At 67.5% G+C, this 115,343-nt stretch carries 80 protein-coding genes and 1 riboswitch (1 of these 81 running past the window's edge); of the genes, 39 read left to right on the forward strand and 41 right to left on the reverse strand.

Annotated elements, in window-relative coordinates; all coding sequences use genetic code 11:
• The first annotated feature begins 35 nt into the window (after positions 1-35).
• The 8 genes from U5O44_RS03925 to U5O44_RS03960 all read left to right on the forward strand — a co-directional run bounded on the left by U5O44_RS03925 (position 36) and on the right by U5O44_RS03960 (position 6,821).
• Positions 36-395, forward strand: coding sequence for a heavy metal-binding domain-containing protein (locus tag U5O44_RS03925; RefSeq protein WP_322587165.1), 360 nt, complete (start codon positions 36-38; stop codon positions 393-395).
• Positions 396-530: 135 nt separating this feature from the next.
• Entirely contained in the window at positions 531-1,094 is a 564-nt protein-coding gene (locus tag U5O44_RS03930; protein ID WP_322587166.1) for a hypothetical protein, read from the forward strand.
• Positions 1,091-1,771, forward strand: coding sequence for an ABC transporter ATP-binding protein (locus U5O44_RS03935; RefSeq protein ID WP_322587167.1), 681 nt, complete (start codon positions 1,091-1,093; stop codon positions 1,769-1,771). Before U5O44_RS03930 ends, U5O44_RS03935 begins: the two co-directional genes overlap by 4 nt.
• Entirely contained in the window at positions 1,768-3,012 is a 1,245-nt protein-coding gene (locus U5O44_RS03940; protein ID WP_322587168.1) for an ABC transporter permease, read from the forward strand. The genes U5O44_RS03935 and U5O44_RS03940 overlap by 4 nt, the downstream gene beginning before the upstream one ends.
• A 33-nt stretch (positions 3,013-3,045) precedes the next feature.
• Complete coding sequence (locus U5O44_RS03945) at positions 3,046-3,801, forward strand: outer membrane lipoprotein-sorting protein (RefSeq protein ID WP_322587169.1); 756 nt, start codon at positions 3,046-3,048, stop codon at positions 3,799-3,801.
• Positions 3,802-3,804: 3 nt separating this feature from the next.
• Positions 3,805-4,833, forward strand: a complete 1,029-nt coding sequence (locus tag U5O44_RS03950; protein ID WP_322587170.1) for a hypothetical protein — start codon at positions 3,805-3,807, stop codon at positions 4,831-4,833.
• Positions 4,834-4,860: 27 nt separating this feature from the next.
• Complete coding sequence (locus U5O44_RS03955; RefSeq protein ID WP_322587171.1) at positions 4,861-5,994, forward strand: sensor histidine kinase; 1,134 nt, start codon at positions 4,861-4,863, stop codon at positions 5,992-5,994.
• Positions 5,991-6,821: a LytR/AlgR family response regulator transcription factor gene (locus U5O44_RS03960; RefSeq protein WP_322587172.1), complete on the forward strand. Its 831-nt coding sequence runs from the start codon at positions 5,991-5,993 to the stop codon at positions 6,819-6,821. The genes U5O44_RS03955 and U5O44_RS03960 overlap by 4 nt, the downstream gene beginning before the upstream one ends.
• A gap of 63 nt (positions 6,822-6,884) precedes the next feature.
• Here the strand turns inward: U5O44_RS03960 and U5O44_RS03965 are convergent, their stop codons facing one another.
• Positions 6,885-7,652, reverse strand: coding sequence for a hypothetical protein (locus U5O44_RS03965; RefSeq protein WP_322587173.1), 768 nt, complete (start codon positions 7,650-7,652; stop codon positions 6,885-6,887).
• A 256-nt stretch (positions 7,653-7,908) separates the two neighbouring features.
• Between U5O44_RS03965 and U5O44_RS03970 the strand changes: the two genes are divergently transcribed.
• Positions 7,909-9,729 (forward strand): glutamine--tRNA ligase/YqeY domain fusion protein, encoded by a 1,821-nt coding sequence (locus tag U5O44_RS03970; RefSeq protein WP_322587174.1) that lies wholly within the window; start codon positions 7,909-7,911, stop codon positions 9,727-9,729.
• A 19-nt stretch (positions 9,730-9,748) separates the two neighbouring features.
• Here the strand turns inward: U5O44_RS03970 and U5O44_RS03975 are convergent, their stop codons facing one another.
• The gene (locus U5O44_RS03975) at positions 9,749-10,576 is read right to left on the reverse strand and encodes a hypothetical protein (RefSeq protein ID WP_322587175.1); all 828 of its coding nucleotides are present in this window, start codon (positions 10,574-10,576) and stop codon (positions 9,749-9,751) included.
• Between the two features lie 396 nt (positions 10,577-10,972).
• Here U5O44_RS03975 and U5O44_RS03980 point away from each other — a divergent pair, with 396 nt between their 5' ends.
• Positions 10,973-11,185, forward strand: coding sequence for a hypothetical protein (locus U5O44_RS03980; RefSeq protein WP_322587176.1), 213 nt, complete (start codon positions 10,973-10,975; stop codon positions 11,183-11,185).
• Here U5O44_RS03980 and U5O44_RS03985 read toward each other — a convergent pair.
• Positions 11,116-12,135 carry a tRNA dihydrouridine synthase gene (locus U5O44_RS03985; protein ID WP_322587177.1) on the reverse strand — a complete coding sequence of 340 codons (1,020 nt, stop codon included), beginning with the start codon at positions 12,133-12,135 and terminating at the stop codon, positions 11,116-11,118. The genes U5O44_RS03980 and U5O44_RS03985 overlap by 70 nt on opposite strands.
• Before the next feature lie 71 nt (positions 12,136-12,206).
• On the opposite strand from U5O44_RS03985, the gene U5O44_RS03990 reads away from it, so the two are divergent.
• Positions 12,207-13,238: an FmdB family zinc ribbon protein gene (locus tag U5O44_RS03990; RefSeq protein ID WP_322587178.1), complete on the forward strand. Its 1,032-nt coding sequence runs from the start codon at positions 12,207-12,209 to the stop codon at positions 13,236-13,238.
• Here the strand turns inward: U5O44_RS03990 and U5O44_RS03995 are convergent.
• Positions 13,227-14,147, reverse strand: coding sequence for a DUF808 domain-containing protein (locus tag U5O44_RS03995; RefSeq protein ID WP_322587179.1), 921 nt, complete (start codon positions 14,145-14,147; stop codon positions 13,227-13,229). The two genes, U5O44_RS03990 and U5O44_RS03995, sit on opposite strands and share 12 nt — an antisense overlap.
• Positions 14,148-14,219: 72 nt before the next feature.
• On the opposite strand from U5O44_RS03995, the gene U5O44_RS04000 reads away from it, so the two are divergent.
• The 13 genes from U5O44_RS04000 to U5O44_RS04060 all read left to right on the forward strand — a co-directional run bounded on the left by U5O44_RS04000 (position 14,220) and on the right by U5O44_RS04060 (position 34,482).
• Positions 14,220-14,810 (forward strand): YceI family protein, encoded by a 591-nt coding sequence (locus U5O44_RS04000; protein ID WP_322587180.1) that lies wholly within the window; start codon positions 14,220-14,222, stop codon positions 14,808-14,810.
• Positions 14,811-14,905: 95 nt separating this feature from the next.
• Positions 14,906-15,742 carry an ABC transporter permease gene (locus U5O44_RS04005; RefSeq protein WP_322587181.1) on the forward strand — a complete coding sequence of 279 codons (837 nt, stop codon included), beginning with the start codon at positions 14,906-14,908 and terminating at the stop codon, positions 15,740-15,742.
• Between the two features lie 29 nt (positions 15,743-15,771).
• The gene (locus tag U5O44_RS04010) at positions 15,772-16,479 is read left to right on the forward strand and encodes an ABC transporter ATP-binding protein (RefSeq protein WP_322587182.1); all 708 of its coding nucleotides are present in this window, start codon (positions 15,772-15,774) and stop codon (positions 16,477-16,479) included.
• Positions 16,476-17,609, forward strand: a complete 1,134-nt coding sequence (locus U5O44_RS04015; RefSeq protein ID WP_322587183.1) for a KpsE/RkpR family capsule polysaccharide export protein — start codon at positions 16,476-16,478, stop codon at positions 17,607-17,609. The genes U5O44_RS04010 and U5O44_RS04015 overlap by 4 nt, the downstream gene beginning before the upstream one ends.
• A 2-nt stretch (positions 17,610-17,611) precedes the next feature.
• Positions 17,612-19,258, forward strand: a complete 1,647-nt coding sequence (locus U5O44_RS04020; RefSeq protein WP_322587184.1) for a polysaccharide biosynthesis/export family protein — start codon at positions 17,612-17,614, stop codon at positions 19,256-19,258.
• Between the two features lie 32 nt (positions 19,259-19,290).
• Entirely contained in the window at positions 19,291-21,411 is a 2,121-nt protein-coding gene (locus U5O44_RS04025; protein WP_322587185.1) for a coiled-coil domain-containing protein, read from the forward strand.
• 66 nt (positions 21,412-21,477) lie between these two features.
• Complete coding sequence (locus U5O44_RS04030; RefSeq protein WP_322587186.1) at positions 21,478-23,643, forward strand: FkbM family methyltransferase; 2,166 nt, start codon at positions 21,478-21,480, stop codon at positions 23,641-23,643.
• Positions 23,644-23,775: 132 nt separating this feature from the next.
• Complete coding sequence (locus tag U5O44_RS04035; RefSeq protein ID WP_322587187.1) at positions 23,776-25,893, forward strand: glycosyltransferase family 2 protein; 2,118 nt, start codon at positions 23,776-23,778, stop codon at positions 25,891-25,893.
• Positions 25,894-25,970: 77 nt separating this feature from the next.
• Complete coding sequence (locus tag U5O44_RS04040) at positions 25,971-27,071, forward strand: polysaccharide pyruvyl transferase family protein (RefSeq protein WP_322587188.1); 1,101 nt, start codon at positions 25,971-25,973, stop codon at positions 27,069-27,071.
• A gap of 133 nt (positions 27,072-27,204) precedes the next feature.
• Entirely contained in the window at positions 27,205-28,515 is a 1,311-nt protein-coding gene (locus tag U5O44_RS04045) for a glycosyltransferase family 2 protein (RefSeq protein ID WP_322587189.1), read from the forward strand.
• Positions 28,516-28,600: 85 nt separating this feature from the next.
• Positions 28,601-30,697 (forward strand): capsular polysaccharide biosynthesis protein, encoded by a 2,097-nt coding sequence (locus U5O44_RS04050; protein ID WP_322587190.1) that lies wholly within the window; start codon positions 28,601-28,603, stop codon positions 30,695-30,697.
• Positions 30,698-30,831: 134 nt separating this feature from the next.
• Complete coding sequence (locus U5O44_RS04055) at positions 30,832-32,160, forward strand: capsule biosynthesis protein (RefSeq protein WP_322587191.1); 1,329 nt, start codon at positions 30,832-30,834, stop codon at positions 32,158-32,160.
• A 102-nt stretch (positions 32,161-32,262) separates the two neighbouring features.
• Complete coding sequence (locus U5O44_RS04060) at positions 32,263-34,482, forward strand: helicase-related protein (RefSeq protein ID WP_322587192.1); 2,220 nt, start codon at positions 32,263-32,265, stop codon at positions 34,480-34,482.
• A 45-nt stretch (positions 34,483-34,527) separates the two neighbouring features.
• On the opposite strand, the gene asd is transcribed toward U5O44_RS04060, so the two are convergent.
• Positions 34,528-35,394 carry an archaetidylserine decarboxylase gene (asd, locus tag U5O44_RS04065; RefSeq protein WP_322587193.1) on the reverse strand — a complete coding sequence of 289 codons (867 nt, stop codon included), beginning with the start codon at positions 35,392-35,394 and terminating at the stop codon, positions 34,528-34,530.
• Positions 35,395-35,549: 155 nt separating this feature from the next.
• On the opposite strand from asd, the gene U5O44_RS04070 reads away from it, so the two are divergent.
• Together U5O44_RS04070 and U5O44_RS04075 are read left to right on the forward strand one after the other, a co-directional pair.
• Positions 35,550-36,521 (forward strand): 5'-nucleotidase, encoded by a 972-nt coding sequence (locus tag U5O44_RS04070; RefSeq protein WP_322587194.1) that lies wholly within the window; start codon positions 35,550-35,552, stop codon positions 36,519-36,521.
• Entirely contained in the window at positions 36,473-37,762 is a 1,290-nt protein-coding gene (locus U5O44_RS04075; protein WP_322587195.1) for a hypothetical protein, read from the forward strand. The genes U5O44_RS04070 and U5O44_RS04075 overlap by 49 nt, the downstream gene beginning before the upstream one ends.
• 101 nt (positions 37,763-37,863) lie before the next feature.
• On the opposite strand, the gene U5O44_RS04080 is transcribed toward U5O44_RS04075, so the two are convergent.
• The 3 genes from U5O44_RS04080 to U5O44_RS04090 all read right to left on the reverse strand — a co-directional run bounded on the left by U5O44_RS04080 (position 37,864) and on the right by U5O44_RS04090 (position 43,809).
• The gene (locus U5O44_RS04080) at positions 37,864-39,255 is read right to left on the reverse strand and encodes an efflux transporter outer membrane subunit (protein ID WP_322587196.1); all 1,392 of its coding nucleotides are present in this window, start codon (positions 39,253-39,255) and stop codon (positions 37,864-37,866) included.
• A gap of 80 nt (positions 39,256-39,335) precedes the next feature.
• Positions 39,336-42,506 carry an efflux RND transporter permease subunit gene (locus U5O44_RS04085; RefSeq protein ID WP_322587197.1) on the reverse strand — a complete coding sequence of 1,057 codons (3,171 nt, stop codon included), beginning with the start codon at positions 42,504-42,506 and terminating at the stop codon, positions 39,336-39,338.
• A 16-nt stretch (positions 42,507-42,522) separates the two neighbouring features.
• Positions 42,523-43,809 carry an efflux RND transporter periplasmic adaptor subunit gene (locus tag U5O44_RS04090; RefSeq protein ID WP_322587198.1) on the reverse strand — a complete coding sequence of 429 codons (1,287 nt, stop codon included), beginning with the start codon at positions 43,807-43,809 and terminating at the stop codon, positions 42,523-42,525.
• A 93-nt stretch (positions 43,810-43,902) separates the two neighbouring features.
• Between U5O44_RS04090 and U5O44_RS04095 the strand changes: the two genes are divergently transcribed.
• On the forward strand, positions 43,903-44,538 hold the full coding sequence (locus tag U5O44_RS04095; protein WP_322587199.1) for a TetR family transcriptional regulator: 636 nt from the start codon (positions 43,903-43,905) through the stop codon (positions 44,536-44,538).
• A gap of 57 nt (positions 44,539-44,595) precedes the next feature.
• A complete protein-coding gene (locus U5O44_RS04100) occupies positions 44,596-45,687 on the forward strand; it encodes a type I restriction endonuclease (RefSeq protein ID WP_322587200.1) in 1,092 nt (363 codons plus the stop codon).
• A 37-nt stretch (positions 45,688-45,724) separates the two neighbouring features.
• Here the strand turns inward: U5O44_RS04100 and U5O44_RS04105 are convergent, their stop codons facing one another.
• A complete protein-coding gene (locus U5O44_RS04105) occupies positions 45,725-46,738 on the reverse strand; it encodes an IS701 family transposase (RefSeq protein ID WP_322586630.1) in 1,014 nt (337 codons plus the stop codon).
• 510 nt (positions 46,739-47,248) lie between these two features.
• Between U5O44_RS04105 and U5O44_RS04110 the strand changes: the two genes are divergently transcribed.
• On the forward strand, positions 47,249-47,824 hold the full coding sequence (locus U5O44_RS04110) for a hypothetical protein (RefSeq protein WP_322587201.1): 576 nt from the start codon (positions 47,249-47,251) through the stop codon (positions 47,822-47,824).
• A gap of 82 nt (positions 47,825-47,906) precedes the next feature.
• Here the strand turns inward: U5O44_RS04110 and U5O44_RS04115 are convergent, their stop codons facing one another.
• The 13 genes from U5O44_RS04115 to U5O44_RS04175 all read right to left on the reverse strand — a co-directional run bounded on the left by U5O44_RS04115 (position 47,907) and on the right by U5O44_RS04175 (position 59,010).
• Positions 47,907-48,134, reverse strand: coding sequence for a PIN domain-containing protein (locus tag U5O44_RS04115; RefSeq protein WP_416222121.1), 228 nt, complete (start codon positions 48,132-48,134; stop codon positions 47,907-47,909).
• A 24-nt stretch (positions 48,135-48,158) separates the two neighbouring features.
• On the reverse strand, positions 48,159-48,803 hold the full coding sequence (locus U5O44_RS04120; protein WP_322587202.1) for a YitT family protein: 645 nt from the start codon (positions 48,801-48,803) through the stop codon (positions 48,159-48,161).
• Entirely contained in the window at positions 48,800-49,120 is a 321-nt protein-coding gene (locus U5O44_RS04125) for a 4a-hydroxytetrahydrobiopterin dehydratase (RefSeq protein WP_322587203.1), read from the reverse strand. The genes U5O44_RS04120 and U5O44_RS04125 overlap by 4 nt, the downstream gene beginning before the upstream one ends.
• A gap of 5 nt (positions 49,121-49,125) precedes the next feature.
• A complete protein-coding gene (locus U5O44_RS04130) occupies positions 49,126-50,511 on the reverse strand; it encodes a sigma-54-dependent transcriptional regulator (protein WP_322587204.1) in 1,386 nt (461 codons plus the stop codon).
• Positions 50,508-52,493: an ATP-binding protein gene (locus U5O44_RS04135; RefSeq protein ID WP_322587205.1), complete on the reverse strand. Its 1,986-nt coding sequence runs from the start codon at positions 52,491-52,493 to the stop codon at positions 50,508-50,510. The genes U5O44_RS04130 and U5O44_RS04135 overlap by 4 nt, the downstream gene beginning before the upstream one ends.
• A complete protein-coding gene (locus U5O44_RS04140; protein ID WP_322587206.1) occupies positions 52,441-53,175 on the reverse strand; it encodes an amino acid ABC transporter ATP-binding protein in 735 nt (244 codons plus the stop codon). Before U5O44_RS04140 ends, U5O44_RS04135 begins: the two co-directional genes overlap by 53 nt.
• A gap of 28 nt (positions 53,176-53,203) precedes the next feature.
• Entirely contained in the window at positions 53,204-53,884 is a 681-nt protein-coding gene (locus U5O44_RS04145; protein WP_322587207.1) for an amino acid ABC transporter permease, read from the reverse strand.
• 5 nt (positions 53,885-53,889) lie between these two features.
• On the reverse strand, positions 53,890-54,633 hold the full coding sequence (locus tag U5O44_RS04150) for an amino acid ABC transporter permease (RefSeq protein ID WP_322587208.1): 744 nt from the start codon (positions 54,631-54,633) through the stop codon (positions 53,890-53,892).
• A gap of 60 nt (positions 54,634-54,693) precedes the next feature.
• Positions 54,694-55,581, reverse strand: coding sequence for an amino acid ABC transporter substrate-binding protein (locus tag U5O44_RS04155; RefSeq protein WP_322587209.1), 888 nt, complete (start codon positions 55,579-55,581; stop codon positions 54,694-54,696).
• 21 nt (positions 55,582-55,602) lie between these two features.
• The gene (locus tag U5O44_RS04160) at positions 55,603-56,520 is read right to left on the reverse strand and encodes a transporter substrate-binding domain-containing protein (RefSeq protein WP_322587210.1); all 918 of its coding nucleotides are present in this window, start codon (positions 56,518-56,520) and stop codon (positions 55,603-55,605) included.
• 106 nt (positions 56,521-56,626) lie between these two features.
• A complete protein-coding gene (locus U5O44_RS04165) occupies positions 56,627-57,196 on the reverse strand; it encodes a TMEM165/GDT1 family protein (RefSeq protein WP_322587211.1) in 570 nt (189 codons plus the stop codon).
• A gap of 7 nt (positions 57,197-57,203) precedes the next feature.
• Positions 57,204-57,405, reverse strand: a riboswitch (yybP-ykoY riboswitch).
• Between the two features lie 38 nt (positions 57,406-57,443).
• Positions 57,444-57,785 carry a YegP family protein gene (locus U5O44_RS04170; protein ID WP_322587212.1) on the reverse strand — a complete coding sequence of 114 codons (342 nt, stop codon included), beginning with the start codon at positions 57,783-57,785 and terminating at the stop codon, positions 57,444-57,446.
• A gap of 103 nt (positions 57,786-57,888) precedes the next feature.
• Positions 57,889-59,010: a MerR family transcriptional regulator gene (locus U5O44_RS04175; RefSeq protein ID WP_322587213.1), complete on the reverse strand. Its 1,122-nt coding sequence runs from the start codon at positions 59,008-59,010 to the stop codon at positions 57,889-57,891.
• A gap of 108 nt (positions 59,011-59,118) precedes the next feature.
• Here U5O44_RS04175 and U5O44_RS04180 point away from each other — a divergent pair, with 108 nt between their 5' ends.
• From U5O44_RS04180 to U5O44_RS04190, 3 genes are read left to right on the forward strand one after another with little or no spacing between them, the layout of a single operon-like run.
• Positions 59,119-60,219 carry an NAD(P)/FAD-dependent oxidoreductase gene (locus U5O44_RS04180; RefSeq protein WP_322587214.1) on the forward strand — a complete coding sequence of 367 codons (1,101 nt, stop codon included), beginning with the start codon at positions 59,119-59,121 and terminating at the stop codon, positions 60,217-60,219.
• Positions 60,220-60,235: 16 nt separating this feature from the next.
• Positions 60,236-61,513 carry an FAD-binding domain-containing protein gene (locus U5O44_RS04185; protein WP_322587215.1) on the forward strand — a complete coding sequence of 426 codons (1,278 nt, stop codon included), beginning with the start codon at positions 60,236-60,238 and terminating at the stop codon, positions 61,511-61,513.
• On the forward strand, positions 61,449-62,201 hold the full coding sequence (locus tag U5O44_RS04190) for an SDR family NAD(P)-dependent oxidoreductase (RefSeq protein WP_322587216.1): 753 nt from the start codon (positions 61,449-61,451) through the stop codon (positions 62,199-62,201). Before U5O44_RS04185 ends, U5O44_RS04190 begins: the two co-directional genes overlap by 65 nt.
• On the opposite strand, the gene U5O44_RS04195 is transcribed toward U5O44_RS04190, so the two are convergent.
• The 6 genes from U5O44_RS04195 to U5O44_RS04220 are packed head-to-tail and all read right to left on the reverse strand — an operon-like array spanning position 62,202 to position 67,926.
• The gene (locus U5O44_RS04195) at positions 62,202-63,527 is read right to left on the reverse strand and encodes a TRAP transporter large permease (protein WP_322587217.1); all 1,326 of its coding nucleotides are present in this window, start codon (positions 63,525-63,527) and stop codon (positions 62,202-62,204) included.
• Positions 63,524-64,006, reverse strand: coding sequence for a TRAP transporter small permease (locus U5O44_RS04200; RefSeq protein ID WP_322587218.1), 483 nt, complete (start codon positions 64,004-64,006; stop codon positions 63,524-63,526). Before U5O44_RS04200 ends, U5O44_RS04195 begins: the two co-directional genes overlap by 4 nt.
• Positions 64,003-65,034 carry a TRAP transporter substrate-binding protein gene (locus U5O44_RS04205; protein WP_322587219.1) on the reverse strand — a complete coding sequence of 344 codons (1,032 nt, stop codon included), beginning with the start codon at positions 65,032-65,034 and terminating at the stop codon, positions 64,003-64,005. Before U5O44_RS04205 ends, U5O44_RS04200 begins: the two co-directional genes overlap by 4 nt.
• Positions 65,035-65,085: 51 nt before the next feature.
• Positions 65,086-66,078, reverse strand: coding sequence for a PDR/VanB family oxidoreductase (locus U5O44_RS04210; protein WP_322587220.1), 993 nt, complete (start codon positions 66,076-66,078; stop codon positions 65,086-65,088).
• Entirely contained in the window at positions 66,075-66,821 is a 747-nt protein-coding gene (locus tag U5O44_RS04215) for a GntR family transcriptional regulator (RefSeq protein WP_322587221.1), read from the reverse strand. The genes U5O44_RS04210 and U5O44_RS04215 overlap by 4 nt, the downstream gene beginning before the upstream one ends.
• Positions 66,822-66,831: 10 nt before the next feature.
• On the reverse strand, positions 66,832-67,926 hold the full coding sequence (locus U5O44_RS04220) for an aromatic ring-hydroxylating dioxygenase subunit alpha (RefSeq protein WP_322587222.1): 1,095 nt from the start codon (positions 67,924-67,926) through the stop codon (positions 66,832-66,834).
• Positions 67,927-68,472: 546 nt separating this feature from the next.
• Between U5O44_RS04220 and U5O44_RS04225 the strand changes: the two genes are divergently transcribed.
• The 6 genes from U5O44_RS04225 (at position 68,473) to U5O44_RS04250 (ending at position 97,899) form a co-directional block, all read left to right on the forward strand.
• Complete coding sequence (locus U5O44_RS04225) at positions 68,473-76,044, forward strand: calcium-binding protein (RefSeq protein ID WP_322587223.1); 7,572 nt, start codon at positions 68,473-68,475, stop codon at positions 76,042-76,044.
• A gap of 292 nt (positions 76,045-76,336) precedes the next feature.
• Positions 76,337-91,639, forward strand: coding sequence for a calcium-binding protein (locus tag U5O44_RS04230; RefSeq protein WP_322587224.1), 15,303 nt, complete (start codon positions 76,337-76,339; stop codon positions 91,637-91,639).
• Between the two features lie 368 nt (positions 91,640-92,007).
• A complete protein-coding gene (locus tag U5O44_RS04235) occupies positions 92,008-94,107 on the forward strand; it encodes a type I secretion system permease/ATPase (protein WP_322587225.1) in 2,100 nt (699 codons plus the stop codon).
• A gap of 28 nt (positions 94,108-94,135) precedes the next feature.
• The gene (locus tag U5O44_RS04240) at positions 94,136-95,584 is read left to right on the forward strand and encodes an HlyD family type I secretion periplasmic adaptor subunit (protein WP_322587226.1); all 1,449 of its coding nucleotides are present in this window, start codon (positions 94,136-94,138) and stop codon (positions 95,582-95,584) included.
• A 21-nt stretch (positions 95,585-95,605) separates the two neighbouring features.
• Entirely contained in the window at positions 95,606-96,910 is a 1,305-nt protein-coding gene (locus U5O44_RS04245; RefSeq protein ID WP_322587227.1) for a lipopolysaccharide biosynthesis protein, read from the forward strand.
• Positions 96,907-97,899, forward strand: a complete 993-nt coding sequence (locus U5O44_RS04250; RefSeq protein WP_322587228.1) for a polysaccharide pyruvyl transferase family protein — start codon at positions 96,907-96,909, stop codon at positions 97,897-97,899. Before U5O44_RS04245 ends, U5O44_RS04250 begins: the two co-directional genes overlap by 4 nt.
• On the opposite strand, the gene U5O44_RS04255 is transcribed toward U5O44_RS04250, so the two are convergent.
• From U5O44_RS04255 to U5O44_RS04285, 7 genes are all read right to left on the reverse strand, one after another.
• The gene (locus U5O44_RS04255) at positions 97,900-98,820 is read right to left on the reverse strand and encodes a glycosyltransferase family 2 protein (protein ID WP_322587229.1); all 921 of its coding nucleotides are present in this window, start codon (positions 98,818-98,820) and stop codon (positions 97,900-97,902) included. It abuts the gene before it with no gap.
• Positions 98,821-98,825: 5 nt separating this feature from the next.
• Positions 98,826-99,596: a WecB/TagA/CpsF family glycosyltransferase gene (locus tag U5O44_RS04260; RefSeq protein ID WP_322587230.1), complete on the reverse strand. Its 771-nt coding sequence runs from the start codon at positions 99,594-99,596 to the stop codon at positions 98,826-98,828.
• 38 nt (positions 99,597-99,634) lie between these two features.
• Positions 99,635-100,600: a glycosyltransferase gene (locus U5O44_RS04265; RefSeq protein WP_322587231.1), complete on the reverse strand. Its 966-nt coding sequence runs from the start codon at positions 100,598-100,600 to the stop codon at positions 99,635-99,637.
• Entirely contained in the window at positions 100,597-101,736 is a 1,140-nt protein-coding gene (locus tag U5O44_RS04270; protein ID WP_322587232.1) for a hypothetical protein, read from the reverse strand. The genes U5O44_RS04265 and U5O44_RS04270 overlap by 4 nt, the downstream gene beginning before the upstream one ends.
• Positions 101,737-101,928: 192 nt before the next feature.
• Entirely contained in the window at positions 101,929-103,113 is a 1,185-nt protein-coding gene (locus U5O44_RS04275) for a PLP-dependent transferase (protein ID WP_322588460.1), read from the reverse strand.
• A gap of 17 nt (positions 103,114-103,130) precedes the next feature.
• Positions 103,131-104,519 (reverse strand): 30S ribosomal protein S12 methylthiotransferase RimO, encoded by a 1,389-nt coding sequence (rimO, locus tag U5O44_RS04280; protein WP_322587233.1) that lies wholly within the window; start codon positions 104,517-104,519, stop codon positions 103,131-103,133.
• 144 nt (positions 104,520-104,663) lie between these two features.
• Complete coding sequence (locus U5O44_RS04285; protein WP_322587234.1) at positions 104,664-106,586, reverse strand: B12-binding domain-containing radical SAM protein; 1,923 nt, start codon at positions 106,584-106,586, stop codon at positions 104,664-104,666.
• Between the two features lie 136 nt (positions 106,587-106,722).
• Between U5O44_RS04285 and U5O44_RS04290 the strand changes: the two genes are divergently transcribed.
• Positions 106,723-108,471, forward strand: coding sequence for a class I SAM-dependent methyltransferase family protein (locus U5O44_RS04290; RefSeq protein WP_322587235.1), 1,749 nt, complete (start codon positions 106,723-106,725; stop codon positions 108,469-108,471).
• On the opposite strand, the gene U5O44_RS04295 is transcribed toward U5O44_RS04290, so the two are convergent.
• The 6 genes from U5O44_RS04295 to U5O44_RS04320 all read right to left on the reverse strand — a co-directional run.
• The gene (locus U5O44_RS04295) at positions 108,417-109,202 is read right to left on the reverse strand and encodes an SDR family oxidoreductase (protein WP_322587236.1); all 786 of its coding nucleotides are present in this window, start codon (positions 109,200-109,202) and stop codon (positions 108,417-108,419) included. The genes U5O44_RS04290 and U5O44_RS04295 overlap by 55 nt on opposite strands.
• Positions 109,203-109,254: 52 nt before the next feature.
• A complete protein-coding gene (locus U5O44_RS04300; protein ID WP_322587237.1) occupies positions 109,255-109,908 on the reverse strand; it encodes a nucleoside/nucleotide kinase family protein in 654 nt (217 codons plus the stop codon).
• Between the two features lie 41 nt (positions 109,909-109,949).
• On the reverse strand, positions 109,950-113,708 hold the full coding sequence (locus tag U5O44_RS04305) for an EAL domain-containing protein (RefSeq protein WP_322587238.1): 3,759 nt from the start codon (positions 113,706-113,708) through the stop codon (positions 109,950-109,952).
• Positions 113,705-114,082 carry a hypothetical protein gene (locus U5O44_RS04310; protein WP_322587239.1) on the reverse strand — a complete coding sequence of 126 codons (378 nt, stop codon included), beginning with the start codon at positions 114,080-114,082 and terminating at the stop codon, positions 113,705-113,707. The genes U5O44_RS04305 and U5O44_RS04310 overlap by 4 nt, the downstream gene beginning before the upstream one ends.
• Positions 114,083-114,270: 188 nt before the next feature.
• Positions 114,271-114,912, reverse strand: coding sequence for a response regulator transcription factor (locus tag U5O44_RS04315; protein ID WP_322587240.1), 642 nt, complete (start codon positions 114,910-114,912; stop codon positions 114,271-114,273).
• Positions 114,909-115,343, reverse strand: the 3' portion of a protein-coding gene (locus U5O44_RS04320; RefSeq protein WP_322587241.1) for a PAS domain-containing sensor histidine kinase. 1,683 nt of this gene lie beyond the right edge of the window; 435 of the gene's 2,118 nt are visible here — the last part of the coding sequence; the start codon falls outside the window, past its right edge; its stop codon occupies positions 114,909-114,911. The genes U5O44_RS04315 and U5O44_RS04320 overlap by 4 nt, the downstream gene beginning before the upstream one ends.

Raw genomic sequence — 115,343 nt, forward strand, 5'->3', positions numbered from 1 at the left:
TTTTCCCCCACTCACCCGACAAGGAGCACTGCACCATGGGCTGGTTCTCGAAGAAGAACGACGGTTTTTTCCTCGCCACGGTCGTGCCGACCGGTGACGGCGGAGGCGCCCGCGTGGAGCGCTTCCTCGGCATCGTCAACGGCGAAGCCATCATCGGCGCCAACATCTTCCGCGACATGTTCTCGTCGGTGCGCGACGTGGTCGGCGGGCGCGCCGGCGGCTACGAACGCGCGCTGGCCGGCGCACGCGACGCCGCCGTCGCCGACATGATGGAAGCCGCCAAGGAACTCGGCGCCGACGGCATCGTCGGCATCGACTTCGACTACGAGGTGCTGGGCGAGACCAACGGGATGATGATGGTCGCCGTCAGCGGGACGGCGGTGAAGATGGCGTGAGGCCGCACCGGGACGCGCGGTTCACGCCGCCGAGCGCCCCGTTCGCGTCACCCACCCGCCATTCGTCGCAAACCGGCTGACCCGGCGCGCGGCGCGCTCCACGATGACGACATCGCGCATCTGGAGACCGCCGCCATGCAACACCGCTCCCCCATCCCCCTGCTCATCGCGGGCAAGCTCGCCCTGCTGATCGCGCTGGCCCTGCCGCCGATCGGGTCGGCGCAAATGCCCGTCGCACACCCCGACCTCACCACCGCCGTCGCCACCTTCCAGCGCGCCAGCCACGGCGACACCGCCGCCATCGCCCCTGCGCTGCGCGACTTCACGGCCCTGAGCGCCGCCCGGCCGGGCGACCCGCTGACGCTGGCCTACGCCGGGGCGGCCACCTCGATGCAGGCCCGCACCACCTGGCTGCCGTGGAAGAAGCTCGGCCACGCCGAGGATGGGCTGGCGATGATCGACAAGGCGCTCGCGCTGCTCACGCCAGCGCATGACGCCGTGTCGGCGCGCGGTGTGCCGGTCGCGCTGGAGACGAAGCTCACCGCCGCCGGCACCTTCCTCGCGCTGCCCGCGATGTTCAACCGGGGCGAGCGCGGCCGGCGACTGCTCGACGAGGTGATGCAGCACCCCGCCTTCCGCGCCACCCCGGCCCCGTTCCAGGACAGCGCCCGCCAGATCGCCGCCAAGGCCGCGTCATGAGCGCCGCCGCCGTGATCGAACTGCGTGGCGTGCGCAAGACCTACCGGCTCGGCACGCACACCGTGCCGGCGCTGCAGGGCGTCGATCTGCGTGTGTCGGCGGGCGAGATGGTCGCGCTGACCGGCCCGTCCGGCAGCGGCAAGAGCACGATCCTGAACCTCGCCGGCCTGATCGACGCGCCGGACGCAGGCGACATCCGGCTGCGCGGCACCCCGGTCGACGCCCGCGCCGAACACGCCGCCACGCTGCTGCGCCGCGACACGATCGGCTTCGTGTTCCAGGGCTTCAACCTTGTGCCTGTGATGTCCGTGGCCGAGAACGTGGACTACCCGCTGTTCCTCGCCGGCCTGCCCGCCGCCGAGCGCCGCACGCGGGTGGCCGCCATGCTGGACGCCGTCGGGCTGGCCGACCACGCGCGGCACCGCCCCGACGCCCTCTCCGGCGGCCAGCGCCAGCGCGTGGCCATCGCCCGCGCGCTGGTCAAGCGGCCGGCGCTGGTCATCGCCGACGAGCCGACCGCCAGCCTCGACTCGCACACCGCCGAGCAGATGCTCGACCTGATGCGCGACCTCGGCCACCGCGAGGGCGCGTCCTTCCTCATCGCCACGCACGACAGCCGCCTGACCCGGCGCTGCGACCGCGTGGTCGCCCTGCTCGACGGAGTGATCCAGTCATGAACGCCCTGCCCCTGTTGTCTTGGATGTCCTGGCTGCCGTGGCTGCGCTTCGCGTGGCTGAACACGCTGCGCAACCGCCGCCGCTCGCTCGTCACCGTCACCATCGCCGCGCTCGGCACCGCCGCCATCCTCATCGCCAGCGGCTTCGCACAGTCCACCTACCGCGGCCTGGCCGAAGCCGCCGCCCGAACCACCGGCCACCTGGTCATCGCGCAGCCCGCGCAGTTCGACGGCGACGAGGACGTGCCGCTGCAGCACGGCCTGAGCGGCGCCGACGCCCTCACCCGCCAGTTGCTGGCCGATCCGCAGGTGCGCCAGGTGCTGCCACGGGTCGAGTTCAGCGGGCTCATCAGCAACGGCGACAAGTCCACCGTGATGACCGCGGTCGGCATCGCGCCGGACGCCGAGTTCGCGGTGAAGGGGCCGTTCCTCACGGTCAAGTCCGGCCGGGTGCTCGCCGGTCAGGAGCGCGACACCGTGATGCTCGGCGCCGGCCTGGCGCGCAGCCTCAAGGCGGACGCGGGCAGTTCGCTCACGCTGCTGGTCAGCACGACGGCGGGTGCGCTGAACGCCCGCGACGTGCTGGTCGCCGGCGTGGTCACCACCGGCATCGCCGAGATCGACCAGCGGCTGGTCTACACCGACGTTGCGACGGCGCAGTCGCTGCTGGTGACCGACAAGGTGTCGAGCCTGGGCGTGTTCCTGGACCGGATGGACGCGACGCTGCCGGCCCGCGACCGGCTGCAGGCGGCGCTGGGCACGCTCACGGTACGAACCTGGGAAGAGCAGGCGCCGTTCTACCGCAGCGTGCGCGCGCTCTACAACCGCATCTTCGGCGCGCTCGGGCTGATCCTCGGCGTGATCGTGGTCTTCGTCGTCACCAACGCGATGGCGATGGCGGTCATCGAGCGCACCCGCGAGATCGGCACGCTGCGGGCGCTGGGCACGCTGCCCGGCCAGCTCGTGCGCAGCCTGGCGCTGGAGGGGCTGGTGCTGGGCGGCACGGGCGGGCTGCTCGGGGCGCTGATCGCGGTGGTGGTGTCGGTCGGGCTGCTGCTGTTCCCAGTGCAGATGCCGCCGCCGCCGGGCCGCACGGTCGGCTATCCGCTGGTGATCGACCTGCACGCGGGCCTGTGCGCCGCGACGCTGCTCGGGATGCTCGCGCTGGTCATGCTGGCCTCGGCGCTGGTGGCGCGCAGGACGGTGCGGCGGCCGGTGGTCGAGGCGCTGGCCCATGTCTGACATGCCCATGAAACGAACCCGAGGAATCGCGCCATGACCTTGCCCCACACGCCCCGCGCCCTGTTCGCCGCGCTGCTGCTGTCCGCCCTGCTCCCCGCGCACGCCGCCGAGCCGGACGTCACCCGCCTGCTCGCCGACGCCGACCGCTTCCGCGTCAGCGACGAGCAACTCGTCGTCGAGACCCGCGTCAACACCTTCAAGTCCGACGGCACGCCCGACAAGGAGCGCCTCTACACCGTCCACACCAGCACCGGCCGGCGCTCGCTGGTGCTGATGCGCTCGCCGGCCGAGCAGGGGCAGAAAGTCCTGATGGTCGGCGACGATTTCTGGCTGCTGATGCCCGGCACGCAGCGCCCGATGCGCATCACGCCGAGCCAGAAGCTGCTCGGCGACGCCTCCACCGGCGACATCGCCACGCTGCGCTGGAGCGAGGACTACCGCGCAACCCTCGTCGGCGAGGAGCGCTGCGACACCACGCCGTGCTGGCACCTGAGCCTGGCGGCGCAGCGCCCCGGCGTGAGCTACCAGCGCATCGAGCTGTGGCTCGGCCGCGACCGCCACCAGCCGCTGAAGGCCGACCTCTACCTGCAGTCCGACAAGCTCGCCAAGCAGGCCCGCTTCCTGCCCGACTCGGCGGAGCGGCCGACGCAGATCGACGAGATGGTGCTGCAGGACAGGCTCAGCCACCACCGCGAGACGCGGGTGCGCTACACGGCGCGGGCGAAGAAGGTCGTGCCCGAGTCGTGGTTCAACCCGATGTCGCTGGCCCGCAACCCGACGCTGGAGTGAGTGATGCACAACCGATGGTGGCTCGCTGGCATCGCGCTGGCCACGGGGCTTGGACAGGCCCAGACCCCGACGCCCGTGCTGTCCGGCCAGTGGCAGACCGCCCGTGAATGGCGGCTGGCGAACTCGCTCGGTCCTGCGCCCGTCTTCGCGCCACCCAGCCGCTGGCGCAGCGAACTCGACCTGAAGACCGGCGCCCGCCTGCCGCTGCCGGAGGGCCGGTCACTGGGTCTGCACGCGGACGTCGCCATGACCGTGCTGCACGACGACGGCGCCAAGGCCTCCACCGGCACGGGCCGCGTCAACGCGCTGTACGCCACCACCGACCGCGGCGACTGGCAGCTCACGACCGGCCGCCGCATCATCGGCTGGGACGTGGGCCAGGGCTTCCGGCCGAACGACGTGGTGCAGCGCGAGGAGCGCCGACCGCTGCTGCCCACCACGCCACAGGGCCGCGGTGTCGTGCAGGTCGAGCACTTCGGCGCCGATGACGCCACCAGCCTGGTCTGGGTCGATCCGCAGCAAGGGCGTGCCGGCAGTGCGCTCGCCCTGCGGCACTACCAGCGGCTCGGCGCGCTGGACCTGCATGGCCACGCCCACTGGAGCGCGGCGACCCGCGGCAACGTCGGCGTGGCGCTGGCCTGGGTGGCGTCGGACGCGGTGGAATGGCACGCCTCGACGCGCTGGCTGCCCGCGCAGGGTCGTCACCAGACGCTCGTTGGCGGCAGTTGGACCGGCGGCCCGGACGTGACCATGCTCGCCGAAGTCTGGCACGACGGTCAGGCCGCCGCGCCCGATGCGCGCCGCAATTCCTACGGCCGCATCGCGTGGCAGCACGACGCCTGGCAGGTGTCGGCGGACGCGCTGTGGCAACCCGCGGACGGCGGGCGCGTGCTCGGCGCCGGGCTGCGCTGGCAAGGGGACCAATGGCGCGTCGAAGCGGTCTGGCGCGTGTTCGGTGGGCCGGTCGGCGCGGCGCTGCGCCACACGCCCTCGCGCCAGACCGGCGCCCTCGCCATGACCCGCAGCTTCTGAACCACCATCCCTGCTACAACACGCACCATGCCCACCCGCCCGCCCGCCCGAACCACCGCCTTGCGCGACTGGCACTCCACCGTCCTGCGCCGCATCGCCCTCACGCTCGGCCTCGCCGTGCTGATCTCGCTCGCGCTGACGCTGGCCAGCCACGGTCGGTTCGTGGACAACCTGGTCTATTCGCTGGCCATCGGCCTGCTCTGCGAGCTCATGCTGGACGGCGGTCGGCGGGGCATCGCCTGGGTGCTGCACCGCCGCGCACCCGACAACCTCGCCGCCGGCCAGGGCTGGCCGGGCTGGGGCTGGATGGGGGTCTGCATCGTGGTGGGGGTGCCGGTGGCGTACCTCGGCGGCCATGCGCTCGGGGATTGGGTCACCGGCTACCGCTCCAGCCTGGGCAACTGGCGGCCCAACATGGCCATGCTGATGGTGTCGCTCTCGCTCGGGCTGGGTGCCACGTTCTTCTTCAAGTCCCAGGGGGAACTCGCCGCCACCCGGGCCGAGGCCGAATCCGCGCTGCGCATGGCGGCAGAACACCGCCTGAAGCTGCTGGAGAGTCAGCTGGAGCCGCACATGCTGTTCAACACGCTGGCCAACCTGCGGGTGCTGATCGCGCTCGACCCGCCGCAGGCCCAGGCCATGCTCGACCACCTGATCGCCTTCCTGCGCAGCACCTTGCAGGGTTCGCGCACGACGCTGCACCCGCTGCAGGTCGAGTTCGAGCGCCTGCGCGACTACCTGGCGCTGATGAGCGTGCGGATGGGGCCTCGGCTGCAGACGCACCTGGACCTGCCGCCGGAGCTGGCCGACGTCGCCGTGCCGACGCTGCTGCTGCAGCCGCTGGTCGAAAACGCCATCCGCCACGGCCTGGAGCCGGCGCTGGACGGCGGGCAGGTCCGCATCGAGGCCCGCCGCGTGGACCGACCCGAGGGGATGCGGCTGCAGCTTCGGGTGTTCGACAGCGGTGACGGACCGTTCAACGCCGGTGCGCCGCCGCCCGGCACCGGCACCGGCTTCGGCCTGACCCAGGTTCGTGAGCGGCTGCTCACCCTCTACGGTGCCGAGGCCACGCTGACCCTGAGCCGCACCGACAGCGCCAATGGACCGCCCGGCACCCTCGCCCTCATCGACCTGCCCCTGCTTTCGCCCACCACGCCATGACCACCCTGCGCACCGCCCTGATCGCCGAAGACGAACCACTGCTGGCTGCCCACCTGCGCACCGAGTTGCAACAGATCTGGCCGGATCTGGCGGTGACGGCCGTCGCCAGCAATGGCGTGCAGGCGCTGAACCGGGCGCTGGAGCTGCGGCCCGACGTGTGTTTCCTCGACATCAGGATGCCGGGCATGACGGGGCTCGAAGTCGCCCGCGCACTCGCCGAGGAGTGGCCCGATGGACCGGGGACGGCACCGTTCCCGCTGTTGGTATTCGTCACGGCCTATGACCAGCACGCGGTCCAGGCGTTCGAATTGCAGGCGGTGGACTACCTGCTCAAGCCCTTGAGCACGCCGCGGTTACAGAGTTGTTGCCAACGGTTGCAGCAGCAACTGGCCCGCCGCGACACCCGCCATCCGCCCGCCAGCACCGACCTGCTGGCCGTGGCGCGCCAGCTGCAGGCGCTGCTGGGTGCCCAGGGCGTCCCCCCCGCGCCCGCGACGACACCGAAGCTGGAGTTCATCACCGCCCAGACCGGCCACACCGTCGAGATGGTGGCGGTCGAGGACGTGGTCTATTTCGAAGCGGCCGACAAATACGTGCGGGTGATGACCGCCGACCGGGAATACCTGATCCGGATGACGCTGCGCGAGTTAATCACTCAAATTGACGAAAGGCGGTTCTGGCAGATCCACCGCAGCATTCTGGTGCAGACCCGGTTCATTTCCCGCGCCGTGCGAGACGAGCAGGGCAAGCTCACCGTCAAACTGCACCGGCGCAGCGAGACCTTGCCAGTGAGCCGGGTCTACGCACATTTGTTCAAAGGTATATGAGTCTGGCGCCGCAAATGAAAAAAGCGCCACTGGCGCTTTTTCGGGAGAGCTTGCGGACGGGCTTCAGAAGCGCCGCTTCTCCTGCACAGCCCGCTGCAGTTCGACCAGCTCATCCAGCACTTCCATGGCGAAGCCGCGGCGTCCGGGCCGGGAACTGATGAGCAGTTCGTCAAAATAAGCATCGACTCCTTCGTCCACACCCCAGAGAATCGCGAATTTGTTCACGATATGCGGATGGCGCTTGGCCGTGATGATCGGCCGAATCGACACCGGCAAGGATTGCAGCCAGCGGGCGCCGTAGACATCCAGGCGTTCCGTGCACAGCGAAGGGGATGCGGAATGCGCAAAATCGGAATGGCGCGACAGCCCGGGCAATGGAGCCGAACTGGAACCGGTGCGCGAAGCGAATACATCAGGCTTTAGCATCGAAACCCCCATCGGTTGAAAACTTGAGGGCATTGTGCCTTGCGTAACGACTTGTGTTGCAAGTCGGGCCTTTAAAAATGCCGACTGTGGCACGAGATTCGTGGTTTCAGCGCTGCGCGCACCCGCCGATCCCGATACTCGGACGGGCTTCGGTGCGTTCAACCAGTCCGACCGAATGGTCGGATATTCGAGGCTCACCGGATGAGCCGCTGCGGTACCTGTGGCGGCAGGTCGCTCGACCGGATGCACGGCCTCCGGGGAACGCACGCGGCGCACCGTTTCAGAGCGGCACGGCGGTCGCTGGCGACCACCCCCGCGGCGCATGGGCTCCCATGCGGCCACCGGCACATACAAGGCCGCTTCGTCTGCTGGGTCGGCGAACAGGGAGTCGGTTTCGAAAGACATGGTTACCACAAGACCAAGATGGTCATTTCAAGGTGTGAGCCCATGTTAGCCCGGCGCAGCGGGCACGGCTCCCATGTGGATCGGGGGCGACCGGTCGGCACGCCCCCGTGATTGCCGGATCACCGCCGCGGAAATGCGCAGGACTTCCAGATCGAGGCCCGCCCGAACGCGCCATCCCCCCTCGCTACAATCGATCGACCTCACCGCCGACCCCGGCGGCCGCCCTTCACGCACCAGCACCCCGCCCCTGTCACCCATGAGCGACGCGAACAAGACCCCTGCCGACGGCACCGCCGCCGAGCACAAGACCAGCAATTTCCTGCGCGCGATCATCGAGCGTGACCTGGAGCAAGGCACCTACGCCAGCCGCCGCTGGGCCGGCACCCCCGGCGACGCCGCCCACCACGCCGCTGGCGCGCCCGACCCCGCCAAGATCCGCACCCGCTTCCCGCCCGAGCCGAACGGCTACCTGCACGTCGGCCATGCCAAGAGCATCTGCCTGAACTTCGGGCTGGCACGCGACTACGGCGGCGTCTGCCACATGCGCTTCGACGACACCAACCCGGAGAAGGAGGAGAAGGAATACGTCGACTCCATCCTAGACGCGGTGCAGTGGCTCGGCTTCGGCTGGGACTCGTCGTTCGGCGGCCACGCGGAAAGCCATCTCTATTACGCGAGCGACTATTTCGACGTGATGTACCGCGCCGCCGAGGCGCTGATCGAGCACGGCCACGCCTATGTGGACGAGCAGACGCCCGAGGAGATGCGCGCCAACCGTGGCGACTTCGTGCATCCCGGCAAGGACAGCCCGTTCCGCCGCCGCACGCCCGCCGAGAACCTCGCCCGCTTCCGCGAGATGCGCGATGGGGTTCACGCGGACGGCGCGATGGTGCTGCGCGCGAAGATCGACATGGCCAGCCCGAACATCAACCTGCGCGACCCCGCGATCTACCGCATCCGCCGCGCCACCCACCACAACACGGGCGACCGCTGGTGCATCTACCCGATGTACACCTTCGCGCACCCGATCGAGGACGCGCTGGAGCAGATCACGCACTCGATCTGCACGCTCGAATTCGAGGACCAGCGTCCGTTCTACGACTGGCTGCTGGAGCGCCTGACCGAAGCCGGTCTGCTGCAGGCCCCGCCGCCGCGCCAGTACGAATTCGCGCGCCTGAACCTCACCTACGTCATCACCAGCAAGCGCAAGCTGGCGCAGCTCGTCAACGAGGGCTTTGTGAGCGGCTGGGACGACCCGCGCATGCCCACCATCGTCGGCCTGCGCCGGCGCGGCTACACGCCCGAGGCGATCCAGCTCTTCGCCGAGCGCATCGGCGTGACCAAGGCCGACAGCTGGATCGACTACTCGACGCTCGACATCGCGCTGCGCGACGACCTGGAACACAAGGCCCACCGCGGCATGGCCGTGCTCGACCCCGTCAAGCTCGTGCTGACCAATTGGGACGAGGTCATGGGCGCCGGCCATCTGGAGCCCTGCACGCTGCCCGCGCTGCCGCACCCGCCGGAAGGCCAGCCGGCACCGGCGGCCCGCCAGTTCGTGATCGGCGGCGAAGTCTGGATCGAGCGCGAGGACTTCGAGGAAGTGCCGCCCAAGGGCTACAAGCGCCTGTTCCCCGGCAACAAGGTCCGGCTCAAGGGCGGCTACGTCGTCGAATGCACCGGCTGCGAGAAGGATGCGGACGGCCGGGTCACCACCGTGCTTGCCACCGTCGTGCCCGACACCAAGAGCGGCACGCCCGGTGCGGACGCCGTCAAGGTCAAGGCCGCCATCACCTGGGTCAGCGTGGCGGACGGCGTGGCGGCGGAAGTGCGGCTCTACGACCGCCTGTTCACCGACCCGCAGCCCGACGCCGGTGGCAAGGACTTCAAGGCCAGCCTGAACCCGGCCAGCATGCGCACGATCACGGCCTACGTCGAGCCGTCACTGGCGCAGGCCGCGCCGGACGCCAAGTTCCAGTTCGAGCGCTTCGGCTACTTCGTCGCCGACCGCAAGGACCACGCACCGGGCCAGCCCGTGTTCAACAAGATCACCGGGCTGAAGGACGGCTGGAAATAAGGCCTCGACGGGCCAGCCGTCAGCCCGCCGCCTTGCGCGGAGACGGCTGGGGCGCTGCGGAGGCATCGGGCAGGTTCTGCAGCTTCTGGCGCAGCTGCCGCCGTTCATGGCGCAGGTCTTCCTGCAGATGCTTCAGGTTCAGCACGATGTCACGCAACTGTGCGTTGTCCCCGACCAGTCCGCCCAAGGGCATCGGCGCCGACGCCAGGTCACCAAAATTGGATGCATTGACCGACTGCCCCCGCACCACGCGCTCGCGCAGATCGCCGAACTGGTGCGCCAGTTGTTCGCCGCTCGAACGCATTGCGCCCTCGACTGCGCCGAGTCGGCGGTCCATCTCGCCAAGGTGGCGGGACAGCAGGCTCTCCAGGCGTTCGAAGCGGCTGTCGAATACCGCCGCCACGGAAGCCGGCGAAGCGGTTTCAGCGATGCGCCCATATTCATGCAGCAGGGCGTCACGGCCGCGGTGAAGCTGGACTTCGAGCTGCTGGAACTGCACCTCCAGCATCCGCTCGCGTGATTGCAGGCGCGACCGCAGGCCTTGTGTCTGGTCGGCTTCGGCCTGCTGGCCACGGTGCAGACGCAGGCTCCAGAACACCACGGCCACCGCGAGCAACAGCGCCGATGCCAGCAGCAGCACACGTGCGGCGGTGATGTTCGGCGACTCGTTGATGTCCAGCAGGCTCGGGAAGCCCGCCGCTGCGGCCGCCTTGACATGCAGCCGCGCGAGGTCATCGTTCAGATAGGCCAGCAGATGGTTGCCGGCCAGCGCCAGCGGCACCAGCCAGGCGCAAGAGACCAGCGCAACCCACACTGCGCCAGCCCGCGACTTGATTCGATTCCACATGGACTGCCCCTTCCGGCTCCGCTGAAGCCGCATCATTTCCCGGACACGGAGGATTTGGTTCTACTTGTTACCAATTTTCACAAAACGTCGCGTTTGTTCAGATTTGTCCAGATAATTATGGATAATAAAAGTATTGTTTCTGAATCAGATTCAGCCCTAGGCCCAGACACGGGTCCGGACCCAGATCCTCGGATAAATCAAACCATTTGATTTATCGAATGGTTTCGAATCACCACAACTGTATCCACGGCGGTATTCAACGCTTTGTCCTTACAGTTAAGGATATTTCCGATTGCATTCCGGAACTCCACGCGCAAAATCGAATCAGGTAGACAGGATCGATCAACCGACCGATTGGCTGGACGCCTCAGCCATCGATTCAAGGAAGGCCGGAACATGTCAGAACGTCAAACGCTCCACACCCCGCAATTGCCGCTGCTGCGCCGACTCGGCCGCTGGCTGGGCGCCTCGCACAGCACCGGACACTCCGGCACCAACACCGGCGACAGCGCCAGGATGGATCTGGGCTATGAAGCCGCCTACGCCCCGGCGCTGACGGAGAACGCTGGCGCACCTTCCCGCTTCGAAGAGGACCGCCCGCCGGCGTGAAGCGCATCGGGGCCGAACAGCCCCGCCGCCAGTGCGTCCGGCGCGTTGACCGTGCGCAAGCGGGCATGGGCTTCGGCGGCTTCCGGGTGGCGCTGGCGCAGCAGGTGCAGCCACTGCTTGAGTCGCCCGGCGCGGTAGCGTGGCTCGAACTGGGCGCCGACGCGCTCCCAGAAGTCTTCCAGCAAGAGCAACACGGCCGACCAGGGCATCGCTTGCCGCCCGCCACTGAGAATCGCCAGTGCCAAACCGGGATCGGCGACCTGGCCCCGGCCCAGCATCAGCGTGTCGCAGCCAGACTCGGCCTGGCAACGGCGGGCGTCCGCCACGGTCCAGATCTCCCCGTTGGCCACGATCGGCAAGTCCGGTACCTCGGCGCGCACGTCGGCGATCCGCCCCCAGTACGCGGGTGGGCGGTAGCCCTGGTCGCGCGTGCGGGCATGGATGACCAGCTCGCAGGCCCCCGCCTCCGCCACCGCCCGCGCGCACTCGGCAGCCCGGCTGTCGCTGCTGACCCCCAGCCGCATCTTCGCGGACACCGGCATCTGCGCTGGCACGGCCGCCCGCACCGCCGCCACGATGCGCCCCATCAGTTCGGGTTCGTCCAGCAGGGCTGCGCCGCCGCGGTGCCGATTCACCGTCTTGGCCGGACAACCGAAGTTCAGGTCGATCCCGGCCGGCCCCAAGGCGGCCAGGCGTGCGGCGTTGTCGGCCAGACAGCCCGGATCGGACCCCAGCAGCTGGGCGCGCACCGGCACGCCCGCCCGGGTACGCCCGCCGCTGCGCAGCTCCGGCAGGATGCGGTGGAACACCCGGTCCGGCAGCAGCGTGTCGGTGACGCGGATGAATTCTCCGACGCAGCGCTCGAACCCTCCGGCGCGTGTCAGCAGGTCTCGCAAGGTGCAATCCAGCAACCCCTCCATGGGGGCCAGCAGCAGTCGTGGCGTGTTCATGTCCCGCAGTGTCCCCGATTCCGGGGGTGACCCTGCGGCGCATAATCTGCCGAATTCAGCTGACGAATCCCATGGCTCTCTACCGATGCAACCGATGCGGGCACCTGTCCGAAGCCGCCGATGACCAGATTGGCACCAGCGCCGCCTGCCCCGCCTGCGGCACGGACAACCAGGTCTATCCGACCGTGGCCTTCGTGCGCACGATGCTCGACCGCTACTTCGCCACACGGCGCGAGCTGAGCGAAACCAGGGCGGAAATCGAGCGCTGGCGCCTCCAGGCCGGAGAAGCGCACGCCAGTGAGCCCGCGCCCACCGGCCACTCGCTGCCGATGGATTTCGACACCCGCAACACCGACCATTTCTGCAGCCGCGTGCAGGTGGCCCCCCTGCTGGAGTGGTTTCGCCAAGCCGGGGTATCGGCCGATCTCGACCCGCGTTCCCTGGAGACCTCGGGCCATTTCGACGAGGTCTCGGCCCGCATCGGCACCGGCCATGCGCAGCTGCACGAGATCCTCGAACGCATCCGGGCCGCCCAGAAGCAGGACTACAGCTTCATCAACATCGACCTCGGCAAGCGCAGCCCGGTCGAGGTCGCGACGCTCAACGGCTTCTGCCAGACGCTGAGCGAGAGCGGTTTCCTGTCGAAGTACCTCTACCAGGAAGGCGACCAGGTGATGCGCCTGTCGCTGCAGAAGGCCGAGCCGGTGCGGCGCTTCTTCGAGGGAGGCTGGCTGGGCTGGTTCGGCTTCATGCACGGCCTGCGCCACCTGGTCAGCGCGGGGGTCGAGTTCTCGGTCGCACGCGACGTGAGCCTGTCCTGGCCGAAGGACGAAGGCCACACGCTGGACCTGGTGTTCCTGGTGGGGCAAGGGCCGCCGCTGTGTGTGCAATGCCGCACTGGGGACGTCGCCCCCCACATCGACCGTCTGGTCCATGTGCGCGATCGCCTCGGCATCGCACCCACGCATTACCTGCTCTGCGCCAGTGATCTCTCGCCGGCCCAGGCAGACGCACTCTCACGACGCCACGGCCTGTCCGTCGCCAGCCTGCAGACACTGCCGGACTGGTTCGAGGGGCATGTCCCGACCCGATCAGCCGGCTGAAGCCGCGCCACGCAGGCGGCTGATCATTGTCCAGACCCCCAGCACGACCGCACCGGCCAGCACACCCACCACGCCATTGACCAGCATCGGCACCAAGGCCTCGCCCACGGCACCGGAGGCCTGCGCCCATTGCTCGATCTGGTGGTGCACGGCCGGCACGCCGTGGGTCAGGATGCCGCCGCCCACCAGGAACATGGCCGCGGTCCCCACCACCGACAGCACCCGCATCAGCACCGGTGCCGCCTTGAGCAGCCCCCGCCCGATCGCAGCAGAGAGGCCGCTACCGGTCCGCACGAGGTAGAGGCCAAGGTCGTCGAGCTTGACGATGCCGGCGACAAATCCGTACACCCCGACCGTCATCAGCACGGCGATGCCCGACAGCACCGCCACCTGCGTCGTGAACGCCGCACCGGCCACCGCACCCAGCGTGATCGCGATGATCTCGCCCGACAGGATGAAGTCGGTGCGAATCGCCCCCTTGATCTTGTCGCGCTCAAACGCGACCAGATCGACGGCCGGGTCCGCCAGCGCCTTGGTCAGCTCGGTGTGGTGGGCCTGGTCCTCGTCGGCGCTGTGCAGGTAGCGGTGGGCGATCTTCTCGAAGCCTTCGAAGCACAGGTAGGCCCCGCCGACCATCAGCAGCGGCAGGATCAGCCAGGGCGCAAACGCGCTGATGAGCAAGGCGACCGGCACCAGGATCACCTTGTTGAGCAAGGAGCCCTTGGCCACCGCCCACACCACCGGCAGCTCGCGGTCGGCGGTCACGTCGGTGACCTGCTGGGCATTGAGGGCCAGGTCGTCGCCGAGCACGCCGGCCGTCTTCTTCGCGGCCACCTTGGTCAGGACGGCCACGTCATCGAGCACGGTGGCGATGTCGTCAAGCAAGGCTAACAGGCTGGCAGCGGCCATGATGTCACTCCGGTTCCATGGGGAAAATCGCTCGATCCTAGCGCAGCGCCCAGCGCGTGATACGGTCTGCGCATGCCTGCCTTCAAATTCCAGCCCTGCTCGATGCTCCTGGCCGCACTGGTCTGGCAGACCCCGCTGCCCGCCAGTGCCGACACCTACCAGCTCGACCCCAGCCACACCTTCGTCCACTGGGAGGTGCTGCACATGGGCACCTCCACCAGCCGCGGCCGTTTCGACAAGATCGACGCCAGCATCACCTTCGACCGGCAGGCCGCCACGCTCGACCTGGGCTTCACGGTGGACACCCGCTCCATCAGCACCGGCTCGGCGGCCTTCGACGGCGTGCTGCGCGGCGCGCAGCTGCTGGACACGCAGCAGCACCCGACGGCATGGTTCGTGGCCCGGCGCGCGACCTTCGAGGGCGAGGTGCCGCGCCAGATCCACGGCGAGATCACGCTGCGCGGCCAGAGCCAGCCGCTGACGCTCACCGCGCGGCGCTGGAAATGCGGGCTGAACCCGCTGTTCCGCCGCGAGGTCTGCGGCGGCGATTTCGAGGCCACGCTGTCGCGGGCCACGTTCGGCATGACGCTGGCCTCGGGGCTGGTCAGCGATGAGGTCAAGCTGCTGGTGCAGGTCGAAGCAGTGCGGGAACCCACGCCCTGACCTTGCTCTGTCCTTGCCCTGACGGGGGGGTAACTGGCCGGGAACGGCCTCTTTTTCGCATTTAAGTTCGGCAGGGTGCCGCCTAGCATGGCGCCATGCCCGCACCGACCCTCGTCCACCCCATGCCGCCCGAGGCCGCCACGCCGCCCCGGCGCAGCAGCTGGGCGGTCATGCGCAGCGTCGTGTTCGCGCTGTCGCTGCGTGAGCTGAAGACACGGCTCGACGGCCGCTGGGGCGGCGCGGTGTGGGTGATCGGCGAGCCGCTGCTCAACACGCTGGGCATGCTGGCGGTCTACAGCGCCATGCGGGCGCAGACCATCGGCGGCGTGGACACGCTGCTCTTTCTGGTCAGCGGTCAACTGCCCTTCCTGCTGTTCCGGTCGCTGGTGCTGCGCCTGATGGAGGCCATCGACTCCAACCTCGGCCTGTTCGCCTACCGGCAGGTGCAGCCGATCGACGCCGTGATCGCCCGTGCCGTGGTCGAGGTGCTGGTGTTCTCGGTGGTGATGGGGACATGTCTGGCCGGACTCGGCTGGGCGGGCCACGCGGTGCTGCCACACCGCCCGCTGGAGCTGGTGGCCGCGCTGGGGCTGATGGGCGTGATGGGGTTCAGCCTCGGCCTGTTCATGGCGGTCGGCACCACCGGGCCGCTGAACCGCCTGCGCGGGCTGGTCACGATGTGCATGCTGCCGGTCTACATCAGCTCCGGGGCCCTCATCCCGCTGGCCAACCTGCCGGCCGGACTGCAGGCCGCCTTCCTCCACAACCCGGTCGCGCACCTGCTCGATCAGCTGCGCAGCGCCCTGCTCGGTCCGGTCTACCACGCCGTGCCGCACACGGGCTGGACGCTGCCACTCGCCTGGACACTGGGCACGGCGCTGGCCGCCTTGTCGCTCTACCGCGCCCGCCGGCAACGGCTCCAGATGGGCTGAACCCCGACAAGCCTCCGACAGCCCCCGCCATGCTTGATCTGATCGACATCACCAAGAGCTACCCGAGCCGCCTCGGCCGGCGCACCATCTTCCGCGACTTCAACCTCTCGATCCCCGATGGCTGCAACGCCGGACTGATCGGCCCGAACGGGGCCGGCAAGTCGACGCTGATGCGCCTGCTCGGCGGGCTGGAGCACCTGGACGGCGGCCGCATCGTCACCGATCGGCGCATCTCCTGGCCGATCGGACTGGCCGGGGGCATGCAGGGCTCGCTGACCGGACGCGACAACGTCCGCTTCGTCTGCCGCATCCACGCCGCCACCCACGAGGAAATGCGCGAGAAGATCGCCTTCGTGCGGGCGTTCGCCGACATCGGCGACGCCTTCGACATGCCGGTGAAGACCTACTCCTCGGGCATGCGCTCGCGGCTGACCTTCGGGCTGGCGATGGCCTTCGATTTCGATCTGTACCTGATCGACGAGGTGACGGCGGTGGGCGACGCGGTGTTCCGCCGGAAGAGCCAAGAGATGCTGCGCGAACGCCTGCGGCGCGCACAGGTGATCTACACCAGCCACAACATGGGCGAGATCGCCCGGATGTGCAACGCCGTGGTGCTGCTGCGGCCGGCGCAGCCGCCGCAGTTCTTCGAGGACGTGCAGGCCGGCATCGCCGCCTACCAGCAGATGAGCCCGGCCGCCCGGGTCGCGTCGGCGCCCGTCGAGGCCTGTCCCGCATGAAGCGCCTGTTCGCCCGTCACTGGCTGGCCTGGCTGCTCGTCGGTGTGCCGATGTTGGTCTCGACCGCCTACCTCACATTCCTGTCACAGGACCGCTATGTCAGCACCACCGTGCTGACCGTGCGCCGCGCCACCCAGGACACACCGTCGTTCGGCGGCCTGTCGATGCTGCTGTCCGGGACCAACGGCGCCTCGCTCGAAGACACCCGCTACCTGCGCGAATACCTGCACTCGCTCGGCCTGATGCGCAAGCTCGATGCACGCCTGCAGCTCCGGACCCACTTCGAGTCGGCGCACACGGACGTGCTGATGCGGCTGTGGCCAGGCACCGCGCAGGAGGACATGCTCGACTACTGGCGCGACCGGGTCCAGGTCTCGCTCGACGACAGCAGCGGGCTGCTGACGCTGCGTGTCCAGGGCTTCGCGCCGGCCTTCGCCCAGCAGGTCAGCCAGGCGCTGCTGGCGGAATCCGAAGCCTTCATCAACGACATCTCGCGGCGCATCGCCAACGAGCAGCTGACCTTCGCCAGGACCGAGCTGTCCCGTGCCGCGGACCAGCTCGCCCGTGACCAGCAGACGATGGTCGCCTTCCAGGCCCGGCACCAGATGCTCGATCCGCTGGCGGATGTGCAGGCCACGGGAGCCCGCACCAGCGAGCTGCGCCAGCGGCTGACCCGGCTGGAGGCGGACCTGCACACCAAGCAGACCTTCCTGAACGACGATGCGCCCGACATCGTCACGCTGAAGGCGGAGCTGGCAGCGGTGCGGCAGCAGCTCGGCCGCGAAACCAGCAGCGCCACCATGGCCAGCTCCACGACACGTGGCTCCGATGCCCCCGGCCAGCGCCGCACCGACACGCTCAACAAGCTGGCCGTCGAATTCGACGGCCTGAAGACCCGGGTGGCGCTGTCGGACGGCGCTTACCGGAGTGCGCTGGCCTCGGTCGAGGCCACGCGCATCGAGTCGGGCCGCAAGCTCAAGAGCCTGGTGGTCATCGAGCCGCCCACGCTGCCGGAGGTGGCCGAGTTTCCGCGCCGCTTCTACAACAGCGCCACGCTGCTGCTGGTCTGCCTGGTGGCCTACACCATCGCGCGACTGGCCCAGGCCACGATCCAGGAACACCGCGACTGACCATGCGCCATCCCCACACCCCCGTCGCGAATCCCCCGACCCTCGGCTGGCTGGTGCTGTGTGCCGGCCTGTGGATGGGCACGGCCGTGGCAGCCACCGAGCCGCCGCCCGCCGCTGTCCAGCCCGCCGCCGTCCAGCCCGCGCCCCCCACGACCGCCAGCACCGCGCTGCCCGTGTTCGGCGCCCAGATGTTCCAGGGACGCTTCGCCGGCCAGTCGTTCTCGGGCTTCAACCCCGACTACCAGATCGCCCCGGGCGACCGGATCAGCGTGCGCCTGTGGGGCACGTTCACGCTGGAGAGCGTGCAGGTGGTCGATGCGCAGGGCAACATCTTCCTGCCGAGCCTGGGGCCCGTGCGGGTCCAGGGGGTGCGCAATGGCGAGCTGGGCGCGCTGATCCAGAACAGCGTCAAGCGGGTCTACCGCGCCAGCGTCTACAGCTACGCGACGCTGGAGGCCGCGCAGCCGGTGAAGGTGTACGTGACCGGCTTCGTGCGCCAGCCGGGGCTCTACAGCGGGCTGTCGTCGGATGCGGTGCTGCGCTACCTCGACCTGGCCGGCGGCATCGATGCCGAGCGGGGCAGCTACCTGGGCGTGGACGTGCTGCGCGCCGGCCAGTTGCGCGCACGCTTCGACCTGTACCGCTTCCTGCTCGAAGGCCGGATCGAGCCGCTGCAGCTGCAGGACGGCGACACCATCTTCGTGCCCGCACGGCAGTCGAGCGTGCGCATCGACGGGGAGGTGGCCAACGCCGCCCTGTTCGAGCTGCGGGCGCCCCGTGTGCCCGCCAGCGAACTGCTGGCGATGGCCCGCCCCCGCCCTGGCGCCACGCACCTGTCGATCGTGCGCCAGGTCGGGCCGGAGCGCCGCAGCGAATACCACCCGATCGGCGACGCCGCCCAGGTGCAGATCGGCAACGGCGACCTGGTCAGCGTCACGGCGGACCGCATCCCCGGCACGATCCTCGTGCGCTTCGAGGGCGCCCACCGGGGCGAGCGGACGGCCGTGCTGCCCTACGGCGCAAAGCTGTCCGACGCGCTGGCGCTGCTCAAGCCGGCACCCCAGGCCCAGGTCGAAGCGCTGCAGCTCTACCGCCGCTCCATCGCCGTGCGGCAAAAGGAGATGCTACTGCAGTCGCTCGACAAGCTGGAAACCCAGGCCCTGACCGCCCGCTCGGCCACGAACGAGGAAGCGGCGCTGCGCACGCGCGAATCCGAGCTGATCCTGAAGTTCACCGCCCAGGCGCGCAGCGTGGAGCCCAAGGGGCGGCTGGTGCTGCCGAATCTGGCCGCCGCCGGGCAGACGCTGCTCGAAGACGGCGACATGATCACCCTGCCCGAACAGTCGTCGCAGGTCGCCATCCAGGGCGAGGTGCTGTTCCCGCTGACGCTGCAGCACACCCCCGGGCTGCGCGTGGCCGACTACATCCGGCAGGCCGGCGGCTACACCCAGAACGCCGACACCTCGCGGGTGCTGCTGATGAAGCGCAACGGTGCCGTGGTCGAGGCGGATGAACGCCTGCAGCCGGAGCCGGGCGATGAGCTGATGGTGCTGGCCAGGGTGGAAACCAAACGCGTCGAAGTCGCTCGTGGCATCACGCAGGTGCTCTATCAGATCGCGGTGATGGCCAAGATCGCCCTGGGGCTTTGAACACGCAAGCAAGGCAAGGTAAGGCAACTTTTATGGACAAGATCCTGATCGTCGGACACCCCCAGTCGGGGCACGACACCATCGCGCACATGGCGACCGCCGCCGGCATGGCCCCCGCCCGCCCGTCTCGGCGGGAGGGACTTCGTCCGGACGAGATCGGCTCGGCCCTGTGCCGAGCCGATGCCCGGACACTGCTGGAAGCGCCGGAGGCAGATGGCGCCCTCCGCCAGCTCGACATCGGTCCGGTCTGGCAGGGCCTTGCACTGGACCTGATGCTCGGCAACATCGACCAGCCGGTGTGGGGCTGGTCCGATCCGCAATCGGTCGTGCTGCTCGACTACTGGCGAACGATCGATCCGGACCTCACCTTCGTGCTGGTCTACGACGCCCCCGACAGCGTGCTGGTCGACATGCCCGCTGCGCAAGCCACCCAGCTCTCCCCCGACCGCCTGCGGCGCCTGCTGCACAACTGGTCCGCCTTCAACGCGACCCTGCTGCGGTTTTTCCTGCGCCATCCCGGGCGCTGTCTGCTGGTCCAGTCGCGCCAGGCGCGCCACGCCCCGCAGTCCTGGCTGCAGCAGCTCCAGGGCCGCCTGCACGGCACCACCCCCCTGCAGACCGAGGCCACCGTGCCACCGCCCGACCGGCTGCAGGCCACCGACCCGGCCCTGACCTTCCTGACCGCTGCCCTGCTGCGGGAGCACCCGGACTGCCAGCACCTGTACGAAGCCCTGCAGGCGTGTGCCAACCTGCCCGAGGCTGGTACTGCAGCCGACGCGCCCCCCACACCGCTGGCCGCCTGGCTGGCCCTGGCGGGTCAGCACCAGGACCGGCTGGAACTGGGCCGGCACCTCGCCGAGCAGGCACACCGGATCGACACCCTCGGGCAGGGCCTGGCCCACCGCGACACCCTGCTCCAGCAGCAGCGGCAACAGGCTCGACAGCTGGAAACACAGGCCCAGGCCAGCCAGCAGGAACAGGCCCGGCTGAGCGGACAGATCGACCACCTCCACCGGGCCCTCGACACCCAGGTGCAAGAACGCCAACAGCTCACGACGCAGGTGCAGTCACTGACCGAAGCGCTGCAGCGCATCGAGTGCGTGGCCAGCGGGCACCAGGCGCACGCGACGCGACTGGACCTGCAACTGCGTCAACAATCGCAGACCCTGTCCGGACGGGAGGAGGCACTGCAGGCCGCACAGGCACGCATCGGAGCGCTGCAGGCGGACCAGGCACAACAGGCACAGGCCCACCAGCAGGACCAGGAGCGCCTGATCGGCCAGATTCATCAGATCCAGTTGAACCTCGAAGCCCACTACCTGCAGCGCCAGCAGCTCAACGCGGAAGTGGTTGCACTGAAATCGGAGCTGCAGCGCACCGGCGATCTGGCCGCAGAACGCCAATCGCAGATCACGCGACTGAACCAGCAGCTCGACCAGCACACACGGCGGCTCGCCGATCAGGCGTCCGAGCTGGACATGGCGGCGACCCGCCTCGCCCAGTGGCAGGAGTCCCAGACCCGGCAGGAACAGGAACAGATTCGGCAGGAGGCCGCCCGCAAGGCCACCGAGGAGCGCATCACCAGGCTCATCCAGAAGGGTGACCGCCTCCAGGCCCAGATGCAGGCCCAGAAAGACCGCCACCACGCCCGTCTGCAGGAGGCCACCGCCGCCAGTGCGGCGCTGGCGCAGGAAAACACCCGACTGGTCGCACAGATCCACCGGGTCCAGCAGGAACTGGAGCGCCATTTCCTCGATCTCCAGTCGCTGCGCCAGGCCCAGGCCCGTGCGGCAGCCGCGGTCCCTCCGGCCCCCGTCGGGGCGGCCGAGCGGGTCCGGTCCCACCTGTCCTACCGACTGGGTGCCACCATGATCCAGCACTCAGGCAGCGTGACCGGCTGGCTGAGCATGCCGTATGCGCTGCTCAGGACCACGCACCAGTACCGCAGCGAACACCGCGCGCGCGCAGCCGTCAAGCTGCCCCCGCTGCACCGGTACCGGGACGCGCAGGAAGCCGAGCGCGTCAAACGCCACCTGTCCTACCGCCTGGGGCAGACCCTGGTCCGGCACGCGAGCACCCCGCTGGGCTGGATCAGCCTGCCCTTCGCCCTGCAGCGCGAGGTCAAGGACTTCCGGCTGCAGCGCCAGCCCTGATCCGCCCGGCCCGTCCCTCGACGCTCCGACCTGCCCCGCCCTGACCGACACGCACCACGCCACGCCATGCCCAGCAATCCTCGAATGCCTCTCTGGCTGGACCTCCTGCGCACACTCCATCCACCCTGCGGCGTCCTGCTGGTCGGCGCGGGCGATGGCGCCAGCCCCTGGGTGCAGCGCCTGATGCAGTGGGAAACCCGCCATGTCACCCTGGTCGAGGGTGACGAGACACAGTTCCGGCACCTGCACGGCCACGTCCCGGAGCGCCACGGCTGGCAATTGCGCCAGGAAGTCGTCGCCGCCGAAGCCACCAGCGTCACATACCACCAGGCCAACCTGTCCCTGGAGAGCGGGCTGCTCGAACCGGAGTCCCTCCGGTCGATCTGGCCGCACCTCGCCACACGGCTCACCAGCACGCGCCGGGCCACCACGCTGGAGGCGCTGATGCGGGAATGCGACGCACCGCCGAACTGGCTGGTCGTGGACTGCCTGCCCGCACTGGCGCTGTTGCAGGGAGCGGCGGAACGTCTGCAGGGCGTCGAGGTCATCGCTGCCCGCGTCCTGCTCGGCACCGACCCGCTGACGGCCGGCCCGGCAGGACAACAGGCCCTGCAGGCGTGGCTGGAAACGCAAGGGTTTCGGTACCTGGAGGCGGAATCCGAGCGCCATCCGGCCATCGGCCATGCCTTGTTCGTCCGAGACACACCAGCCCGCCTCCGGGAGACGGTCGAACGTCTGGCCGAGGCCACCCGGCACCAGCACCAGATGACAGCGGAATGGGTGGCGCTGCAGATGCACAGCGCAGACCAGGCCGAGACAGCCCGGGCGGAGATCGCCCGCCTGACCGAGGCGCACACCGCCGCCGAAGCCCTGGCCCGCGCACAGCAGCAGCACATCGAGCAGCTGCAGCATGCCGCCGCGCAGGCCGCAGCACAGGCCGCCACCGAGGCCACCACCACGCAGCGCGCCCACGCCGACGAAATCGCCCGCCTCACCAAGGCACAGGAAGCCGCCGACAAGCTCGCCGCAGACCGCCACCGCCTCATCACCCAGTTGCGCCAGGCCGCCATCCAGGCGGACACCACCGCCACCGCACAGGCCCGCGCCCACGCCGACGAAGTCGCCCGCCTGACCGAGGCGCACACCGCCGCCGAAGCCCTGGCCCGCGCACAGCAGCAGCACATCGAGCAGCTGCAGTACGCCGCCACGCAGGCCGCAGCACAGGCCACCACCGAGGCCACCACCACGCAGCGCGCCCACGCCGACGAAATCGCCCGCCTCACCAAGGCACAGGAAGCCGCCGACAAGCTCGCCGCCGACCGCCACCGCCTCATCACCCAGTTGCGCCAGGCCGCCGTCCAGGCGGACACCACCGCCACCGCACAGGCCCGCGCCCACGCCGACGAAGTCGCCCGCCTCGAACGGGCCAGCCAGAAGGCCGAGCAGGAAGCCAACCGCCCCAGAGGCGATGCCGACATCGACGACCTGATCCACGACATTTCGGCCTATTTCACCGAACGATCGCTCACCTACGTCGATGTCGGGGCCTACGTGGGAGATGTATTCCTGAAACTGGCGGGCTCACGGCAGATCAAGATCCGGGAAGCCCACCTCTACGAGCCCAACCCGACCAGCTACCAGACGCTCACCACCAAACTGGAGTCCTGCCGGCTCCCCACGCTGCACGCTTACCACCTCGCGGTCGGCGCACAGCCAGCCCTGCTGCATTTCAACGCAGCACAGTCGATGACCCGGGTGGTCGAGCCCGAACCAGGCTCGCCACAGGTCAGCAACACCTTCACGGCCCAAAGCGTCTCGCTCGACGAACAGGCCCGCCTGTTCACCGATCAGAAGATCAACCTGCTGAAGATCGATGTCGAGGGCCGGGAACTCGATGTGCTGACCGGTGCCACGGAACTGCTCCAGGCGCAGCGCATCGACATGCTCTACATCGAGGTCGGCTTCAACTGCCACGGCACCCAGCAGTCCTATTTCGCCGACATCGACCGCTTCCTGCAGGACAAGGGCTACCGGGTCTTCCGCGTCTACGAACAGATGAACGAGTGGACCGAGGACTCCCCGCTGCTGCGTCGCTGCAACGTCGCCTACATGAGCGAGCGCTTCGCGCGCGCCAACCCCTCCAAGCTGACCCGGCGGCTCCGGACCCTGCAGGAAGAACTCGATCGGCTGAAATCCGCCTCGACTCCACCTCTCACGCCAGCACTGCCCTGAGCACGGGCCGGGATCATCGGCCTTGTCCCGATTCAGAAAATTCTCGCATTCACGCCTCTACGACTTCCTGCCACGGCCCCTCCACGCCTGACACCCCTTCAGATCCACCCAGGTGACACACGAAAGCTGATCATGAGCGAGTCCGAGTCCGCAGTTCTCCACGACGCCATTCACCATTATCAGAACAAGAACTACGCCAAGGCCCTGGCACTGTTCTGTCAGGCTGGGGAACGCTACGGCGAAGGTGTCGTCACCGCCAACATCCAGATGTGTCGCGCCGCCATGGCCAAGGCGGCCGCCACGGCACCGCCCCCCGCAGCCGCCACTGCCCCCGCCCCCACCCCGGTTGCCCAGGCCGCCTCCGCCGTGGCACTGGACGCCGCGACCCGGCTCATGCTCGCCAACACAGGACACACCACGCTCGACGAGCCGGAGCGCAAGGCCCTGCTGGCACGCCACAAGGCCGCCACCAGCCGACGCTCGGAAAGCGTCGAGATCAGGCCCGTCAAGCCCGTGCCGGCCGACTGGCCACAGGATCTGCAGCTCGCCCCTCTGCCGGACAGCACCAACGACTTCGTCTGGAACCGCCGCAGGAAAGGCCCACGCACCACGCCGCACCACCAACAACCGGATGGACTGAGCATCATCGTCCCGACGTTCAACCGGAGCCGGATACTCGGGGTCACCCTGGCGTGCCTGGTCAACCAGAAGACCGCGTATCCCTTCGAAGTCATCGTCGCCGACGATGGCAGTCAGGACAACATCGTCGACGTGGTGCGGCAGTTCGAGTCGTCGCTGGACATCAAGTACGTCCGCCAGAAGGACTACGGCTACCAGCTCTGCGCGGTGCGCAATCTCGGACTGAGAACCGGGCGCTTCCCGTTCGTGGCCATCCTCGACTGCGACATGGCGCCCAGCCCGGGGTGGGTGCAGTCCTACATGGTGCATCTGGTGGACGACGACGACGTGGCCCTGATCGGCCCGCGCAAGTATGTCGACACCAGCCTCCATGAACGCGCCGCCTTCCTGCGCGACCCCACGCTGATCGAACACCTGCCCGAGGTATTGACCCACAACACGGTGGCAGGCAAGACCGAGGACACCATCTCGGTCGACTGGCGGCGCGACCATTTTCGAGAGAGCGACCACCTGCGGCTGTGCGACACGCCGTTCCGCTATTTCAGCGGCGGCAATGTGGCCTTCGCACGGAAGTGGCTGGACCGGGCGGGCTGGTTCGACGAGGCCTTCACCCACTGGGGCGGCGAGGACAATGAATTCGGCTATCGGCTGTACCGGCAGGGCTGCTTCTTTCGATCGCTCGATGGCGCCATGGCCTACCACCAGGAGCCCCCCGGCAAGGAAAACGAGACCGACCGCGCCGAAGGCAAGAAGATCACGCTCGACATCGTCCGGGACAAGGTGCCCTATTTCTACCGCAAGCCGTCCTCCATCGAATCGGCGCGCCTGCACACCATTCCGCTGGTGTCGATCTACATCCCGGCCTACAACTGCGCGCAGCACATCGTGCGGTGCGTGGACAGCGCCCTGCAGCAGACCATCGTGGACCTGGAAGTCTGCATCTGCGACGACGGCTCGACCGACAACACGCTCGACGTGCTCCGGCAGCACTACGGCCAGCATCCCCGCGTGCGCTTCGCCAGCCAGCGCAACGGCGGCATCGGGGCCGCGTCCAATGCCGCCGTCAGGATGGCGCGCGGCTACTACATCGGCCAGCTCGACTCGGACGATTACCTGGAGCCCGACGCCGTCGCCCTGTGCCTCGAACAGTTCATGGCCAACAGGGCCCTGGCCTGCGTCTACACCACCAACCGCAACGTCAAGCCCGATGGCGAGCTGATCAGCAACGGCTACAACTGGCCGGAGTTTTCGCGCGAGAAACTCACGACCGCCATGATCGCCCACCATTTCCGCATGTTCACGGTGCGCGCCTGGCAGCTCACGCAGGGATTCGACGAGCACATCACCAATGCCGTCGACTACGACATGTACCTCAAGCTGAGCGAGGTCGGCCCGTTCAAGCATGTCAACAAGATTGCCTATAACCGCGTCCTGCACGGCGAGAACACGTCGATCAAGAAACTGGGCCTGCAGAAATTGAACCACTACACCGTCGTGAACAAGTCGCTGTCGCGCCAGAACATCCGGACCAAGGCCTACGTGCCGCTCGACCCTCAGAGCGACACCTGCCGGAAATACCAGTTCAAGGACGCACAGGTCCAGCAGGGCTGAACCCCCTCTGAGCGCACCCACGACGGAACACGACCCCAGCAAGGAAAATCATGTCAAGAACTGCACCGATCGGCGTGATGGGTTGCCTGCCCAGGTTACCCGATGAATTTCCCCTGACCTACCCGGAAAACTCCGGCAACATGGTCCATGCCAATGCGCCGATGCGCATGTTCGACTCGACCTACTTCATCAAGGATCACAATTACACGGCGCTGGGTTATGACAACTTTGCAGCGTTCGTGAATGCACGCTGCAGCCACCTGATCATCACACTGGCAAATACCCTGAAGCTGGGGGACACCGACGACACCAAATACCAGCGGCTGCTGGATTTCCTGACCAGGATCGAGAAACCCATCGTGGTGTTCGGACTCGGCATCCAGTCGAAAGACACCGATCTGGCGCAAGCTGTGCTGCCGGCCAAGGCCATCGAGCTGATCCAGTACCTGAGCACACGCGCACAACTGGTCGGCGTCCGTGGTGAGTTCACCAAGCAGGTGCTGGAACACCTGTGCGGCATCCGCAATGCCTTCGTGACCGGATGCCCGTCCATTTTCAGCAATCCCGATGCGTTCACGGCCCTGCGCGCCAACCTCAAGAACCCGGTCGGCAGGCCCGCATTTTCCGGAACCAAATACTTCGAAGAGGCAGAGAACAGGCTGCTCATCGACGCCGTGCGTCGCCAGCACTGGCTGATCGAGCCCGTCAACAAGTTCAATCACCAGTATTACCTCAAAGTCGTCACGGACACGGACGCACACGAGGATGTTCCCTACTTCCTGAAGCGCCACACACCCGCACGGGATTATGGATCCGACCATTTTGTTCGCCAGTATTTCCTGACACGCTACAAGCTGTTCCGGAATGTGGGCGACTGGTACAAGTTCAATGCCGACACGGTCTCCTGCACGTATGGCACGAGGTTCCATGCCAACATGGCCTCGCTGGTCAGTGGAAAACCGGCACTCTGGCTGACCCACGACGCACGGACCCGTGAACTCGTCGAATTCATGCACCTGCCGCATCTGGACGTGAATGCGCAAGAGCTGAACGACACGACCAACCTGGCACAGCTCATGTCCTATGAAAACTTCTTCGACCATCTCCCGACGCTGCACAACAATTTCAACCACTATCTCGAATCGAACGGACTGCCGACCCGGCCACTGAAGTTCTGAACGGTCCCGGAAAACTAGCGTGTCTCACGGACTGCTGGCCCGCATCGGGTTCCTCAGACACCACGCAAACGCACGCTTCGCCCATGCGCTGGCGTGTCTTTCACCACAGTCCTTGCCCCGATCGGGCGCAGAGTTGTGGGCTGCACACAAGCTGGGACTGCACGCCCTCGTCGCCGACGCCATCTGGGACGGACGACACCTGCACGGGGGCATGGCGATGGCGGTCTCGCTGGCCACGCTGGGCCGCACGGATGACGCCCATGCAGTGGTCGATCGCCTGCGCCACAGAAACAGCAACCGCCGCCTCCGGGTCGAGCTGGCGCAGGCACTCGCCGCATCGCTGCCCGAGGTGGCACTGTCGCTGGTCGACCATCCGACTGCGCCGTGGACGCTGCGCTGCGCCTTGCTGCTGCGTCTGGGAGATCGGACACAGGCCGTCCGGCAGTTGCAGGCCGCACGGCAGGCGGGCCAGGTGGACCCTCAGTGGCATCTGCTGGCGGCCAATGCCCTGGACAACACGCCCGTCCAGTTGCTCGACCATCTGAACCACCTGCTGACCCTGGCGTCCTTGTCACCGCTGGGCCTGCGCGACACGGATCGGCCGCCAGGCACGCTCAATCTGCAGGCGGCACAGACACTCCGGCCCGTCGATGGACCACGCATCAGCGTGTTGATGACCACCCACCAGACACAGGACCGGGTCGGACCGGCCATCGAGAGCCTGCTGGAGCAGACCTGGCGGAATCTGGAGATCGTGGTGGTGGATGACGCCAGCACCGACGGCACCGTCGAACAGGTCCGTGCGCTGGCAGAGCGTGATGCCCGCGTGCGCTGCGTGCAATTGCAGCGCAATGTCGGCACCTATGTGGCCAAAACGATCGGACTCGCCCACGCCACCGGCGAATTCATCACCTGCCAGGACTCGGACGACTGGGCGCATCCGCAGAAACTGGCCATGCAGATGCAGCCGCTGCTGCGCAATCGGCGCCTGGTGGCCACCACCTCGAAATGGGTCCGCCTGTCCGACGACGGTCACTGGCACGCCCGGGCGGTGTATCCACTCACGCGGCTGAATCCGGCCTCTCCCCTGTTTCGCCGGCGTGAGGTGGAGTGTTCGACCGGCTTGTGGGATGCGGTGCGCACCGGGGCGGACAGTGAGTTCCTCGCCCGCCTGCGGCTGGTGTTCGGTGCGGAGGCCGTACAGGGCGTGCCGCTGCCGCTGACCTTCGGCGCCCACCGTACGAACTCGCTGATGACCGCCGCAGACACCGGCTACAGCGCCGCCGGTCTCTCACCCGCTCGACAAGCCTATTGGGAAGCCTGGACCCACTGGCACATCGCCACGCTGCGGGCGGGACACACGCCTCGAATGCCTCGGCTGCAGCCCCAGCAGCCCCACGCCATCCGCCCATTCGCAGCACCGGATCTGACTGCCAGGGTCTGAAGAGGGTCTGACGACTTCCCCTGCATGCCAAGACAGGGGCCTTTTCGGCGCATTGCCAGCCGACGGCATCTCGAACAATCGTCCCATGCTGCTCGAATGGCTCACCCCTTCCACCCGCGTCGCCGATGACGACACCCGCCCGCACCTGGCGGTCCTGACCCACGGTCTGCGGCGGATCGGCACCCTGCCCGCTCTGCTGCCCGAGTGGGCGATTGGAAACGGGCAGCAATCTCGCGCAGCGTCCGCCGTCCTAGCCTGGGGCCACAAGCCCAGCGCCCGCATCGCCGAGCAGTACGCCCAGCGCCACGGCCTGCCCCTGCTACGCGCCGAGGACGGCTTCCTGCGCTCCACCGACCTCGGCCACCGCTGCCCGCCGCTGTCGATCGTGCTGGACGACCAGGGCATCTACTACGACGCCTCACAGCCTTCGCGGCTGGAGAGCCTCATCGCCAGCCCGCTCGGCGCGGCACAGATCGACCGCGGCACCCAGCTGCGCGCCGCCTGGGTCAAGGCGCGGGTCTCCAAATACAACCACGCCCACGATGGCCTGCCCGACGCGCTGCTGCGCCAGGCGGCCACCGATCCGCCGGTGCTGGTGATCGACCAGACCGCCGGCGATGCTTCCATCCGCGGCGCGGGTGCCAGCGCCACCCATTTCGGGTGGATGCTGCAGGCGGCCCTGGACGAACATCCGGACGCACCGATCTGGCTCAAGGTCCATCCCGACGTCATCGCCGGCCGCAAGGAGGGCCACTTCGCCCACCTGACGCCGGGCGAGGCCACCCGTGTCACGCTGATCGCCGACGCCATCCATCCACCCGCGCTGCTCGACGTCTGCCGTGCGGTCTATGTGGTCAGCTCGCAGATGGGCTTCGAGGCGATGCTGCATGGCCGTTCCGTGCGCTGCTTCGGCTTGCCGTTCTATGCCGGCTGGGGGCTCACCTCCGACCATCTGAGCCCGCCAGCCCGCCGCCGCGCCACCAGCCCCGGCCTGGCCGCGCTCACCCACGCGGCCCTGATCGCCTATCCCCGCTGCCTGGATCCCGAGACGGGCCAGCTGTGCGAACCCGAACGGCTGCTGGCGCATCTGGCGCTGCAGCGCCGCCAGCGCGCCATGTGCCCGTCCCCCGTGCAGGTGCTGGGCTTCTCGCGCTGGAAGCGTCCGATCGCGCGCGCCTTCCTGCAAGGCAGCGCCGACATCACCTTCCTGCGCCGCGAGCGGCAACTCGATCCGGGCACCGCGGTCGCGGTCTGGGGCCGCCGGCCGGCGCCGCCGCTGGCCACCGGGCCGGTGCTGCGCATCGAGGACGGCTTCCTGCGCTCGGTCGGACTGGGCGCCGACCTGACACGCCCGGTGTCCTGGGTCATCGACGACCTGGGCATCTATTTCGACGCCACCCGCCCGAGCCGCCTGGAGCATCTGCTGCGCACGCAGGTGTTCGACGACGCCCTGTGCGCCCGGGCGGCCGACCTGCGGACCACGATCCTCAATGCCGGCCTGACCAAGTACAACGTCGGCACCGGCACGTGGAAACGCCCGGTCGGCGCCCGCCGCGTGGTGCTGGTGCCCGGGCAGGTCGAGAGCGACGCCTCGATCCAGTGGGGCGCGGCCGACATCCGCACCAATGCCGCGCTGCTGCAGGCTGTGCGGGCCGCCGAGCCCGACGCCTGGCTGGTCTACAAGCCGCATCCCGATGTCGTCGCCGGCCTGCGCCAGACGGGTGCCTCCTGGCAGGCCGAATGCGAACGCCTGCGCGCGCACTGCGACGAGATCGTCACCGAGGTGCCCATGCACAGCCTGCTGACCCAGGTCGACGCCGTGCACACCCTGACCTCGCTGACCGGCTTCGAAGCGCTGCTGCGCGGCTGTCCGGTCACCACCTGGGGCATGCCCTTCTATGCCGGCTGGGGTCTGACCGACGACCGCGCCCCGGCCGACCACCCGGCCCGCCAGCGCCGCAGACGGACGCTGCAGCTCGACGAGCTGGTGGCCGCCACGCTCATCCTCTACCCGACCTACCTCAGCCGCCATTCAGGCGCCTACACCACGCCCGAGCAGGCGCTGGTGGAGCTGCGCGAATGGCGGCGGCTGGGCACGCCAGCGGCGGCCCCGCTGGCCCGCGTCTGGCGACAGTGCAAGCGGCAGGTGCTGCATGCAGTGGCCTGGTTGCGCCAGCGCTGAACCGGGACGAACCCCGATATGCCCGGCTGCGCGCGTGTTATTCCGCCATTGCAGGAACGCTTGGGTACGGTGCAATCCCCCCCAAGCCAGAAGCCTTCCGGCTGCCAACGTCCACGCTGACACTCCCTGCCACCATGCCGACTGCCACCGAAGCTGCCAGCCTGCCCCCGTGGCCCACAGCCTTCCGTGCACTGGTCGACCGCCGGCACACGCTGATCCTGCAAGGGCCGATGGGCTGGTTCTTCAGTGATCTGGCCGCCCTGCTGACGCAGCAGGGGCAGCTGGTCACCAAGGTGCATTTCAACGGCGGCGACCAGCTCTTCTGGCGCCATGGCGGCGCATTGCGCTACACCGGTCGCCCTGAAGCCCTGGCCGACTGGCTGCGGGAGCTGATGAGGCGCCAGCGCATCGACGCCGTGGTGCTGTTCGGCCAGATGCGGCCCATCCACTGCGTGGCCCGGGCTGTGGCGCAGGAACTCGGGGTCGGCGTGTTCGTCTTCGAGGAAGGCTATCTGCGCCCGAACTACGTCACCATCGAGCGCCGTGGGGTCAATGCGCTGTCGCGCCTGCCGCGCTCGGCCAGTTTCTACGCCGATCAGAAGCTGCCGCACCACCCGGCGCCACAGCCGACGACACAGGACATCCGGCGCACCGCCCTGATCGCCGCCGCCTATGGCATCGCGGCCATCGCACTGCGGCCGTGCTACCCGCACCAGACCCACCACCGCTCGCTCAACCCGGTCACCGAACCCCTGCGCTGGGCACGCAGCTACCTGCGCTACCTGCACTACAAGGTCAGCGAACACGGCCTGCACGCCCGACTGACCAGTCCGGACCGGAGCAAGCGCTGGTTCCTGGTGCCGCTGCAGGTGCAATCCGACAGCCAGATCACGCACCACTCGCCCTATCCCGACATCGAGACGTTCATCCGCGACGTGATGGCCTCGTTCGCCGCCCATGCCCCCGACGAGGTCGGGCTGGTCATCAAGCACCACCCGATGGACCGCGCCTACAGCGACTACCGGCGCCTGATCCAGCAGGAAGCACAGCGCTTGCACATCGGACACCGCGTGGTCTACCTGCACGACCAGCACCTGCCGACGCTGCTGGACCACACCCGCGGCGTCATCACCATCAACAGCACCGTCGGTCTGCAGGCGCTGCACCACGGCGCGCCGGTCATCACGCTGGGCGAGTCGGTCTACAGCATGCCGGGACTGGTCTACGACGGCCCGCTGGCCACCTTCTGGCGGGCGCCAGGCCAGGTGAACCAGGCGCTCTACCAGCGTTTTCGGCACCACCTGGTCGCGCATACCCAGCTCAACGCCAGCTTCTATGCCAAGGCCCCCGCGCTCCAGGCGCGTCTCCCCGAGATGCCTGCGCCCGTGCGCCACACGCGGCGGGCCGATCTGCCGCCGGTGGAGCTGCCATCCCCGCGCATCCACGACGTGGCGGACGCCTGAAGCGGGCAAAGCGATCAGGGCACGGCCGACACTGTAGAGTTCAGCCTCCTCCGACGATCACGACGATCCCGACGATTGAACCCAGGCCCCGCGCCGCCCCCGATGTCCGCCACAACAGCTCCCCGTCCCCTGCCCCAGCCCCGCCACGCCAGCCGCATCCCGCCCCACCTCACGCCGGAACAGGTCGACCGCATCCGCCTGGCCGCCTACCTGCTGCCCCAGGTCGTGCAGCCGATCGACTACCAGATGGAGCAGAGCGCCGAGGCGGATGCGCATCTGGACGCCCTCGGCCTGATCCTGCTGCAGAAGGCGGTGCCTGGCCAGCGTCCCAGCCGCTGGATCGACCCGGCGCTGATGACGGAAGCGCTGCAGCACCTGAACGTGGTCGGCTCGGGCCAGAGCGTGCGTGCGCTGATGCTGGAGCGCGCGACGGCGCTGGACGCGCAAGGCGTGGCCCGGCGTGGCGAGCAATGGCTGCGCGAGGCACGCCAGGGTGTGCAGCTCCACGCCCAGGGCTGGCGCCTGACGGTGACGCACCACCAGCCCGTGCCGGCGCAGGACATCTGGGACTTCTTCCGCACCGGGGACAAGCCGGCGCTGATCAAGGCCCTGAGCACCCTGCCCGACTACCCGCATGCCGAAGCGCTCACGGCCCATCTGGAGCGGCTGGTCAACCGCAGCGCCGAGCTGAACCTGTGGCAGATCGGCTCGCTGCTGCCCGCGCTGCAGTCCGAATGCGCCACCGCGCAGCCGCTCGACAGCCTGATGGCCGCCTGCACCCGGGCCCAGGACCGCTGGGAACACCGCGTCAATGAACAGGACACCATGGAGGGCCTGAGCAGCGAGCTGGCCTTCCAGGGCTACCCCGACAGCTTCCCGCAGGCCCGCCGCCTGCAGCGCAAGGTGACGCTGTTCGTCGGCCCGCCCAACAGCGGCAAGACCTGGCAGGCCTTCGAGCGTCTGGCCACCGCCAAGGCCGGCGCCTACCTCGCGCCGCTGCGCCTGCTGGCACTCGAAGGCCGCGACCGGCTGGCCGGACGCGGCGTGCCGTGTTCGCTGCGCACGGGGGAAGAAAACGTGCCGGCCGACAACGCCCGCGTCGTCTCCAGCACCATCGAGATGGTCGACACCAACAAGCCCATCGAGGTGGCGGTGATCGACGAGGCGCAGATGATCTTCGACCACAGCCGCGGCTGGGCATGGACGCAGGCCATCGTGGCCGTGCCAGCCGAGGAGCTGCTCATCATCTGCTCGGACTACGCGGTGGAGGCGCTTCGCAACCTGCTCGGCCTGTGCGGCGAGGAATGCACGGTGCGGCGCTTCGAGCGCAAGCAGCACGTCGAGCTGCTGCCGGCGCCGGTGTCGCTGCAGTCGCTGAAGAAGGGTGACGCGGTCGTGGCCTTCAGTCGGCGCGACGTGCTGATGCTGCGCGACCAGGCGGCGGCCAACGGGCAGATCGTCTCGGTGATCTACGGCGCGCTGCCGCCGGAGGTGCGCCGCCGCGAGGCCGAGCGCTTCGCCACCGGCGAATCGCATGTGCTGGTGGCCACCGACGCGATCGGCATGGGCCTGAACCTGCCGGTGCGGCGGGTGCTGTTCAGCACGATGACCAAGTTCGACGGCCAGGGCGACCGCCCGCTGACCGAATCCGAAGTCCACCAGATCGCTGGCCGCGCCGGGCGCTTCGGCATCCACGAGGAAGGCTTCTGCGGCGTGCTGAAGGAAGCCGAGCCGACGGCATTGCGCACGCTCAAGGCGCTGCTGCCCAAGGTGCCCAAGGCGCCGCGCGACTTCAAGGCGCCGGTGGCCCCCAACTGGTGGCACATCGACACCATCGCCAGCCGGCTCGGCAAGAACCGCCTGCGCGACGTGCTGGGCGTGTTCGTGGAACAGCTCCAGCTCGACAACGCCCACTTCGCGGTGGCGGAACTCGACCAGATGCTCGATCTCGCCGCGCAGCTCGACCAGGTCGCCGCCAGCCTGCCGCTGCGCCAGCGCTTCGTCTATGCGCAGGCGCCGGTGGACACCCGCACCGATGCGCAGGTCAAGCAGTTCCTCGAATGGGCTGGGCACCACGCCAAGTCCGGTCAGGCCGGCGCCGCATGGTTCCTGAACGACGTGGACGAGCACAGCCGCCTGGAGCGCATGGAGCAGACGCTGCGCACCTGCACGCTGTGGCTGTGGCTGGACCTGCGTTTCCCCGGCGTCTACGGCCAGGTCGACGAGGTGGTGGACCTGCGCGCACGGCTCAACGACGGGATCGAGCGCCAGCTCAAGGCCAAGAAACCGCTGTGGCAGTCCCGCGGCGGCCGGCGCGGATAAGCCTCCCCCCTCCCGTCATGCCCGCGCACGCGGGCACCCACGCCGTCAGCCCACCCTGTCCGCCATCCGCTCCCCGAGGCGGATCGGCCCGGCCGGCTTCCACGCCGGGTTGAACACCAGCCCCGCCCCGGCGCCCGGCGCGTCCTTCGGGAACAGCATCACCACGGTCGAGCCGAGCAGGAAGCGCCCCATCTCCTCGCCCTGCTTCAGGCGGATGTCCTGGTCGGCATAGGTCCAGTCGCGCAGGTGGCCGGGCCGCGGCGGGTTCACCAGCCCGTGCCAGACGGTGGCCATGCTGCCGACGATCGTGGCACCCACCAGCACCAGCACGAACGGCCCGCGCGGCCCCTCGAACACGCACACCACGCGCTCGTTGCGCGCGAACAGCCCTGGCACGCCACGCGCTGTCGTCGGGTTGACCGAGAACAGCTCGCCGGGGACATGGATCATCCGCAGCAGGCGGCCGTCGCAGGGCATGTGGATGCGGTGGTAGTCGCGCGGGCTGAGGTAGAGCGTGGCGAACAGGCCGTCGTCGAACTGCGCGGCGAGCTGTGCATCCCCGCCGACCAGCGTGGTGGTCGAATAGCGGTGGCCCTTGGCCTGGAAGACCTGGTCGCGCTCGATGCGGCCGAACTGGCTGATCGCGCCGTCCACCGGGCAGATCAGCTCGGCCTTCGCCAGCGGACGGGCGCCGGGTTTCAGCGCGCGGGTGAAGAAGTCGTTGAAGCTCTTGTAGCTGGCGATGTCCGGGTTCAGCGCCTCGGCCATGTTCACGTCGTAGCGGCGCACGAAGCGGCGGATGATGCCGGTCGTGACGGCGCCGCGCTCCTTGCGCGCCACCCAGCCGGCAAAGGTGGTCAGGGCCTGCTTCGGAAGGAGGTACTGGGGCAGGACGGCAAGACGGTCGGACATGGCGCGGGAGGGGGCTGGCGTGAGGGCGGGCCATTGTAACGACGGCCCAGGGCTTGAATTGCGGGGGTTCTCCGCTAGGGCAAGGCCGCACGGTCTGACACAGTCCGGGGACTGAACTGCCTCCCGTGACCTCCCTCACCTCACCGCACAGCCCCATGCCCTACTCCCTCACCGACAAGCTCGTCATCGGCATCAGCTCCCGCGCCCTGTTCGACCTGGAGCACGAGAACCGGCTGTACGACGCCCAGGGCGTGGAGGCGTTCTGCGCCTACCAGCGTGCCCATGAGGACGAGCCGCTGCAGCCGGGCACGGCCTTCCCGCTGGTGCAGGCGCTGCTCGGTCTGAACCCGCTGCTGCCGGAGCGGCGCATCGAGGTGGTGGTCGTCTCGCGCAACTCGCCCGACACCGGCCTGCGGGCCTTCAACGCGATCGAGGCGCACGGGCTGGACATCACCCGCGCCGCGTTCACCGGCGGTGCGGGCTCGCTGGTGGCGTATCTGAAGGCGTTCGAGGTGGACCTGTTCCTGTCGCGCAACCGCCGCGATGTGCAGGAGGCGATCGACCACGGCGTGGCGGCGGCGATGCTCTATGACCCGCCGGCCGCGTTCCGGGCGACACCGGGCCAGATCCGCATCGCCTTCGATGGCGACGCGGTGCTGTTTTCGCCCGAGTCCGAACACATCTACAAGACGCAGGGGCTGGAGGCCTTTGCCGCCCACGAGCTGACCAACCGGCAGCGGGCCATGGCCGAAGGGCCGTTTGCCAAGCTGCTGGTCCGGCTGGCGGCGCTGCAGCAGGAGTTCCGCAGCCGGGGCGCGCCCTGCCCTGTGCGCATCGCCATCGTCACCGCGCGCTCCAGCCCCGCCCACGCCCGGGTCATCCACACGCTGCGCAACTGGCAGGTCGATGTGGACGAGGCCTTCTTCATGGGGGGCGCATCCAAGGACAGCGTGCTGGCCGCCTTCGGGGCGCAGATGTTCTTCGACGACCAGGATGCGCATGTGCAGCCGGCGTCGGTGCGGGTGCCCTCGGGGATCGTGCCGTATGCGGGGGGCTCGACCGACGCACAATCGCGCCCATGCAACGACACCTCACAGCCCTCGCCGCCACCGCCGCCGTCACCCTGAGCCTGGCCACCAGCGCCGCCTGTGCCGCCGAGGTCACCGTGGCCACCTGGAACCTCGGCTGGCACCTGGACGCCCCGCTGGCCACGCGCTGGATCGCCGCCTGCAGCCAGACCTTCTCGAAGCCCGGCACCGGCGAACTCTGGCGCCCCGACCCGGCCGGCACCAAGACCGGCTGGCAACTGCGCTGGGGCCGCGACGCCAAGATCGACTGGGACATCGGCAAGATGCCGCCCTGCGATGTCTGGCAGAGCCGCTTCAAGCCGGTGCCCGTCACCGAAGCCGCCCTCGCCAAGCGCCGCCAGCAGATCGCCGAAGTGCTCGCCAAGCGGGTGAACGCCGACGTGATCGCCTTCCAGGAGGTCAGCAGCGTGCAGGCGGTGCGTGAGGTGCTGCCCGATGGCGGGCGCGACTACGAGGTCTGCGGCTTCACCTCGCACAAGGTACAGCGGCTGGCGTTTGCGTGGCGGCGCAGCGTGGCGACCGCCGTGGGCGGCTGCGAGGTCTACTCCCCCCTGGCGCTGCCTGAGCGGCCCGCGAAGGAGCAGCCGCGGCCGGGGCTGTCGGTGGCGCTGCGCATCGGCGGCAAGGTGACGCGCTTCATGACCGTGCACCTGAAGTCGTCCTGTGTCTCGCCGCTGGAAGGCAGTAGCAGCAGCGGCAACGGCACCCGGGGCCAGCTCGCCAGCGACGACAAGGCGTGCAGCGTGCTGCAGGCGCAGCTCCAGCCGCTGGAACACTGGCTGCAGGAGCGCAGCCAGGGCGTGGACGCGGTGGTGATGCTCGGCGACTTCAACCGCAACATCGCCCACGAGGCCAGCCTGCCGGCGAACACGCCTGTGCGCAGCCGCGGCCGGCCCACCGATCCCTACGCCCCCGGCGTGCGGTCGAGCAACCTGTGGCGCGAGGTGAACGACGGCGTTCCGGCGGCGTCGCGGCTCACGGCGCTGGACAACACCTGCCCGCTGGACGAGGCGATTGCCAGCGTCTGCAAGTCGGCGAAGACCAAGGTGCTGGCGCCGGCCGAGATGGCACAGCTCACCGATGCCAAGGCGCTCGGCTGCCGCAACCCGCTCGGGCTGGACCACATCGCCGTGCGCCTGCCCGGCAGCGGCCCGGTGCCGGTCGCCGAGAAGGTGCCGCTCGGTTTCCTCGGCCGCACGCTGGAAGCCAAGGCGCCGCGGCCCGATCCGCTGCTGGCCGTGTCGGACCACTGCCCGCTGAAGGCGCGCCTGTCGTTGTGAATGAGCGTGTGTCCTCCCGTCATGCCCGCGCAAGCGGGCACCCACGCATCAACTGACGGTTGCGCGACCCGAGCCCCCACCCCAGCCCACGCCCCGGCAACTCAGCCGCCCAAGGCCTTGAACAGCGCCACCCGGTTCACCTGCTCGGCCAGCCGGGTCTGCACCAGCACCTGCTCGGCCGCCAGCAGGCTGCGCTGGGCGTCAAGCCGCTCCAGCGCGCTGGCTGCGCCATTCTGGTAGCGCAGCTCCGTCAGCCGCGCGATCTCGCGGGCGGCGTCGAGCTGCTGGCGCTGCGCGTCGAGCTGTTCGCGCCAGCTCGACAGCCCCGCCAGCGCGTCCGCCGTCTCGCGGAACGCCGACTGCACCGCCTTCTCGTACTGCGCCACCGCGATGTCGCGGTTCACCTTGGCGACGTTCAGGTTCGCCTGGTTGCGGCCCGAGTCGAAGATCGCCGCCAGCGCCGACGCGCTCAGCGACCACGCGAAGTTGCCCGTCTGGAGCAGGTCCGACAGGCGGCTGCCGGCCTGGCCCGCGCTGCCGGTGAGCGCCAGGCGCGGGAAGAACGCGGCCCGCGCCACGCCGATGTTGGCGCTGGCGGCCACGAGCGCCTGCTCGGCCTGGATCACGTCCGGTCGCTGCAGCAGCACCTCCGAGCCCAGCCCGACCGGCACCGGCGCCAGCACGTCCGCTCCGCCTGCCACCGTCCCGGCGTCCGCAGCCCCCGGCAGCAGCTCGGCCGGCACCGGCCCGCCGACCAGCAGCGCCAGCGCGTTCAGGTCAAGCGCGCGCTGGCGGCGCAACTGCGCCTGCGTGTTGCGGGCCTGGGCGACCAGGCTCTGCGCGGTCTGCAGCTCCAGCGAGGACGCCGCGCCCGCGTCGAAGCGCAGCGTCGACAGCTGCAGCGTCGCCTCGCGGCTGGCCAGCGTGCGCTCGGCCACCGACAGCAATTCGCCATCCGCCGCCAGCGCCAGCCAGCCGGAGACCACCGCGCTGACCAGCGCCAGCTCCGCGCTGCGCCGGCCCGCTTCGGTGGCGAGCACCTGCGCCTGCGCGGCTTCGCCGAGGTTGGCGATGCGGCCGAACAGGTCCAGCTCCCACGCCGTGACCTGCACGCCAGCGGTGTAGCTCTGCACCTGCCGACCGCTGGCCGCGTTGGGCGTGGCCGAGCCGATCAGACCGGCGCTGACGGTCGGCAGGCGGTCGGCCCGCGCGACGCCGAGCTGGGCCTCTGCGCGCTGCACGTTGAGCACGGCGACGCGCAGGTCGCGGTTCTGGTCCAGCGCCTGCTGCACCAGTTGCGCCAGCTGCGGCGATTGCACGAACGCCTTCCAGCCCAGCGGCACGGCGGCCCCCGTCGGTGCCGAGGCCGCCACCTCGGCGGGCAGCGGCAGTTGCGACGGGATCGGCGCGGCCGGCCGCTCATGGCGCGGCGCGAGGTTGGTGCATCCAGCCAGCACCAGCGCGGCCACCAGCCCGCCACCCCCCTTCGTCATGCCCGCGAAAGCGGGCACCCACGAGGGGCGACGACAGGGCTTGGCGTGGGTTCCCGCTTTCGCGGGAATGACGGAGTAACTCATGACTTGTCCTTCAGCAATGCCGCCACGGCATCGGTCGACGGCGACGACAGCGCCGTGCTGTGCGGCGCGACATGGCCGCCGGGGAAGATCCGGCGCACCACGACATAGAACACCGGCACAAAGAACACCGCCAGCACCGTCGCCGCGATCATCCCGCCCATCACGCCGGTGCCGATGGCCCGCTGGCTGGCCGAGCCCGCGCCCGAGGCGATCGCCAGCGGCAGCACACCGAGGATGAACGCAAACGAGGTCATCAGGATCGGCCGGAAGCGCAGGTGACAGGCTTCGAGCGTGGCCTCCAGCAGCCCCTTGCCCTCGGCCTGCAGATCCTTGGCGAACTCGATGATGAGGATGGCGTTCTTCGCCGACAGGCCGATCACGGTGATGAGCCCGACCTTGAAATACACATCATTGGGCATGTCGCGCAGGTTCACGCCCACCAGCGAGCCCAGCACCCCCAGCGGCACCACCAGCAGCACCGCCAGCGGAATGCTCCAGCTCTCGTACAGCGCCGCCAGGCACAGGAAGACCGCCAGCATCGAGAACGCCAGCAGGATCGTCGCCTGCGAGCCGGAGAGCTTTTCCTCGCGCGACGCACCGGTCCACTCGAACGCGAAGCCCGGCGGCAACTGGGCGACCAGGCGCTCCATCTCCGCCATCGCCTCGCCCGTGCTGTAGCCCGGGGCGGCGTCGCCGCCGAGCTTCATCGCCGGGTAGCCGTTGTAGCGCACCGTCTGCATCGGCCCGGTCACCCAGGCCACCGTCGAGAACGCCGACAGCGGCACCTGCTGCCCGCGCGTGTTCGGCACCTGCAGCTTGAGCAAGTCCTCGGGCTGCATCCGCGCCGTGGCGTCGGCCTGCACGATGACCCGCTGCAGCCGGCCCTGGTTCGGGAAGTCGTTGGCATAGGCCGAGCCCATCGCCGTCGCCAGCACGCTGTTGATGGCGTCGAACGACACGCCCTGCGCATAGGCGCGCTCGCGGTCGATGTCCAGCCGCAGCTGCGGCGCGTCCTCCAGCCCGTCGGGGCGCACGCCGGCGATCACCTTGCTCTCGCGGGCCAGGCCGAGCAGCTGGTTGCGCGCGGCCACCAGCGCCTCGCGGCTCTGGCCGGCGCGGTCCTGCAGGCGGAAGTTGAAGCCGGTCGCAGTGCCGAGTTCGGGGATCGGCGGCGGACTGAGCGGAAACACGAAGCCGTCGCGTACCGCCATCAGCGCCCCGAACGCCCGCCCCGCCACGGCCTGCGCCGAATGCGCCGGGCCGACCCGCTCCTTCCAGTCCTTCAGCGTGATGAAGCCCAGGGCGGCGTTCTGGCCCTGGCCGGAGAAGCTGAAGCCGAGCACGGTGGTGACCTTGTCGACCTCGGGCTGCTGCATGAAGAAGCCTTCGACCTGCTGCAGCACGGCGCGGGTGCGCTCGGCGGTGGCGCCCGGCGGGAGCTGCACATTGACCAGCAGGTAGCCCTGGTCCTCGTTCGGCAGGAAGGACGTCGGCAGCCGCTGGTACAGCAGCCCCACCGCCCCCAGGATCACCCCGAAGATCACCAGATAGCGCGCCGCATGGCGGATCACCACGGCGACCCAGCCCTCGTAGCCCTTGGCGGTGCGGCGGAAGGTGCGGTTGAAGGCGCCGAAGAAGCCGCGCTTCTCGTGGTGGCCGGCCGGGATCGGCTTCAGGAAGGTCGCGCACAGCGCCGGCGTCAGCGTCAGCGCCATCAAGGCCGAAAACGCCATCGACGCCACCAGCGACAGCGAGAACTGCCGGTAGATGTTGCCGACCGAGCCGCTGAAGAAGGCCATCGGCACGAACACGCTCATCAGCACCACGGTGATGCCGATGACGGCGCCGGTGATCTGGCCCATCGCCTTGACGGTGGCCTCCCGCGGGCTCAGGCCCTCCTCGGCCATGATGCGCTCGACGTTCTCGACCACGACGATGGCGTCGTCCACCAGGATGCCGATCGCCAGCACCATGCCGAACATCGTCAGCACGTTGATCGAGAACCCCGCCAGCAGCATCACGCCGAAGGTGCCCAGCAGCGCGACCGGCACCACGATGGTCGGGATCAGCGTGTAGCGCAGGTTCTGCAGGAACAGCAGCATCACCAGGAACACCAGCACGATCGCCTCGGCCAGCGTCTGGACCACCTGCTCGATGGAGATGCGCACGAAGCGCGAGGTGTCGTAGGGGATCTCGAAAGCCACGCCTTCGGGGAAGGTGCGGCTGAGTTCGGCCATGCGCTCGCGGATGGCGGTGGCGGTGCCGAGCGCGTTGCCGGTGGGCGAGAGCTGCACGCCGACGCCGGTCGAGGGCACGCCGTTCAGCCGCGCCGAGGTGGCGTAGCTCTGCGCGCCCAGCTCGATGCGGGCGACGTCGCGCAGGCGCACCGTCGAGCCGTCCGCGTTCGCCCGCAGCACGATGGCGCCGAAGGCCTCTGTGCTGCTGAGCTGGCCGTTGACGACGACGGTGGCGCTCATGGTCTGGCCGGCGATGTGCGGCAGCTCGCCGATGGAGCCGGCCGAGACCTGTGCGTTCTGGGCGCGGATGGCTGTGTTCACGTCGTTGGGCGACAGGCCCAGCCCGGCGAGCTTGGCGGGATCGATCCAGACACGCATCGCCCGCTCGGTGCCGAAGAGCTGCGCCTGGCCGACACCGGCGACGCGCTGCAGCTCGGGCACGATGTTGCGCGCCGCGTAGTCGCCGAGCGCGATCGGGTCATAGGCCGGGTTCTTGGACGTGACCGAGACGAACATCAGGAAGTTCGAGCGCGCCTTGTCCACCCGCACGCCCTGCTGCACGACCGAGGCCGGCAGCCGGGGCGAGGCGCGGCTCAGGCGGTTCTGCACCTCGACCTGCGCGAGTTCGACATTGGTGCCGGGCTCGAAGGTGACGGTGATCGCGCCGGTGCCGTTGGCCTGAGCGGTGGACTCCATATAGATCATGCCGGGCGCGCCGTTCATCTCGCGCTCGATGACGGCGAGCACGGCGCTTTCCAGCACCTGCGGCGAGGCGCCCGGGTAGGCGGCGTTGATGACCAGCGACGGCGGCGCCACGGTCGGGTATTGGGCGATGGGCAGCCGCGTGATCGACACCGCGCCGAGCACGATGATGAACAGCGCGATCACCCAGGCGAAGATGGGGCGGTCGATGAAGAATCGGGAGGACATGCGGGTTCCTTCCGGGTCAGCGGCTGGCGGCCGGGGCGGCGGAAGCGGTGGCCATTGGCGCCGACGCGGCGGAGGCCCCGGCGGGTGGCTTGCCGCCTGGCGTCCACGGCACCGGCGTGACCGGCGACTTCGGGCGCATCTTCTGGAAGCCGTCGACGATGACCTGCTCGCCCGCCTTCAGGCCGTCGAGCACGACCCAGGCGTTGCCGTTCGCCCCGCCGATCTTGACCGGGCGCGGTGCGGGCATGTTGCCCTCGCCGACCACCATCACGGTGTCGCCGGCCGAGCCGCGGGTGACGGCCTGTTGCGGGACGAGGATGCCGCTGTCGGTTTCCGCCTGCGCCACGCGCACCTTCACATACAGCCCCGGCAGCAGCGTGCCTTCCGGGTTCGGCACCTCGGCGCGCAGCGTGACCTGGCCCGAGGTCGCGTCCACCGTCAGGTCGGAGAACAGCAGCTTGCCGGGGTGCGGGTATTCGGTGCCGTCGTCCAGCACCAGCCGCACCTCCGCGCCCGCCCCGCCCGCCCGCTTGAACTGGCCGGACTCGAACGCGCGGCGCAGGCGCAGCGCCTCGGACGCCGGCTGCGTGAAATTGACGTAGAGGCGGTCCACCTGCTGGATCAGCGCCATCTGGGTCGCCTCGCCCTGGCCGACCAGCGCGCCTTCGGTGACGAGCGCGCGGCCGATGCGCCCGCCGATCGGAGCGCGCACGGCGGCGTAGTCCACATTCAGCCGGGCGCTCTGCACGGCGGCCTTGGCGGTGGCGAGGTCGGCCTGGGCCTGCTTGACCGCCGTCTGTGCGGCGACCCATTCGGTCTGGCTGATGGCCTTGGCGGCGGCCAGCGGCTCGTTGCGGGTCAGCGTGGCCTGGGCCTGGGCGAGGTTGGCCTCGGCCTTGGCGACGGTGGCGACGGCGCTGTCGAGCGTGTTGCGGTAGGGGGCGGCGTCGAGCTGGTAGAGCGACTGGCCGGCCTTGACCTCGGCGCCTTCGGTGAACAGGCGCTGCTGCACGATGCCGGCGACACGGGCGCGGACCTGCGCGGTGCGCCACGCTTCGAGCCGGCCGGGCAGCTCGGCGCGGATCGCCACCGATTGCGGCTGCACGGTGATGACGCCGACGGCGGGCGGCGGTGGCGCCTTGCCGGCGCCGGCACCGGGGCCACCGGCGGGGGCGCCGCCCGGACCGGACGCTGCGCCCCCGGAGGAGCCGCCGCCACACGCCACCAGCGCCGCCGCCAGGGCCAGCATGGCCAGCCCGGCGGTGGTGCGGCGCACCGAAGAGGAGTCTTGTCTGTGATGCATGTCAGTGTTTTCCCAAGGGAACGCTTGAATCGGGAACGATGGCGACTATCTTACATACACTAATGAATGTATGTTGTCTGGAGCGTAAACGCCGTGGTTCGACGCACGAAAGAAGAAGCCGCCATCACCCGGGAGCACCTGCTCGACACGGCCGAGTCGGTGTTCCTGCGCGAGGGTGTGGCGCGCACGTCGCTGCAGCGGATCGCGGAGGCAGCGGGCTTGACGCGCGGCGCGATCTACTGGCACTTCAAGGACAAGGCGGAGGTCTTCAACGCGATGATGGAGCGGGTGCGGCTGCCGTGCGAGGCGGCGCACGACGCGCAGGAACAGAGCCTCACGCAAGACACGGACCCGGTGGAGGCGCTGCGCGCCTTTGCGTGGGTGCCGATCGCGCGGATGCTGGACGACGAGCGCACGCGGCGGGTGTTCACCATCGCGATCCACTGCACCGAGTACAGCGACGAGATGCGCCCGGCGCTGGAGCGGCACATCGCGGCGATCGAGGATTTCCGGTCGCGGGCCGAGCGGCTGATCGCGGCGGGTCAGGCGCGCGGCCTGCTGGATGCGGCGGTCAGCGCGCGCTCGGCGTCGATCGGGTTCATCGCACTGGTCGACGGGATGCTGTCGCGGGCGACGCTGCTGCCGGTCGAGGCGGGGGCGGTCGAGGGGTATCGGGGGGGGATCGAGGTGTTTCTGCGGGGGTTGCAGCAGGACGAGAGCAAGGTGTAACTATTTTTCACATTAGTCGCAAGTGTGAAATATTGCCGCAAGTATCACAAGTACTGCATGGACTGCAGACAATCGACACACTATTCTGACAAATCCGTTCAATTGCTGAGCGGAAATAATCACAAAAATAATACCAACCTCGCTGCAACCCCAAGGAATAACATGGATTTCATAGATCAAATTCGCGTGCTTGCCACCCGCATCGCCAATACAAAAACAATAATTCAAACAGAGGAAGCAACAAAAAATGCAATGATTATGCCGTTGATCCAGATACTTGGATACAACGTCTTTGATCCCCTCGAAGTCACGCCTGAATTGGTTGCTGACGTAGGGACCAAAAAAGGAGAGAAAGTTGATTACGCCATTCTTCGGGACGGGAAGCCAATTATCCTCTTCGAGTGCAAAAAAGCCGGCGCAGAACTAAACATCAACCATGCCGGACAGCTCTTTCGTTATTTCCACGTCACTGAGGCCAGATTCGGCGTTCTGACAAATGGCATCACCTATCAGTTCTTCACTGATCTGGAGAAGCCAAACAAAATGGATGACAAGCCATTCTTCGAATTCAATATTCTCGACTTCAAAGAGAGGGATATTGAAGAGTTGAAGAAATTCGCAAAAATGGCATTTGACTTAGATACCATTCTGACAACTGCGAACGAGCTTAAATATACACGCGCCATTCAAACCCGTTTGACAGAATGGATGACCACCCCGACTGAAGACCTTGTTCGCCTTGTTTCTTCGGATTTACTCGGCGGACGCCGATTCACTCCGGCGATACGCGATCAATTCACTCTAATAACCCGTCGCGCATTTGAGCAGTTAGTAAGCGAGCGCATCAATGAGCGATTAAAGGGCGCCATGGCACCTGAATCTATTTCAGTCCCAGACCCCATATCAATCACGGTGACGCAGCCGCAAGAAAATACAACAGCATCAACCAAATCAGAGCCTCAAGTAGCAACTTCCCCGGAAGAGCTAGAAGGATTTTATATAGTTCGCTCCATTGTCAGAGACTTGGTTGCAACAAAGCGGGTATCCATGCGCGATGCTCAGAGCTACTGCGCCATCCTACTTGACGACAACAATCGGAAGCCAATTTGCAGGCTGCGGTTCAATAATCATAGGACTTACGCAAGTTGAACTCAGTTAGCACAGAGCTTGGACTTTTGTAGCCATCTCAAATGTACGCCATCGGCACTGACGGTCGAGCTATTTCCTGCCGCATGTAATTCGACATCATCGCCTTCTTGATGCTGTAGATATTCGTCCTCATGTCTCTGGCCAGCGCGGACAGATGGTTCCACGCCAAGATGACACAGGCAATGTGATTCCTCTGCGCCCTGGCAGATCGACACTGGCATTTCTCCATGCCCAGCACCTGTTTGACCTCCCGGTGATACTGCTCGATCTTCCACCTGATCGCGCAGATCTCTCGCGTGTCGTCCACCGAAGTCTGTTCCAGATCATTGGTCACCACCCATTCCGTGCGACCGTTTCCCGTCGCCACCCGAAACAGCTTGACCTTGAGGCTGCCTGGAAACTTGTTCACCTTGACGAGCTTGCCGTGCGCGGCGCCTTGGTCGCTCCACTGCAACTCACTGACGGCCTGATAGGGCGCCTGCGCCTGACTGTCATCGACCAGGCGATTGCTCTTGAGCGGGCAGTAGAAGATCTTGCCCGCACGATGGATGTGCACCATCAGCTCCTTGGTGGCGTACCAGGAGTCCATCAGCACCACGCGGAATGGCAGCTTCTTGCCCGTCATGGCCTCGTCGAACATCTCCTGGACGTGCTGGAGCTTGGTCTTGTGGTCCACCTGCGGGGCGAACACTCGCCAGTCGATGATCCAGTAGCGACCGCTGCGGGGGTTGACGTACAAGCAGTTGACCACACCGATGCCCTTGATCAGGCCATGGGCATTGCCGCTGTACTGCCGCCGCACCAGCTCGATCGCATGGGAGTGGTTCTTGTCCGAGACGCTGTCGTCGAACAGCAAGAAAGCGTTCGGATCAGGTTCGATGGATTTCTCCACCTGCTCCCAGACGATGGCAGGCGTTATGTTTTCGTCTTGCAGGTAACGGTTGATGGCGTCATGCGAGAAATGCGGGTGATGGTCGGCGAAGTAGGTTTGGGTATAGTTGGTCTGGGTGGAGATCAGAAACTGACAGTAGTCGCGTCTTGTCGGCTTCATCATGGCTCCTGTTGAGTTGAGGCAAGCCAATTGTAGGCATATTTAATGAATCCGAACAGCCAGTTGAAACAAGATATTTCAGTGCACATCGGGTGCCGGATCAATCCATGGATCAGAATATGGAACTCAAAACTCAGTTGAGTTTGAAATTTTCTTTTGCGTAAGTCCTAAATCAAGAAAAACTACGCCTTGGTTTATTTACCGACAAAAAAGAAGAGGAAATAGTAAATATAGAATCGCCGGATGACATATATAATCATGCGGAAAAAATCAGGGAAATTGTCGGCATATACACCTCAAAGTCATGAAAAATATTTAGTCAAAATAATTTTAGTATTGTTACACAAAGACTTTACCGCTTCACTCAACAACCACCAGCTAAAGCTGGTGGGATGAGGCTCAGGCCCGCCGACGAGTGATTTCAATGTGTATGAAAGCACAGGCGGGTCAACTCAAACGCTGTATATGGCGAATCGCACCTCAATCGTTCACCGCACAACCTAAATCGCCATGGGCATCCACGACCGAGACTGGTACCACGATCACCACCGAAACGCAGCCGCGAAAGCCCATCGGCCGTCCGCCACCCGGTTTCGGACTCGCTCCAGCAACTCAGGCTGGTTCCCGTGGATTTTCTGGATTGCACTGATCTTCTGCACGCTCCTCGTCACAAAACTGCTTCTCGAATCAAAGCGAGATCTGCCGTTTCCAGAGACTGGACAAGTTCATTGGTTCATTGAACGCACTTCCGAAACTGTTGCGCCGCTCACGATCATCGCTCCGTCAGACGAACAGGTTAAGTATGTGGTGCATCTCGACGACTGGGAATCGAAGGCACCCGTTGCCATGATTCCTGTCCGCGGGCGCGAAACAGCAAAAATAGAAATACCCCTCGGACGCTACCGAGTCACGATGACAAAGGGTATTGGTTGGCGCGGCCCTGGAAAGCTCTTCCGCATGAATACCGAGTCGAAGGAAGCAACCTCTCCGCTGGAGTTTTATTCAGTGGACCGGCAGATTGTTGGCCATACCATTCGACTTGAGACGGTCGCTGGGAACATGGACACGAGGCCAGCCCGCCGATGACTCAAACCGCAACGGATTCGCGGTAGGTCAAGTCGATTGCCCAAGTGATGGCGCGCGGAAACTGAAGAGTCGCCTCGATCGGTCATCCAGCGGCCACAAACGGATTGAAAACGTCCACCCCCAGCGCCTGAAAATCCGCCACATTCCGCGTGGCCACCCTCAACCCATGCACTTTCGCCGTCGCGGCGATCATCGCGTCTTCGTAGAGCGTGTCGGACTTCCTGTGCATCAGCCACGCCCAAACCCTGAACGTCGCGGCATCCATCGGCAGGACGTTGTAGGCGCCGGCCACCAATTCCAGCCACGCCACCTGTCCGTTCGCGACGCACGCGGATCACCGCGCCACATACCGCCCCGGCCGGTGGTTCATCGCCAGCACCAGATTCAGCGTCAACGCCCCCAGCACCGACAGCAGCACCTGCGGCAGCGGCACGATGAACAGCGCCGCGCCGACGATGCAGCAGTCGATCGTCATCTGCACCTTGCCGGCGCGCCAGCCCCGGCGCTCCTGCAGCAACACGGCCACCACGCCGATGCCGCCGATGCTCGCCCGGTGGCGGAACAGGATCAGCATCCCGGTGCCGATCAGCAGCCCGCCCGCCACCGCCGCGAACAGCGGGTTCAGCGCCGAGAAGGACAGCACCCGCGGCAGCAGCTCGATCTCGGCCGACATCAGCGCCACCGCCGCGAAGGTCTTCAGCGTGAACTCGCGCCCCATGTGGCGCCACGCCAGCCAGTAGAACGGCAGGTTGATGAGGAACAGCGCCAGCCCGAAGTTGACGTGGCTGGCGTAGTGGACGAGGAAGGCGATGCCGGTGGTGCCACCCGCGACCATCGAGGCCTGCCGGAACATCGCCACGCCGAGCACGACCAGCACCGTGCCGCTGAGCAGCGCGACGATGTCCTCGGTGAGCGAGTGCGGGATGACCGGGGAGTCGTCGAGCGCGGGGGAAGGAGTCGCAGTGGAGGGAGACGTCATGGAGCGGGGACGTGCAAGCGGCGTGCCGCCGCTGCGTCGCACAGCCGGGCCAGCGCCACATCCCGCGCCGACACGCCCTGCACGTCGTGGCTGGTCCAGGTCACGGTGACCCGGTTGTAGACGTTGGACCACTCGGGATGGTGGTCGTGGCGCTCGGCGTGCAGGGCGATCTCGGCCATGAAGCCAAACGCCTCGGCGAAGCCAGCGAAGCGGAACTGCCGGGTGAGCGCGCCACGGGTGGCATCGAACTGCCACAGCGCAAGTTCGGCCAGCGCGTGCTGCAGCGCGGCGGGGTCGAGCAGGTCATGGTGGCGCATGGTGGTCATTCGCCTTGCAGGCGGTACTTGCGGATCTTGTCGTTCAGCGTGGTCTTGGGCACACGCAGTTCCTTGGCGGTGCGGGCGATGTTGCCCTCCTGGCGGCGCAGCTCGGCGGCGATCAGGCTGCGCTCGAAGCTGTCGACCGAGTCGGCCAGCGACAGCCCTTCCTCGCCGGCCTCGCCCGGCTCGGGCGCCGGCCCGGGGCCGAGGATGTCCTTGCGCACCCCCAGCACCAGGCAGTCGGCCATGTTGCGCAGCTCGCGCACATTGCCGGGCCAGTGGTGGGCCATCAGGCGGTGCATCTGCTCGGTGGTGACCTGCGGCGGCGGGCGGTTGAAGCGGCCAGCCGCCTGCAGCATGAAATGCTCCAGCAGCACCGGAATGTCCTCGCGGCGCTCGCGCAGCGGCGGCAGCTCGATGGTGACGACGTTCAGCCGGTAATACAGGTCGGCGCGGAAGCCGCCCTGCTGCGAGCGCTGCAGCAGGTCGTCCTTGGTCGCGGCCACCACCCGCACATTCACCGGCAGCGGCTGGTTCGACCCCAGGCGCTCGATCTCGCGCTCCTGCAGCACCCGCAGCAGCTTGATCTGCATGCCCATCGGCATGGTCTCCAGCTCGTCAAGGAACAGCGTGCCGCCGTTGGCGTATTCGATCTTGCCGATGCGCTTCTTCTGCGCGCCGGTGAAGGCGCCAACCTCGTGGCCGAAGAGTTCGCTGTCGAGCAAGGTGTCGGGCACGCCGCCGCAGTTCAGCGCCACATAGCTGCCCTCGCGCCGGCCGGAGAAGTCGTGCAGCGCCCGCGCCACCACCTCCTTGCCGGTGCCGGTCTCGCCCTGGATCAGCACATCCACCGGGCTGTCCGCCACCTCCATCACCAGCCGGCGCACCCGCTGGATCTGCGGCGAGCGGCCGATCAGCTTGCCCTCGATGCCGTCGCGCCGGGCCAGCACGCGCCGCAGCGTGGCGACTTCGAGCGTGAGGCTGCGCTTTTCCATCGCCCGGCGCACGATCTCGACCAGGATCTCGGGCGAAAACGGCTTGGGCAGGAAGTCGTAGGCGCCGCTGCGCATGGCCTCCACCGCCAGCGTCACGTCGCCGTGGCCGGTGATCATGATGACGGGCAGGTCGGGGTCGAGCGCGTGGCAGTGGCGCACCAGCGAGAGCCCGTCGGCCTTCGGCAGGCGCATGTCGGTGACGACGATGCCGGCGTAGCCGGGGGTGATGATCGGCAGGGCCTCCTCGGCGGAATCGACCGCCTCGACCGTCAGGCCCGCGAGCTGCAGCGCCTGGACACAGCCGAGCTGCATGTGGAAGTCGTCCTCGACGATGAGGACCGTGAGAGCGGCCGCGTTCACGGCAGGGGTCAGGGCAGAGGTCAAGGCAGTCATGGCGTGGGAGGGAGATCGTCGGGGTCGGGCGCTGCCGGCAGGCGCACGGTGAAACAGGCCCCGCCCCCAGGCCGATTGTCCGCCTCCAGGTCGCCGTGGAACTCGCGCACGATGTCGCGCGAGATCGCCAGGCCCAGGCCGAGGCCGACGCCGGCTTCCTTGGTGGTGAAGAAGGGCTCGAACAGGCGCTGGCGCACCTCGTCAGGCACGCCCGGGCCGCTGTCGGACACGGTGATGCGCAGCGGCGGCGTACAGGCCGGGTCGCTGGCGGCCTCCAGAGTCAGCACCTTGACGGGGCTGTCGCGCATCGCGTCCATGGCGTTGCCGATCAGGTTGATGAGCACCTGCTCCAGCCTGTTCGGGTCGCACCAGGCAATGACCTGGCCCGGCGTGCAGCCGTTGTCCAGCGTGATGCCCTCCTTGCGCAGACGCAGGTCGTAGAGGAAGAGCGCGTTGCCGACCGCATGGGCGACATCGGTGGCGGCCGGCTGGGCCAGCGACTTGCGGGCGAAGCCCTTGAGCGGCTGGATGATGTTGCCCATCTGGTCGGCCAGCCGGGTGACGAACTGCAGGTTGCCCTGCACCGCCTTCAGGTCGCCCCGGCGCATGAACTCCAGCGCATTGCCCGAGAGCGTGCGGATGGCGCCGAGCGGCTGCGTCAGCTCATGGGTGATGCCGGTGGCGAGCTGGCCCAGCACGGCCATCTTGCCGGCGTGGACCAGCTCGTCCTGCGCCGCGCGCAGGGTCACCTCGGCCTGCTCGCGCTCGCCGATCTCGCGGCGCAGGCGGGCGTTGGTGTCGGTGAGCGCGCGGGTGCGGCGGGCGACCTTGTGTTCGAGTTCGGTGTTGGCGCGCTCCAGCATCTGGCGCGCCTCGACCTTCTGGCGCGCGATGCGCCGGCGCTGGTTCAGGTACAGCCCGAGCAGCAGCACGAAGCCGGCCGCCACCGCCGACAGGATGCTGTTGAGCACGGCCTGGTTGCGCACGTTGCGCAGGTCGGAAAAGATCAGCAGCCGCCAGTCCATGCCATCCAGCGTGCGGCCCAGCGCCAGCGTGCTGCTGCGCACCGGGCGCGCGGCATCGGCTTCGGACGGCAGGCCGCCAGGCAGCACCCCTTCGAGCACCTGGCTGTCCTCGTCGACCGACAGCTCCACCGGCAACGGGAAGCGCGGGATCAGCAGGTTGTTGTAGAGCCGGGTGATCTGCAGGTCGACCCGCCGCTCCAGCGACAGCTCGGCCAGCGCCGTGTAGCGCCATTCCGGCCGGGACGAGAGGATCACGACCTGGTTGGTGTCGGCCAGCAGCGCCGGCGCGCCGAGCATGTCCCAGACCTCCTCGATCGGGTCGAGGCTGATCTTGATGGTGGCCACGCCGAGCACGCGGGCGCCGTCGCGGATCGGGTGCGAGACGAAGTAGCCAGGCTGCTGGCTCTTGGCACCGATGGCGAAATGCCGCCCGACCTGGCCGGACAGCGCTTCAAGGAAATACGGCCGGTACGACAGGTCTTCGCCGAGCTGGCTGTCGTCGCCGAGTTCGCGGTTGCTGGAGGCGACCACGACGCCACGCTCGTCCAGCACGAACACCGCCATGCTGCCCAGGTGGGCGTTCAGGCGGCGCAGGTAGTCGTTGACACGGCTGACCCGCAGTGCGTGGCTCGGCTCCAGCAACAGGGCCTGCACGTCCTGGTTGAGCTGGATCGTCGCCGGCACATGTTCGAGCCGCTTGACCATGCCCTCGACGGCCGAGGCGAACAGGTCGAGCCGGTGGTTCGACTCGTCGCGCAGCGCCGCGGTGCCGTGGTGCTCGCTGACCCGGAAGCCACCCCAGCCGGCCAGCAGCACGGCCAGCCCGGCCAGCAGGATGCCGAGCAGCTTGCGCAGTGGCGGCCAGATCGGACGGCGCGGCCCGAAGATCCGGGACGGTTCCGTGTCAGTGCCCCAGGATCTTGGAGAGGAATTCCTTGGCACGCGGCGAGCGGGCATCCGGATCGCCGAAGAACGCGTCCTTCTTGCAGTCCTCGATGATCTTGCCCTGGTCCATGAAGATCACGCGGTGGCTGACCTTCTTGGCAAAGCCCATCTCGTGCGTGACGACCATCATCGTCATGCCTTCGTGGGCCAGCTTGACCATGACGTCGAGCACTTCGCCCACCATCTCGGGATCGAGCGCCGAGGTCGGCTCGTCGAACAGCATCACGATCGGGTCCATCGACAGCGCGCGTGCAATCGCCACGCGCTGCTGCTGGCCGCCGGAGAGCTGGCCGGGGAACTTGTCCTTGTGCGCCATCAGGCCGACGCGGTCGAGCATCTTCAGGCCGCGGGTCTTGGCCTCGTCCGCGCTGCGGCCGAGCACCTTGGTCTGCGCCAGCGTCAGGTTCTCGGTCACCGAGAGGTGCGGGAACAGCTCGAAATGCTGGAACACCATGCCGACGCGACTGCGCAGCTTGGGCAGGTCGGTCTTGGGGTCGGCGATGGAGATGCCGTCGACGACGATGTCGCCCTTCTGGAAGGGTTCCAGCGCATTGACGGTCTTGATGAGGGTCGACTTGCCCGAGCCGGACGGGCCGCAGACGACGACCACTTCGCCCTTCTGGATCGTGGTGGTGCAGTCGGTCAGCACCTGGAAGCTGCCGTACCACTTGGAGATGTTCTGGATGTCGATCACGACGAGGTTCCTCAGCGGGGCGTTGGGGTCAGCGGATGATGGCGATCTTCTTCTGCAGATGCTTGACCAGCATCGACAGGGAGAAGCAGATCACGAAATACACGACGGTCGCGACCAGATAGGTTTCCACCGGACGGTTGAAGTTCTTGCCGGCGATCTCGAAGCCCTTGAGCAGGTCATAGGCCCCGATGGCATACACCAGCGAGGTGTCCTGGAACAGGATGATGGTCTGCGTCAGCAGCACCGGCAGCATGTTGCGGAAGGCCTGCGGCAGCACGATGAGCTGCATGGTCTGGCGGTAGTCCATGCCCATGGCGTAGCCGGCGTGGACCTGCCCGCGCGGGATGGACTGGATGCCAGCCCGCATGATCTCGGCGAAATAGGCCGCCTCGAACAGCGTGAAGGTGACCACCGCCGACAGCTCGGCCCCGAGCGGGCGGCCGATCATCAGCGGAATCAGCAGGAAGAACCACAGGATCACCATCACCAGCGGGATCGAGCGCATGGTGTTGACGTAGAACGCGGCGGGCGCTTCGAGCCATTTCTTGCCCGACAGCCGCATCAGCGCGAGCAATGTCCCGAGGACGATGCCGCCGATCATGGCCACCAGCGTGAGCTGCACCGAGAACCACAGGCCCTTGGCAATGTAGCTGCTCACCACCTCGGCGGTGAGGAAGGAAAAATCGAGTTGGAGTCCGGAGGAAGACATGGGATTCACTTGCCCCCGCCGGCGGTGCCGGGAATGCGCACGCGCTGCTCGATGATCCGCGCCACCTGGTAGACGAGGATCGAGGTGATGAAATACAGGCCCGTCACGGCGAGGTAGACCTCGATGCCACGCGAGGTTTCTTCCTGCGCCTGGCGCGCGAACATGGTGAGTTCGGCCACTGACACCGAAAACGCCACCGAGGAGTTCTTGACGATGCTCATGCTCTCGCTGGTCAGCGGCGGCACGACGATGCGGAAGGCCGAGGGCAGCAGCACGTAGCGGTAGGTCTGCGGCAGGGTCAGGCCCATGGCGAGCCCTGCGTAGCGCTGGCCCTTGGGCAGGCTCTGGATGCCGGCCTTGATCTGCTCGGACACCCGCGCCGAGGTGTAGAACCCCAGGGCCAGCACCACCAGCAGGAAACTCGGCACCTGCTTGAGCGGCGGCACCAGCTCCGGGATGACGAAATACCAGAGGAAGACCTGGACCAGGACCGGGATGTTGCGGAATAGCTCCGTCCAGGCGTCACCCAGAAAGACGAGCGCCTTGCTGGGCGTGGTGCGCAGGATGCCCATGAGCACTCCGAACGCCAGCGCCACGACCAGCGCCAGCGCCGACACCGACGCCGTCCAGCCCCAGGCCGACAGCAGCCAGTCGAGGTAGGTGATGTTGCCGCCCTCGCCGAAGCAGCGCGGAACCACCTCGCCGTCGACGGTGTCTCTGCAGAAAACCTGCCAATCCCAGTTGCTCACGGGGTCATTCCTCTGGTGTGTGGGGTGCGCCTGGGCGTGGGCCCGGGCGCACGATTGCGATCACTTCTTGGCGTAGTCTTCGGCCGGCTTGTCGTTCGGCGCCGCCCAGGCGGTCTTGGTGTTGTCGTTCACCGGCATGCCGACCTTCGAGTTCGTCGGCGGGATCGGCTGCATGAACCACTTGTCCCAGACCTTGGCGATGTCGCCCGACTTCATCATCGCCTTCAGGCTGTTGTCGACGGCGGTCTTGAAGGCCGGGTCGTCCTTGCGCATCATGATGGCGATCGGCTCGACCGACAGCACTTCGCCGACGATCCTGAAATCGGCCGGATTCTTGGCCTTGGCAATGTTGCCGGCCAGGATGGCGCCGTCCATCACGAAGGCGTCGGCACGGCCGGAGTCGAGCAGCAGGAAGCTGTCGGCGTGGTCCTTGCCGAAGACTTCCTTGAAGTCGACGCCGGTGGCGCGTTCGTTCTTGCGCAGCAGCTGCACCGAGGTGGTACCGGTGGTGGTGGCCACGCTCTTGCCGTTGAGCTGGGCGATGGAGGTGATGCCCGAGTTGGCCTTGACCGCGATGCGCACTTCCTCGACGAAGGTGGTGACGGCGAAGGCGACCTGCTTCTGGCGGGCGGCGTTGTTGGTGGTGGAGCCGCACTCGATGTCCACGGTGCCGTTCTCGACCAGCGGGATGCGGTTCTGCGAGGTCACCGGCTGGTACTTGATGGCCAGCTTGGTGCCCAGCGACTTCTCCAGATCGGCGATCACGCGCTCGCACAGCTCGACGTGGTAGCCGACGAACTTGTTGTCGCCCAGCGTGTAGGACAGCGCGCCCGAGGACTCGCGCACGCCCATCGTGACGGCGCCAGCGTCCTTGATCTTCTTGAGCGTGTCGGCTTGTGCAGTGCCCAGGGCCAGCAGGGCAGCAATGACCAGGAGTGACTTCTTCATGGGGGTTCCTTGGTGAGTGGCTCAGCCTCGCGGCCGATCGTTGGGTTGTTGGTAGAGCTGCAGCAGCGCCGGTGAGGGCGGCCAGTTCAGGTTGAGTCCCTTGGGCGGGATGGGGGCCTGGAACCAGCGGGTGTAGATCTTCAGCGCCTCGCCGGAGCGCATCAGCGTGGTCAGGCCACGGTCGACCACCGCCTTGAACGCAGGGTCGCCGCGCCGCATCATGCAGGCATAGGCTTCGGTGGACATCGGGGTTCCCACCACCACCCAGTCCTCCGGCCGGACCGCCTTGGCGCGCTCGCCGTAGAGCAGCGCGTCGTCCATCATGAAGGCCTCGGCACGGCCCGACTCCAGCGCCTGGAAGGCGTCGCCGTGGTCACGGGCCGGCAGCGTGGTGATGCGCAGGTGGTTGCGCTCGGTGTAGGTGCGCAGCAGCCGCTCGGACGTGGTGCCGGCGGTGACCACCACCGTCTTGCCCGTCAGGTCCGGAAAGTCCTGGATCTCTGAACCACGCCGGACCATCAGGCGCGTCCCCGCCAGAAAGAAGCTGGTCGAGAAGCTGACCAGGCGCGCACGCTCGGCGTTGTGCGTGGTGGAGCCGCATTCCAGGTCGACCGTGCCATTGCGCACCAGCGGGATGCGGTTCTGCGCCGTCACCGGGATGAGCTTGATGGTCAGCGCGGGCAGCTTCAGCTCGGCCTTGATGGTGTCGAGCAGCCGCAGCATCAGCTCGTGCGAATAGCCCACCACCTGCTTGCGCTGGTCGTAGTAGGAAAACGGCACCGAGGACTCGCGGTGGCCGAGGTTGATCGTGCCGGTCTCGGCGATCTTGCGCAGGGTGTCGGCTTCCTGGGCAGACACCACCGAACAGGCCAACGACAGCGCCAGCAGCACGAAGCGGTAGCAGGTGGCGGGGCGCGAAAGCAGGAACGGCGACGACATGCCGCAGCGAGATTGCACGGAGCGTGCCAAGTACGTCACGGCGGTTTTGCCAGTGCAGCAAGGCGTGGCACACCCCGATCAGGCCGACAAACCGTCAGCCAGCGTTTCAGGGTGTCGGAATTCCGATCCACAGCGTCAGCACGCCCAGCACCGCGAAGATGCCGGCCGCGATGGCGTGGACCAGCTTCATCGGGACCGCACGGGCCGCCCGGTCACCCAGCAGCACCGCGGGCACGTTCGCCAGCATCATGCCGAAGGTCGTGCCCAGGACCACCTGCACCAGATCGCTGTAGCGGGCCGCCAGTGCCACGGTGGCGATCTGGGTCTTGTCGCCCATCTCGGCAAGAAAGAAGGCGATGACGGTCGTGCCGAACACGCCGAAACGCTGCACGCCGCCTTCGGTCTCGTCGATCTCGTCGGGGACCAGCATCCACGCCGCCATCGCGAGGAAGGACACGCCGATCACCCAGCGCAGCACGTCTGGGCCGAGAAAACGCGCCACCGTCTCGCCGACCACGCCGGCCAGCGCGTGGTTGAGGACCGTGGCGACGAAGATGCCGAGGATGATGGGGATCGGACGGCGAAAGCGTGCGGCCAGCAGCAAGGCCAGCAACTGGGTCTTGTCGCCGATTTCACCGAGGGCGACGACGCCTGTGGAGATGAGAAAGGGTTCCATCGAAATTGCTCCAGGGCCGGCGACACAGACAGGAATGACCACGTCTCCAGCCGGCCCGACCGGTGGAGGCATGGTCATCGGTCTGGCCAGACCTGAAGCGCGTCCGGGCGGACGGCTTGGAGGCTGTCGATGCCAGGGCCATGCGGGCCCAGTGTGTTGACATCGACCTCTGCCAGGCGGCAGAGCGGCTACTCCCCAATGACGGGAAGCCGCGATTGTAGCGGCATCGTCTTTCAGGCTTGCGGCTTCATGCCTCTGCGGTCAGGTCCTTGAGCGCGGCGTCGGCGCCGTTGCGGGTGACGGACTGGATGCCGTTTTCCATGGCAGCGGCAGAGGAATACATCTCGCTCTGGCCAATGATCTGGCCATTGCCCGCCATCAGCACGAAATACGGCTCGCCCGCCTTGGAGGTGCGGCGGTCGAAGCGCGCCTCCAGCTGGCTGTTGGTGCGCACGGACTCGATGCCGTTCAGCGCCGACGCCTTGCTGGCGTAGGACTGGCTGGTGAGGATGATCTGGTGGTTGCCCGCCTTGAGCGAGAAGCGGAACTGGTCCTGGCCCGAGGCCTTGAGTTCGAACGTGCCTGCCATGGTGAAACTCCTTCAGTCGTTAGTTCTGGGGCGCTGGATCGAGCGCAACGCGGCAGAAGAATAGTCGAGGATGGCGGCAAATCAGACCGGAGGAACCCGGGGTTCAGGCTGCGCCAAGATTGGCGCCAGGGGCCGACGTCAATGCCCAGCCCTCCTCCGCGGCCAGCCTGCGCAAGGCCTGCTCGAACTCGCCACGCGCATGGCGGGCCGCCGCCCCGAGGTCGTCGTGCAGTTGGCGGTCGGCGGGCGAGTCGACGGCGCACTGGTCGCTGTAGTCCTCGAAGTCGCCCAGCAGCTGGATCAGCTCGGCCAGGTGGCGCGGACATTCGCACAGCACCCGGCTGGTCGAGCGCGCGGCCAGTGACAGCGCGTCGGGCGACAGCCGCGGCGCATCCGGGGTGGCCGAGGTCGCCGCCGTGTACGAGGTCGCCACGCCCAGCACGGTGCGCATCAGCAGGCCCATTTCCGCCCGCCCCAGCGGTCCGCGCCAGACGGTGATGCCCTGGCGCCGCAGCCGCTGCACCACCGCGTCCGAGCCGAACCCGTAGACGACCAACGTCTGCCGTGCCGACACCTGGCTGCGCAGCGCGAGCAGGCGGTCCGCCTGGGGCGCGTTCAGGGTGTCGACCTCGACCGCGAGCACATCCAGCGCCCGCTCGACGAAGGCCTGGGGATAGCGCTCGACTTCCTGTTCGGCCTGCGCCAGCTCGGACCACGCCTGCAGCCGCGGCGTGCCGGGCAGGCGGCTGGCCTGCTCCGCCACCGCGGCGGGCAAGGTGCGGCCCAGCGCCCAGAGCACCAGATCTGGCGCCGCGACCGCCAGCCCCCCCGACCAGCCAGCCGCCGGATCGCCCCGCTCCGGCCGGTCGGGCCGGCTGGATTCGGCCGGCGACAGGTCCGCTGGCGTGGCCGCCATCAGCAGGCGCTGCAAGGCGGCGTCGTCCATGCCGGCCAGCGTGCCGATGGCATGCCCGCGGTCGATCAGCGCCCGGATCAGTCCGAGCCGGCGGACATTGGCCGATGAATAGAGCCGGTGGCCGGTGGGCGACTGCGGCGGTGCGACCACGCGGTAGCGCCGCTCCCAGACCCGCAGGGTCGCGACGGCGATGCCGGTCATGCGGGCCACTGCGGCGCTGCGGAAGCGCGGGCTGTGGTCTTCGCTCGGGCTCGCCGAGGTGGACGCAGCAGTGAACACAGTGGTGGACAGAGGAAAAAGTGCAGTCATGGCGCGGCCTTGTCGTCAAATTTGACGCCATTTTGACGCCGATTAACGTTCCATGTCGCCATGAGATGCATTTGACCCAGCACAAAAAGAGGTCATCATGGCGACACCATGCTAAATCACCTCCCGCTCCATCCCCCGCGCAGCACCGCCGGCACCCTCCCTGTCCAGGTCGCCGTCGTGGGCGCCGGGGTAGCGGGTGCAGCGTGTGCCCACACCCTGGCCGCGTCTGGCGCCAACGTGACCGTGTTCGACAAGTCGCGTGGCGTCGGCGGACGGCTGTCCACCCGGCGCACCGTCTGGATGGACGCCAGCGGCCAGGAACGGCCGGTCCAGTTCGACCACGGCGCCAGCGACTTCAGCGCCCACAGCCTCGCGTTCCGGGCCGTCGTGCAGCGGGGGCTGGACGAAGGCTGGATCGGGCGCTGGTCGCCAACGCCCAGCGCGGTCGATGCACCGTTCGAGCACCTCGTGCCGATGACCGGCATGCCGGAACTCTGCCGCGCACTGCTCGGCACACAGGACGTGGTCACCGGCGAGCCGGTCACCGGACTGCACCGCGTCCCCGGCGGCTGGCAGATCGAGCGGGACAGCGGCCTGTGGCCGCAGCGCTTCGACCAGGTCGTGCTGGCCCTGCCCCCGGCCCAGGCTGCGGCGCTGCTGCGCCCGCATGCGGACGGCTGGGCCGACGCCGCCGCCCGGGTGCCGATGGAGGCCTGCTGGACCCTGATGGCGGTCACCGACACGCCGCCCGGTCCGGCCTTCGACGTCCTGCACCCCTGCCGCGGCCCGCTGGCCCGCATCGTGCGCAACGACCGCAAGCCGGGGCGGCAGGAGATTCCGGGCCACGCGGTCTGGGTCGCCCAGGCCAGCGCGGCCTGGTCGGCCCACCACCGCGACGACAGCCCCGCCGCGGTGTCCGAGGCCTTGCGCGATGCCCTGCGCGCCGTCATCAATCCGGGGGGCGCCGTGCGCTGGTGCCACAGCACGGTCCACCGCTGGTTGTATGCCCGGCCAGCCCACACGCCGCTCGGCGGTCCAGGCTGCTGGTGGGACGCGGCCAAGGGTCTGGGCGTCTGCGGTGATTTCCTCTTGGGGCCACAGGTGGAAGCGGCTTTCCTTTCCGGTCTGGACCTGGCACAGGCCATGTCCAGCACACCGTCGCCCCGGCGTTCGGCCGGCAGCGGCGCGGCGCGTTTCGCCCGGATGTGAGGGAGCGCACACCGCCATGCCGCCTGTCCCCCCGCCCGCCACCCTGTCCGCCGCCTGGCGCCGCATCGCAGCCATCGACGCCCAGGCCTACGCCCGCACCCGCAACGCGCTGGACGGCGCTGTCACGGGACTGTCGCCGTGGATCACCCACGGTGTCCTCAGCTTGCCGCAGGTGCTCGCCGGCATTGCCGCCGCCCAGCCGCCCGATCGGCTGCTGGACGGGCAGCACAAGCTGGTCTTCGAACTCGGCTGGCGCGCCTATTTCCAGCATGTCTGGTCCCACCGCGGCGACGCCATCCTGCAGTCCCTGCATGAAGGCCCGCTGCCGGAGGCCGCCTACGCCCACGGCGTGCCGCAGGACGTGCGCGAGGCCCGGACCGGCGTGCCCGTGATCGACCAGGCCGTGCGCACGCTCTACACCACCGGCACGCTGCACAACCATGCCCGGATGTGGCTGGCCAGCTATCTGGTGCATCTGCGCAAGATCCACTGGCGCAGCGGCGCCGAATGGCTGATCGGCCACCTGCTCGACGGCGACGTGGCCAGCAACCACCTCAGCTGGCAATGGGTCGCCGGCACCGGCAGCCAGAAGCCCTACCTGTTCAACGCCGACAACGTGGCGCGCTTTGCACCTCCTGCGTGGCACAGCCCGGGCACGGTGGTCGATGTGCCATACGACCTGCTGGACCGCATCGCGCGCCGCGCCCGCCCGGTGCCGACGCAACCGCTGGCGCAAGGCGTGGAGGAGCCCCCGCTGCTCGGCGACCCGCCGGCGGCGACCGAGTTCAGCGCGCCAGACGCTGCGCTGGTGCACGGTCGGGATGTCTGGCTCGCCCATCCCTGGGCGCTGGGCGAGGTGCCGGTCGACCTGCCGCCGGACACGCTCGTGCTCGGCATGGCGGTCAGCGAAGTGCACCACGCCCGGCCGTGGAACGCCGCCCGCTGGCAGTTCGTCGCCGAGCGCATGGCCGAACTGACGCCGCACCGCTGGCAAGCGTCTGCACGCGACTGGCGCCATGCGCTGCACGGTGCCCGCTCGGTGCAGACGATCGGCAATCTCCATCTGCAGCGCCACCTCGACACGCTGGCCACCAGCCGCCCGGAGGACACGCTGTTCCCGGCGCTGGAGCGACCCTGCACCTCGTTTTCACAGTGGTGGACGCGCGTGTCGCGGACGCCCTCTCCGGCCTTGCTCGCCGCTCTGCATCCCCGTCTTCCAGGAGAACTCCATGAACCCCTCGACTCTCGCCCCGCTCGCTCTGGTGACCGGCGCCCGCGGTGGCATCGGCCGTGAACTGTGCCGCCAGTTGCGTGACACCGGCGTGCGGGTGGCGGCTGTCGGACGGGGTGGCGATGCGCTGCTGGCCGTGCCCGCAGACCTGCACGTCGCTGCTGACACGACGACACCGGAAGGCGCCGCGCTGGCCATCGCCGCCTGCCGGGAGACCTTCGGCTGCGCACCGACGCGGCTGGCGCACTGCGTTGGCAGCACGCTGATCGCGCCGCTGCACCGCACGAAACCCGAGGCCTACCGCGAGGTATTGCGGGTCAACCTGGACAGCGCATTCTTCATGCTCGGCGCCTGGGTGGAGGCGCTGCGCACGTCTGGCGAGCCGGGCGCGGCGGTGTTCGCCAGCTCGGTGGTGTCGCGCATCGGCGTGGCCAACCATGAAGCGATCGCCGCGGCCAAGGGCGGCGTCGAGGCCCTGGTGCGCAGTGCGGCGGCCACCTACGCCAGCGCGGGCCTGCGCATCAACGCCGTCGCGCCGGGCATGACCGACACGCCGATGACGGCCGGCATGCTCAAGCTCGACGCGATGCGCGAAGGGGCCGGCCGGCAGTACCCGCTCGGCGGCGTGCAGACCGCCCGCGAAGTCGCCGACGTGATGGCGTGGCTGCTCGGCCCCCAGTCCGCCCGTCTCACCGGGCAGGTGATCGCGGTGGACGGCGGGTTCACGCAGATCCGGCCGCTGGTGAAGTGACTACTTGAACAGCTGCGCCACCAGCCACAGACTGATCGACGGAAAGAACAGCAAGGCCAGCAGCCGCAGCACATCGCTGGCGAGAAAAGGGAAGACCCCCTTGTAAGTCTCCGTCATCGGCACATCGCGGGCCAGCCCGTTGACGACATAGACGTTCAACCCGACCGGCGGCGCCACCAGCCCGATGCCGACGGTCATCAGCACCAGGATGCCGAACCAGATCGCCTTGTCCTCCGCACCCAGCCCCATCAGGGGCAGGCCCATGATGGCCGGGAACAGCACCGGGATGGTCAGCAGCAGCATCGACAGCTCGTCCATCACGCAGCCCAGCACCACATACATCAGCAAGACCACGCCCACGATCAGCAGCGGCGAGACCTGCAGGTGGCTGACCCACTGCGCCAGCGCGGCGGGCATCTGCGTCAAGGCGAGCGCCGCGTTCATCATGTCGGCGCCGAGGAAGATCATGAACACCATCGCCGAGATTTCGGCCGTGCCCATGAAGCTGCGCACGATGGCGTCCCGGCCCAGCTCGCGCCGCGCAGCCCCTGCCAGGAAGGTGCCGACCGTGCCCACGGCGGCGCCTTCTGTGGGCGAGAACACGCCGCCGTAGATGCCGCCGAACACCACCAGGAAAATCAGCACGATCGGCCAGATGGCCAGCAGCGCCCGCCAGCGGGCGGACCAAGCCAGCGGCGCGCTCGGCATGGCCAGCGACGGCCGCAGGTGGCAGACGATGGCGATGACCAGCAGGTAGCCCGCCATCGCGAGCAGCCCGGGAATGAAGGCCGCGGCGAAGAGCTTGGCCACGTTCTGCTCGGTCAGGATGGCGTAGACCACCAGCGGCACCGAGGGCGGGATCAGGATGCCCAGCGTGCCACCGCAGGCCAATGTCGCGGTGGAGAGCCGGCCGTGGTAGCCGTTGGCCTTCATCTCGGGGTAGGCGACCTGGGTGATCGTCGCGGAGGTCGCCACCGACGAGCCGCACACCGCGCCGAACGCCGCCGCAGCCAGCACGGCCGACATCGCCAGCCCGCCGCGGATGTGCCCGACGAAGGCGGCGGCGGCCTTGAACAGGTCGCGGCTCAGCCCGCCCTGGGTGGCGAACTGGCCCATCAGCAGGAAGAGCGGAATCACCGACAGGTCGTAGACCGTCAGCCGTGCGACCGGCGCGCCCTTGAGGTGGTTGAGCAGCGCCATGTCGTTGGTCAGCGCCCAGTAGCCCAGCGCGCCGGGGATGAACATGGCCGCGGCGATCGGCACCCGCAGCGCCATCATCGCGAGCATGCCCGCGAACATCACCAGACCGATGGCGGTGGGGCTCATGGCACAGCCTTCTGCGGTCCGGCGCCCGTGATGGCCTGGACGAGCGCGACCAGCGCCGTCAGCACCAGCCCGGGCGCGAGCAAGGCATAGGTCCACCACATCGGCAGGTCCAGGATCATCGTCGCCTCATGCGCCTCGCGCACCGCCAGCGCACCGACCGCCGTGCGCCACGCCAGCAGCCCGACCATCAGGGCCAGCAGCAGCGCACCCACGCGGTCCAGCGCCCGCAGCGTGGGCGCGCTGGCGCGCTGGGTGAAGAAGTCCACGATGATGTTGGCCCGGTGCACCTGCGCCCAGGGCAGGCACAGCGACAGGCACAGCGCGATGCCGAACTGCGTCAGCTCGACATCCCCCGGGATCGGCGTCGACCAGAGCGCCCGTCCGGCGATGCTCGCCACCACCATCAGCGCCACGGCCGCCGCACACAGCCCGCCCAGTCCCGCGAACCACCCGGCCAGCCGGGCCAGCACAGCGCTCATTTCCTGTACTTCACCAGCAGGTCGCGGGCATCCTGGAGCAGCTGCTTGCCGTTCAGGCCGCGCTTGTCCATGTCGGCGGTCCAGTCGTCATAGAGACCAGCGGAGGCCTTGACCCAGTTGTCCATCTCCGACAGCGGCAGCCGGTAGAACACATTGCCGTGGTCCACCGCCGCCTTGCGGCCAACCGCCTGGCTGTTGTCCCAGATCTTGCCGATGGCCTGCGAAAAGGCAGCACCGCTGTTGTTGTCGATCACCTTCTTCAGCTCGGGGCTGAGGCTGTCGTACTTGGCCTGGTTCATCGCGAAGACGAAGACCGCGCTGTAGAGCGCCGGGCGCGAGGGGTCGGTCTCGGTGTGGTACTTGACCATCTCGTGCAGCTTCAGCGAGGGCATCACCTCCCAGGGCAGCAGGAAGCCGTCGATCGTGCCCTTGCTCACCGCGTCGGGCAGTGCCGGCAGCGGCATGCCGACCGGCGAAGCGCCCAGCGCCGCCAGCAGCTTGTTGGTCTGCCGGGTCGGGGCGCGCATCTTCAGGCCCTTGAAATCGGCCAGCGTCTTCACCGGCTTCTCGCGGGTGTGGACATAGCCCTCGTCATGGACCCAGGTGGCCAGCACCTTGGTGCCGGGGAACTCCTTGAGCGCGTGCTTCTGCAGGTAGTCCCACGCCGCACGGGCGCCGACTTCGGCCGAGTTGGTCATGAAGGGCAGCTCGAACACCTCCATCGCCGGGAAGCGGCCGGCGGTGTAACCGGGCAGCGTGATGACGACGTCGTCCACGCCGTCCTTGACCCGGTCCACCAGCTGCGGCGGCGTGCCGCCACCGGACATCGCCGGCAGCACCTGGCATTTCAGCTTGCCAGCCGACTCGGCGGCGATCTTGTCGCACCAGGGCGCGATGACGTTCACCGAGGCCATCGCCTGGGTGTTCCAGATGTGGTGGAACTTGAGGGTGACGTCCTGGGCCTGCGCGGCACCGGCCAGCGTGAGGGCGGCGGCAGCGGCGGCGGCCAGTCGGAACGGAGTGGTCATGTCGGAGGCTCCTGCGTGAGGTGGGTCATCGGATGGGTCGAATCATGCGAATCAGTCGGCACGATAGCTGCTGTCGAGCACGGCGCAAGCGGGGCTTCCCGACAGGCGCGACACGCAGGCGCACAGCTGCCGACCCGCCGCCCGCTGGGCGGGGGACAGAAACACATCGCGGTGGTCGATCGCCGTGCCGGGCTCCAGCGCCAGCACCTCGACCGCGCACAGGCCACATTCGCCGCGCCGGCAATCCGCCAGCACCTCGACACCAGCCCGCTCCAGCGCCTCCAGCAGCGTGGAGTCCGCCGGCACGTCGAGGGTCAGGCCGTGGCGCGGCAGCTTCACCGTGAAGGCCTGCGCGGGGTGGGCGCCGCTGGTGCCGAAGGTCTCAAAGCGCAGGTCCACCGGGGCTCGGCCCGCCTGCACCCAAGCGTGTCGCGCCTGCGCCATCAGGCTGGCCGGACCGCAGACGTAACACTGCGCCTGCGGGGACAGCGCCGCCAGTTCAGCGGCCAGATCGAGACGCTGGCCAGTGCCGGTGACGACCGTGTGCAGCCGATCCCCCAGCGCCTCGGCCAGCAGCTCGGAGAACACCAGTTCCTCCGCGGCGCGCGCGACCTGCACCATGCGCACCCGCACGCCACGCCGCGCCGCCAGCGCCTGCGCCATGCCGATCAGCGGCGTCACGCCGATGCCAGCCGCCAGCAGCAGCACCTCGGTGGCACGGTGGTCGAGTTCGAAATGGCTGGCCGGCGCGCCGACGCACAGCCGGTCGCCCTCCTCCAGCCGCCACATCGCCCGGGAGCCGCCTCGCCCTTGCGGCAGGTGCTTGACCGCGATGCGCCAGACCCCGTCGCCCGGCAAGCCGACCAGCGAGTAATGCCGCGGCACCGTGCGCCGCTCGCCCACCGGCACCTCCACCGGCAGGTGGCTGCCCGGCGCATAGGCGCTCGCGGCATCGTCCGGCCGCAGCGTGAATTCGCGCACCGTCGGGCTGAGCGTGGCGATCCGGTCGACGGTGACCAGGTGGGTCTGCTGGCTGGCTTTCATGGCGGGACACTTTCAGGAAGGACATCAAGGGCATCGAAGGCTTCGAGCCGGCGCCGGGCGATGCGGGCGTGTTCGCGCATCAGCGCCTCGGCGCGGCTGCCTTCGCGGCGGACGATGGCGTCGAGCACCTGGCGGTGCTGGTCCTGGGCGATGCGCAGCACGTCGTGGCCGGAGGGTTGCCCGATCGACACCCCAAGAAACCCGTTCGGCGAGGCAAAGGGCAGGCGGCTGGCCCGCTGCAGCTCCCGTGCGAGCAGCGCGCTGCCGCACAGGCGCCCCAGCAAGGCATGGAACTGGCCATTGTGGCGCTCATAGGCGGCGAAGGCCGAGGCGCCGAACTCGGCGGCCGACAGCGCCCGGTCCAGCGCATCCAGGCAGCCCCGCGCCTCGGCCAGCAGCGCCGGCTCGACGCCCCGCTCGGCCGCCATGCGGGCCGCGAGTCCTTCGAGCGTGCCGCGCAGCTCGATCGCGTCCAGCATGTCCTGCCGGCTGAAGGCGCGCACCCGGTAGCCGCCCGTCGACGCGGTGTCCAGCAAACCCTCCTCGGCCAGGCGGAGCAAGGCGGCCCGAACGGGTGTGCGCGACACGCCAAGCCGCTCGGCCAGCGGCACCTCCAGCAGCCGCTCGCCCGGGGCCAGCGTGCCGGAGACGATCAGCTCGCGCAGGCGCTGCTGGGCCTGGGCGGTCTGGCTGGGCGCTGGGTCGGACTCGGCCGCCACGGGCATCACGGCAGTCACCTGCACCGGGCGCTCCTCAGGCCGACCGGATGGGGATCACCGGCGCGCCGGGGCGTTCCTCGGCGGCGATCTGGCGGTCGATCAGGCGACGCGCCCACATCGAGCCGGCGTCGATGTTGAGGTTGCTGAAGCGGTAGCCGGGATGGGCGTCGATGGCCCGCTGCTGCGCCTCCAGGATCACCTCGTCCTCGCCGAACACGCGGGTCACGCCCTCGCGCAGCTCGGTGGTGAGCTTCTGCTCGCCCAGCAGGTAGTTGCGGCAGAAGGCCCAGAAATAGAGGCAGGTCTTGTCGGTGGACGGCGTGATCGTGTTCAGCACGAAGCCGTTGACGCCCTGGCTGCGGTCGCTGGCATGGCCTTCCGAGGGGATCGCGCCCGTGCCTGCCTTGGCCACGCCCACATCGATCGCCACCGTGCACGGCGCCTCGAAGCGGATGATCTGCCAGCGGTCCACGGGGCCGGTGTAGCCATGGGCCTGGCGGATCTGCGAGGCCCAGAACGGTGGCGCCTCGATGCCGGACATCCAGCGTGTGATGGTGGCGGTGCGGTCGCCGTGGGTCGCGACGAACGGCGCTTCGGCCACGGCGCGGTTGCCGATGGAGGTGCCGTGGACGAAGGTCTCGTGCGTCAGGTCCATCAGGTTGTCGATCACCAGCCGGTAATCGCAGGCCACCTCGATCAGCTTGCCGTCGCCGGCCCATTCGGGATCGTGGTTCCAGTGCAGATCGGGCACCAGCGCCGGATCGGCCAATGCCGGATCCCCCGGCCAGATCCAGACGAAACGGTGGCGCTCGACCACGGGATACGACGGCACGCAGGCGGAGGGATTCACCGTTTCCTGCGAAGGCATGTGGGTGCAGCGGCCTTGCCCGTTGAACACCAGGCCGTGGTAGCCGCATTCCACCTCGTCCCCCACCAGCCGGCCCAGCGACAGCGGCAGCAGGCGGTGCCAGCAGGCGTTTTCCAGCGCGACGGGCTCGCCCGCCGTGGTGCGGTAGAGCACGATCTGGCGGTTGGCGATGGTGCGGGGCAGCAAGGCGCGCTTGACCTCGTGGTCCCAGGCGGCGGCGTACCAGGCGTTGAGGGGGAAGGTGGCGGTGGTGGTGGACATTCGGGCTCCCTGGGCAGGGGTTGATGTGCGCAAATGTATACACAGAGCCCCAAAAGAACACCGGTGGAACTACCAATCCGACGATATCGCTTCTAAAGCCTCTTCTGAGGCGTCGATCGAAGGTTCTGGTGTTCGATGCCAGTCTGTATACATGGAGCGGATGCCTACGGATCATGTCAGGGCGTCGGTTCAAGGCGCACAGCCCCTGTGAACAGGACCGAGACAGGACCGGGACATGATCTGGAATGCCACCGCCAAGGACTGCTCCGAGGCCACAGCCGCCAGATCAACCCCGTGAACGAGGGGTCCGCCGAATCCCGGAAATCGAACCCGGATCCAGCAGAATCCAACAGCAAAGCCCACCAAGCGAAATAGCAAAAGCAAAAGCAATTTCTAGCTCTCGTCCACAAGGGCGGCACTCAGGCATTGATTTATCTCCCTCTGATTCTGATTGCATCGGAAATCAGTGTGGCTGCGCTTTTGAGATCTGACGTGGTGGTTGTGTTGCTCATCCGTCTGCCAGTCGAAATCCCTTGGGGGAAAACCATGAACGATACCGTCACTGTCACCTTGACCGTCTCCAGCAACGCCGCCGAATCGGGAACCGTCGCCGGCGACAGCATCGTCGGCACCGACGGCAATGACACCCTGATCGGCGGTGGCAGCAATGACACCCTCTCCGGCGGAGCCGGCGATGACGTGCTGGATGACAGCATCGGCTTCAATCTGCTCCAAGGCGGCGATGGCAACGACTGGCTCCGCGGCCATGGCACCTTCGTCGGCGGGGCCGGCAACGACACCCTGACCGCCTCCGGCGCCTTTTACGAGAACTCCGGCGACACCTATGTGTTCAACCTGGGGGACGGCGCCGACACCATCGTCGAGCACGGCACCGCCGACACGGACCAGCACGCCGACTCCGCGGACACCGTGCAATTCGGCCCCGGCATCCTCGCCACCGACATCTCGCGGTCCCGCGCTGGTGACGACTTCGTGCTCTCCATTGGCGTCAACGGCACCGATCGACTGACCATCCAGAACTGGTTTGCGGGCAACACGAGCCGCATCGAGCAGTTCCTCTTCGCCGACGGGACCATCTGGACCATCGCCGACCTGCTGGCCATGCCACTGGTCGTGACCGGCACGGCGGGCAATGACGTCCTGTCCGGCTCCGATGGCGTCGACGACCTCGGCGGCCTCGCGGGCAATGACACCCTCTACGCCAGCGAGGGCGACGACACCCTGTCCGGCGGTGCGGGCGATGACCATCTCACCGATGGCCTCGGCAACAACCTGCTGCAGGGTGGCGACGGCAACGACTGGCTCCAGGGCCACGGCACCCTGGCCGGCGGCACCGGCAACGACACCCTCGTCGCCTCCGACACCTTCTTCGCGAACTCCGGCGACACCTACCTGTTCAACCTGGGTGACGGGGCCGACACCATCATCGAGTGGGGCACCGCGGACACGGATCTGCACGCTGCCTCGGCCGACGTCGTCCACTTCGGCACAGGCATCCTGCCTGCCGACATCACCCGGGCCCGCCGCGGCGATGACCTCGTGCTGTCCATGGGCGCCAATGGCACTGACCAACTGACCATCCAGGGCTGGTTTTCCGACCACGCCAAGCGCGTCGAGCAGTTCATCTTCGCGGACGAAACCGTCTGGACCATCGCCGACCTGCTCGGCATGCCCCTGAACCTCGCCGGCACGGCAGGCAACGACGCGCTGCCCGGTTCCGACGGCCTCGACAACATCGAGGGCCTCGCGGGCAACGACACCCTGTACGCCAGCCAGGGTGATGACACCCTGGACGGCGGCGACGGCGACGACACCCTGTACGACGGGCTCGGCTTCAACGTGCTGAAGGGCGGTGCGGGCAACGACTGGCTCCAGGGCCACGGCACCTTCTCCGGCGGCACCGGCAACGACACCCTCGTCGCCTCCGACACCTTCTTCGAGAACTCCGGCGACACCTACCTCTTCAACCTCGGCGACGGTGCCGACACCATCATCGAGTGGGGCACCGCGGAGACCGCTCTGCACCTGAACTCCACCGATGTCGTGCGCTTCGGTGCAGGCATCCTCCCGGCCGGCATCACCCGCTTGCGCGTGGGCAATGACCTGGTCTTCTCGATCGGCGTCGGCGGCACCGATCAGCTCACCATCCAGGGCTGGTTTTCCGACACCGCCAAGCGCATCGAGCAGTTCATCTTCTCCAACGAGACCGTCTGGTCCGCCGCCGATCTGCTGGACATGCCGCTGATCGTGACCGGCAGTGCGGGTGACGACACCCTGCCCGGCTCCGACGGACTGGACCTGATGGAAGGCCTCGCAGGCAACGACACGCTCTACTCCAGCCCGGGTGACGACACGCTCTCCGGTGGTGCCGGCGATGATGTCCTCCATGACAGCCAAGGCAACAACCTGCTGCAGGGCGGCGCGGGCAACGACTGGCTCCAGGGTCACGGCACCTTCTCCGGCGGCACCGGCAACGACACCCTCGTCGCCCACGACACCTTCTTCGAGAACTCCGGCGACACCTACCTCTTCAACCTCGGCGACGGTGCCGACACCATCGTCGAATGGGGCACCGCGGACACCAGCCAACACGCCTCCTCCACCGACGTCGTCCGGTTCGGCGCAGGCATCCTCACGGACAACGTCACCCAGTCGCGGCGTGGTGATGACCTCGTCCTCACCTTCGGCACCACCGGCGCCACCAATCCCGACCAACTGACCGTCCAGGGCTGGTTTTCCGACACCGCCAGGCGGGTCGAGCAGTTCGTCTTCTCCGACGGGACGGTCTGGACCAACGCCGATCTCCTGGGCAAGCCCCTGAACGTGACCGGCACCACGGGCAACGACGTCCTGCCCGGCTCGGACGGGCGTGACAGGCTGGAGGGCCTCGCAGGCAACGACACCCTCAACGCCAGCCAGGGTGACGACACCCTCGACGGTGGCGACGGTGACGACACCCTCTACGACGGCTTCGGTTTCAACGTGCTGAAGGGCGGTGCTGGCAATGACTGGCTCCAGGGCCACGGCACCTTCTCCGGTGGCACTGGCAACGACACCCTCGTCGCATCCGACACCTTCTTCGAGAACTCCGGCGACACCTACCTCTTCAACCTCGGCGACGGTGCCGACACCATCGTCGAGTGGGGGACCACCGACAACTACCCGGTTTCTGACGACATCGTGCGTTTCGGCCCTGGCATCGCTGCCCTCGACACCACCCTGGCGCGGAATGGCAACGACCTCGTGCTCTCCATCGGCCCCGACCAACTGACGATCCAGGGCTGGTTCGCCGATGCCACCAGGCGCATCGAGCAGTTCATCTTCTCGGACGGGAGCGTCTGGTCCATCGCCGACATCCTGGGCATGCCCCTGAACCTGACCGGCACCGCAGGAAACGACGTCCTGTCCGGCTCGGACGGCCTGGACAAGCTGGACGGCCTGGCCGGCAACGACACCCTGAACGCGAGCCTGGGTGACGACACGCTCTCCGGCGGCGCTGGCGACGACGTGATTCAGGACGGTTTAGGCTTCAACCTGCTGCAGGGTGGCGACGGCAACGACTGGATCCAGGGCCACGGCACCTTCTCCGGTGGCGCAGGCAATGACACGCTCGTCGCCTCCGACACCTATTACGACTTCTCCGGCGACACCTACCTCTACGGCCTTGGTGACGGAGCGGACACCATCATCGAGTGGGGCACACCCGACAACTACCCGTCCTCTGCGGACGTCGTGCGCTTCGGCCCGGGCATCCTCGCAGCCGACGTCAACCGCACGCGCCAAGAAGATGACCTCGTCCTCTTCTTCGGCGCGAGCGTGAACGGCCCAGACCGACTGACCATCCAGGGCTGGTTTGCCGACGCTGCCAAGCGCATCGAGCAGTTCATCTTCTCCGACGGGACCGTCTGGTCCACCACCGACCTGCTGGACATGCCGCTGAACGTCACGGGCACAGCGGGCAACGACCTGATGCTCGGTTCCGACGGCCTCGACAACCTGAGCGGCCTCGCCGGCGACGACACCCTGTCCGCCAGCGCAGGCGACGACACCCTCTCCGGCGGCGCGGGCGATGATGTCCTCCATGACGACAGTGGCTTCAACCTGCTGCAGGGTGGCGACGGCAACGACTGGGTCCAGGGCCACGGATCCTTTCACGGTGGCGCCGGCAACGACACGCTCGTCGCCTCCGGCACCTTCTTCGAGAACTCCGGCGACACCTACCTCTTCAACCTCGGCGACGGCGCCGACACCATCATCGAGTACGGTACCGCAGACACGACGCAGCACGCCTCCTCCGCCGACGTCGTCCGTTTCGGACCGGGCATCCTCCCCGCCGACGTCATCCGCTCGCGCAGCGGTGACGACCTGGTCCTCTCCATCAGCCCGGGCCTCAGCCTCGGCATCGGCGGCACCGACAGGCTGACCATCCAAGGCTGGTTCACCAGTGACACGTACCGCATCGAACAGTTCGTCTTCGCCAACGGAACCGTCTGGACCATCGCCGATCTGCTGGGCATGCCCTTGAGCGTGACCGGCACTGCGGGCGACGATCTCATCCTGGGCTCCGACGGCCTCGACAACCTGAGCGGTCTGGCAGGCAACGACACCATCGCCGGCAGCAGCGGGGACGACACCCTGTCCGGTGGCGCAGGCGATGACGTGCTGGAGGACGGCGAGGGCTTCAACCTGCTGCAGGGCGGTGACGGCGACGACTGGCTCCGTGGTCACGGCACCTTCTCTGGCGGCGCTGGCAACGATACCCTCGTCGCCTCCGACACCTTCTTAGAGAACTCCGGCGACATCTACCTCTTCAACCTCGGCGATGGCGCCGACACCATCATCGAATACGGCACCCCGGACACGGACCAGCACGCGGCGTCAACCGACATCGTCCGCTTCGGACCCGGCATCCTCCCCGCCAGCGTCACCCGCTTGCGCAGCGACGATGACCTTGTCCTGTCCATCGGCGTCGACGGCACGGATCAACTGACCATCCAGGGCTGGTTCGCCGACGCCACGAGCGGCATCGAGCAGTTCATCTTCTCCGACGGAACCGTCTGGACCATCGCCGATCTTCTGGACATGCCTTTCAACGTGACCGGCACGGCCGGTGACGATGTCCTACTCGGCTCCGACGGCATCGACATCCTGAGCGGTCTGGCAGGCAATGACACCCTCTCCGCCAGCCTGGGTGACGACACCCTCTCCGGCGGCGCTGGCGACGATGCCCTGTACGACGGACTCGGCTCCAACGTGCTGCAAGGTGGAGCTGGCAACGACTGGGTCCAGGGCCATGGAACCCTCTCGGGCGGCACCGGCAACGACACCCTCGTCGCCTCCGACACCTTCTACGAGCACTCCGGCGACACCTACCTCTTCAACCTGGGTGACGGCGCCGACACCATCATCGAGTACGGCACCCCGGATACGGAACAACACACGGCCTCTGCCGACACCGTCCGTTTCGGCACCGGAATCCTGCCGGCCCACCTCTCCCGTTCACGCAGCGGCGACGACCTCGTGCTGTCCTTCAGCGTCAGCAGCACCGACCAGCTCACCCTCCAGGGCTGGTTTGCCGACACCGCAAGCCACGTCGAGCAGTTCATGTTCGCCGACGGAACGGTCTGGACCATCGCCGATCTCGAACAACTGGACCTGCTCAACAACGGAACCAGCGGCAACGACTTGCTGATAGGCTGGAACAGCGCGGACCGGCTCAACGGGCTTGCCGGCGACGACACGATCTACGGCCTCCAGGGCAACGACTGGCTCGATGGCGGCAGCGGCACCGACTGGATGGAGGGCGGCAGCGGCGATGACACCTATGTCGTCGACAACGCCCTGGACATCGTCACCGAATATGACGGCGAAGGCACCGACACCCTCCAGTCCTCCCTCACCTGGACCCTGGGCGCCAACCTCGAGAACCTGACCCTCACCGGCTCGGCCGCCCTCTCCGGCTTCGGCAACTCGCTCGACAACCTGCTGCTCGGCAACTCGGCCCGCAACCGCCTCGAAGGCCTCGCTGGCAACGACACCCTCGACGGCGGCTCCGGCATCGACACCCTCGTCGGTGGCTCCGGTGACGACACCTACCTCGTCGAGTCCACCGGCGACCGCGTCATCGAACGCTCCGCCGCCGACGGCACCGACACCGTCCTCAGCTCCGCCTCCTATTTCACCCTGGAGGCCCACGTCGAGAACCTCGTGCTGCTGGGCTCGGCCTCCATCGGCGGCGCCGGCAACGCCCTGGCCAACGTCCTCACCGGCAACGCCGGCGACAACCTCTTCGACGGCGGCGAAGGCAGCGACACCCTCTTCGGCGGCGCCGGCAACGACAGCCTCTACGGCAACGCCGGCTCCGACTCCCTGGTCGGCGGCACTGGCGACGACACCTACCGCGTCGGCCTGAGCACCGACATCGTCGTCGAACTCGCCGATGAGGGCTCCGACACCGTCGAAGCCGTCAACACCAGCTACACCCTGTCCGACCATGTCGAGAACCTCGTCCTGTCGGGCGCGGCCTACTACATCAACGCCACCGGCAACGCCCTGGCCAACCACATCACCGGCAACTGGGGCTACAACGTCCTCACCGGCGGCGCCGGCAACGACACCCTCGACGGTGGCGAGGGGGCTGACACCGCCGTCGGCGGCACCGGCGACGACACCTACTACGTCAACAGCTCCGCCGACATCATCACCGAGCTGGCCGGCGAAGGCACCGATGTCGTCTTCAGCACCGCCCGGAACTTCATCATGGGCGCCAACGTCGAGCACATCACGCTGCAGGGCTCCGGCTCGATCAGCGCCGTCGGCAACGCCTCGGCCAACACCATGATCGGCAACTCGGGCGACAACACCCTCGACGGCGGCGAGGGCAACGACAGCCTCGTCGGTGGCGCCGGCTTCGACTCCCTGCTCGGTGGCGCCGGCTCCGACACCATGGCCGGCGGCGCCGACAGCGACTTCTACCGCGTCGGCTCCGCTGGCGATGTGGTCATCGAACTGGCCAACGAAGGCCTCAACGACACCGTCGAGGCCTGGATCCACTACACCCTCGGCGCCAACGTCGAGCACCTCACCCTGGGCAGCACCAACGCTCTCAATGGCACCGGCAACGCCCTGAACAACGTCCTCACCGGCAACGCCGCCAACAACGTCCTCGACGGGCTGACCGGCGCTGACACGATGGCCGGTGGCGCCGGCAACGACACCTACTTCGTCGACAACACCGCTGATGTCGTCAACGAGGCAGCCGGGGCCGGCACCGACCAGGTCAACGCCTCCGTCTCCTACACCCTCAAGGCCAACGTCGAGCGGCTCACCCTCACCGGCTCGGCCAACCTCAACGGCTACGGCGGCGACGACGCCAACACCCTCACCGGCAACTCGGGCCACAACCTCCTCGACGGTGGCGCCGGCAACGACACGCTGATCGGCGGCGCTGGCAACGACACGCTGCTGGGCAACGCGGGTGACGACTCCATGCTCGGCGGCTCCGGCAACGACACCTACCGCGTCGCCAGCGTCGGTGACACCGTCGTCGAACTCGCGGGCGAAGGCACCGACTCCGTCGAGGCCTACCTCAGCTACACGCTCGGCGCCAACGTCGAGAACGTCGCCCTGTTCGGCTCCGCCCTCACCGCCACCGGCAACGCCCTGGCCAACCAGATCACCGGCAACAGTCTGGCCAACACCCTCACCGGGGCAGCCGGCAACGACACCTATGTCATGGGCCGCGGCAGCAATGCCGACACCATCGTGGACACCGACGCCTCCGCCGGCAACCTCGACACCCTGCGCTTCACCGCCGGCATCGCCTCCGACCAGCTCTGGTTCCGCGCCCTCGGCAATGACCTGGAGGTCTCCATCATCGGCACCTCCGACAAGGCCACCGTCAAGGACTGGTACCTCGGCAGCCAGCACCACCTGGAGCAGTTCACCACCGCCGACGGCAAGGTGCTTCTCGACTCGGCGGTCGACAACCTCGTCACCGCCATGGCCAGCTTCTCCCCTCCAGCCGTCGGGCAGACCTCCCTGTCCTCCACCTACCAGGCCAGTCTCGCTACCGTCATCGCCGCCAACTGGAGTTGAGTTGAGGAACTGCACGGCAGCGAGAGTTTCCCCTCGCTGCCGTGCGGCCGCCATTTCCACTCACCCCCCGCGAATACGGGGGCGTCAAAGTGGATAAAAACTCACCGTATCCAGCAAAATGCTCCAAACGTTTCATTTTGGGCAAAGCAGAACATCACCGTCCTCAGTATTCAGGCCAACACTGCCAATCTGATATTTGTCATGGTCAATTCCTGCTGCATCTGTCAATATGGCAGATGCCGGTGATTTTCTTGCGCCCGTTTTACCCGTTCAAAACCAATTGGGGAAAATCATGGCGAATACCATCACAGGCACCAGCGGCAACGACAGCATTACCGGCACAGCGGCTGACGAAAGTATCCTCGGCGGACACGGCGACGACGTATTGCACGGCGAGGGCGGAAACGACACGCTGGACGGCGGAACCGGTTACGACCTGCTCAACGGCGGCAGCGGCAACAACACCTATTTGTTCGGCAAGGGCGACGGACGCGACACGATCGGATCGTACTGGGATGACACCCCCGGCAAACTCAGCACGGTCCAGCTCAAGGCCGGCGTGCTGCCCAGCGAAGTGTTCGTGCGGCGCGTCGGCAACAGCCTCGAACTCGCCATCACCAGCACCTCCGACAAGCTGTGGATCGCGGAATTCTTCTGGAACGACGACCCGGCCAATCAGTACAACGCCGTGCAGCAGGTCGTCTTCCATGACGGCACCACCTGGAACCTGTCCACGCTCGTCAGCATGGCCATGGCCGGCACGACCGATTCGGACAGCCTGCGCGGCCTCGGCACCGACGACACCCTGAGTGGCGGCATGGGCCACGACATGCTCAACGGCGCCGCCGGCAACGACGTCCTTGACGGCGGCATGGGCAACGACGCGCTCTACGGTGAAGCAGGCAACGACACCCTGGACGGTGGTGCAGGCAACGACCATCTGGACGGGGGCACAGGCAACAACACGTATCGGTTCGGCCGCGGCGATGGCCAGGATGTTGTCTCGGCGGCGGATGGCGCCGTCGACAAGTTCAGCACGCTGCAGTTCAAGGCGGGTGTCGCAGCCAGTGACGTGATGGTGTCGCGGGACGGTGTACGCCTGGTGCTCGCCATCAACGGCACGGGTGACCGCGTGACGGTCGAGAACTTCTTCTGGGGTGACGAGCCCGCTGGCAACTACTACAACGGCGTGCAGCAGGTGGCCTTCGCCGACGGCACCACCTGGGATCTCGCCACGATCAAGGCCAAGACCGTCACCCTGAGCAGTGGTAACGACTTCGTGCGCGGGTTCAGTTCGAACGACACCATCGACACGGGTGCTGGCCATGACACGCTCTACGGAGGCACAGGCAATGACGTCCTCAGCGGCGGTACAGGCGATGACTGGATCGATGGTGAGGCCGGAAACAACGCACTGCTGGGCGGGGCGGGCAATGACAGTCTGCATGGCAGCGATGGCGACGACACGCTCGATGGTGGCACCGGCAACGACGTGCTCAACGGCGGCTATGGCAGCAACGTCTTCCGCTTCGGTCGTGGTGACGGACAGGACCAGATCAGCTACAGCTGGTACGCTGACGGTGTGCTGGAATTCAAGGCCGGCATCGTGGCTGGAGACATCACGGCCCGGCGCGTGGACAACACCCTGGTGCTGTCCGTCAACGACACCACGGACCGTGTCTCGATCAGCGAATTCTTCACCTCCAGCGATCTTTCCAGTCCTTTGAGCCCTGTCGAACAGGTTCGGTTCTTCAACGGCACTGTCTGGGACAGTGCCACGTTGATGAACCTGGTCCAGGTTCCCGGCCTGGGGGATGACAGCCTCCAAGGCTATGGCGAGAGCGACACGATCAGCGGTCTGGCGGGCAATGACACCATCGTCGGCCATGAGGGTGACGATTTGCTGCAAGGCGATGAAGGCGCGGACAACCTGGTCGGCAGTGCAGGCAACGACACGCTGGACGGTGGCATCGGCGACGACGCGCTGTATGGCGGCGGCGACGACGACAGCCTTGTCGGTGGCGCAGGCAACGACTCGCTCGATGGTGGCTACGGCGACGACACGCTGAGCGGGGGCGCAGGCAATGACCTTCTGCACGGCGGCGATGGCACCAATGTCTACCTGTTCGGTCGAGGCGATGGGCAGGACGTGATCAGCTCGCATTACTACAGCGCAGGCACGCTGCAGTTCAACGAAGGGATCACCCCGGGCCAGATCGTGCTGCGCCGCATCGATGACAACCTGCAACTCTCGATTGCTGACACCACGGATTCGGTGACGATCCAGTACTATTTCTACGGGGACGACCCGAGCAACATTTACAACGGCATCCAACAGATCAGCTTTGCCGACGGCACGCTGTGGGACATCGCCGCGGTCATGGCCATGCCCATGACCGGCACCGACAGCACCGAGGTGCTGCGAGGCACCCATCTGGACAACACCATTTCAGCGGGCCTTGGCAACGACACCGTCTACGGCCACGCAGGCGACGACCTGATCCTCGGCGGCGGCGGTGATGACAGCCTCATGGGCGATGAAGGTAACGACACCCTGGAAGGCGGCACCGGCAACGATGTGCTGCAAGGCGGACTTGGCAACAATGTCTACCGCTTCGGCAAGGGCGACGGTCAGGACTGGATCTCCAGTTACGGCGACCCCGATGCCGCCAAGCTGAACACCCTCGCGCTCAAGGCTGGCATCAACCCGAACGAGGTCACGCTCAGGCGCAACGGCGACCAGCTCGTGGTGTCCATCGCCGGCACCACCGACCGCGTCACCATCGACGGCTTCTTCTGGTATGGCAACCCCTACGCCTCCAACCCGAGCGGCCAGCCCAACCCGGTCCAGCAGATCATCTTCGACGACGGCACCGTCTGGGACATCCCCGCCATCCTCTCGCAGGCCTTCACCGGCACGACCGAAGCGGATGCCATCGCCGGCACGGCGCTGGACGACACCCTGACCGGGGACATCGGCAACGACTCCCTGTGGGGCGGCGAAGGCAGTGACACGCTGCTGGGCGGCGCCAACAACGACTCCCTGTGGGGCGAGAACGGCAACGACAGCCTTGTCGGCGGTGCTGGCAATGACACACTGTACGGCGGCAACGGCAACGACACGCTCGACGGTGGCGCCGGCAACGACGTGATCACCAGCGACTACGGCAACGACACGATCCTGTTCGGCCGTGGGGACGGTCAGGACGTGGTGACCTACACCTGGTACGAAGATCCCGCCACCAAGACCAACACCCTGCGTTTCAAGGAAGGCGTGGCCCCGGGCGACATCATCGCGCGCCGTGTCGGTGACACGCTCGAACTCACGATCGCCGGCACCTCGGATCGCATCTCTTTCCAGAGCTACTTCTGGAACAACGAGCCCAACAACGTCTTCAACGATCTGCAGCGTGTCGAATTCGCGGACGGCACCGTGTGGAACGATCTGGCGGCCATCACGCAGCAGACCTTCCTCGGTACCGATCAGGCCGATGACCTGGTCGGCCTGGTCGAAAGTCATGACACGCTGACAGCTCAAGGCGGTGATGACACCCTCAACGGGCTCGGCGGAGACGATTCGCTGGACGGCGGCCAAGGCCGCGACACGCTCCACGGCGGCGACGGGCAGGACACGCTGAGCGGTGGCACGGGCAATGACCTGCTCTACGGCTCCCACGGCAACGACCTGCTGCAAGGTCAGGACGGCAACGACACGCTGTACAGTGAAAGCGAAAACGACACACTCGATGGTGGCGCCGGGAATGACCATCTCGACGGCGGCACTGGCGACGATGTGTACCTGTTCGGCAAGGGTGATGGCATCGATTTCATCACCTACGCCTGGGACGACCGCGCCGACAAGAACAACGTCCTGCGCTTCAAGGACGGCGTTGCGCCCAATGAAGTCATCGTCCAGCGCGAGAACGACTGGCTGGTGGTATCGATCGATGGCACAGCGGACAAGATCCGTATCGACGACTTCTTCTGGAACGGCACGCCGGTCAACGGCTACAACGACGTGCAGCGGTTCGAGTTCGCTGATGGCACCGTCTGGGATATCGACACGATCATCGGGAAAGCCACGACCTGGACCACGGGCATCAACGTCAGTGGCACGCCGAATTCGGATGCCATCACCGGCACCTTGCAGAACGACTCGCTGTACGGCGGTGATGGCGATGACGTGCTGACGGGCCAGTTCGGCGAAGACTCGCTGGAGGGGGGCAACGGCGACGACACGATCAATGGCGGTGGGGCAGATGATGTGCTCCTGGGCGGCGCTGGCAACGACGTGCTCAACGGTCAGGATCATCGGGACGCGCTGTACGGCCAGGAAGGCGACGACACGCTCGTCGGTGGCCTCAACGACGACTGGCTCAACGGCGGCACCGGCAACAACACCTACCAGTTCGCGCTCGGCGATGGACAGGATACCATTGAGTACACCAGCGACAGCACGGTCGGCAAGCTGAACACGCTGCAATTCGGCAGCGGCATCACCACCTCGGCGGTTCGGGCACGCCGCGATGGCAACACACTGGAGTTGTCCATCGGCGGCACCGAAGACCGCATCTCGATCCGGGAGTTCTTCTCGGGGGATACCCCGGACAACGCCAACAACCCGATCCAGCAGGTCACCTTCGCGGATGGCACGGTGTGGAATACCGCCACGCTGGTCCAGAAGGCCATGCTCACCACGGACGACGCAGACATGCGCTGGGGGACACTGGCCGACGACACGGTCGACGGTGGTCATGGCAACGACACCGTCTATGCGGGCGGGGGCAACGACCTGCTGCTGGGCGGCGGTGGCAACGATTCACTGGAAGGCCAGAACGGCGACGACACGATCGACGGTGGTGCCGGCGATGACCTGATGTTCGGCGGTTACGGCAACAACACCTTCCTGTTCGGCAAGGGTGACGGTCAGGACTGGATCGGCCTGATCGGCGACGACGCGCCAGGCAAGCTGAACACACTGCAGTTCAAGACCGGTGTCCTGCCCTCCGAAATCGGGGCCCGCCGCAATGGCAACAACCTGGAGCTGTCGATCGCCGGCACATCGGATGTGGTCACGATCGGTGCTTTCTTCGACTCGAACGATCCGGCCAACATCTGGAACCCGGTCCAGCAGGTGAAGTTCGCCGACGGCACCACCTGGGATCTGGCCACCCTCGCCAGCAAGGTGCTCACCGGCACCGCCAAAGACGACACGCTGATCGGCATCTATGGCAGTACCACCCTCAGCGGCGGTGCAGGCCATGACTATCTGGTCGGTGCAGGGCAGGCCGACGCACTGCACGGCGATGAGGGCAATGACACCTTGTACGCCGGCGCAGGCAACGACACGCTCAGCGGCGGCGATGGCAATGATGGGCTGTACGGCGAAACAGGCGATGACAGTCTGCTCGGTGGTGCTGGTGACGACTGGCTCGACGACAGCGAAGGCAGCGACACCCTGGACGGCGGTGCGGGCAACGACACCCTGACCAGCAGCGCCGGCAACGACACCTACCTCTTCGGCAAGGGCGACGGCCAGGATCTGGTGCAGGCGTACTACAACTCCGACACCTCTGCCGACAAGCTCAACACCCTGCGGTTCAAGGCCGGTGTCCTGCCCTCCGAAGTCACCGTGCGTCAGGTCTATGACAACTGGCAAGGCGGCAACCGCGCCCTCCAGTTCTCCATCGCCGGCACCTCCGACACCATCACCTTCAACGGCATCTTCTACGGCGACGACCCGGCCAACGGCTACAACCCGCTCCAGCAGGTCACGTTCGCCGACGGCACCACCTGGGATCTCGCCACCATCGTCGCCAAGACCCTGACCACCACCGACGGCCATGACAACCTGCGCGGCCTGACCGGAAATGATTCTCTTGCCGCCAGTGCGGGCCATGACACGCTCAACGGCGCCGCGGGCAACGACACGCTCAGCGGTGGCGATGGCAATGATGCGCTGTACGGGGAAGATGGCCATGACAGTCTGCTCGGCGGCTCCGGCAACGACTGGCTCGACGACGGCGAAGGCAGCGACACCCTGGACGGCGGTGCGGGCAACGACACCCTGACCAGCAGCGCCGGCAACGACACCTACCTCTTCGGCAAGGGCGACGGCCAGGATCTGGTGCAGGCGTACTACAACTCCGACACCTCTGCCGACAAGCTCAACACCCTGCGGTTCAAGGCCGGTGTCCTGCCCTCCGAAGTCACCGTGCGTCAGGTCTATGACAACTGGCAAGGCGGCAACCGCGCCCTCCAGTTCTCCATCGCCGGCACCTTCGACACCATCACCTTCAACGGCGTCTTCTACGGCGACGACCCGGCCAACGGCTACAACCCGCTCCAGCAGGTCACGTTCGCCGACGGCACCACCTGGGATCTCGCCACCATCGTCGCCAAGACCCTGACCACCACCGACGGCCATGACAACCTGCGCGGCCTGACCGGAAATGATTCTCTTGCCGCCAGTGCGGGCCATGACACGCTCAACGGCGCCGCGGGCAACGACACGCTCAGCGGTGGCGATGGCAATGATGCGCTGTACGGGGAAGATGGCCATGACAGTCTGCTCGGCGGCTCCGGCAACGACTGGCTCGACGACGGCGAAGGCAGCGACACCCTGGACGGCGGTGCGGGCAACGACACCCTGACCAGCAGCGCCGGCAACGACACCTACCTCTTCGGCAAGGGCGACGGCCAGGATCTGGTGCAGGCGTACTACAACTCCGACACCTCTGCCGACAAGCTCAACACCCTGCGGTTCAAGGCCGGTGTCCTGCCCTCCGAAGTCACCGTGCGTCAGGTCTATGACAACTGGCAAGGCGGCAACCGCGCCCTCCAGTTCTCCATCGCCGGCACCTTCGACACCATCACCTTCAACGGCGTCTTCTACGGCGACGACCCGGCCAACGGCTACAACCCGCTCCAGCAGGTCACGTTCGCCGACGGCACCACCTGGGATCTCGCCACCATCGTCGCCAAGACCCTGACCACCACCGACGGCCATGACTCCGTCCGCGGAACCATCGCCAACGAATCGTTGTCCGGAGGAATCGGCAACGACAACCTGGAAGGCGCTGGCGGCGATGATGTGCTCACCGGCGGTAGCGGACATGACAGTCTGTCTGGCGATCTCGGCCATGACACGCTCATTGGCGACGACGGGGACGATGCGCTCTATGGACGCGAAGGTGATGACAGTTTGCTGGGCGGCCAAGGTGATGACTGGCTCGACGGCGGCGACGGGAACGACACGCTCGACGGCGGCCTGGGCAACGATGGGCTGACCAGCGGCTACGGCAACGACGTTTACCTGTTTGGCAAGGGCGATGGTCGGGATGCGATCTACGCCTACGATAGCCACGACCCCACCTGGAACCGGCTCAATACACTGCAGTTCAAGGCCGGGGTTGTGCCCTCCGAAGTTGCAGTGCGCCTCGTCTACGACCCGTACTGGGGCAGTGAGCGGGCACTCGAGCTGTCGATCACTGGCACGTCCGACAAGATCACGGTCCACGGCTTCATGTTCGACGACCCGAGCAACGGCTACAACCCGGTGCAAATGGTCCGCTTCGCCGATGGAACCACCTGGGACTGGGTGACGTTGCAGGCGATGCTGGCCACCAACGCCGTCAGCGGCACCGCCAGTGCCAACACGCTCACCGGCTCCTCTGGCAACGACAGCCTGACCGGGCTGGCCGGCAACGACAGCCTCGTTGGTCTGGAGGGATCCGACTGGCTGGATGGCGGCACGGGCAATGACACGCTGGTGGGCGGCAGCGGCAACGATGTCTACGTGGTGGACAGCACCGCGGACGTCGTCACCGAAAACGCCGACGAAGGCACCGACACCGTGCGCACCTCGGTCAGCCTGACCCTGGCGGACCAGGTCGAGAACCTCGTGCTGACCGGCAGCACCGCGATCAACGCCACCGGCAACGCGCTCGACAACCGCCTGTTCGGCAACGCCGCAGCCAATGTGCTGGACGGCGGTGCAGGCGCAGACCTGATGGTCGGCGGCAGCGGCAACGACACCTACAAGGTGGACCACGAGGGTGACCTCACGCACGAGTTCACAGGTGAAGGCACCGACCTGGTCCAGACCGGCCTGAACTGGACCCTGTCGACCAACGTCGAGAACCTGACCCTGACCGGCACTGAATCCGTCAGCGGCACGGGCAACGAACTGGCCAACGTCCTCACAGGCAATGCCGCCGCCAACACCCTGACAGGTCTGGCCGGCAACGACACGCTGGATGGGGGTGCGGGTGCAGACACGCTGATCGGCGGCACCGGTGACGACACGTTCGTGGTGGACGAGGTCGGTGACGTGGTGCTTGAATCGAGCGGAGAAGGCACTGACCTGGTTCAGGCGGCCGTCAACTACACACTGGGCAACACGCTGGAAAACCTGACCCTGACCGGCACGGCCGCCTTGGACGGCACCGGCAACGCGCAGGACAACGTGCTGACCGGCAATGCGGCCGCCAACACGCTGGACGGTCAGGCAGGTGCGGACACGATGGCCGGTGGCGCGGGCAACGACACCTACCTGGTCGACGACGCAGGCGATGTCGTCACCGAGGCCGCAGGCCAAGGCACTGACCTCGTGAAGTCGAGGGTGTCATACACCTTGGCGGCGAATGTCGAGAACCTGACGCTGCTGGATCCACCGCCGTCGATGCTCATCTACAGCAACGACTTCGACGGGGCTGAATACTTTGGCACCAAGGGCAGCGGCGGTCTGTCTGGTGTGGTCACGACCGAAAGCGTCCAGGGTTTCGCGGATCTGGGGTTCGCAGGAAATTTCCTGCGCAACACCGCCACCGGTAACCCGGCTGCCGCCACCACCTTGACCTTCAACAACCTGCCCGCTCACACGGCGATCGACGTCCAGTTCCTCCTGGCCTTGATCGACTCGTGGGACAGCATGGATGACCGACCGGGCGCCACGCCCGACATGTTCGACTTGTTCAATGTGGCAGTCGACGGTCAGGTCGTGCTTCAGGCCACGACCAACAACGCATCGGGTACCGTGACCTACAACGGCACTCGACTCGGCGGCTACGAATCCCGCGGTTTCGGTGGATGGTCGGCGAGCGCATACAACATGGATGGCGAGCCGGCACTGTCGTTCGCACACACCAGCAGCACGCTGAATATCCAGTTGTTTGCCGGTGGCGGCGGATGGGAAGGTGGCAACAACGAATCCTGGGCCATCGAGAACCTGCAAGTCACGCTCACCCCGGCCCAAGACAGCCCGATCAACGCCACCGGCAACGACCTCGCCAACGTGCTCACGGGCAACGCCTCGGCCAACGTACTGGATGGCGGCACCGGTGCCGACACCCTCAAGGGCGGCAAGGGCAATGACACCTACGTCGTGGACAACGCGGGCGATGTCACCACCGAACTTGCCGGCGAGGGCACCGACCTCGTCAAATCATCGATCACCTGGACCCTGGGCGCCAACCTCGAGAACCTGACGCTGACCGGCAGCGCCGCCATCAACGCCACCGGCAACACGCTGGCCAACGCCCTCACCGGCAACACCGGCGCCAACGTCCTCGACGGCGGCGCAGGTGCTGACACGATGACCGGCGGCGCGGGCAACGACACCTACGTCGTCGACAACGCGGGCGATGTCGTCACCGAAGCAGCCTCCGAAGGCACCGACCTCATCCAGTCCTCCGTCTCCTACACAGCTTCGGTCAACGTCGAGAACCTCACCCTCACCGGCACCACCACGATCAACGCCACCGGCAATGCCTTGGCCAACGCCCTCACCGGCAATGCAGGTGCCAACACGCTCACAGGCTTGGCCGGCAATGACACGCTCGACGGCCAGGCCGGTGCAGACACGCTGATCGGCGGCATCGGTGACGACACCTATGTCGTGGACAACGCGGGGGATGTGGTCACCGAAGCAGCCTCTGAAGGCACCGACCTCATCCAGTCCGCGGTGTCGTACACGGCTTCCGCCAATGTCGAGAACCTCACCCTGACCGGTTCGGGCGCAATCAACGCCACCGGCAACACACTGGCCAACGCCCTCACCGGCAATGCGGGTGCCAACGTCCTCGACGGCGGTGCAGGCGCCGACACGATGACCGGCGGTGCGGGCAACGACACCTATGTCGTCGACAACGCGGGCGATGTCGTCACCGAAGCCGCCTCCGAAGGCACCGACCTCATCCAGTCCTCGGTCTCCTACACCGCTTCCACCAACGTCGAGAACCTCACCCTGACCGGCTCAGGCGCCATCAACGCCACCGGCAACGCGCTGGCCAACGCTCTCACCGGCAATGCGGGTGCCAACGTCCTCGACGGCGGTGCAGGCGCCGACACGATGACCGGCGGTGCGGGCAACGACACCTATGTCGTCGACAACGCGGGCGACGTGGTCACCGAAGCCGCCTCCGAAGGCACCGACCTCATCCAGTCCTCGGTCTCCTACACCGCTTCCGCCAACGTCGAGAACCTCACCCTGACCGGCTCAGGCGCCATCAACGCCACCGGCAACGCGCTGGCCAACGCTCTCACCGGCAACGCTGGCGCCAACGTGCTCGACGGTGGTGCAGGCGCCGACACGATGACCGGCGGTGCGGGCAACGACACCTATGTCGTCGACAACGCGGGCGATGTCGTCACCGAAGCCGCCTCCGAAGGCACCGACCTGATCCAGTCCTCGGTCTCCTACACCGCTTCCACCAACGTCGAGAACCTCACCCTGACCGGCTCGGGCGCAATCAACGCCACCGGCAACACACTGGCCAACGCCCTCACCGGCAATGCGGGTGCCAACGTCCTCGACGGCGGTGCAGGCGCCGACACGATGACCGGCGGTGCGGGCAACGACACCTATGTCGTCGACAACGCGGGCGATGTCGTCACCGAAGCCGCCTCCGAAGGCACTGACCTCATCCAGTCCTCGGTCTCCTACACCGCTTCCGCCAACGTCGAGAACCTCACCCTGACCGGCTCAGGCGCCATCAACGCCACCGGCAACACACTGGCCAACGCTCTCACCGGCAACGCTGGCGCCAACGTGCTCGACGGCGGTGCAGGCGCTGACACGATGACCGGCGGTGCTGGCAACGACACCTATGTCGTCGACAACGCGGGCGACGTGGTCACCGAAGCCGCCTCCGAAGGCACCGACCTGATCCAGTCCTCGGTGTCGTACACCGCTTCCACCAACGTCGAGAACCTCACCCTGACCGGCTCGGGCGCAATCAACGCCACCGGCAACACACTGGCCAACGCCCTCACCGGCAATGCGGGTGCCAACGTCCTCGACGGCGGTGCAGGCGCCGACACGATGACCGGCGGTGCGGGCAACGACACCTATGTCGTCGACAACGCGGGCGATGTCGTCACCGAAGCCGCCTCCGAAGGCACTGACCTCATCCAGTCCTCGGTCTCCTACACCGCTTCCGCCAACGTCGAGAACCTCACCCTGACCGGCTCAGGCGCCATCAACGCCACCGGCAACGCGCTGGCCAACGCTCTCACCGGCAACGCTGGCGCCAACGTGCTCGACGGCGGTGCAGGCGCTGACACGATGACCGGCGGTGCTGGCAACGACACCTATGTCGTCGACAACGCGGGCGACGTGGTCACCGAAGCCGCCTCCGAAGGTACCGACCTGATCCAGTCCTCGGTGTCGTACACCGCTTCCACCAACGTCGAGAACCTCACCCTGACCGGCTCGGGCGCAATCAACGCCACCGGCAACACACTGGCCAACGCCCTCACCGGCAATGCGGGTGCCAACGTGCTCGACGGCGGTGCAGGCGCCGACACGATGACTGGCGGTGCGGGCAACGACACCTATGTCGTCGACAACGCGGGCGATGTCGTCACCGAAGCCGCTGGCGAAGGCACCGACCTGATCCAGTCCTCGGTCTCCTACACCGCTTCCACCAACGTCGAGAACCTCACCCTGACCGGCTCGGGCGCAATCAACGCCACCGGCAACACACTGGCCAACGCCCTCACCGGCAATGCGGGTGCCAACGTGCTCGACGGCAGTGCAGGTGCTGACACGATGACCGGCGGTGCTGGCAACGACACCTATGTCGTCGACAACGCGGGCGACGTGGTCACCGAAGCCGCCTCCGAAGGCACCGACCTGATCCAGTCCTCGGTGTCGTACACCGCTTCCACCAACGTCGAGAACCTCACCCTGACCGGCTCGGGCGCCATCAACGCCACCGGCAACACACTGGCCAACGCCCTCACCGGCAATGCGGGTGCCAACGTCCTCGACGGCGGTGCAGGCGCCGACACGATGACCGGCGGTGCGGGCAACGACACCTATGTCGTCGACAACGCGGGCGATGTCGTCACCGAAGCCGCCTCCGAAGGCACCGACCTCATCCAGTCCTCGGTCTCCTACACCGCTTCCGCCAACGTCGAGAACCTCACCCTCACCGGCACGGGCGCGATCAATGCGACTGGCAACGAACTGGCAAATGCCCTTGTCGGGAATGCGGGGGCAAACATCCTGACGGCAGGCGCTGGCAACGACACGATGACTGGCGGTGCGGGCAACGACACCTATGTCGTCGACAACGCGGGCGATGTCGTCACCGAAGCCGCTGGCGAAGGCACCGACCTGATCCAGTCCTCGGTCTCCTACACCGCTTCCACCAACGTCGAGAACCTCACCCTGACCGGCTCGGGCGCAATCAACGCCACCGGCAACACACTGGCCAACGCCCTCACCGGCAATGCGGGTGCCAACGTGCTCGACGGCAGTGCAGGTGCTGACACGATGACCGGCGGTGCGGGCAACGACACCTACGTCGTCGACAACGCGGGCGATGTCGTCACCGAAGCCGCCTCCGAAGGCACCGACCTCATCCAGTCCTCGGTCTCCTACACCGCTTCCGCCAACGTCGAGAACCTCACCCTCACCGGCACGGGCGCGATCAATGCGACTGGCAACGAACTGGCAAATGCCCTTGTCGGGAATGCGGGGGCAAACATCCTGACGGCAGGCGCTGGCAACGACACGCTGGACGGGGGAATGGGCGCCGACACCATGGTCGGCGGCACCGGGGCCGACACCTACGTCGTCGACAACGCCGCCGACGTGGTCACCGAAGCCGCCTCCGAGGGCACCGACCTCATCCAGTCGTCTGTCTCCTACACAGCTTCGGCCAACGTCGAGAACCTCACCCTGACCGGCTCGGCCGCCATCAACGCCACCGGCAACGCTCTGGCCAACGTGCTGACCGGTAACACCGGCGCCAACACCCTCGACGGCGGCTCCGGCGCCGACACCCTCGTCGGGGGCAGCGGCGATGACACCTATGTCGTCGACAACGCCCTGGACATCGTCACCGAATATGACGGCGAAGGCACCGACACCCTCCAGTCCTCCCTCACCTGGACCCTGGGCGCCAACCTCGAGAACCTGACCCTCACCGGCTCGGCCGCCCTCTCCGGCTTCGGCAACTCGCTCGACAATCTGCTCACCGGCAACTCGGCCCGCAACCGCCTCGAAGGCCTCGCTGGCAACGACACCCTCGACGGCGGCTCCGGCATCGACACCCTCGTCGGCGGCTCCGGTGACGACACCTACCTCGTCGAGTCCACCGGCGACCGCGTCATCGAACGCTCCGCCGCCGACGGCACCGACACCGTCCTGAGTTCCGCCTCCTACTTCACCCTGGAGGCCCACGTCGAGAACCTCGTGCTGCTGGGCTCGGCCTCCATCGGCGGCGCCGGCAACGCCCTGGCCAACGTCCTCACCGGCAACGCCGGCGACAACCTCTTCGACGGCGGCGAAGGCAGCGACACCCTCTTCGGCGGCGCCGGCAACGACAGCCTCTACGGCAACGCCGGCTCCGACTCCATGCTCGGCGGCACCGGCGACGACACCTACCGCGTCGGCCTGAGCACCGACATCGTCGTCGAACTCGCCGATGAGGGCTCCGACACCGTCGAGGCCGTCAACACCAGCTACACCCTGTCCGACCATGTCGAGAACCTCGTCCTGGCGGGCGCGGCCTACTACATCAACGCCACCGGCAACGCCCTGGCCAACCACATCACCGGCAACTGGGGCTACAACGTCCTCACCGGCGGCGCCGGCAACGACACCCTCGACGGTGGCGAGGGGGCTGACACCGCCGTCGGCGGCACCGGCGACGACACCTACTACGTCAACAGCTCCGCCGACATCATCACCGAGCTGGCCGGCGAAGGCACCGATGTCGTCTTCAGCACCGCCCGGAACTTCATCATGGGCGCCAACGTCGAGCACATCACGCTGCAGGGCTCCGGCTCGATCAGCGCCGTCGGCAACGCCTCGGCCAACACCATGATCGGCAACTCGGGCGACAACACCCTCGACGGCGGCGAGGGCAACGACAGCCTCGTCGGTGGCGCCGGCTTCGACTCCCTGCTCGGTGGCGCCGGCTCCGACACCATGGCCGGCGGCGCCGACAGCGACTTCTACCGCGTCGGCTCCGCTGGCGATGTGGTCATCGAACTGGCCAACGAAGGCCTCAACGACACCGTCGAGGCCTGGATCCACTACACCCTCGGCGCCAACGTCGAGCACCTCACCCTGGGCAGCACCAACGCTCTCAATGGCACCGGCAACGCCCTGAACAACGTCCTCACCGGCAACGCCGCCAACAACGTCCTCGACGGGCTGACCGGCGCTGACACGATGGCCGGTGGCGCCGGCAACGACACCTACTTCGTCGACAACACCGCTGATGTCGTCAACGAGGCAGCCGGGGCCGGCACCGACCAGGTCAACGCCTCCGTCTCCTACACCCTCAAGGCCAACGTCGAGCGGCTCACCCTCACCGGCTCGGCCAACCTCAACGGCTACGGCGGCGACGACGCCAACACCCTCACCGGCAACTCGGGCCACAACCTCCTCGACGGTGGCGCCGGCAACGACACGCTGATCGGCGGCGCTGGCAACGACACGCTGCTGGGCAACGCGGGTGACGACTCCATGCTCGGCGGCTCCGGCAACGACACCTACCGCGTCGCCAGCGTCGGTGACACCGTCGTCGAACTCGCGGGCGAAGGCACCGACTCCGTCGAGGCCTACCTCAGCTACACGCTCGGCGCCAACGTCGAGAACGTCGCCCTGTTCGGCTCCGCCCTCACCGCCACCGGCAACGCCCTGGCCAACCAGATCACCGGCAACAGTCTGGCCAACACCCTCACCGGGGCAGCCGGCAACGACACCTATGTCATGGGCCGCGGCAGCAATGCCGACACCATCGTGGACACCGACGCCTCCGCCGGCAACCTCGACACCCTGCGCTTCACCGCCGGCATCGCCTCCGACCAGCTCTGGTTCCGCGCCCTCGGCAATGACCTGGAGGTCTCCATCATCGGCACCTCCGACAAGGCCACCGTCAAGGACTGGTACCTCGGCAGCCAGCACCACCTGGAGCAGTTCACCACCGCCGACGGCAAGGTGCTTCTCGACTCGGCGGTCGACAACCTCGTCACCGCCATGGCCAGCTTCTCCCCTCCAGCCGTCGGGCAGACCTCCCTGTCCTCCACCTACCAGGCCAGTCTCGCTACCGTCATCGCCGCCAACTGGAACTGAGCCCCTTCGGGAAACGACATGCACACCGCCCCTTGTTCGAGGGGGCGGTTCGCCTCTGTTCACCCGCGCCCATGCGGCAGAATCCCCGGAAATGAAACAAGGGAGGACTGCACGACCCGGGACTGTTGCGGCGAGGTCGCTGGCTCACCTGTCGAGCCAGTGACCTCGCCGCAGGTGTGACGGAGTTCCGATCTCGGTCCGCTGTCACAGAGAATCGCCCTTCCCGTGGGCAACAATCCTCCGCAAACGAAAAATCCCATCAATAACGATGAATGCGGGCTGGAATCACCATGTATCGGGAACCACCGACTGACGGCGTGCAAGACGTGACGCCAAACGCTCCGGAAACAACGCCCCCAGAATCCCCGATGGACACCGCGCTGGCCTGTCTGGTGATGATGGCGCGCTTTCACGGGATTGCGGCCGATCCACAGCAGATCGCGCATGAACAGGTCACCAGCGGGGCCAAGCTGACCACGGCAGACCTGCTGCTGGCCAGCCGCAAGCTGGATCTGCAGGCCAAGTCTGTGCAGATACGCGCAGACCGTCTCCCGACCACCCCGCTGCCGGCGATCGCCGTGGGCCCCTATGGCCAGTACTTCATCCTGGCCCGGGTGGAGGCAGACAAGGTGCTCATCCAGTCACCTGTGGTGGGACGCCCCGAAACCCTGACGCTGGCCGAGTTCCAGGCCCGCTGGACTGGTGAGCTGATCTTGTTCACCTCCCGCGCTTCGATCGCCGGCGAACTGGGCAAGTTCGATTTCAGCTGGTTCATCCCGGCGGTGGTCAAGTACCGGCGCTTGCTGCTGGAGGTACTGGCCGTCAGCTTCGTGCTGCAGTGCTTCGCGCTGGTCACGCCGCTGTTCTTTCAGGTGGTGATGGACAAGGTGCTGGTCCACCGCGGATTCACGACGCTGGATGTGATCGCCACCGGACTGGTCGTGGTGGTGCTGTTCGAGATCGGGCTGACGGGGCTGCGCACCTACGTCTTCGCACACACCACCAGCCGCATCGACGTCGAACTCGGCGCCCGCCTGTTCCGGCACCTACTGGCACTGCCGCTGGCCTATTTCCAGGCGCGGCGGGTCGGCGATTCGGTGGCACGGGTCCGGGAACTGGAGAACATCCGCTCCTTTCTCACCGGCAATGCGATCACGCTGGTGCTGGACCTGATGTTCTCGGTCGTGTTCCTGGCGGTGATGTGGCACTACAGCGTGTGGCTGACCGCCGTGGTGCTGGCATCGCTGCCCTGCTACATGCTGGTGTCGCTCGGGTTCACACCCACTTTGCGCGCCCGGCTGAACGAGAAGTTCAACCGCAGTGCCGAAAACCAGGCCTTCCTGGTCGAGACCATCAGCGGCATCGACACCGTGAAGGCCATGGCCGTCGAGCCGCAATGGACCCGCAAGTGGGACAACCAGCTCGCCGCCTACATTTCCGCGAGCTTCCGCACCGCCACCATCGGCACGATCGCCAACAGCGGCGTGCAGCTGATCGGCAAGCTGGTCACGGTGTCCACCATGTACCTGGGCGCCAAGCTGGTCATCGGCGGCGAGTTGAGCGTCGGGCAGCTGATCGCCTTCAACATGCTCGCCGGCCAGGTGGCCCAGCCCGTGATGCGGCTCGCGCAGCTGTGGACCGATTTCCAGCAGACCGGCATTTCGGTGGAGCGCCTGGGCGACATCCTGAACACCCGCACCGAGATCGCTGGCACCAAAGGCAGCCTGCCGCCCATCCGGGGCCAGATCGAGTTCAGCGAAGTGGTCTTCCGCTACCGGCCGGATGGGCAGGAGGTGCTGCGCAACGTCAACCTGCGCGTGGGCGCAGGTGAAGTGATCGGCATCGTGGGCCGCTCGGGCTCGGGCAAGAGCACGCTGACCAAGCTGGTGCAGCGCCTGTACGTGCCGGAACGCGGCCGTGTGCTGATCGACGGGGTGGATCTGTCGCTGGTCGACTCGACCTCGTTGCGGCGCCAGATCGGCGTGGTGCTGCAGGAGAACGTGCTGTTCAACCGCAGCATCCGCGACAACATCGCGCTGGCCGACCCCGGCGCACCGCTGGAGATGGTGATGCAGGCGGCCCGGCTGGCCGGCGCACACGAGTTCATCTCCGAGCTGACCGAGGGCTATGACACGCTGGTCGGCGAACATGGCTCGACGCTCTCGGGCGGCCAGCGCCAGCGCATCGCCATCGCCCGCGCACTGATGAACAACCCGCGCATCCTGATACTCGACGAGGCCACCAGCGCGCTCGACTACGAGAGCGAGCGGATCATCCAGCAGAACATGCGCGCCATCTGCCAGGGCCGCACCGTGATCATCATCGCGCACCGCCTGTCCGCTGTCCGCGAAGCCCATCGAATCATCGCGATGGACCGCGGCCAGATCGTCGAGGCGGGCACACACGCCGAGTTGCTCGCACGTCCGAACGGCCTGTACGCTCACCTGCACCGCATGCAGCAGAGCTGACCCGATCCAAGCCTGCCGAGGAAGTCCCATGTCCGTGATGAATCTGAAACTGCGAGGTCAGGCCCTCGCCGACCTGCTCCAGCGCTATGGCGCCGTGTTCGGCCATGCCTGGTCGCAGCGCAAGGCCATGGCGCCGACACCCCGCCTGCCACACGAGGCGCAGTTCCTGCCCGCAGCTCTGGCGCTGCAGGAAACACCCCTGTCGCCCGCACCGCGGGTGGCCATGTGGGCCATCATCAGCTTCGCCGTGCTGGCGGTGGTCTGGGCGACGGTCGGGCAGATCGACATCGTCGCCACCGCGCATGGCCGGGTGATCCCTGACGCGGGCATCAAGCTGGTCCAGCCCATCGAGACCGCCACCGTGCGGGCGATCCATGTGCGCGAGGGACAGTCGGTGCGGGCGGGAGAGCCGCTCATCGACCTGGATGCCACTGTGGCAGTGGCCGACCGGACGCGCCTGCGTGGCGAGCTGACGGATGCACGGCTGGAAGTGGCCCGCGCGCGGGCACTGCTGTCGGCGCTCGACGGCGGCAAGGCGCCGGTGCTGGGGGCCATGCAGCCGATGGCAGAGCCGGTGGGCGTGGCCCGGCAGACTGAAGCCCAGCAACTGCTCAGCAGCCTGCACCAGGAATACCTGGCCCGCCAGAGCCGGATCGACGCCGAGATGGCGCGCATCGACGCCGAAATGCAGTCCACTCAGGAGGCCGTGCGCAAGCTCGAGATGACCGTGCCGATGGCCGAGCGCCGCGCGCAGGACTTCAAGGATCTGGTCGACGAGAACTTCGTGTCCCGCCACGGCTACCTGGACCGTGAGCAAGTGCGCATCGAAAAGACCGCCGACCTTGCCACCCTGCGCAGCAGGCTCAAGGAAATCGAGGCCAGTCGGCGCGAGGCCCAACACCAGAAGCTCGAACTGCTGACCCAGACACGGCGCACCCAGCTCGATGCCATCCGCGAAGCCGGCCAGCGCGCGGCCTCGCTCGAACAGGAACTGACCAAGGCCGACACCCATGGCCGCCAGATGCAGCTCACCGCGCCCGTCGACGGCACGGTGCAGCAACTGGCGGTGCGCACTGTCGGCGGCATCGTCACCCCGGCGCAGCAACTGATGGTGGTCGTGCCGCGCAACGACACCCTGGAAGTGGAAGCCTTCATCGAGAACAAGGACATCGGATTCGTGCGGGTCGGGCAAGAGGCCGAGGTCAAGATCGAGACCTTCCAGTTCACCCGCTACGGCACGCTGCACGGCGAGATCACCTCGGTCTCCCACGATGCGATCAACGATGAGAAACGTGGACTGATCTATTCGACCCGGGTCAAGCTGAACCGCAGCAGCCTGAACATCGACGGCGTGGAGGTATCGCTGTCACCTGGCATGGCCGTCAGCGTCGAGGCCAAGATCGGTCACCGCCGCGTGATCGAGTATTTCCTGAGCCCCTTCCAGAAGACCACGTCCGAGAGCCTGCGTGAACGGTGAGACTGCGGTGCAGGTGCGCGGATGATCCGGCCATTCCTGCTGTCCCTGGGCACCTCGGTCGGCATGGCCGGTCTGGGTTTCGCGACAAACGTGGTGCTGGCGCGCATGCTGGCGCCACAGGCCCGGGGTGAGCTGGCAGCGGTCATGCTGGCGGCGATGCTGATCGCAGGTGTGGCGCAGTGGGGGCTCGGCCCGGCCTACGTCTACACGGTGCGCAGCCGGGATGTGTCGCGGCCACGGCGGCTGGCCGGCATCGGAGCCCTGCTGATCATCGCCACAGCCGCCCTGCTGAGCCTCGGCTGGCACGGAGTCCAGTTCTCGCACAACCCCGCGTCGGTTCCGCTGACGCTGCTGGCGGGTTGCGCCATTGCCCAGGCCCTGCAGTTGTACGTCAGCAGCCTGTCGCAGGCCCGCGACGGACTGCATCTGTTCAACCTGCTGCGGGCGGTACCCACCGCCTTCGTGTTTGCCGGCACGGTCACCCTCGCCATGACCGGCGGTCTCCATCCACACACCGCTGCGCTGGTCTATGCGCTGGGCTTCGGCGCAGCGGGGGCACTCTATGTGGCGGCCACCACTGTCGGCACAGCAGCACCGCACACCAATACCAATACCAGCCCGAACGAGACATCGGCCTTCCGCCTGGGCCACCACGTCCGCTACAGCCTGCAGTACCACAGCACCGTGCTGCTGGGCATGCTGGCCACCAATGTCGACAAGCTCTACCTGTCGTTCAGTGCCTCTGCCGCCAGCCTCGGGGTCTACACCGTCGCCTACGCGACCTCGCGGCTCATCAACGTGGTGCAGGAAGCCGCCGCCAACGCCCTGTTCTCCCGCTATGCAGGACGTTCGGCCGCGGGCATGTCCGACGGGGTTGCCCGCGTGTTCCGGCTGACCTTCTACCCGATGCTGCTCACCTGCGGCCTCATCGCCGGACTGTCCTGGCCCCTGTTCGGCAAGGTGTTCGGGCCAGCCTATCAGGCAGGCTGGCTGCCCTTTGTCATCCTGCTGGTCGAGTGCGTTGTCGGTGGTGCCAGCTGGCTGCTGGCACAGCGTTTTGCGGCCGCCGGACAGACCGCGACGGTCGCTGCACGACAGGTGATCTCGCTGCTGCCCGTGGCATGTGCACTGCCCTGGCTGCGACCATCCCATCTGGCCGTGGACATGGCCCTGGTGATGCTCGCCTCCTCGCTCCTTCGGCTGCTGGTCACCGTGCAGTTCCTGCACCGGCGTGCCGGCCTGCCCGTCGGCGCGCTCCTGCTGCGCCGCACCGACCTCGATTTCATGATGACCCTGCTGCCCCTGCCCCGAGGACTTCGCCCATGACCACCGACATTTCACATGGCGCCCTGATGACCTCCCTGGCCGCCCGGCACCAGGTCATCGCCGATCTGGTGGGCGGCCAGGCAGTGCAGTACGTTGACGTGCCGATGTACGCCAATGTCGGCGATCTGCTGATCATGCTCGGCACGGAGCGCTTCTTCGACAAGCAAGCACTCACGGTCTCGCGTCGCTCGGCCTACTTCAACTTCCGCGTCGAGCGTGTCGCCCCCGGCGAGGTCGTGCTGTTCCAGGGTGGCGGCAATTTCGGTGATCTCTACGAACATCCGCAATCGGTCCGCGACGCCAACATGCCGCGCTTGCACGACCACCGGGTCATCATCCTGCCGCAGTCGCTGCATTTCCAGTCAGCCGATACGTTGCGGCGTACCGCCGCGCTGTACCGGCAGCATCCGGACCTGCACATCTGCGTGCGGGATCCCGTCTCCTTCGAGACCGCACAGGCGTTCACGGACCATGTGTACCTGCTGCCCGACATGGCCCACCAGCTCTGGCCGATCGCGCGCCCTGACGACCTGGCAGTGGCCAGCCCCCCAGGACTGCCGCGCACCCTGGAATTCATGCGCACCGATGACGAGATCGCCGAGCTGCGCGGTGCGGATGCACCGCTTGACCCAGCCCTGCTCACCCGCTGCGACTGGCCACACTTCGTGGGTCGACGCGACATCGGCTACCGACAACTCTGCCGGGCCCTGCGCGTGCTGCACGCACTGCGGCTGGATGCCGACCTGTCACAGCGAGCGCTGCAGGCTTGGCGGCGCCATGTCGAGGCCCTGGTGGCGCAAGCGACCGTCCTGTTCAGCGCCCATGACCAGGTCATCACCGACCGGCTGCATGGCCACATCTTCTCTTGCCTGCTGGGCATCCCGAACCGGGTGCTCGACAACGCCTACGGCAAGAACTCGCGCTACGTCAGCACCTGGACCCAGTCCAGCCCGATCGTCGAACTGACGGTGCCGGCCATGTCCGGCTGATCAGCCGGTGAGCCGGACCAGTGCGTTGCGGGCAGTCACCCGCAACCCGCGCCGCACCAAGGGCAACAACACCCCCTTGGGCGCGCGCCGACAGCGACCGACCGCCACCAGCGTGCTGACCAGACTGCGCCAAGGTCCATTGCCACGGGCGAACAGCACCGGTGCAAGCTCCTGAGTCGACAGCTTCACCGCCACCCGCGCCAGATTGGCGGACGACACGCGCAGATGCACCGCCTCCTGAGATGCCTTGCGGGCCTGGCTGATCTGCCGCTCGTGAACCCGGTAGTGCAGCAGCGGCTCGGGCAGGTTGCACAGGCGGCCTCTCTCGGCCAGGGCAGACCAGAGCTGGTAGTCCTCGGCGTGCTGGTAGTCGGCCTCGTAGCGCAGTCCGCTGAGCAGCAGGGTCTCGCGCCGCATCATGACCGTCGGGTGGGCAAAACAGGACCAGGTCATCAGCAGAGCGCGGCAGCCCGCGTCGGACGACGGAAAGCGCAACATGCCATGCCGGTCGCCGAACTGTTTCAACGCCGTGCCACAGAGCACCAGGGACGGGTCGGCCTCGAAGGCCGCCCACTGCCGCGCCAGGCGCTCCGGCAAGGCAATGTCATCGGCATCCATGCGGGCAATGCACACACCGGTGCAGTGCGACAAGCCGAGGTTGAGGGCCGACACGATGCCGCCATTCGGCTGACGCAGCACCCGGATGCGGGCATCCTCGGCCTGCAGGCGTGCCAGGATGGCCGGGCTTTCATCCGTGGAGCCGTCGTCCACGATGACCAGTTCCAGATCGGTCAACGTCTGCGTCAGGATGGAACGAACCGCGTCTTCGAGGTGATCGGCTGCGTTGTAGACAGGCATCAGCACGGACACGGATACGGGCGCCTGCACGGCCAGTGCGGCTTGCGGAACAGCAATCGGCATGCGACCTACTTCAGATAGCGATTGACCAGTTCACGGGTCACGATCATCGGAAACTGCACCATGCCCGCCAGGTAGCGCCCCCCCAGACGCCTGGGCTCGGTCACGGCACGGTACAACCATTCCATGCGCATGCGACGTACCATCACCGGCGCACGGCGCTGACTGCCCGCCAAGAAGTCAATGGTGGCCCCGACGCACAGCGCCACCTTGGCGTTCAGTCGCTTGCGGTGCCTGAACGCAAAGATCTCCTGCTTGGGTGCGCCAAGTCCGATGACCAGCAAGTCGGGACCGGCACATTCGATGGCACCGAAGATGGCATCGCATTGCGCAGGGTCCGATTCGAACCGCATCGGTGGCGACAGACATCCCACGACGGTGACACCAGGCCACTGTGCCTCGATGCGCTGGGCGGCCACCTCGGCCACGCCGGCCGCGGCCCCCAGCAGGAACACCCGCAGCGACGGATTGCGCTGCATCGAGTCCGTCAGCAGCCAGGGCACGAAATCGCTGCCGGGGATTGTCTCGGGCACCAGCGTGCCGAACAGCGAACTCACCGACTTGATCGGCCAGCCATCGACCATCACCAGATCCGCATCGTCGTAGGCCCGCTGGAACTCGGCGTTCCGACGCAGCTTGATCACATGGTCCACATTCGGCGTGACCACATAGCGACAATATCCGGGGCGGTCCCGGGCAAGCCAGTCGCCCACGATATCCAGCGCCTCTTCGCGTGTCACCGCGTCGATGTTGATGCCAAACAGGGTGTTTTCAGACACGGCTGGATCCCAGGATTTTGAATCGGTGGATCGGTTGTTCATGGGCGCTGCGCCAGTGAAGAATAAAAAACTTCGAGCCGCTGCATCACCTGCTCGGCACTGACACCGGCGGCCCTGACCCGCTGGCGGCGAGCGCCGGGATATTCTGTGCACTGCTGGATACAGCCATGCAGAAGTCGCGCAATCGCATCGGGTGTCGCCGCCTCGGAAAAAATACCCGTCCCCGGCGTGGACGCCATCAGGTCCCGGACATCGCCGACATCAGAGCTGACCACGGCAATATCGCAGGCCAGGGCTTCCTTCACGACTTGGGGGGAGCCTTCGCTGATGGAGGTGAGCAACAGCGCCGAACTGGTCTGCATCGCCCTCAATACCTGCTCACGGGTCAGCTTGTGCAGCACCACGACCTCCACGGGGCCGAACAGGTGCTGATAGGCAGCGATGGCCGACTGGAAAAGCCCATGGTTCTTCACCGCACGGTGAGGGTCACCAGGAAAGATGACCTTGACTGGCAGGGGACTGGAGCGGGCGATCGCCGGCTGGAAGAAACGATCATCCACGCCACAAGGCAGGATCTCCACCCGCCGGGCATGCGGACGGGCTGCCTGCGCCATCTCTTCGCTGACACACAGCACCAAGCCCGCATGCGCGATGCAGCGCCGCGTGATGGCCACCTGCACATGGCGCCCCTGGGCGGGAAGAATGTCGCCCCCGTGCAGGGTCACGATCACCTTCTTCTTGAAAGAGACCGGCAGCAGGGGAATGAACGCAGCCGTCAATCCGTAATGCACATGCACCACGTCGTGCCGACCCAGCAGACAGGTCTTCCAAGCGCGGAAAAATCCCCAGACATAATGCAGGAATCCGCGAAAACCTTCGATCACCAAAACCTCGACGGTATTGTGATCCACAAGACAATCGACCTGCTCCTTGACGAAGATACCGACGTACGGATATCTTTCGTCATGCCCGGGATACATGTTGGTGACGACAAGAATTCTCACCGTGCACTCCGGTAGGCCATGACCAGGAAGGAGGCATTGATCACAAGGGAAGACATCAGATAGAAAGAATATATATTATTCTCGAACATCAGCCGAAACACCACGATCGGGACCAGCCCGATCAATTCCGGGTGGTGGAGGACAAACCGGGTGGAGCGCAACAGGACATATGTCAACACCCCGATCCCGACCAAGCCGAAGTCCACCAGCGTCAGAATGAAGTCATTGTGCGGCATGTATCCATTCCAAATACTCTGGTAGCCACTGAAGCCAGCTCCGAAAATAATATCAAACATCGGGGAAGAGGCGACATGCGAGAGAAATACCACATAGGCATAGATACGCCACGTGAGAGAGCTGCTATATTCAGGGCCAAAATCGTAGAGCGAATAACCACTGCGGGCCGCCAGGAACAGGGTATTCCAGCCGAAATCGGTAAAGAAAGAAAACGGGGAAAAAATCTTGACGTGCAGTTCAGGGTTGGCAAAGCGCAGCACAGACTCCGAGGCCACGACCAGCAGCACAGACATCAGCACGGTCCTGATCAGCGCGGCGGAACTGATGCGGCTGAAATTCACCAGCAGCAGCAACGACAGCACCCCCGTGCCGGTCGAGGTGGAAGCCCAGGCCAGCACGATCAGGATCAGCCGGTAGGTCCAGCTGAAGCCAGTGCGTGACTCGACCACAAACAGCAGTGGCACGGCCGACAGGATGTAGCTGCCGAAGAGATTGGCATGTTCAAACGGCTGGAACTCGCGTTCGCCGTACAGGCCCGCGGCCATCGACCGCAGGATGCACACCGCAGAGAACAGCAAGTTCGCCCACAGCAGCGTCGTGGCGGAGGCCAGGATATGTTCGGTTGGATGGTGCTTCAGGTACAGGGGAATGGCCACCGCCAGCAGTGCGAGGCCCAGGTACTTGACAGCCTGATCGGTCGAGCCGCTCTGCAGGTAGGCCATCAAGGTGACGACCAGGAAGGCGACCAGCGCGCGCATGGCACCAGGGTTGTCGATAGCGACAACCCTGGTTCTGACAACGATGAATAGACTGACAAGGAGGCACAGCACAAAAGCTGCACCTCGCTGAGCGGACAGAAAGTCCAGCGCCAGCTTCATCAGCAAGAGCACATTCAGCATGCGATCCCCCGCCCGCGAGATGCTTTTGTGTAGGTGTCCGACGCAAACTGCCTGACCAGCGGCTGAAACTGGTCAAACGCGAACCGCAGTAGACCTGCAACCCCACCTCAAGCGCAGCGCAGCGCACAGGAAATGCCTGAAAAACGCCACTTTTCCAGTCTTTATTGACGATTTGCGCAACAGCAGGTGCCGCTAACCCGCAACACTGGTCAGCGCCTGGGCCAGATCCCCCACCAGATCCTCCACCGCCTCCAGCCCGATGCACAGCCGCACCAGCGTGCCGCGGTACGGCGTCGCCAGCGAGCGCATCGCCTTCGGCTGGTAGGGCACCGCCAGGCTCACCGGCCCGCCCCACGACCAGCCGATGCGAAACAGCCGCAGCGCGTCGACAAACGCATCGACCTGCGCGACGCTGTAGCGGGGATCGAACTCGACCGTGACCAGCCCGGCCGCCGCCGAGCACAACCCCGCCCAATGTGCATGCCCGGGTGAATCGGCCAGCGCCGGGTGCAGCACCCGCACGAACTCGGCCCGCCCCGCGCACCACTCGGCGATGCGCCGCCCCGCCGCGTCCTGTGCCGCGTAGCGCAGCGCCAGCGACGGCAGGCCGCGCAGCAGCGCCTCCACATCGTTCGCGCCGACACCCAGCCCAAGCCGGCTGTGGCACCACGCCAGCCGCTGGTGCAGCGCATCGTCCCGGCAGGCCACCGAGCCCATCAGCACGTCCGCGCCGCCGGACGGGTACTTGGTCAGCGCATGCACCGTCACGTCCACCGCCTGCCCCTCGCCGAGGTCGAAGGCGTTGAACGCGATCCCCGCGCCCCAGGTGTTGTCGAGTGCGACCACCGCCTGCGGCGCGTGCGCCCTCGTCTCGCGCACCAGCGTGCGCAGGTCCGGGAACTCCAGCGTCACCGAGCCCGGCGCCTCCAGCCAGACCAGCTTGGTCTTCTCGGTCAGCGCCGCCACCAGCGAGGCCGGGTCCATCGGGTCGTACAGCCGGTAGGCGATGCCCCACTGCTTCAGCTCATGCGCGGCAAAGCTGCGGCTCGGGCCGTAGACGTTGTCCGGCAGCAGCACCTCGTCCCCTGCCGACAGCAGCGCCATGTCCACCAGCGTGATCGCCGACAGACCGCTCGGGGCGAGCAGGACGTGCCTGGCGCCTTCGAGCGTGGCCAGGCGCGCCTCCAGCGTGAAGGTGGTCGGCGTGCCGTGCAGGCCGTAGGTGTAGCCGCTCTTGTCGTCCCAGCGGCGCGTGCGCATCGCCGCGACGTTCGGGAAGAACACCGTCGACGCCTTGAACACCCCCGGCGGCAGCGCCTCGAACTCGGCCGGCGCGGTGTAGGGATGCTGAATCAGGCCCGTCGTCAGCCGATCCACCGGGCTGCTGCCCTGGCTCACAGCAGTTCACCCACCAGGTCGTGGCCCGAGGTGCCGACGATGCGCACCCGCGCGAAGTCGCCGACCTTCATCGTCTTCGACGCCTTGGTCGGCGGCAGGATCTTCACCGTGCCGTCGATCTCCGGCGCGTCGGCATAGGTGCGCGCCACGCCGCCCTTCTTGCCCATCGAGGGCGCGCTGTCCACCAGCACCTGCATCGACGCACCGATGCGCCGCTGCAGCTTGGCGGTGGACACCGCTTCGGCCACGGCCATGAAGCGGGCGCGGCGCTCCTCGCGCACGGCGTCCGGCAGCGCGCCGTCCAGCGCATTGGCCGGCGCGCCCTCGATCGGCGAGTAGGCGAAGCAGCCGGCGCGGTCGATCTGCGCTTCCTTCAGGAAGTCGAGCAGGTACTCGAACTCGGCTTCGGTCTCACCGGGGAAACCGGCGATGAAGGTCGAGCGCACGACGATGTCCGGGCAGGTCTCGCGCCACTTCAGCAGCCGCTCCAGGTTGCGCTCGCCGCTGGCGGGGCGCTTCATGCGCTTGAGCACGTCCGGGTGCGCGTGCTGGAACGGCACGTCCAGGTAGGGCAGCACCAGCCCCTCGGCCATCAGCGGCAGGACTTCGTCGACGTGCGGGTACGGGTAGACATAGTGCAGGCGGACCCAGGCGCCGTGCTGCTTGGCGAGTTCGCCCAGTTGCGCGACGAGGTCGAGCATCTTGGTCTTCACCGGCTTGCCGTCCCAGAACCCGGTGCGGTACTTGACATCGACGCCGTAGGCGGACGTGTCCTGGCTGATGACCAGCAGCTCCTTCACGCCGCCCTCGAACAGCGCCCGCGCCTCGTTCAGCACATCGCCGATCGGCCGCGAGACGAGGTCGCCGCGCATCGACGGGATGATGCAGAACGAGCAGCGGTGGTTGCAGCCCTCGCTGATCTTCAGGTAGGCGTAGTGCTTGGGCGTGAGCTTGATGCCCGCCGCCGGCACGAGGTCGATGAAGGGATCGTGCGGCTTGGGGACGTGCAGGTGGACAGCGTCCATCACTTCCTGCGTCGCGTGCGGGCCGGTGACGGCGAGCACGCTGGGGTGCATCTGGCGCACGAGGTTGCCGCCGCTGTCGCCGGTCTTGGCGCCCAGACAGCCGGTGACGATCACCTTGCCATTGGCGGCCAGCGCCTCGCCGATGGTGTCCAGGCTCTCCTTCACCGCGTCGTCGATGAAGCCGCAGGTGTTGACGATCACCAGGTCCGCGCCCTGGAAGGTCTTGCTGGTGGCGTAGCCCTCGGCGCTGAGCTGGGTCAGGATCAGCTCGGAGTCCGTCAGCGCCTTGGGGCAGCCGAGGCTCACGAACCCGATGCGCGGAGCGTTCGCGGCGGTCAGTGTGGTGTTCGATTCATTCATGGGTGTGCATTGTGCCTACCTGCGGACTGCCTCCGCAGCGCCTCGTAGAGCTGCGCAGGCCCGAGCAGGATGTCGCGCAGGCCCTCCCGCTGAGGTGTCCTGTCAACAGTGGACAGGACACCTCAAGCGCCGCACATTTTCACATCAGGCCCGCACCGCCAACGCCTTCCCGATCCGATTCCGCCCCACCGTCGTCTTCGGCACCTTCCCCTTCAGATGCCCGAACCACGCCCGCACGTCCTCGTCCAGCCCGATGCCGTGCATGTAGTTGTAGAGCGCCTTCTTCAGCCCCTGCCCCAGCGCGTCGTGGTCGGTGCCGGTCGGGTCGATGAAGCCGACGTCGTTCTGCGCGAACGTCACCGGCGGCAGCGGGCGCAGCGTCACGCCGTACTCCGCCGGGTTCAGCCCCACGGGGGAATGCACCGTGCAGGCGAAGCGGTGGAAGAAGCCGCTCTGGATGCAGCCGTGCTCGAACAACTGGCGCACGTATTCCAGCGCATCGACCGTGTCCTGCACCGTCTGCGTCGGGAAGCCGTACATCAGGTAGGCGTGGACGAGGATGCCCGCGTCGCTGAAGCCCTTGGTGACCCGCGCCACCTGATCGACCGAGACGCCCTTCTTCATCAGCGTCAGCAGCCGGTCGGACGCCACCTCCAGCCCGCCCGACATCGCGATGCAGCCGCTTTCGGCCAGCTCCTGGCACAGCTCGGGGGTGAAGGTCTTCTCGAAGCGGATGTTGCCCCACCACGAGATCTGCGTGCCACGGCGCTGCAGCTCGGCGGCGAGCGACTTCAGCGCCTTGGGCGGCGCGGCCTCGTCGACGAAGTGGAAGCCGGTCTGGTCGGTCTCGGCGACGATGGCCTCGATGCGGTCCACCAGCGTGGCGGCGGTGGCCGTCTCGTAGCGCGAGATGTAGTCCAGGCTCACGTCGCAGAAACTGCACTTCTTCCAGTAGCAGCCGTGCGCCACCGTCAGCTTGTTCCAGCGCCCGTCGCTCCACAGCCGGTTCATCGGGTTGAGCATGTCGAGCAGCGACAGGTATTTTTCCAGCGGCAGCCCATCCCACGTCGGCGTGCCGACCTCGGCGAACGGCACGTCGGGCTCGACGAAGTTGACATAGCGCACCAGCCCGCTGTCCGCGTCCCGCACGAAGGTGCGCACAAGGCGCTGGCGCGAGCGTTTGCCGTTCAGGTGTTCCAGCAGCGCCAGCAGCGGGCGCTCGCCGGAATCCAGCGTCACATAGTCGATGTGGTCGAACACGCGCGGCTCGGCCAGTTCGCGCAGCTCGGTGTTGACAAAGCCACCGCCCAGCGCCACGACGATCGTCGGATCGACCGCCTTGACCGCCTGCGCGATGCGGAACGCCGCATACACCGCCCCCGGAAACGGCACCGACAGCAGCACCAGCCGCGGCCGGTGCCGCTCGACCACCGCCCGGGTCAGCTCGGTCAGCACCTCGTCCATCAGGTTCGGCGCCGCCGCGAGCGCCTCGGCCAGCGGCTCGAAGGTCGGCTGGCTGGTGGCGAGCGACTCGGCGTAGCGCACGAACTCGAAGCGCGGATCGACCGCATCCCGCAGCACGTCGGCGAGGTCGTTCAGGTAGAGCGTGGCGAGATGGCGCGCCTTGTCCTGCAACCCAAGCGCCCCGAAAGCCCAGGCCAGCGGATCGCCGCCGTCCTCGTCCACATAGACATCGAGCGTGCGGAAGCGCGGCCCCTCGGGCAGGAAGGCGCGGCTGTTGATGCGGTGCGCCAGCGTCGTGTCACGGCCCTGCAGGAAGGCGATGACGCGGTCGATGGTCGCCACGTAGCGGTCGAACTGCGCCATGAAGCTCTGCACCGGCTCGGTCGGGCGCTTGGGTGGCGACGCTTCGAGACGACGGCGGATCTCCAGCAGCCCGTCCCGCGACAGCAGCCGCAGCACCAGCGCCAGCGCCAGGTCTTCCTGCACCGCGTCCACGCCGCGCGAGCGCAGGAAGCCGGTGAGGTAGGCGGTGGAGGGGTACGGGGTGTTGAGCTGGGTCATCGGGGGGATGACGGACAGCACGCGCAAGGGGGTATCGGACATGGCGCGGCTCGCGGAGCAAGCAGACGACTGGGGGCGCACATTCTGCCAGTCGGGCCTCGGATATCGCCCGATCAGGCCAAGCCCGGTGGTGGCAAGCTCACCGCAGACGACAGCCTGGTCCTTCCGAGTTCGCGCCATGACCACCACCGACGCCGCCGACCCGACCGACACGCCCCCGGACGCCCCGACCCGCACCGATGCCTGGTACCGATCCGAATCCGGCTTCCAGAGCGCGGACCACACACGCCTGTACTACCGCTGCCGGCAACCCCTCGACACCCGCCGCACCCCGGCCTCGCCGCCGCTGCGGGTGCTGGTCTTCCTGCACGATGACCACCAGCACTCCGGCCACCTGCAAGCCCTCGCGGACGAACTCCTTGGCTTCCAGGACTGGTCCTTCGCCTGGGACGCCCGGGGCCACGGCCATTCGCCCGGCGACCACGACGCCACGGCCGACATCGACCGGCTGGTCCAGGATTTCCACCACTTCACCCGCCATCTCCGCCAGACCCTCGGCCTGTCGACCGAGGACATGGTCGTCGTCGCGCATGGCCTGGGTGCGCTGGTGGCGGCCACCTGGGTCCATGACCACGCACCCTGCCTGCGCGGACTCGTGCTGGCAGCCGCGGCCTTCCAGCCCAAGGCCTGGCCGGCCCGCTTCACCGCCTTGGCTCGGCAGCGGGCCACCACGGCGCGGCGGATCGTCGCCAACGCCGCGGCGATCGACGTGCCGACGCTGGTGCTGGTGGCGGGCGAGGACTCGGTCGTCCACCCGGCGGCGCAGCTGCAGTTCTTCGACCACCTCGGTGCGCGCCAGAAACGGCTCGTCCAGCTCCCGCACAGCGACCACGAGGTCTTCCACGGACCCGAAGCACCGCGGGAGGAAGCGCTCCGGGAGACCTGGCGCTTCATCCACGATTGCTACGGGCAGCCGATGGCCACGCGCGAGGACCGTCTGGACGGCGACCGCAACAGCCGCAGCGCCACCCAGTTCCAGCACCTGCAGCGGGACACACTCGGCTCCAGCCCTGCGCGCCTGGGACATGCGCTGCAGCGGCACCTGCTGCACGCGCTGGGACCGTACAGCGATGGACTGCGGGCCGGACTGGCCTACGGATTCGATGCGGGCGTGACACAGGACCATGTCTACCGCCGCGAGGCCAGCGGGCGGGCCTGGTTCGGCCGGTGGCTCGACCAACGCTATCTGCATTCGCCGGGATCACGCGCCCTGCAACAGCGCCAGCAGCATCTGCAGCATGTGCTGACCGAGCTGATCGCGACCCACCCGGGCAGCCTGATGCCACGTGTCCTGGACGTGGCCGCCGGCGGCGGGCGCTACCTGCTGGAGACCGCCAAGCGCTTCCAGGACCGCCCGATGCGGATCACGCTACGGGACCAGGACCAGGCCAGCCTCGATGCAGCGGCACGGCTGGTGGACACCCTGGCGCTGAACCACACGGTCGAATACCAGTGCCGCGATGCCCTCTCGCCGGACAGCTACCCCGTCGACGAGCCGCTGCAGGACATCGTGGTCGTGTCAGGCTTGTTCGAGCTGGTCAGCGAGAACGCGCCGGTGCTGGCCGCGCTGCAGGGCATCCAGCGGCAGCTCCACCCTGGCGGTCACCTCGTCTACACCGGGCTACCCTGGCACCCCGACTGGCTGCGCCAAGCCCGGATCCTGAACGACCGGCGCGGCGAGCCGCTGCAGATGCGCCTGCGCCCCCAGGTGGAACTCGACGCGCTGGTGGCCAGCATCGACTGCCGCAAGGTGCTCGGCCTGATCGGGCCGGACGGCGTTCACACGGTGTCAGTGGCCCGGTTCGAGCCGGATCACACCGCCCCGATCATCCCGCCATCGACCCGCACCACCGACCCGGTGACATAGGACGCCCGCGCGCTCGCCAGGAACGCCACCACGTCGGCGTATTCCTGCACGTCGCCCACGCGCCCCATCGGAATCGACGCGGCGCTGTCGGCCTGGATCTGCGCGACATCCTTGCCTTGCCGCTGTGCAGCCTGTTCGTCGAGGAACTGGATGCGGTCGGTGGCGATGCGGCCGGGGACGACGATGTTGGCGGTGATGCCGTCACGCGCGACTTCACGCGCCAGCGTCTTCGACCAGCCCACCAGCGACAGCCGCAGCGCATTCGACATCGCCAGGTTCGCGATCGGCGCGACCACGCCCGACGAGGTGCTGGTGACGATGCGGCCCCAGCCGCGTGCCTTCATGCCGGGGAGCACGCGGTCGGTCACCGCGATCACGCTCAGCACCATCGCCTGGAACTGCGCCAGCCAGCGCTCGGGCGGCTGGCCGGCGGCGGTGCTCGGCGGCGGGCCGCCGGTGTTGTTGACCAGGATGTCGACCGGGCCGAAGCGGGCTTCGACTTCGGCGATGCGCGGCTCGATCTGCGCCAAGTCGGCCAGATCCCAAGGCAGCGCCAGCGCCTGCCCGCCGGCCGCCTCGATCTCGGCCACCAGCGCGGCCAGCCGGTCCACCCGCCGCGCCGCCACGGCCACGCGGCAGCCTTCGGCCGCCAGCGTGCGGGCAATCGCGGCGCCCAGGCCACTGCTGGCGCCCAGCACGAGCGCGGTCTTGTTCGTCAATCCAAGGTCCATCGAAAGCTCCAGTCCAGTCCAGTTCAGTGCGTTGTCCAGTGCGTCGCAGGAATCACCACGGGATGATGCGGTCGGCCCGCGCCCGGGTCGCCTCGATCAGCCGGGCGTTCGGCTCATCGGTCGATTCCACCCAGGCGCGTGCAGCCTCGGGCGTGCGGCCGAACTGCACATGGCGGGCGATCAGCCGCGCCAGCCGCAGCGCCGGGTCCACGTCCACGTACCACGCCTCGTCCAGCAGCGCCCGCACCTGCCCCCAGGCGCCCAGGCGCGGATCGTCGAGCAGCAGGTAGTTGCCTTCGACGATCACCAGCCGCGTCGCGGGAAACACCGGGATCGCCCCGGCCACCGGCTCCTCGATCTCGCGGCGAAACTCGGGCGCCAGCACTGTCTCGTCTGCTGGCTGGTCACGCAGCCGGCGCAGCAGGGACACGAAACCGGCGCTGTCGAACGTGTCCGGTGCGCCCTTGCGCGCGGCGCGGCCGAGGCGGGCGAGTTCGACATTGGCGAGGTGGTAGCCGTCCATCGGCACGACCTGCGCCGTGCCGGGGTGGCGCGCCTCCCAGGCGGCGAGCAGCGCAGCGGCGAAGGTGGACTTGCCGGCACCAGGCGACCCGATCAGGCCCAGCAGCATGCGGGGCCGACCGTCGGCCAGCCGCGATGCGAGAAGTTCGAGACAGGAGGCGGGGACAGTGGCGAGGACTTGCATGCCGCGATTGTCCGCCAGCCGGGCGTCCGGCGACTGCCGTGTCAAAGCACCTCGGCCCGCTTGTCCCACTGTCGGATCCACTCCGGCAAGGCCTCGGCCGGCATGGGCCGCCCGATGAAATACCCCTGCGCTGTGTCGCAGCCGGCGTCGCGCACGAAGTCCCAGTCGGCACGGGTCTCGACGCCTTCGGCCACGGCGGTCATGTCGAGCTGGTGGGCCAGCTCCAGGCTGGCGATGAAGAGGGCACGCTGGGTCGCCTGCTCGCGGTTGCCGTGGACAAAGCCACGGTCGATCTTCAACTCGTCGAAGGGCATGTCGCGCAGCTGTGCCAGCGAGGAATGCCCGGTGCCGAAGTCGTCGATCGACAGGCCGATGTGCTTCAGGCGCAGCCGGGTGAGGATGTCCATCGGCGCCCGCAGGTCGCGCATCAGCCGCGACTCGGTGACTTCCAGCATCAGGTCGGTCGGCGCGACACCGTGGTGCGCCACTTCGCGCAGCACGAATTCCGGGAAGTCCAGCCGCGCCAGGTTGTCCATCGACACATTGACCGCCACCCGCAGCGCCATGCCCGCGTCGCGCCAGCGCCGCGCCTGGGCCAGCGCCTGCGACAGCACGGTGCGCGTGAGCGCGTCGATCTGGCCGCTGGCCTCGGCCACCGCGATGAAGCTATCCGGGTAGAGCAGCCCCTCGACCGGATGGCGCCAGCGCACCAAGGCCTCCACGCCGACCAGCGCCTTGTCCACCAGCGAAACCTTCGGCTGGTAGTACAGGACAAACTGCCGGGCCCGCATCGCGCGCTCGATCTCGTCCGGCGACCGCGTGCGCGCCGCATGCTGCACCCGCTCGGGCACGAAGCCTCCGCGCCAGAGGGCCACCAGATCGCCCAGGACCGCCGAGGGCACCGGCTTGTGCAGGTGGCTGACGACATGGAGCTGGTAGGCACTGGCGAGCTTGGCCGCCGTTTCCAGCACGCGGTGGTCCGCGCCGCTGACCAGCGCAAGCGTGCCCTGGAACTGCAGCTCGGCCAGGTGGCGCATGAACTCGACCCCGTCCATGTCCGGCATGTTCAGGTCGAGCAGCAGCAGCATGGCGGAGGTGTCCCGCCCGCGCAGCCGCTGCAGGGCGACCACGCCGGAGCTGCAAGCCTGCACGGTGTCCACCCCCAGCGCGGCCAGTTGCCGCTGCAGCACCTGGAGCTGGAAGGTATCGTCATCCACCAGCATCAGCGTCGGCGTCGGCTCGGCACTGGCCGGCAGCTCCAGCCCGCCCAGCGCACCCTGGCGACCTTCCAGACGGGCCAGCAGCGCGGCGAGGTCGTGCTCGAAACGCTGCAGCCAGGCGTGGACCGCCACCCCGTCGCCGGCCGCACCCGCCTGTTCCAGCCCGGCACAGGAGCTGCCCATCGCCATGGCACCCATGGCACGGGCCGAGGACTTGAGCCGGTGGCCCAGGGCGCCGGCCTGCGTCCAGTCCGAGCGCCCGGCGGCCGTCCGCAGCACCTGGGCGGTGGCGCGGGTCGAGACCAGGAAGTCACGCTGAAAGAGGTCCAGCTGGACCGGGTCATCGCCGATGAGCCGGGCCAGCGCGGTCTCGTCGAAGACGGGCAGCGCAGCCGCTTCGGCGGGCATCGGAGTGTCCGCCCAGGGCGGGGACACGGCGGGCGCCAGCCAGCGCGCCAGCGTGGCACCGAGCTGGTCGAGCTGCACCGGCTTGCTCAGGTAATCGTCCATGCCAGCCAGGCGACAGCGGTCGGCCTCGCCGCTCAGGGCATTGGCCGTCAGCGCCACGATGGGCAGGCGCCGCCCCGGTGGCTCCTCCCGGCGCAGGGTGCTGGCCAGTTCATAGCCATCCATCCCGGGCATGTGCAGGTCGGTCAGCAGCAAGGCAAAGCGCCCGCTGCGGGCCCGCTCCAGCGCATCCAGCCCGTTGTCGGCGACTTCGACCGCCAGGCCGAGCAAGGCCAGCTGGCGCCGGATGACCTTCTGGTTGATGTCGTTGTCCTCCGCCACGAGCACCAGACGCCCCTGCAAGGTGGCTTCGATGTGGCCAGCGGGTTTCTGGCGGTCCAGCGGCAGACCGCTGGCCAGATCGAGCGGATCCGGCGCACAGCGTCCAGCCGCCAGCGCCACGGCCTTGAACAGCGCCGCGCGGTGGAGCGCGCCCCGGTCGAGGACCACCTGCCCAGACCCGATCACACGCGGACTGCGGCGCTGCCCCGGCGTGAGCCAGACCCAGTGCGTCGCGGGCAGGTCCAGCTCGCGGCGCAGGTGCTCCAGTGCGGCATCCAGCGGGTCGCGGAACTGCTCCGTCTGCCACAGCACGACATGGGGCCGCGTCTCCCGTATACCCGTCAGGGTGCGTCGCAGGGCCTGCGGATCGGCCCAGGCCTGGACCTGGGCCCCGGCGCTGGCAAGGTAGGCACACCAGTCGCGGGCCTGCACGGCATCGGCGAGCACGACATGGCACACCAGGCCTGACAGGTCGCTGGCGGGCTCCGCAGGCGCGGGCGACGGCGCGGACACGCAGCGGCGCAGCGGCAGGGACACCGCAAAGTCGGCGCCCTGCCCCGGCGTGCTCTGCACGCTGATCTCGCCACCGAACGCCCGCACCAGGCGGCGGCAGATGGACAGGCCCAGGCCAGTGCCGCCGTAGCGGCGCGAGGTGCTGCCTTCGGCCTGCTCAAAGGGATCGAAGACACGGGCCTGCGCGGCCAGCGACAAGCCGATGCCGTTGTCGCGCACCAGCAGCTGCAGCCGGTCCGTGCCCACGGCGTCCACCCGGACCCGCACCCGGCCTTCGCGCTCCAGTCCAGCCGAGAACTTGATGGCATTGCTCAGCAGGTTGTTGAGGATCTGGCGCAGCCGCACCGCGTCACCGCTGATCCATTCCGGCAGCGCAGGATCGACGAACACCTCCAGCGCCACCCGCCGTCCGCAGGCCACCGGCTGCAGCGCGTCGCACACGCCCTCCACCAGCCGCAACAGCGCCACCGGCTCCGACTCCAGCACCAGATGCCCGGCCTCGATCTTCGAGAAGTCGAGGATGTCATCGAGGATGCCCAGCAGCGCGAAGGCCGAGTCGCGGATCGTGTCGGCCAGGTCGGCCTGGTAGGGCGTCAGGCTCGACTGGCGCAGCACGTCGACGATGCCGACGACCCCGTTCATCGGCGTGCGGATCTCGTGGCTCATCGTGGCCAGGAAGTTGCTTTTGGCCAAGCAGGCCGCCTCGGCGGCCTGCTTGGCCAGCGCCAGCTCCGCCGTGCGGGCGCAGACGCGGGCCTCCAGATGCTGCAGGTGCAGGTCCAGCGCCTGGGACTGGCGCCAGATCGCCATCCAGTGGGTGGCTGCGCGGCCGAGGTCGGCCAGCAGGCCACGCTGGGCGTCCGTGAGCTGGCGGGGCTGCCGATCGATGACGCAGAGCGTGCCGATCTGGTGTCCGTCCAGCCCGATGGGCACACCGGCGTAGAAGCGGATGTGCGGGTCGCCCAGCACCAGCGGGTTGTCGGCGAACCGCGGATCGCCCACGGCATCCGGCACCTCGAACAGCGTGTCGCCCAGGATGGCATGGCCGCAGAACGACGGTACGCGCGGCGTCTGCGCCACCGCCAGCCCGTAGGCGGCCTTGAACCACTGGCGGTCCGTGTCCACCAGGCTGACGAGGGAAATCGGACAGCCCAGCGCCAGCGCTGCGCTGCGCACGAGACCGTCCAGCACCGGATCTGGCGGCGTGTCCAGCACGTTCAGACCATGCAGGGTCTGCAGGCGCTCGGCATCATTCAGTGGTTTCGGGGCGGGAATCATGCGGGGTCATCAGTCGGGGTAGGCGAAGCGGCGTCGAGGTCGCTCCGCGGCAGCGGGCGGGACTGCCACCAGCGCTGCAGACAGGCCCCCAGGGCTTTCCAGTCCAGCACGGACGGATGCCCGGACACGGTGCGGGCCAGATCGTCGAACAGCATCACCGTGGTGAGAGGCGAGACACGGGCCAGATGCCGCACCACGATCGGCGCAAAGGCATCGTCCACCGCGAAGTCCAGCAGCAGCAGCTCGGCCGGCCGGCGCGCCGAGCGCAGCAGCGCATCCACCACAGTGTCAGCACGCTCGACCTGCAGGTCACCCGGCAACCGGGCCACGGCGGCGTGCACCTGTGCGCAGCGGTGATCCGTTGCAGCGACCACCAGCACCCGACATGGCGGAGCAGGCGACAGCGGCTCGGGAAGACGATCGGATCGGGACAGGGGCGGCAGCACACCAGGACTCCCGCCGGCACCAGCGCCAGCGTGGCCGCGACTCTAGGGCCGCGGCGGCGGGCGGTCTGTGGGGAGTTCTGGATCGACGCTGTCAGGTGATGTCGTGGCGAAATCGATTACGGCTCATCCGCCCCGATCAGCCCGGCCCGGATGGCCAGCCGCACCAGCGCCGGCACATCCGACACGCCGAGCTTGCCCATGAGGCGGCTGCGGTAGGAGTCGACTGTCTTGGGCGAGAGGTGCAGCAGCGTGCCGATCTCGGTGCTGGAGCGGCCGCGCACCACCAGTTCGATGATCTGGCGCTCGCGGGCGGACAGGCCCTCCAGCGCGGCGGGCTCGTCGCGGGCCGTGAGGCCCTGCACGGCCAGATCGGCCACATCCGGGCTCAGGTGGCGTCGGCCTTGCAGCACCGCCTCGATCGCGCCGATCAGCTCGGCCGAGGGCGAGCCCTTGAGCACATACCCCAAAGCCCCCAGCCGCAGTGCCTCCGCCACATGCCGGGGCTGTGCCGACATGCTCAGCACGATGGTGCGGGTCGGCAGGCGCCGGCGCTGCAGCTCGGTCAGCAGCGCCAGCCCGGAGCGCTCGCCCAGGTGCAGGTCCAGCAACAGCAGCGCCGGGGCCAGCCGCTGCAGCTCGGCCAGCGCCAGCGTCGGGTCCGCCGATTCGCCCACCACCCGGTAACCGCTGGCCTGCAGCACGGCGCGCAGGCCGTCGCGCATCATCGCGTGGTCATCGACCAGGTAGATCTCGGTCATGTCGGGGCTCCTTCCCAGCGCAGGTGGACGCGGGTACCGCCGTCCGCAGTCGAGTCGACTGTGAAACGGGCACCGATGGCGATGGCACGCTCGCGCATGCCGACGATGCCGAGGTGGCCGGGCCGTCCCTGCCGCAGGGGCTGGGGCACGCCGAGGCCATCGTCGATGACCTCCAGGGTCAGACCGCTCGTGTCGGCATCGAGCAGCACCCGGATCAGGCTGGCCTGCGCATGCTGCCGGGCGTTGGCCACCGCCTCGCGCGCCACCATGAACACGCCGTACTCGACATCCGACGGCCAGCGCAGCGCATGGGCGGCATCACTGGCCTCGATCAGGACATCGGCACCGGGACCGGTGTGGCAGCCGTCCAGCGGCACGGCGCGCGACCGGATCTCGTTGTCGAGCGCCGCCACGAGCTCCTGCGTCTCCAG

Source organism: Sphaerotilus sp. (assembly GCF_034519685.1).
Lineage (GTDB): Bacteria > Pseudomonadota > Gammaproteobacteria > Burkholderiales > Burkholderiaceae_C > Sphaerotilus.

What these genes read in the sequence shown, in the direction of transcription:
- U5O44_RS03925 (WP_322587165.1), top strand. Translation starts at nt 36, where the DNA reads ATGGGCTGGTTCTCGAAGAAGAACGACGGTTTTTTCCTCGCCACGGTC.
- U5O44_RS03930 (WP_322587166.1), top strand. Translation starts at nt 531, where the DNA reads ATGCAACACCGCTCCCCCATCCCCCTGCTCATCGCGGGCAAGCTCGCC.
- U5O44_RS03935 (WP_322587167.1), top strand. Translation starts at nt 1,091, where the DNA reads ATGAGCGCCGCCGCCGTGATCGAACTGCGTGGCGTGCGCAAGACCTAC.
- U5O44_RS03940 (WP_322587168.1), top strand. Translation starts at nt 1,768, where the DNA reads ATGAACGCCCTGCCCCTGTTGTCTTGGATGTCCTGGCTGCCGTGGCTG.
- U5O44_RS03945 (WP_322587169.1), top strand. Translation starts at nt 3,046, where the DNA reads ATGACCTTGCCCCACACGCCCCGCGCCCTGTTCGCCGCGCTGCTGCTG.
- U5O44_RS03950 (WP_322587170.1), top strand. Translation starts at nt 3,805, where the DNA reads ATGCACAACCGATGGTGGCTCGCTGGCATCGCGCTGGCCACGGGGCTT.
- U5O44_RS03955 (WP_322587171.1), top strand. Translation starts at nt 4,861, where the DNA reads ATGCCCACCCGCCCGCCCGCCCGAACCACCGCCTTGCGCGACTGGCAC.
- U5O44_RS03960 (WP_322587172.1), top strand. Translation starts at nt 5,991, where the DNA reads ATGACCACCCTGCGCACCGCCCTGATCGCCGAAGACGAACCACTGCTG.
- U5O44_RS03965 (WP_322587173.1), bottom strand. Translation starts at nt 7,652, where the DNA reads ATGTCTTTCGAAACCGACTCCCTGTTCGCCGACCCAGCAGACGAAGCG.
- U5O44_RS03970 (WP_322587174.1), top strand. Translation starts at nt 7,909, where the DNA reads ATGAGCGACGCGAACAAGACCCCTGCCGACGGCACCGCCGCCGAGCAC.
- U5O44_RS03975 (WP_322587175.1), bottom strand. Translation starts at nt 10,576, where the DNA reads ATGTGGAATCGAATCAAGTCGCGGGCTGGCGCAGTGTGGGTTGCGCTG.
- U5O44_RS03980 (WP_322587176.1), top strand. Translation starts at nt 10,973, where the DNA reads ATGTCAGAACGTCAAACGCTCCACACCCCGCAATTGCCGCTGCTGCGC.
- U5O44_RS03985 (WP_322587177.1), bottom strand. Translation starts at nt 12,135, where the DNA reads ATGAACACGCCACGACTGCTGCTGGCCCCCATGGAGGGGTTGCTGGAT.
- U5O44_RS03990 (WP_322587178.1), top strand. Translation starts at nt 12,207, where the DNA reads ATGGCTCTCTACCGATGCAACCGATGCGGGCACCTGTCCGAAGCCGCC.
- U5O44_RS03995 (WP_322587179.1), bottom strand. Translation starts at nt 14,147, where the DNA reads ATGGCCGCTGCCAGCCTGTTAGCCTTGCTTGACGACATCGCCACCGTG.
- U5O44_RS04000 (WP_322587180.1), top strand. Translation starts at nt 14,220, where the DNA reads ATGCCTGCCTTCAAATTCCAGCCCTGCTCGATGCTCCTGGCCGCACTG.
- U5O44_RS04005 (WP_322587181.1), top strand. Translation starts at nt 14,906, where the DNA reads ATGCCCGCACCGACCCTCGTCCACCCCATGCCGCCCGAGGCCGCCACG.
- U5O44_RS04010 (WP_322587182.1), top strand. Translation starts at nt 15,772, where the DNA reads ATGCTTGATCTGATCGACATCACCAAGAGCTACCCGAGCCGCCTCGGC.
- U5O44_RS04015 (WP_322587183.1), top strand. Translation starts at nt 16,476, where the DNA reads ATGAAGCGCCTGTTCGCCCGTCACTGGCTGGCCTGGCTGCTCGTCGGT.
- U5O44_RS04020 (WP_322587184.1), top strand. Translation starts at nt 17,612, where the DNA reads ATGCGCCATCCCCACACCCCCGTCGCGAATCCCCCGACCCTCGGCTGG.
- U5O44_RS04025 (WP_322587185.1), top strand. Translation starts at nt 19,291, where the DNA reads ATGGACAAGATCCTGATCGTCGGACACCCCCAGTCGGGGCACGACACC.
- U5O44_RS04030 (WP_322587186.1), top strand. Translation starts at nt 21,478, where the DNA reads ATGCCCAGCAATCCTCGAATGCCTCTCTGGCTGGACCTCCTGCGCACA.
- U5O44_RS04035 (WP_322587187.1), top strand. Translation starts at nt 23,776, where the DNA reads ATGAGCGAGTCCGAGTCCGCAGTTCTCCACGACGCCATTCACCATTAT.
- U5O44_RS04040 (WP_322587188.1), top strand. Translation starts at nt 25,971, where the DNA reads ATGGGTTGCCTGCCCAGGTTACCCGATGAATTTCCCCTGACCTACCCG.
- U5O44_RS04050 (WP_322587190.1), top strand. Translation starts at nt 28,601, where the DNA reads ATGCTGCTCGAATGGCTCACCCCTTCCACCCGCGTCGCCGATGACGAC.
- U5O44_RS04055 (WP_322587191.1), top strand. Translation starts at nt 30,832, where the DNA reads ATGCCGACTGCCACCGAAGCTGCCAGCCTGCCCCCGTGGCCCACAGCC.
- U5O44_RS04060 (WP_322587192.1), top strand. Translation starts at nt 32,263, where the DNA reads ATGTCCGCCACAACAGCTCCCCGTCCCCTGCCCCAGCCCCGCCACGCC.
- asd (WP_322587193.1), bottom strand. Translation starts at nt 35,394, where the DNA reads ATGTCCGACCGTCTTGCCGTCCTGCCCCAGTACCTCCTTCCGAAGCAG.
- U5O44_RS04070 (WP_322587194.1), top strand. Translation starts at nt 35,550, where the DNA reads ATGCCCTACTCCCTCACCGACAAGCTCGTCATCGGCATCAGCTCCCGC.
- U5O44_RS04075 (WP_322587195.1), top strand. Translation starts at nt 36,473, where the DNA reads ATGCAACGACACCTCACAGCCCTCGCCGCCACCGCCGCCGTCACCCTG.
- U5O44_RS04080 (WP_322587196.1), bottom strand. Translation starts at nt 39,255, where the DNA reads ATGACGAAGGGGGGTGGCGGGCTGGTGGCCGCGCTGGTGCTGGCTGGA.
- U5O44_RS04085 (WP_322587197.1), bottom strand. Translation starts at nt 42,506, where the DNA reads ATGTCCTCCCGATTCTTCATCGACCGCCCCATCTTCGCCTGGGTGATC.
- U5O44_RS04090 (WP_322587198.1), bottom strand. Translation starts at nt 43,809, where the DNA reads ATGCATCACAGACAAGACTCCTCTTCGGTGCGCCGCACCACCGCCGGG.
- U5O44_RS04100 (WP_322587200.1), top strand. Translation starts at nt 44,596, where the DNA reads ATGGACTGCAGACAATCGACACACTATTCTGACAAATCCGTTCAATTG.
- U5O44_RS04105 (WP_322586630.1), bottom strand. Translation starts at nt 46,738, where the DNA reads ATGAAGCCGACAAGACGCGACTACTGTCAGTTTCTGATCTCCACCCAG.
- U5O44_RS04110 (WP_322587201.1), top strand. Translation starts at nt 47,249, where the DNA reads ATGGGCATCCACGACCGAGACTGGTACCACGATCACCACCGAAACGCA.
- U5O44_RS04120 (WP_322587202.1), bottom strand. Translation starts at nt 48,803, where the DNA reads ATGACGTCTCCCTCCACTGCGACTCCTTCCCCCGCGCTCGACGACTCC.
- U5O44_RS04125 (WP_322587203.1), bottom strand. Translation starts at nt 49,120, where the DNA reads ATGCGCCACCATGACCTGCTCGACCCCGCCGCGCTGCAGCACGCGCTG.
- U5O44_RS04130 (WP_322587204.1), bottom strand. Translation starts at nt 50,511, where the DNA reads ATGACTGCCTTGACCTCTGCCCTGACCCCTGCCGTGAACGCGGCCGCT.
- U5O44_RS04135 (WP_322587205.1), bottom strand. Translation starts at nt 52,493, where the DNA reads ATGCCCGCTCGCCGCGTGCCAAGGAATTCCTCTCCAAGATCCTGGGGC.
- U5O44_RS04145 (WP_322587207.1), bottom strand. Translation starts at nt 53,884, where the DNA reads ATGTCTTCCTCCGGACTCCAACTCGATTTTTCCTTCCTCACCGCCGAG.
- U5O44_RS04155 (WP_322587209.1), bottom strand. Translation starts at nt 55,581, where the DNA reads ATGAAGAAGTCACTCCTGGTCATTGCTGCCCTGCTGGCCCTGGGCACT.
- U5O44_RS04160 (WP_322587210.1), bottom strand. Translation starts at nt 56,520, where the DNA reads ATGTCGTCGCCGTTCCTGCTTTCGCGCCCCGCCACCTGCTACCGCTTC.
- U5O44_RS04165 (WP_322587211.1), bottom strand. Translation starts at nt 57,196, where the DNA reads ATGGAACCCTTTCTCATCTCCACAGGCGTCGTCGCCCTCGGTGAAATC.
- U5O44_RS04170 (WP_322587212.1), bottom strand. Translation starts at nt 57,785, where the DNA reads ATGGCAGGCACGTTCGAACTCAAGGCCTCGGGCCAGGACCAGTTCCGC.
- U5O44_RS04175 (WP_322587213.1), bottom strand. Translation starts at nt 59,010, where the DNA reads ATGACTGCACTTTTTCCTCTGTCCACCACTGTGTTCACTGCTGCGTCC.
- U5O44_RS04180 (WP_322587214.1), top strand. Translation starts at nt 59,119, where the DNA reads ATGCTAAATCACCTCCCGCTCCATCCCCCGCGCAGCACCGCCGGCACC.
- U5O44_RS04185 (WP_322587215.1), top strand. Translation starts at nt 60,236, where the DNA reads ATGCCGCCTGTCCCCCCGCCCGCCACCCTGTCCGCCGCCTGGCGCCGC.
- U5O44_RS04190 (WP_322587216.1), top strand. Translation starts at nt 61,449, where the DNA reads ATGAACCCCTCGACTCTCGCCCCGCTCGCTCTGGTGACCGGCGCCCGC.
- U5O44_RS04195 (WP_322587217.1), bottom strand. Translation starts at nt 63,527, where the DNA reads ATGAGCCCCACCGCCATCGGTCTGGTGATGTTCGCGGGCATGCTCGCG.
- U5O44_RS04200 (WP_322587218.1), bottom strand. Translation starts at nt 64,006, where the DNA reads ATGAGCGCTGTGCTGGCCCGGCTGGCCGGGTGGTTCGCGGGACTGGGC.
- U5O44_RS04205 (WP_322587219.1), bottom strand. Translation starts at nt 65,034, where the DNA reads ATGACCACTCCGTTCCGACTGGCCGCCGCCGCTGCCGCCGCCCTCACG.
- U5O44_RS04210 (WP_322587220.1), bottom strand. Translation starts at nt 66,078, where the DNA reads ATGAAAGCCAGCCAGCAGACCCACCTGGTCACCGTCGACCGGATCGCC.
- U5O44_RS04220 (WP_322587222.1), bottom strand. Translation starts at nt 67,926, where the DNA reads ATGTCCACCACCACCGCCACCTTCCCCCTCAACGCCTGGTACGCCGCC.
- U5O44_RS04225 (WP_322587223.1), top strand. Translation starts at nt 68,473, where the DNA reads ATGAACGATACCGTCACTGTCACCTTGACCGTCTCCAGCAACGCCGCC.
- U5O44_RS04230 (WP_322587224.1), top strand. Translation starts at nt 76,337, where the DNA reads ATGGCGAATACCATCACAGGCACCAGCGGCAACGACAGCATTACCGGC.
- U5O44_RS04235 (WP_322587225.1), top strand. Translation starts at nt 92,008, where the DNA reads ATGGACACCGCGCTGGCCTGTCTGGTGATGATGGCGCGCTTTCACGGG.
- U5O44_RS04240 (WP_322587226.1), top strand. Translation starts at nt 94,136, where the DNA reads ATGTCCGTGATGAATCTGAAACTGCGAGGTCAGGCCCTCGCCGACCTG.
- U5O44_RS04245 (WP_322587227.1), top strand. Translation starts at nt 95,606, where the DNA reads ATGATCCGGCCATTCCTGCTGTCCCTGGGCACCTCGGTCGGCATGGCC.
- U5O44_RS04250 (WP_322587228.1), top strand. Translation starts at nt 96,907, where the DNA reads ATGACCACCGACATTTCACATGGCGCCCTGATGACCTCCCTGGCCGCC.
- U5O44_RS04255 (WP_322587229.1), bottom strand. Translation starts at nt 98,820, where the DNA reads ATGCCGATTGCTGTTCCGCAAGCCGCACTGGCCGTGCAGGCGCCCGTA.
- U5O44_RS04270 (WP_322587232.1), bottom strand. Translation starts at nt 101,736, where the DNA reads ATGCTGAATGTGCTCTTGCTGATGAAGCTGGCGCTGGACTTTCTGTCC.
- rimO (WP_322587233.1), bottom strand. Translation starts at nt 104,519, where the DNA reads ATGAATGAATCGAACACCACACTGACCGCCGCGAACGCTCCGCGCATC.
- U5O44_RS04285 (WP_322587234.1), bottom strand. Translation starts at nt 106,586, where the DNA reads ATGTCCGATACCCCCTTGCGCGTGCTGTCCGTCATCCCCCCGATGACC.
- U5O44_RS04290 (WP_322587235.1), top strand. Translation starts at nt 106,723, where the DNA reads ATGACCACCACCGACGCCGCCGACCCGACCGACACGCCCCCGGACGCC.
- U5O44_RS04295 (WP_322587236.1), bottom strand. Translation starts at nt 109,202, where the DNA reads ATGGACCTTGGATTGACGAACAAGACCGCGCTCGTGCTGGGCGCCAGC.
- U5O44_RS04300 (WP_322587237.1), bottom strand. Translation starts at nt 109,908, where the DNA reads ATGCAAGTCCTCGCCACTGTCCCCGCCTCCTGTCTCGAACTTCTCGCA.
- U5O44_RS04305 (WP_322587238.1), bottom strand. Translation starts at nt 113,708, where the DNA reads ATGATTCCCGCCCCGAAACCACTGAATGATGCCGAGCGCCTGCAGACC.
- U5O44_RS04315 (WP_322587240.1), bottom strand. Translation starts at nt 114,912, where the DNA reads ATGACCGAGATCTACCTGGTCGATGACCACGCGATGATGCGCGACGGC.